Below are 108,376 nucleotides of genomic sequence, written 5' to 3' on the forward strand. Positions count from 1 at the left end.
TATAGGCCCAGCCTCCTATAATGCGGTGAGTATCTTCTTCAGGCATATTAGCTAAAGCGTACTGAACCTTCATCGAGCCAAGAGAATGTCCGTAGGTTTTTATTTTAGCATTCGGATATTTTTTTAGAATATCATTAAAGGCCTTGGAAGCATCCTTTAGCTGAGCGGTGACATTTATTTTAGAAGGGTTAAGGATATTATAGGCCATCCCCGCATCAGCCTTTAGCCAATCATTAAGAACATCGGTATTAGTTATTTGTTCAGATTGGGAGAGGGAGGACCTTGTTTGGTCTGGCAGCCCAATTGGAGTGGTACCAGAGGTTAAGATACGAGTCCAGTCTATCTTATAATTGCCAAACCCAGTTGACCCACGAAAGAGAACAGTAACCTCCGAGACCTCTTTGGGATCTTTGTCATATTCCTGTTCAGAGACAACCGCATAAACTTGCTCACCATTGCCATGTTCGTTATCGTAGACTTTGGAGACACGACCGACTGTTATTTTGTTCTGAGTTATAACATAATGTCCTGTTTCAGTATTATCTTCATCATACTCACTCATTGCTATTTGTAAATTTAGATCGTTAACATATTTTTTCAACATTCCTTCCTCCTAGTTTCTTAGTTGTTCTCCTAGTCTTGATGACATTCCATAGTATGCAGAAGAATATGTACCATCTTCATTATCAATTAAGTTAAAATTAATTTTCAAATTCTGTTTATCGTTAACAATTACAGTAACCATCAAACCACCCATTGGATTATATTTCAGACTAGAAGTATCTACCTTGTATGTTTTTACAAAACCATTGCTTGTAAAGGCGTCTGGATCCTCATGTTTTATAAAATCTTCATAAACTTTCTTTGCTTCCTTACTTGTCGCAATCTTGACCATCTTCTGATGTTCTTGTTCTTTTTTGACTTGGTGTTGGTGTACCATATAAAATATTCCTCCGCTGATGAGACAAACTAAAGCGATTGGCAATAGCATCTTCCAGATGTTCTTTTTCATTTGTTCTCCCTTATAGTTGGTTTTGTTATTAAATTAGAAATAGGTTGCTAACATTATAGCATAATGTCCCGTAGAAGAACCATATTCGCATCAGCCTTTAGCCAATCATTAAGAACCTTATTTTTCGCCCAAATTAAAATCTGACTTTTAGTATGGTGACAAGTTGCCAATAAAAGAATTGGATTTATCTCATACAGGTTAAGGACAAGAAATATGGCATCAATGAGAGCTTTTAAAAACTTCCAGATTTCTCTTATCTTAACTAAGAATACCACTTAATACTTTGTCATAGATAGACAATCATTCAAACACAGCAACATTAGGGTTATCCCAGTAATTTTTTCTTACTACTAAAGGCTTGAAAAATGAGATTGTGAGATACTATAACTAACTCTTTCGTCTGATTGTTCAGAAATTATCCCAGAAAACTAAAGAGTCTGCTTGCCAACACTGCTTCACGGTATTAATAAAATAAACCATGAGATATCTCTTCGATTTTATTGTGTCACTTTGTAAAAAATAAAAGACCCTATCCAATTAATATTGGTATAGAATCTTTAACTTGATGTCATTGCTCAATAGAGCAAAACTAGTCTGATTAGGCTACTTGGTCAAGCAGTGATTGCAATTTCTTGAATTGCTCATCCGTCAAGTAAGTTTTGTAACTATTAATAAGTTCTTGGAGTTCTTCTTTTGAGTACAGCGATGTACTTTCTTTAATAGAATTATAGATACCTTCAAACTGTTCATCTGACATTTTGTAGTTTTGTTCAACAAGCTTGCCAAGTTCCTCCTGAGATAAAATAGCATTACTATTTGGAACTTTAATGTCCTTATAGGTAGATTTTTTATAAGTCATTGTCAAATGAATAGAGTCAATTCCGAGATTAAGGGCTTTTGCATAAACCAACTTAATATCAGCATTCCCACTGCCATCTTTATCTAGAGTCATAGTAATCTTGGAGTCATCAGAAACCGATGCTTTAGCTAAATCAATGTAAGTTTTCAGTTCCTCATCTTTCTTAGCTTGAGCTGAGTAGACCTTCAGTAACTCATCAAATGATAGCGTGGCTGTTACCTTATCGCCATCTTTTTTGAATTTTTTGTCCGATAATTTTTCTATCCAAGAATAATCTTGCTCTTTAGAAAGTTCACTTAATTTAGGGAAAGATTCGTTTGAAAACTCAGCCAAATCAATGTATTTACCCTCAAAATTTTTACTATCTAACCCATAGAAAGTAGTGATGGCATCTGCATTGAGATAGGCCGTATCCTTAACGTAAAAAAGATTAAATTTGGGGAATGCTGCATTTATTTTAGATAAATCAGTTGAAATGCTTATTTTTTCATTTTTCAAATCTTGCTGTACTTGAAAATTCAGCGAAGCACCTTTAAACATACTCATATCAATACTTTCTGAATTATCAGAAGTACTTGTCTGAATATCCTTAATCTTAACGCTAAATTGATAAGCTGATTTGTCCTGGTCAGCATTCTGCTTTATCCGAGAGATAAACTCCTCTTTCGGACTCTTAGAGCAAGCCACAATCAAAAATAAGACTGGAAGCAAAAGTAAAATCCTAATTTTTTTCATTTTAAAGTCTCCTTTTGTAATCGTTTCCTCTATTATATCCTTTTTGCTTCTCATTTTCAATGAATATTCACAAAATATCACGACAAACGCATGAACCTTATTTTTCGACCTTATTTTTTGAGAAGGAAAGTGAGGAAATAGCAGAGCTAATAAGGTATTCGCTTTCTTTTAATCAGCATCCCTGAAGGGTTCACTAATGATTTTATCTAGGGACCTTACACTCAACTAAAATCAAAAACATTTATAATCACTATTAGTTGGAGAGGGGTGACTTATCTTGCATTTGCTCCAATGGTAAAAACAGCTAAAGTATCTGGTCCGACATGTGAAGAAATAACTGGTCCAAGTGGCATGATGAGGACATTATCAATTTTATCCTGCGCCAGCAGTTGTTCTTTCAGGCTTTCAGCCGACTCAAGGTCGTTCGCATAAGCCACAATAGCTGTGCTATGACCTAAGTCCTGTGTTGCCTGTGCGACCATTTCTTTCATGCCTTTTTTACGACCACGAACTTTTGCAAGGGGAACCAATTTCCCAGAAGCATCCAGCCAGAGTAACGGCTTGATATTCACTAGACTTCCGATAATGGCAGAGCTTTTTGAAAGACGACCACCACGCATCAGATGGTAAAGATCATCTACCAAGAAATACGTTCTCAGACGTGGAAGAATATCCTCAATCATAAGTTTAGTCGCCTGCAAGGTCTGACCTTGATCACGTGCATCTGCTGCTAGCATTGAAAGATAACCCTCACCACCAGCTGCTGCCAGTGTATCAACAATCTCAATAACGGCTTCTGGAAATTCCTCCAAAACCAAGTCTCTCGCCATTACTGCACTCTGATAAGTCCCTGACAAAACAGATGAGAATGCCAGATAGAGGACATCCTCTCCTTTTTCAGCATGATGTCGAAAAGACTCTTCAAATTGACCAACATTAATCTGACTAGTTGTTGGTTTGCCCCCATTCTTCATACTTTCTAGCAGGACATCACTAGTTAGCCGTTGACTTCCAACCGTTTCATAGGTGATACCTTCAAGTGTTATGGTCAAGCCAAGAATTTCCACGTCATTAGTATTTGCCCAATTTTCATCCAAGTCTGCCGTTGAATCTGTTATTAGTTTAAATGTCATCAGTCTCTCATTTCTTTTACGTTTATCCAAAACTAGTTTGATTATCAAAGTTTTACTTATTATAACAAAAAAAGATGCACTTGGCGAATTTTCTTGAAAATTATAAATCCTCTAAGAAATTTTTGAGTTGAGAAAGTTGTTGATCATCCCAAGGTCTAAGAGGAGGCCTACTAAGATCAATCTGACGTGATAACTTATCTAAATCAGATTTAACCGTATTAACTCGCTGCTCCATTTCTCTGGCAGTAACCCTTAAAGCTCGCTGAGAAAAGATTGTCCATTGCTCGTTGAGGTCGCTAGTTGCCACTTCAACTAAATTAAGGGGTGTGTTGAGCTGAGCCGCTGTACGCTCAATATAAGAATCTGCTGTCTCATTTTCCTCGGTAAAAACAACATCTACTTTAAATCTATCGTAACGTTGACGAACTCCTGGGACATACTGGGCATCAAAAACACAGATAACCTCTATATTCTCAAAATGAGCATAATTATGAAGTTTACGCAAAAGCACCTCTCGTGCTTCATCCAGTTGATTAGTCTTAAAAAGGTGACGCGTTTCTTGCCAGAAGGCAATCATGTTGTAACCATCAACCAGTAAAATTCTTTTTTTCATGATTGTCCTTTCTAGTCTTGAGCAAATAGAGGCGAAAGATTTATTTGGCGTAGAAAATAGTGCTGACAGTCATCAAAACATAGCACCAACGCCATCAACTCAAAGTTTGTTGCAGAAGACTTCATACATAAGAATAGCCGCCGCAACACTGGCATTAAGGCTTTGAACATGACCAGCCATAGGAATGGTAATCATCTCATCCACCTGCTTTTTAATATTAGCCGAAATGCCCTTGCCTTCGTTGCCGATAATGAGCGCCAGTTTCCCTGCGGTATTCCATTTGTAAGATGGGGTGCCGTTCATGTCGGTTCCAAAAATCCAAAAGTTAGCTTCCTTGAGCTTATCTAAGGTTTGACTAAGATTGGTCACTCGAGCAATGGGAACATGTTCTACCGCTCCAGTTGAGGTTTTAGCAACAACAGGTGTCACGCCAACAGCACGGTGCTTAGGGATAAGGATGCCAGTCACATTGGTTGCATCAGCCGTACGCAAAATGGAGCCAAAATTATGAGGGTCATTGAGACCATCTAAGATAAGAATGAGGGGATTGTCTTCTTGCTCTGCCTTTGCCAAAATCGTATCAAGTTCAGCATAGGCAAAGTCGGACACACGCAAGACAAAGCCCTGATGCACAGCACCATTTGTCATATCGCTAAGTGTTTTTTTAGGTGTCCAAGAGATGGAGACTTTCTTCTCTGCCGCCAAATCCTTTATCTTCTCAACGTTCTTGCCACGCAGGTCATCCTGAATGTACAATTTATTGCCGGTATTAGCTTGGAGGGCCTCAGTTACAGCATGGACACCGTAGACCATATCAGTGTTCTCAGTTTGATTCATTCGTTTTTCTTTCATGATGTTATTATAGCATGAAAAGCAGAGCTTGCTTAATAAAAAAGATTTCAAGTTGACAAGATAGTGTTCTAGTGCTAGAATATTATTATTCTAGTGCTAGAATAATAGGAGACTTATATGACCATTTCACTGACCGAACAATTGATTCTTGGTATTTTGCTTGAGGGCCCACAACATGGCTATCATATCGAGCAAGTCATCAAAGAACGCGGCATGCGCACATGGACAGAGGTTGGCTTCTCATCAATTTATTATGTTCTTGATAAATTAGAGAAGAAAGGACTGGCAACTGCTACTTCCGGCAAAGGAAAGGAGAAAAAGGAATTCCAAATCACCAAAAAAGGGCTGGAGGCCTTAAAAGCAAATTCTAAGAAACTCATTAGCGAGCGCAGGCCAGCTAACGCTCACCTGATGACGGGACTGGCAACTGCCTATCTTTTAGATGTCAAAGAGCTGCGCGCAGCATTTTTCAAGCGAAAGGAAAAGCTAGAGGACGATCTTGCAGATATGCAAAGCAAACAAAATAAGGAGCAGCATAAGGCTCCTATCGCCCAACAACTCTTCAGTCTTGGTCAGACACTGCTAGAAGCTGAACTTGACTGGATCAAGCAAGAATTACAGAAACTGGAGGACTAAAATGGCTTTTGATTTCAAAAAAGAATTTAAAGAATTCTACCAACCTAAGACAAAACCAAGCATTATCACTATCCCTAAGATGAACTATCTAGCCGTTCGCGGAACGGGAGATCCTAACCAAAAAGACAGTGCCTATAAAGAGTCTATTGAGTTACTGTATGGGGTTGCCTATACCCTAAAGATGAGCCATAAGACTGACTATAAGATAGAGGGATTTTTTGACTATGTTGTCCCGCCTCTTGAAGGTTTTTGGTGGCAGGAGGATAGAGAAGGCGTTGATTATGGGCATAAAGAGCAATTTTCTTTTATCTCCGTCATTCGTCTGCCTGATTTTGTAAGCAAAGATAATGTTGACTGGGCTATTAGCCAGGCAAGCAAAAAGAAAAAACGAGATTTTTCTAAGGTAGAATTTTTTACCTATGATGAAGGCTTGTGTGTCCAATGCATGCATGTTGGCCCTTACAATGATGAACCTAAAACCGTTGAAGCCATGCATCAATTTATGGAAGAAGAAGGTTATGTTCTTGACATCACGCTTGAGCGCATGCACCATGAAATTTACCTAGGGGATGTTCGTAAAACAGCAGCAGAAAAATTAAAAACAGTCCTTCGACACCCGATTAAGAAGAGCGTCTAAATACCGTTATTCCTCTATTTATAGCCAAAGAAAATCAGATTCAGATTTGGTGACAAATCTTCGCAGCAATACTGAGTTACAATAAGGTGAAGGCAACGGTATATCACTTTGGTTTCCAAAGAGAACTAACTAGTACTATAAAAGAGTTTGGAATATCTATCCCAAACTCTTTGTCTTATCTAAGTCAAATGATAAGTAACTGCCTCAGCTATAAATTTTGTCAGTCCAAGATTGCCATACTTGGCAAAATAAGCTTCAAAACGAGGATCACTGGTGTAGGATTTCGCAATATAAATCAAGACTTCATCTGAAAAATCACTAACCATTAATAAAGCTGATTTCCACTGTTCAACAGCTGCCGCTACTTCTGCTTCCGAAAGCGGTAAGTAACTGACTCGCTTAAATTCTTGAAAAGCTTGCTCAAGTTGCTGCTCAATTTTTGCATTCTGCTGAGCTTTTTCAGTAGCATTAAGTTGCATCTGACGGTCTTGATAGATTTGATAGGCTCTTGTTTCTCCATAGCGGAGCTCTGCTTCAGACTGATATTGGGAGCTCAATGGTTTTTCAAAGACAGCAAGATCAACCAGTAGCGCTCCTGCCAGAAAATTTTCCAACTCTTCCTTCTTTTTTTGTAAATCCTGAATTTTTTGAGTTAAGCTTGCTTGCTGCTTTTCTAAAATTGGACGCAAGTCCTCATCGCTGAATTTGAGTAAAGGCTGGATTTCTTTAATAGAAAAGTCCAAGCCCTTGAGAAAAAGGATCCGCTGCAAGTCAATCAAATCCTGCTGACTGTAAGTGCGGTAACCATTTGCTAACTTCCCAGCTGACAGAAGACCGATTTGATCGTAATAGTGCAATGTTCGTTTGGTCAGACCCGTAATGGTCATGATTTCTTTTAGTGTGTAGGTTCTGTCCAAAATTCTTCTACCTCCGCTAAAATTTCTGAAGCTGGCAAAAGCGTTGCTTCTTCAATTGACTGACCTGTTTTTTCTAAGTAGTATTTTACCAAATAATAGCCACAGGCATAACCCGCACAATAGGGCATACCAACCTCGTCCTGCCCCATCATAGCTGCAATCTCATCGCCATAGAGATAAGCAGTGATTTTCTGCATTCCCCTTACGTCAAGGTGCTTATGCAGGAAAGGTTTGATTACTTGATTGAGCATCTCTAAATCTGTCTTAGTCACCCAAGGACCCAGCTTTTCTTCGCCATACATCTGCACAGCAAAATTCTCTGCTAAACCTTCTGCCACAATCATTTCCTTCAGAGAACCACCATCCCAGTCGACAAATTGATATCGGACATTATGGTTGATTTCGTGAGCTAGCGCAGATTGGACACGGTTTAACGTATCAACATTAGGTACCAAAGACAATAAAATATAGCCGGGAATACCACCATCTCCGCTGTAACCATCATTGATTTTCAATATGGGTGCAGCTGGATTGGCTAGTAATGTCGTAAAAGTATAGTCTTGGACTGGCAACTGAAAAGCATTAAATCTTGCTAAACTATCTTGAATAGCTTGGGAACATTTTTTCCAAAAATCATCATCCAAACGGTCAACGACATCTTGATGTTGATTTGTCAGCATTTCAGGCATAAGATGCATCCAAGAAAGTAGCATCATGATATCAAAACCACCAACCTGCTTAGCCTCATAAGGAATTCCCTGTTTGTAGAATTTTGGTTTAAAAGGTGCAAGCACCTGTTCTTTAAAATAAGGCCTTCTTTCTGCCATAGGCATTTTCAGCAAATCACAATAGACCTTATCTGAACGAATCATATGAATGGTCATTTATTCTCCTCCTATACCTAACAGTATAAAGGGTGACGTAAGGTTATAGTCAAGTCGTTAAAAACAGTTTTCGATGAAAACTGTTTTTAACTATTCTCGACTACCTCAATACACCAATCAATCAACTCTTCTAACCGATCAACTTGATTAGTCATGTGAAGATAGCCCATGACCGCCTCAAAACCCGTTGACATCTTGTAGGTGACGACATCGGTATTTTTAGCCTTGGTATGGCTGTTGGCATTGCGGCCGCGACGGTAGATATCTTCTTCTTTTTCGGTCAATAGCTGCGCTTCCAGCATTTTAGTGATCAACATGGCCTGCGCCTTGGCTGATACATAGCGAGTCGCTTTGCGGTGCAGTTGATTGGGCTTGGTAAGCCCCTGAAAAATCAGGTGTTTACGAATATAAGTGGAATAAATAGCATCACCTTCAAAGGCAAGGGCAATCCCATTAATCAGATTGACATCAACTGACTTAGTCACGTGTCCACCTCACACCATCCTTGGTATCAAGAAGCTTGATGCCTTGCGCAGCTAATTGGTCACGAATAGCATCTGCGGTTTCAAAATCACGCGCTGCTCTAGCTAGCTGACGTTCTTTAATCAAGGCTTCAATATCTGCATCTAGCACTTCCTCTTCAAAGACAATACCAAAGACGGCTAAAAGTTTGGCAAAGGTATCCTTAACAGTTTGATTATAGTTGCCAGAGTTAATCCACTTGGCGAGGTCAAAAATGACTGTGATACCGTTAGCGGTATTGAAATCATCATTCATAGCCGCCTCAAAGTCAGCGACAAACCGAGCCAGTTGGTCAGCGTCAGTAACTTCTCCCACTGGCAGAGTGTAGGTATTTTTCAAATACTTGAGATTGACTTCTGCATCGTGTACCGCTTTTTCCGTAAAATTCACTGGCTTACGGTATTGTTGAGTGGCTAGGAAGAAACGAAGCACTTGCCCGTCAACAGTTTTCAGCATATCGTGAACAGTCACGAAATTGCCAAGTGATTTAGACATTTTTTCATTGTCCACATTGACGAAACCGTTGTGCATCCAGTAATTAGCAAAAGTCTTGCCTGTCTTGGCTTCCGACTGTGCAATTTCATTGGTGTGGTGTGGAAATTCCAAGTCTGCTCCACCACCGTGAACGTCAATGGTATCACCGAGGATTTCCGTCGCCATAACCGAACATTCAATGTGCCAGCCAGGACGTCCTTGCCCCCAAGGACTTGACCAAGAGACTTCGCCTGGCTTGGCTGCTTTCCAGAGAGCAAAATCAAGCGGATTTTCCTTGATGTCGCCTTCGCCATCCACACGACCACTAGCACCCACTTCAAGGTCTGCTAGAGTTTTGTTGGCTAACTTGGCATAATTACTGGACTTAGCCACACGGAAATAAACATCACCGTCTGCTTCATAAGCGAAGCCTTTGTCCACCAAAACCTGCACAAAATCAATGATTTCATCCATATAATCAATAACACGTGGATTTTTAGTCGCAGGCTTAACCCCAAGCTGCTTAACATCTTCCATAAAAGCTGCAATGAACTTGTCTGAGAAAGACTTGGTGTCCATGCCAGCTTCAGCCGCACCTTTGATGATTTTATCGTCAACATCCGTAAAATTGGAAATATAATTCACCTTGTAACCACGATACTCAAAGTATCGACGAATGGTATCAAAAGCCACGACGCTACGGGCATTCCCAATGTGAATATAGTTATAAACCGTTGGTCCGCAGACATACATGTTGACCGTATTATCATGAATCGGTACAAATTCACGCAGACTTCGGGTCATGGTATCATAAAGTTTAATTGTCATTTTAAAATCCTCTCAGCAAGTTAAGTTTTAGGAATTTTGCGGTAAGAAAGATAACGAACAATGAGCACAATAATCCAGATAAAACTAGCCAATAACCAGATAAGCCCCTCAAAGACATGAGCAACTGCGAATTGCAGAGCCGTATTGATAAGACTCAACACCACCATTAAAATAAAATACCAATTCTTCAGTAAAAATTTTTTCATTTCTATAATTCCTTCGCAATTGCTAATGCTACCTCAAAAAAAGTCATGACATCAGCTGTGCGCTCCTCATGTCGCTTATCCCATTCTTCGTTATGGTGATCAACGTAATCAGCTGTATAAAAAAATTGATAAACATTGGCCCGTCGAAATTGTGCCCATGCCATGAGTGCTGAAGCTTCCATATCAACGACCTCTGCACCAACTGCCATACGACGTTTAACTTTATCAGCTGTTTCTCGATAAAAAGCATCCGTCGTCCAGGTCTTGGCCCGCACATGCTCGATTCCAGCATTATTAAAAGCCTTTTCCATGGTCAATAGCAGAGCTTCATTATAAGAGATTTCATCACTAGCCGGGGCGTAGTGGTAACTTGTCCCCTCATCACGCAGAGCCACACTTGGAATGAGAATCTTATCCGCCTCAATTCTCTTATCCAAACCCCCACAGGAACCAAGGACGATAATGTTTTTGAAACCGACAGCTTTGAGTTCTTCCAGCTGACCGACAGCCATAGAAGCTCCAATTGGAGCCATCGTTACCGCAATTTTAACACCAGTCTTTTCATAGATGTACCAGGGGTGCCTACCATTCAGACTATAAATGGAGCCTCCCTCGTGAATACCTGCCATCTCCTTCATGCGATTGACGATTTCACCGTTAAAGGAAAAAATCAGCGTATCACAGACTTCTTTCACTTCTGCATCACTCGCCAGATGAGGCTCAATGACCGCTCGTCCTGGTTCGAATTCTGTTAATAGCATAAGCACCTCCTCATTTTGGGGAATCTAGGTAAACTACTTCGGTTTGCTTGGTAAAGCCAATCTTTTCATAAAGATGCTTGGCACCTCGATTATCATCATTCACCGCGATTTGGAAAGTCTTGGTATTTTTGTCAATCAGGTCATTAACCAAGTTCTGCACGAGATAGGTGCCCAGACCTTGACCACGAAAATCCTCTGCAACAGCCAAACCGTAAAGGTAATTCATATCACTGGACAAATCCACCGTACAGCAGGCCACTAGCTGATTGTCCTTAAACAAGACATATAGCAGACTATTGGGGTCTTTCAGAGCTTCCTTGATATAGCGCTGGCTGACCTCGCTAGTCTCACTAGGTTCAGCAAAAGCCTCAAAATGAATCTGCGCAATGGCATCTTGGTGACTATTATCAGCCAGTTGAACGTGAACGTCAGAACGTATTTCAAAGTCATAAGGCTGTCGGTCTCTTCCCAACCAAGTCTCGGTTTCTGTATCTTCTACCAAATTCCAGTGCCCAATCAATTTAGGATTTTTCTCCAAAAAAACGCGCTCCGTTTGGAAAGTAATTGATGCAATAGGATAGGACTTGGTCTCTTCTTGAAATCGAGTAAAGAGCTGTCTAGCAATGCCTTTGCGACGATAATCAGGGTGAACTAATATCGCCAGCTCTGCATTTTCATCATCCGCATAAACTGTCAACAAGCCGAGCAACTTCTGTCCTTCATAGTAGAGAAAGAAGGCGGGCATGTCAGGATCAAAGTTGAGCATACTTGAAAGGTACGGATCTCTATAAGTCTTATCATGTGCCTGACAGACACGAATAAGCTGTCTGGTAGCTAGCAGTTCTTCATCAGTTAGGTGACTTACCGCCTTCAACATAAAGCAATCCTCCTAGAGATTTGACGATCGATGGCTACGATCCCGCAGCTCCTCTAACTTATTAGTGTAATAGTGTGATTCGCGTTCTTCTTCAATCTGATGAATAACCAAGTCATCCTTTTTACCATGGACACGAACAACTTTAGCAGGAATCCCGACAACTGTAACATCCGCTGGAACATCTGATACCACTACTGCTCCAGCACCAACCTTGGCATTTTTCCCAATTTCAATTGGACCAATAACCTGAGCGTGAGCCGAAACAAGTGCTCCTTCACGAACAGTCGGATGACGTTTGCCGACATCCTTACCTGTTCCACCAAGGGTAACACCGTGATAAAGCATGACACCTTTCTCAACAATCGCCGTCTCTCCAATAACCAGACCCGAACCGTGATCTATAAAAACACCACTGGCAATTTCAGCTCCCGGATGAATTTCAATCTGAGTCCAAAAACGCCAAAATTGACTATGCATCCTCGCTAGTAACTTAAAATTATGCTTCCACAAAAAATGCGAAAGGCGATGAGCTGCTAACGCCTTTAAACCTGGATAAGTTAATATGACCTCTAACCCCGAACGCGCCGCAGGATCCAATTCTTTAACAATATCAATACTTTCTTTCCACCAACCCACGGCTCCTCCTTCCTAAGGGATAGTTCCAAGGACAACGCCAACACCTATCCCTAACTACAACTAATATTACTTAATTTAATCATCAACCTCTACTTCTGACCAATTAATCAAAATTTGTTGATCATCAAAAGGATTGATAACAACGCCAACCGTTTCATCAATATCATTAGCACCGTGTCCTGGTTGATAAATATCCTCAACCTTCCAAGTCAAAATAGTTCCATTGGCTTTTCTAAAAGGTGTCCCAAAATCCTTATGATTATACCACTTGGCAAAACTTTGAAGGTTTGAAAAAGCTGGAACATAACTCTGACCTTCTGGTGTTGACATCGTTGGGAACATGCGGTCAAAATTACCATCTTCACGTGGATGTACAAAGGCTGGCACCAAATAATATTTATCCATCGTATCAGCTTTTAGATTTTCATCACCCATCAATGTATTCAAAATTGCCGTAAAACTATTTAAAAATTGGACAAACTCGCTGCTTTTGAAGATAGTTGAATTGCCAAAATCACCTGTTTTCTTGAGGTTGAAAACCAGTCCTGTCAGCCCCTTGACGATAACTTCCTCTAAAACCTCCAAGGCCGAACGTTCTACCCAATTTTGTTCTTGGGCACTAAGCTGAGAAACTTTAAAAATCTCAAGGTCATTCTTATCTGTGAATACAGGTGTCACACGTTGCCCATCAATTTCAAGGGCATAAGGCCTATCACTGGCCCAGACTGGATTGTTATGGAGGGCATTTACTAGAGCAATACTATCTAAAAAATTATCTGGGGCATTGATAAAAGCTCGTAGGCGAATATCAAGTTCATTTGTGTTTGTCATTTTTTCTACCTTATTTGTTTCTCTTTTTTGTAAAGATTTATTCTTTATCTTTGCGTTCACGTAAATGTCCGCCAAAAGGACCTTTTCTGTCTTTATGATGACTTTTACGTTCTTTTTGTTCCCCTTCTGCTTTTTCAGCCTTAGGTGGACGAGGAAGCAAAGCCTTCATAGAGGCATCAATGCGCCCTTTGTCATCGATTTTGATAACCTTAACATCCACTTCATCTCCGACAGCAAGAACATCTTCAACATTTGTTGTGCGTGTCCAGGCAATTTCTGAAATATGAACCAAGGCATCTGTTGTGTTGAAGAGGTTAACAAAGGCACCAAACTTTTCGATACGAACAACTTTGGCATGGTAAACATCATCAACCTTAGCTTCACGAACAAGTTCTGTGATAATTTCTTTAGTACGGTTAATAGCATCCTGATCAGAAGAATAGATAGCTACATTACCTTCTTCATCAATATCAATCTTAACGCCAGTTTCTGCGATAATCTTATCGATGGTTTCGCCACCTTTACCAATAACAATCTTGATTTTATCCACATCAATCTTGATGGTGTCAATCTTAGGTGCTGTAGGAGCCAATTCTGCACGAGGTGCTGGGATCGTTGCTTCAATCAAGTCAAGAATTTCAAAACGGGCCTTCTTGGCTTGAGCCAAAGCTTCTTCCAAGATTTGCGGTGTAATCCCTTCAATCTTGATGTCCATTTGCAGAGCTGTAATCCCCTCACGAGTACCAGCAACCTTAAAGTCCATATCACCAAAGTGGTCTTCCAAACCTTGAATATCTGTCAAAACGGTATAGTTTGTACCATCTGAGATGAGCCCCATAGCAATACCAGCAACTGGTGCCTTAATTGGCACACCACCAGCCATAAGAGCCAACGTACCCGCACAGATAGAAGCCTGAGATGATGACCCATTAGATTCCAATACTTCTGCCACCAAGCGGATAGCATACGGAAATTCTTCCAAGCTCGGAAGAACTTGAGCAAGAGCACGCTCACCAAGGGCCCCGTGACCAATCTCACGACGACCAGCTGCACCATAACGACCAGTCTCTCCAACAGAATATTGTGGGAAATTGTAGTGATGCAAGAAACGTTTTTTATACTCAGGGTCAAGACCATCAATAATCTGCGTGTCCCCCATAGGTGCCAAAGTCAAGACAGACAAAGCTTGCGTTTGCCCACGTGTAAAGAGACCTGAGCCATGTACTTTTGGCAAGAAATCAATTTCGGCATCCAACGGACGAATCTCATCAACTTTACGACCATCGGGACGAATTTTGTCTTCTGTAATAAGACGACGCACCTCTGCGTGTTCCATTTGTTCCAAAATCTCAGCCACATCACGCATAATACGGTCGTGTTCTTCATGCTCAGCATAACGCTCTTCGTACTCAGCGGTTACACGTTCTTTGACAGTTTCGGTCGCAGCTTCACGCGCTTTCTTTTCTTCAACTTGAACAGCAGCTTGCAAATCAGTGTTGTAGGCTGCGATGATTTCAGCTTGGAGCTCAGCATCCACTTGCAAGAGTTCTACTTCTGCTTTTTCCTTACCGACTGCAGCGACGATTTTTTCTTGGAAGGCGATCAATTCGCGAACAGCTTCATGGCCTTTGAGCAGAGCCTCAAGCATGATGTCTTCTGACAATTCCTTAGCACCTGACTCTACCATGTTGATGGCATCTTTAGTCCCCGCCACGGTCAGTTCTAATAGCGAAGCTTCTTTTTGCGCAGCCGTTGGGTTGATGATGTACTCTCCATCAATGTAAGCCACTTGTACACCAGCAATTGGGCCGTTGAATGGAATATCTGAGATAGATAAAGCCAATGAAGAACCAAACATAGCTGCCATTGGAGCGCTAGCATCTTCATCATAGGAAAGGACAGTATTGATTACCTGAACTTCATTGCGGAAACCTTCCGCAAACATTGGGCGGATTGGACGGTCAATGAGACGTGCGGTCAAGGTTGCATCCGTTGAGGGACGACCTTCACGCTTCATGAAGCCACCGGGGAATTTACCGGCAGCATACATCTTTTCTTCATAGTTAACTTGTAGCGGAAAGAAATCACCCGTTGCCATTTTTTTAGACATAACTGCCGCAGTAAGCACCGTTGATTCACCATAACGCACTACTGCTGCGCCATTAGCCTGCTTAGCTACTTGACCAATTTCAACCACAAGGGGTTTTCCCGCAAAGGTCATTTCAAAAGTTTGTTTTGACATCTTTTAACTCCTAAAAATTGATTTTTTTGACACGTCTGTTTTCTACAAAGACCAACCTACAAAAATCTCGTAAACTCGTCTTTGCATAAAACTACGTATCTTCACTATTTTACCATATTTTCGCAAGAATAGCAGGGCTTCTAACAGGGATTTTTATACAAAATGGGAGCGGTGTGAATAGGATGAACATTTTTACCAAACAACCTAACAAATAACTAAAGACAGCAACTCGAAAAATTGCTGTCTTTATTGCCTTTGTTTCTTAGAACCTGTATTCACAAGTGAAGTGATTTTATATAAGAGATAGTTTTTCGCTAATCAAGGCAGTTTTTTGAGAGAATGCTGACTGTATCTTGAAAAAACTAACGATGAGTAGCTGAAAAACTAGCCTTAGATAGAAGTGTCGGACTATGAATACAGGTTCTTAATATGGGCATTCAACTTCTTAATAGCCCAATCGTAGTGACTAGACATTGAGGAAACGAAATAAGAACCTAATGTATTATTCCCTGTCCATCCAAAGATATTTTTGGTGAATAGCTCCTCATTTGAAAAACTCTCTACCAGCTGCAATGCTCTGCCATGACTGTCCTGCAAAAGACTCTTCGCTTCCTCTAAAGTCGTCTTTTCATGTTTTTTAACAAAGCTGATATTTATTTCACCGTAAGTACGCCAATTGTAGGGTTCTGGAAGAAAAGGCTGTGCTTGGCCTGCTTGATTATTCATCACGAAAGCAATCAAAAGCTGATGCCATTCATAAAGGTGAATAAGAACGTCCTTAACATCTTTATCGCGCGCCCAATGAGCTTCCTTACGCTTAGGCCCATCAGAAAAATCAAGTCTAGTGGTAATATTTTCAGCTTCCACATACTCCAACAAGCCCCAAAGTTTAGCGAAATTTACCTGAGAAGCCTCTAGCAAATCACTTTTACATGTTGGTCTAGGCATAGAGTCACCGGCCTTCTAATTTCCAAAGAAAAGATCCACCACAGCAATGACAATGATAGCCCCTAGCACTGATGGAACAAGCGCCATACCTGCCAATGATGGTCCCCAGTAGCCAAACAAAGCTTGCCCGACAGATGAACCAATCCAGCCTGCGAACATCTTGGTAAAACAGCCCATAGACTCACCACGGTTGGTGATTGCACCTGCAATCGCTCCAATTAAAACACCAATTAACATTGACCAAAGCATATATCTCTCTCCTTATATCATTTTTTCTTTAGTATACCATAAAAGTATTAACTTCGTTTTTTTAAACATAGCAAAGCTAATTATATTGCCCTATCTGGCTGACGCTTTACAAGGAGTGGCAAAAGCAGAACAAGTCCTGCAATGAAGCATAAGATTGCCAATGTTAAAAACAGATTTGAATTGCTACCACTCATAGCTGACAAGAAAGAAACTACCGATGCAGCCATACCGCCACCCAGATTACAGCCCAACAAAACAAGCGTAGTCCCCAAAGCTAATTGGTTAGTTCTCAATATTTCTGAAAGCCTGTGAAAAACCGACGTTACACCTATGCTGTAAACAAATCCAGTTGTTAGGGCACCTATTGCCAAAAATACTAAATTAGGAGCCAACCAAATGAGCACCAAACCTAGCGCAAGAGCCAAAATAACCAAAGGTTGCAGGAACTGCCTAAAGTGAGCCATCAAACTGGCAAAGAGCGTTCCAGCCAAAATCCCCATCAACATCATCAAACTCAAAATTAGACTAGAGTCGATAGCTGTTCCTAACTTAAGCTCTTCCGCCAACATAGGTAGGCGGATGGTGATTCCAGTGTTAATTAAAATCACCGAACCAGCGTAGAGTGCCATGAAAACAATGTGCCATACCTGCCTTGCTGATAAAGCAGTTTTTGCTTTTTTAGGATGGTTGGCAACTTTAGACTTGTCATCAGATTTTGCATTTCCAAATAACAGGTAAAATCCTAACAATGGTAAGCCTAGCAGATAAATTAAGAAGCCTGACGACCAAGACCCGCGTAGCAATTGCCCAGCTAGAAAGGTTAAGGTGGCTGAACCCAAAACCTCCGTCGATCCCCGGATTCCCAACATTTTAGCACGTTCTGAGCCCGAATAATGCTGACTAATGATAGTAATAGCACGTTCATTGATTAGCCCAATTCCCAGTCCCAAGACCAGACGGGACATTAAAACTAATGGATAATCCTGAGTTAGAGCCGGCAAACTTCCCCCGAGTGAAATGCAGAGCAAACCTAGAACAAAAATCAACTTCTCGGTCAAAAAGCGACTGAGATAAGGGCTTGCTAAAAGCACAGCTATAATCATAAAAGAGGGAACCGATAACAAAAAATCAATTTGATTCAGCGAAATCCCTGCTGCTGTATAAGCTGCTGTCATTTCCGGCAACAAAGGAGAAATGGCAAAGGTTGAAACCAACATAAAGGACAACCCTAAAAGGCTAATTTTTTCAAGAATAATTTTCATAAAAGTCTTTCAAGTTTTTCTTTTCAGTATATAAGAAAATCCTTTACTTGGCAACACTCTTTCTCCAAAAGATTGAGCCTGAGAGCCTGTTCACAAGTCAAATATGAACTGACAACTTAGAACCTTTTTTTCAAAATACAGTCAGTATTCTCTCACAAAACTGCCTTGATTAGCGAAAAACGATCTCTTATCTATAAACACTTCACTTGTGAATACAGGTTCTTAACCCAAATGCTAGTCAAAGAACAACAGAAAAGCTAGAAGCTAAGTGTTCTTTTCAAGTATTGTTTTTTCTATGAACTAAACCATTCTTATATAGTAGTCCAGATGATTAATAAAAACCAACACTGATTTGGCACTTCTCAACATGCTAGCATGTTGAGTTCACCTTACCTTAATTCAGACTGAATTGATTTGATGAATTTCAATTCTATCTGCAATTGTTTGATTGATTGTTATTGCGGCGTAACATTCAAAAAACGCCTCGAAATCTTATTTCGGGCGTTTTGCTGTTGAGTTGCTTTTTTCTTGCGTCTGATTAGCGACGGAGGCCAAGTGAAGCAATCAATTCACGATAACGGTTAACGTCTGTGCGGCGAAGGTATGCCAACAAGTTACGACGGTGACCAATTTTTTTCATCAAACCACGGTAAGTTGCGTGGTCTTTTTTGTGTTGTTTGATATGGTCGTTAAGGTGGTTGATTTCCCAAGTAAGAACAGCTACTTGAACTTCAACTGAACCTGTGTCGCCTTCGTGACGTGCGTATTGAGCGATGATTTCATTTTTTTTCTCTTTTGAGATTGCCATAATATTTTCTCCTTTATATGCTTCATCCGAGTGATGGGTTTTGGCAGTTCCCATAACCAAGAAGAAGTTACTAGCCTTTAGGCTTCTTATATTTTAGCAAAATGGCCGAGCTTCGTCAACTCCGACCATCTGCATTTTATTTTCTCAATTTGCTAATAGAGCTATTGGGTAGGTTTTTCTTCAATTTAGCTTGACAATCTGGGCAGATTCCGTAAGCTGTTAACTGAATTCTAGTAACTTGATAACCCGTCTGTTCATGAGCTTCCTTTGAGACATCAATCACATCTGCATCCATAAAATCAGCAATTTTTCCACAAGACTCACAGACAATATTGACATGCTGGTGCCCCATAAAATCATAGTAGGTTGTGCTATAATTGCAGAGTTTCAGTTCTGTTACAAAACCTTCGTCCACGAGAACTTTGAGATTGTTATAGACAGTTGCCAAACTCATATTAGGATATTCTGGCAATAAGTCATTATATATTTTTTCCGCACTTGGATGCTCACGGCTGTTGACCATATAAGCAATGATTGCCTTGCGTGTTTCTGTAATTCGAATGTGTTTTTCTCTGAGGTGCTCCAGAACATTTTCATAGGCATCTAAAGTTTGGTGATGATGAGTATGAATGTCCATTTCCCCTCTCCTTTGTGAATTATCAGAAGTAATTATACCATATTTTTAGCATTTTCACAGAAAGAAAACTTGACTAATTCCCACCATCAAGCATTTCAAGATACTCAATCTTTAAACAGCGATTCATGACAATCTTTTGACAACCCGCTGTTCGTAGGATTTGTTCTGCTTCTTCATTTTCTAAACTAAGCTGTGCCCAGAAAACGTCCGCATCAGTTTGGATAAAATCCTTAGCCACGTCAGGCAAAAACTCGCTACGTCTGAAAACATCAACAATGTCCACATGAATAGGAATATCTTGCAGACAGGCATAAACTTTTTCTCCTAGAACCTCAGAACCAGCCAACTTTGGATTGACAGGAATAATCGTGTAGCCAGCTTCTTGCATGAGTTTAGAAACACGATAGGCCGCCGTCTCTTCACGATTAGAAAGACCAACAACTGCAATGGTCTTAGCACCTTTGATATAACTAAAAATCACGTCTTGACTAGGATTTTGAAATGAGTACATAGACAACTCCTTGAAAGTGTTTTCTTTAGTATATCACAAAGCAAACGACTACGCATGATTCGGCTATCATCCCTTGTACAAAAAGAAAGATAGAGCGTAGAGCAAGTAGATATGTGCTGGATAAAAAATATAGAACAGCCACTTAGGACCCCGACCACGCTCGCCATTATAAGCCAACATAAATGGGGCTGCAAAAATTTCCATCCACTCAAAGGCTTTGAACAAAAGGAGATCAGGGGTCAACGCCAGTCCCATAGTGGGTACAAGCAAGAACACACGCCCTAAGTCAACGAGCAAGGAAGCTAAGACAAATCCTAGCACCTCTCTTTTGAGACTCTTACGGCAAAGATACATAACAATTCCTACAATTAATGTCGCTGTTCCACCATCACTGATGGTAGTATGTAGCGGTAATATCGTAAAATTGATAAGACTAAGAGGAAAGGATAACCATTGGTTTCCAGACTGACTAGCCATTTGATAAAGAGGCATAAAGAGCCACGGTAGAATTATTGGTAAAATTGTTGTCACAATTCCTCTTAAATATTTTTTCTCTTCAAGCCAAACAATTCCTTGCAAAACTACCAACAAAATCGCAAAGGAAGACAGCATCATATTTTGCGGGAAGAAGCCATCTTTACGCACAAATTCCGATAAAACATTGTAAAATCCAAACTGAACAAGCCCCATCCCTACTGACAAACTATACATTTGCAAAAAGTAGCGTTTGCGATTGTGCGTGTGAACAAATCCTTCAATAACACAAAAGAGAAATAAAGGAGCTGCTAAACGCCCAATTTGTGAGAACCATAGAGGAATTTTTCCCGTAAATTCAAAAAAGTAGTGGATATGGTCCAGAACCATAAAAAACAAAGCAAAGTACTTTAAATCAAAATTATTTAATCCTTTTTTACCTAACATTTTTTCCTCCTTAATCCTAGTATAGAAAGAAAAGTTAAGGAATTTATAAGGAAAGTTAAATTTTTAGCCTTTTTATTGGCAACGTTATCGTAACCCGTGCACCACTATTGTGATTTTCCAAAATTAAGCGTCCATCATGCTTACTAACAATGTTATCAGCAATATATAACCCCATACCCAAATGGTCAGTCTGACTCCGACTACTATCAGCCCGATAAAAGAGCCTCTTTCCTTTTAGCAAGGCCTCTGGCGAAAAAACAATTCCTTCATTCTCACAGACTAACTTCAAAAAGACACCATCACATTGAAAAATTAAGCGGATATCGCTATTCTTCGCACTGTAATCCAAAGCATTTGAAACGATATTCATGACAGCTCTGGTCATCAGTGCTATATCAATATCAAGTACAAAATCCCCTCGACACATCTTTTCAATAGAAAGTTGACGCCCACAGGCCAGTGCCAAAGCATTTGTTTCCTCTGACAACTTATTAAGAAAAAACTCTCCTTTAACTGGTTGACGTTCTAATGTTGTCAAAGACTGCGTCATAGCCAATTGGCGTAGTTCGGTAAGATAGACTTCAACCTTGGTAATATTTTTCAAACTAAACTGTACATACGAAGCCTGCTGTGCTGATAAATCTGTCAAAGTCAACAACTCCGTATTACCTTTAATAACCGTCAAGGGGGTTTTTAGGTCATGAGTTAAAGCAGATAGCTGCTCCTTGCGTTCCTCTTCAAGTAACCAATTTTTCATAAGGGATTCTTTTAAAGAGTCCTTCATTCCATTAATGCTCTCCAACAAAGCATTGAACTCCTTAATTTGAGTGTTTGCTACTGAAAACTCTAAATCTTGCTGACCAATTTTTTCCGTCAACTCTACAAGAGGCGCCATCTGACGCTTCACATAGTGTGCAAATCGTATAGTCACTAACGCAAAAACCAGAAACCAGGTGATAATAAACATGGTGACCCAGACAAACTCAAAATTAGGTAAGTGCTCTTCCAACCAAGCCTGACCATAGTGGACACGGAGATCATAATGAACTACATATGTTCCTTCCTGACGCTCAATCTTAATAAAATAGCCCTGACTAGCTTGATTCCCCTTTTTCAAGAAAAGCTGAGCTTCTTTCTTTAAATTACTAGACATATCAGATTGCTTTATGATTTGTGACACATCAAAAAGAGCATAATTAGTTCCTAGAGGTAAATCTGTCACCCTGACTGCTTGATTGGAATTGGCTTGCAAGCTTTTCAATTGAAATTCAGCATTATTAGCAGGTAAAACCAGCCCACTTTCCATGATAGGAAAAAGTAAAAGCAAAAAGACAATTATTTGAACCAGTGATATCCCGATAATTGCCAGGAAATACTTTAAAAAAATTCCTCTAAGAGATGTTTGACCTTTTTTTAAACCCATTTGTAACCTACTCCCCAGACTGTCTCAATAGGCTCTGAACCAAGTTCACGAAATTTAGCACGAATGTTCTTAATATGCTCTGCTATCGCTTGTGGCGTTCCCCGTTCTGCATAGGCATCTAACCTATCATAAAGTTGTTCCTTCGAAAAAACCTGTCCCCTATGCCGTGCTAAAAATTCACAAAGTTCATATTCTGATTTAGTCAATGGCAGAGCTAAACCCGCAACGCTGACTGACTTAGCAGAAAGGTCAAAGTGCACCTCTCCTAAGGTTAGGTAGCTATGTTTCTCACGATTTTCCCTTCGTAGATGAGCACCAACACGCGCCAAAAGTTCTTGTACGCCGAAAGGTTTAACGATGTAATCATCTGCACCATAGGCCAAACCAGAAACGATATCACTTTCATCCGTCTTAGCTGTTAAAAAAATAATAGGACAATCAACTAGAGGACGAATTTCCTGACAAAAAGTTAAACCATCCATTTCGGGCATCATAATATCCAGAAGTATTGCAGCGTACTGTCCTAACTGACTCTTATCAACTGCCTGAGCACGATTAAAGACATCAACCAAATAACCTTGTAACTGCAAGGCATTTTTTATCAAAATTAAAATATCCACATCATCATCAACTACTAAAATCCTAGCCATATACTAGCCTCCCCTAAAATTCAGTCATTTTTACATCTGAAAGCTTCCCTTACACGTCGGTCATCCAATAATAAAAGACAAGTTCAAAATGTGTAAGCTAGTTTAATCCTAACACAGTTTTATCAGGAAATCATCAAGAGATTCTCCAAAAAAGAAAGAACTAGCAGGTGAGCTAGTTCTTTCAGGAGATTATGAAAAGAAAAGTTTTAGGATTGTTTATAGTATAACCAAGCTCCCTTAAATAAAACTTAATCGGAACTAATTTTTTATTTGGCTTCATACCAAGTTTGGCCTGCGCTTTCATCAGCAACCAGTGGAACTGAAAGTTCTATAGCCGACTCCATCGTATCTTTGACTAAAGATTTCACGGCTTTCAACTCATCTTGTGGAACTTCCAGCACAATTTCATCGTGTACTTGTAATAGCATTTTGGCCTTGTAACCTTTCTCAACCAGAGCCTTATCGAGGTTAATCATCGCAATCTTAAGAATATCAGCTGCGCTACCCTGAATAGGCGAATTGATAGCTGTACGCTCTGCAAAATTGCGGATATTAAAATTTCGAGAATTGATATCTGGCAAACTACGACGGCGTTTGAAGAGTGTTTCTACATAGCCCTTATCACGCGCCTCACGCACAACATTTTCCATATAATCTTTGATTCCAGGATAACGTTCAAAGTACGTTTCGATGTATTGCTTTGCTAATTTCCGAGGGATACCTAAATTATTAGCCAAACCAAAATCTGAAATGCCATAAACAATCCCGAAGTTGACAGCCTTTGCATTGCGACGGTCATTTGGTGTCACATCCTCAGCCTTTTCAATGCCGAAAACACGCATAGCTGTTGAGGTGTGAATGTCAGCCCCTTCACGAAAGGCAGCAATCAGATGCTCATCTCCCGAAATGTGTGCCAACACGCGCAATTCAATCTGTGAGTAATCCGAACTAAGCAGCACCGCATCATCATTCGAAGGAACGAATGCCTTACGAATAACGCGCCCCTGCTCCAGTCGAATTGGAATATTCTGTAGGTTAGGGTCAACTGAGGACAGACGACCTGTCTGGGTCAAGTCTTGTAGATAACGCGTATGAATTTTCTCATCAGCCAAGATATATTCTTGCAGACCAAGTACATATGTTGATTGAATCTTCGTAATCTGGCGATAGTCCAAAATCTTGGAAACTATAGGCGAGATCGGAGCTAAGCGTTCCAAAACATCCACTGCTGTTGAGTAGCCCGTCTTTGTCTTTTTAGTATATTCTACTGGTAGCTGCATCTTGTCAAAGAGAATCTCTCCCAACTGTTTGGGTGAATTGATATTAAATTCACAGCCTGCCAACTCGTAAATTTCCTTCGTCAGACGTTCTATGACCACCTGATTTTCCACTGCCATTTCATTAAGCGTCTGCCCTTTTACCTTAATTCCAGCAATTTCCATTTTAGCCAGCACATCGGCTAATGGCTGCTCAATATCAAAGAGAAGAGCCTGCTGTTCATGTTGAGCTAACTTATCCAGTATGACCGGCTCTGCCACTTCAAGCACCTTGATTTTTTTAGCCAAATGGCTGAGCAACGCAGTTTTCTCAGGGATGGCACGTTTGGCTCCTTTACCGTAAACCACCTCGTCTGCCTCTAGCGGCAAATCAGTATAAAGGCTTGCAATTGTTGAGATTTCATTATCTTCTACCGTTGATAGCAAGTATTTGGCCAGACGAGCGTCAAAAGCTGGCGCTGGCAAATCAATACCTAGATGACTAAGGAGAACTTTGCTACGCTTGAAATCATAGGTCTTGATAGACTGAGACAAAACTTGTTTAAACAAAGGTTCAGACAACAAGTTTACATCCGTCGAAGCATAGATAGCTCTGCTATTTCCCCAAGCAAAACCAATAATGTCCTCAACATGGTAGTTATCACCCAAAATCTCAAAATAGAAAAATTGGTCATCTTCAAACATTTCCGGACTCAGACGATCAACCTCGGTGAATGCCACTTCAAAAGTCGCCTGAGGGCTTTCACTATTCAACGCTTTTTTGAATTGCTTGAAATCCATCTCATCATAAAAAGGTAAAAGCTTCTCTAAATTTGGGCCCTCGTAGATGATGTCATCTAAGCCAATAGTGATTGGTGCACTAGTATCAATAGTTGCCAATGTTTTAGATAAGAAGGCTTGTTCCTTGTCGTTAATGAGATTTTCCTTCATTTTGGAAGCCTTCATGCTGTCAATATTAGCATAGATACCTTCCAAACTACCGTGCTCTAAAAGCAACTTTAACCCTGTCTTTTCACCAATTTTAGTAACACCAGGAATATTATCGGACTTATCCCCCATGAGCGCCTTTAGGTCAATGAACTGCTTAGGTGTAATCCCCATTTTTTCCATCAGGTAGGCTGGGGTAAATTCTTCAAAATCAGCAACACCTTTTTTCGAAATTTCGACAATAGTGTTACTATCTGTCAGCTGAATCAAATCCTTATCTCCACTGACAATGGTCACATCATACTCATCACCGTTTTCTGCCATCTTATCCAACGTACCAATAATATCATCAGCCTCGTAGTTGTCTAAATCATAAAATTTAATTCCCAGGCCTGTCAACATCTCTCGGATATAAGGTAATTGCTCTCGAAATTCTTCTGGTGTTTTGGCACGTCCAGCCTTGTATTCCGTAAACATCTCTGTACGAAAAGTCGTCTTTCCAGCATCAAAAGCAACCAATACATGAGTGGGTTGCACACGCTCCATGAGGTGATTGAGCATAAGATGAAAACCATAAATGGCATTCGTGTGCAAACCTGCACGATTTTTAAAGCGATCAATCTGATTATAAAGTGCAAAAAAGGCACGATAAGCAACAGACGACCCATCAATCAATAATAATTTCTTCTTGTTTTCCATAACTTTATTATAACACAGAACAGGAGCATTTCACGGATCCGAGAACCTTTTGAGCAAAAGAAAAACTTATCCCCAAAAAAATTCGTAGAATCTTACAAACCATCAAAGTAAGTTTAAAATAATGTTGTATTTTTGAACAAAAACGAAAAAAGCCCTTTAAATCAAGGGTTTTCGGGAGTTATTTATGCCGATTGCAGGGATCGAACCTGTGACCTACGCGTTACGAGTGCGTTGCTCTACCAACTGAGCTAAATCGGCTTACCTCATTATTTTATCACTTTGATTTTAAATGTCAATGATAAGAAAAAAGGTCTATCCTTTCGGACAAACCTTTATTTAATAACGTTTCAGAGCTGATTAAGCTTTACCTTCTGAACCGAAAACATCGATACGTTCTTCAACAGCAGCAGTGATTGCATCGAAACCTGGTTTCAAGAATTTGCGTGGGTCAAAGAGTTTTTTCTTCATGTATTCAGCTTCGTTAGCGTTGAATTCAGCAACAAAGTCACGAGTAGCGGCGCAGAAAGCCAATTGACATTCAGTATTAACGTTAACTTTAGCAACACCAAGTTTGATAGCTGCTTGAATTTGATCATCAGGGATACCAGATCCACCGTGAAGTACGATTGGGAATCCTGGAACAGCTTCTGTAAGTTTTTGAAGGTGATCAAGGTGAAGACCTTTCCAGTTTTCTGGGTATGGACCGTGGATGTTACCAATACCTGCTGCCAAGAAGTCGATACCAGTTTCAACCATTGCTTTAGCATCTTCGATTGGAGCCAATTCACCGTCACCGATGATACCGTCTTCTTCACCACCGATAGTACCAACTTCAGCTTCTACTGAGATACCTTTAGCATGTGCTTTTTCAACAACTTCTTTAGCCAATTTAAGGTTTTCTTCAACTGGAAGGTGTGAACCGTCGAACATTACTGAAGTGTAACCAACTTCGATACATTCAAGAGCATCTTCGTAATGACCATGGTCAAGGTGAATAGCAACTGGTACAGTAATACCCATTGATTCAACAAGGTTTTCGATAAGTGCTTTACAAAGTTTGTAACCACCCATGTATTTAGCAGCACCCATTGAAGTTTGGATAAGAACTGGAGCTTTTTTAGCTTCTGCTGCACGCAAGATAGCTTGAGTCCACTCAAGGTTGTTTGTGTTAAATCCACCAACAGCATAGCCGTTATCACGAGCTGCTTGGACAAATTTTTCTGCTGAAACGATTGCCATTATAAGGCCTCCTATTTATTTTTTGGGGTTCAACCCATTACATGTCCATTCTATCACAATTTTCTTATTTTTTCCAGTATTACATGAAAAGATTGAAAAGACTATGCATACCGATCAAAACCTCAATCAGCAATTCACTATAATAGCAATATACCTGAATATCATTTGTGATTACTTTATAACCACAGCCTCATTTTCTGATATTAAAACAAAAAACCAACAGCCTCGAGCACTGTTGGTTCTAGTTTATTATCAAGACAAATTAAGCTGACAATACTTTACGTCCTTTACGACGACGAGCTGCAAGCACGCGACGTCCATTTTTAGTTGACATACGGTGACGGAATCCGTGTTTACGTTGACGACGGATTTTACTTGGTTGATAAGTACGTTTCACGATGAATACCTCCTCATAGATTTTCGTATTCGTTTAGCCGGCTATGTGATCATTACTAAACATACCATATCATTTTATAAGAAATAGCTGAGCTTGTCAAGATTTATTTTCTCTATTTTCCTGCAACTTCCTGTTAATCCGACTAACGCGACGGAAAAAAGTAATATAAACCACAAACCAGATAACAAGATAGGTCATTACAAAACCTGCAAAGAAATTGACTGACAAAGGATTGACCAGATGATTTAACTTATTCATCAAAAATATCAAACCATAAATTGCGATAAAGTGCAATAAAATCTGCCAGAGCAGCGGTGGACTTTCCAATTCATAAATCATGGTCACAAGACCAATCAACCCACTAATCCAAACAACATTGACAATCTGGCTGACCGTTTGCATCTGAACTCCACCAGACAACAAACTAAGAACATATACAACTCCTCCGAAACCAACACCAACAATAGCATAGATTACAATTTTTCTAATATCTATTTTCATTTCTATTCCTCACAAGCCCAAACGTTGTTCTAGATTTTTTAAGTAACGACGACTGACATGTAGCTTACGTTTGCCTGTTAAAAGCGCTAGCATATTTCCCGAAAAACTAGCCTCTAGAGCCTCTAAATGGTTAATATTAAGTAAACTTTGTTTGGAAACTTGTACAAAATCAGGATTGTTGAGCCGTTCCTTAAATTTATAGAGACGCCCCGAGATAATGCGTCTGCCCTTGAGCGTTTCCAAAATCAAACTTGTATCATCTACATCCACATAGATGAGGTCATCAATCTTGAGCATTTCAATCCTATCAGCGCCTTTAATAGGAATAATAGCTGGCGCCTCAGCCTCATACTGAGCAAGATAGTCTAAGATACGCTGAACCTCTGCTGTCAAACTTTGGCTGCGCACCAATACTTCAATCTCCTCTGCTGTCAGATTCGGTACTTCTTCAAATCGAAAATCCATGACAATCCTTTCCAAGCCCTTTTTCCCCTATAGTACCCTTTTTTGAGGCTTCACGCAAGTTACAGGCTAGGCAAGGAAAATCATTAGGCACAAACATAGAATATAAAGATTAGTAGAATAGAGAAATAGCCGTTCCAGCAAACCAAAATAAGGTTTAAGCGGAGGAAAAATCATGGCTGCAACAAGACCGTAAAGTCCAACCTTGACCAATTGCTCCAAGAGGTGGCAAACGAAATATATAGTTGGGTTAATAGGACCGATGCTTTTGGTAACATTGAAGATAAAAATAGCAAGCGCTGTAAACTGCAAAATAGCAAACAATAAATGCAGGGTACCTGTAAACGTACGCTTTTCGCCTTCAAGATCCGTTGGAAAAATAGCAACACCTACAAAACCAATTAAGGCCAAGACTAGCAGTTCAATTCCCTTAATCTTAAAAGAAAATGGATAAGACCAGCAGAATAGGGCTAGTATCAATGCGATAGTCCTTACCGTACTGACCAAACCTGCCAGTTTAAAATATTTTCGATGAGACCCAACGCCATAATCACTAACCGCATGCTTGATAGGATTATAGATTTCCCTATTTTTAAGATGAAGTACTACCATTAGGTAACCATAAGTTACAATACATAGAATGGCTACAAGACTAAATCCTTTTGAAATCATGTCGCATTTCCTTTCTTCTAAACCATTTATCACAAAGCAAGGCTAACCATATCAGCTCTTTACTGCTAATTTTCCTAGACACGTCTTGCCTTGTCCTTCTACCCAAAGAAAGCTAAAAAGGACAAGAAGACTGACAACAATCACGGCAGCTATAATAAGGATATTTTGCTGACAGGTCAACAGATGGTCTCCCCACTTAAACTCAATACCAAGGTATTCTTTGATGTCAAGACTAGACTTCCATTTTGGAATATCATCTCCAACCAAAATTTGACGAAAGACTGAGGCTACATAGGCACCTGGTACCAGTTTAATGATCTTCTGAGCAACATCGGGAAGCGTTCCTATCGGCATGTAGACGCCCACCAAGAAACCTGATGCCGTTCCAATGATGGTTGACAGACGTTCTGCGACTTCTACAGTTTTCACAAATTGAACCAATAGCAAGGCAAGAAGGGCTGACATGACTGAACTTAAGACAATCACTCCTAATATGGAAGGAAAATTACTCACCTCAAAACGCAGACCATCTTGGTAATAAAAATAGAGAGACATGATGGTATACATAACAACCTGCATAACACTGCCAATCACACCGGCACTGATCAGATAGCCAACATTCAATTGGAAATTAGTCGTATCTGTTAGCAGAAAATCAGAGAATTTCTGGCTTTCCTTATCACGAACCAACCTTTCCGTCCCCGACCAAGTTGTCGTAATACCAGTAACGGCTAAAATACCGCCCATCACCCAGCGATCCAAAAATTTCTCAGGATGAGACAAGCTGCTCCAAGCATCTAGCATATTCTTTTGCAAGAAAATGATGTACAAAACAAAGGCAATCCAAGCCCCCATCAGTGAGAAAAAGACACTGGCCTTGTTGCTGAAATAAAGTTGTAAATTGCGTTTAACGGTCGTTAGCATCAACTAATCTCCTTTCCTGTAATGGCAATAAAGGCTTCATTGATGGTGCCTTGTTTAAATTCGAAGTCTGCTATAGCTTCTCGGTACTTGCCCAGTAGACCAATAACCTCCTGTGATGACACCCCCTCTATCAAGTAGCCTGCTTCCGTTTCTTTTAGGGGAAATGGCAGAGCTGCCAAGCTTGTTGGGTCTGCAACCTTGAGGAGCAGTTGACTCTTGGCATATTCCTTAACAATGTCAAAAGCTGTACCCTGTGCTAAAATTTTCCCGTGGTCAATGACATAAGTGACTTCAGCATTTTCAGCCTCTTCTAAGTAATGAGTGGTCAAGAAAATGGTCAAACCTTGCTCTTTTTTCAAGCGGTAAAGCAGCTGCCAAATCATTTGGCGGGTTTGAATATCAAGCCCAGTCGTTGGTTCATCCAGAAAGAGAAGGTCTGGTTTATTGAGCAAAGCTCGTGTAATGTCCACGCGCCTGCGCTGACCGCCAGATAAGGTCCCGTACTTTTGCCCTAGAAAACCACTCAAGCCTGTCAATTCTACCAATTCATTTAACCAAGTCTTATCAATGTGCTGATAAAGCCCTGCACGGTTCTTCAAGTTTGCTCTGACAGTCAGTTCCTCATCTAGCACACTGTCCTGAAAGACAATGCCGATTTTCAAATCGGATGCCAGAATCACCTTACCAGAGGTTGGGGCCAGCAATCCCGTCAACATCTTGATAGTCGTTGATTTGCCAGCTCCGTTGGTTCCCAAATAAGCGACTAAGCTACCCTTTGGAATTTCCAAGTTAAGCTGATTGACAACTGTTTTCTCTCCATAGGTTTTTGTGAGATTTTTGGTTTCAATTAACATTACTTCGTCCTCCACGTTTATATCCTAACAAAAAAAGCGCCTCTCTAGGACGCTTTTGCGGTAAGTGGTTAAAAGAAAGAGGCAAGCGGTAAAAAAATAAATAGAAAGCCAGTTGACTGACTTTCTATACATCATTCTTCATCTTGAAGAAGGCTGACAACAACATAGCGGTTGGGGTCATTTCCCTCTGAATAACTCTCGACACCTTCAATTGCTGTAACAGTTTTGTGAACAATTTTACGTTCGCTGTTACTCATTGGATCCATGACATAATCTTTGCCTGTTTCCAAGACACGCGCAGCTGCTTTTCGTGTAAAATCAATCAAAGTTTCTGTCCGATGTTCAACATAATCATGAACATTTAGGACAACGGAAAAATTCTTAGAATAGCGATCATGCAAGAAATTCTGTGCCAAAAGTTGTAGAGATTTTAAAACTTTACCATGATAACCAATAACACGGCCTGCTTCAGGTGTTTCAATCTGTAAATTGATTTGACGACGATTATTGCTTGTCTCAATCGTTGCTTCAATATCCATTTCATAGATAATTTTTTGAACATAGTCAGAAACTTCCTGTGCCGCTTGTTCAATATCATTACTTAAAGTTGGCTTTTCCGAAGCAAACTCATTAGCAACAAATTCTTCAAATGATGCCACTTCATCAGGAGTTGACTCTTGAGGTTGATGGTCTTTGGCCGTTGTTTTCTGCTCTAACTGTTCCAAAACGTCCGAGTAACCTGTTTCTTCAAGAATAGTTTGTGTCATTTTTTTATTTTCAAGAAGAGCTTCTTTGACAACTTCATCGACAGGGTGACCTTGTTCTTCAATTTCTTTAAGAGCTTGAGTCACCTTACTAAGTTCAATGGTGTCTTCCAATTTTGAAGATACAGGCTCATTTAAATTGTTGATGGCCTCTGGAACACCCTTAACAGCTTTTTGATTAGCCTTGTGGACCGTTGTTTCATTAATACCCTCAATATCAACCTGAGCAGGTTGTTTTCCAAAACCAAGGAAACCTTTTTTCTCGCGAGAGATAACTTTAATATGTGCTTTGAGGCGGGAAAGTTGTAACTCTGCCAGCCCTTTTTCAATAGCTTCTTCTACAGTAGTCCCTGTGAATATAACCATAATCTAAACTCCTTATTTTCTATTCTTTTGTGCTCTTTTCTTAGCGCGACGTATTCTTGCTTGGCGTTCTTTTTCTTCTTCTTCAACTCGCAAACGCTCCGCAATGATTTTAAAAGGATTGTTGAGCAGCAGAATTTGAAAAACCTGAAAGGCATTGGAAATCGTCCAATAAAGAACCACACCAGATGCCAGACTAAAGCCCATGAAGAAAATCATCACTGGCATAACATAAGTCATGATGACCATAGCAATATTCTTCTCTTTAGCAGCCTTGTTCGTCAACCAAGTTGACAAGAATGTAAAAAGGGCTGCCAAAACAGGAAGAATAAAATAGGGATCTGGTTGGGATAATTCTAGCCAAAGGAAACTTCCAGTTTTCAAGAAAGCAACACGGCTCAAGGCTTGAAAGAGGGCATACATGACTGGAAGCTGTATGAGAAGTGGTAATAAACTAGAATAAGGATTGACACCGTATTTTTTATAGAGTGCTTGACTTTCCTGGGCCAGAGCCATCCTACTATCCGTATCTTTACCAGGATACTTAGCCTGTAAAGCGCGCAATTCTGGCTGCAAGTCTTGCATTTTTTGACCAGATTTAATCTGTATATTAAAGAGTGGCATTAGGATTGATCGGATAATAATTGTAAACAGTATAATCCCTATCCCAATAGAACCACCAAAAGACAAGAAACGGATTGCCTGAGCAAAGAAGTAGACCACTTGCTCCCAACCATTTGTAGACGAACTTGTGACCTCACCTCGTCCGCAGGCAGACAAAACTAGCAAGCCAACACTCGCTAGGCTGATAAAACTAATTTTCTTTTTCACACTCTAAACCTTTCTGATAAAGTTTTGCCAACCTCAAAACATGCTGAAGATTTTTCTTAACCTCATGATAATCCAATTCTTCAACACCTTTTCTGGCAATAATCACAAAATCATGATTGGTTAAATCAGGGGAAAGCTCCATGATGGCATGACGAATTTTTCGCTTAACGGCATTTCTCGTGACAGCGTTACCAAGCTTTTTACCAGCAGAAATACCCACTCGGTAATGTTTCTGATTTTTTTCTAGCTGATAAACGACAAATTTCCGATTAGCAACACTGGTTCCCTTATCAAAAATCGCCTGAAAATCTTTGTCACTTTTGACACGAAAGCTTTTCTTCACCGCACAACTCCATTCTAAATTACTCCTATTATACCACAAAAAGCAAAAAAGCCTCAACCCCTAGGAATTTCGGCCTTTCTTACAATTCGGTTACAGTTCTGTTTGAGCTTGCTTAATTTGCCATGTCACTTGGTCAAATCCCGTCCCACCCAATGAATGGCGGCGTTCAACAGCAGTGTGAGACTGCAAGGTCACATAGATATCTTGGTCAATCAAATCTGAAATTTCTTGATAGCGTTCAAAAGGAACATCTTGCAGATAAATTCCCTTCTTTGTACACTCCAAGACCAGCTGACCAACAATTTCATGTGCCTGACGGAAAGGCAACCCCTTAGCCGCCAAATAATCTGCTAGTTCCGTAGCATTTGAAAAATCTTTCTCTGTAGATTTCGCCATGTGCTCCTTATTGACCGTCATGGTATTAAGCATACCTGCCAAAATATCAAGGGCTACTGTGATAGTTTCAACCGTATCAAACATACCTTCCTTGTCCTCTTGCAAGTCCTTGTTATAAGCCAAAGGTAAAGATTTCATGACCGTCAAAAGACCAAAGAGATTGCCATAAACACGACCAGATTTTCCACGAATAAGCTCTGCCATATCTGGATTTTTCTTCTGCGGCATAATAGATGAACCCGTTGAGAAAGTGTCGGACAAGGTTACAAATTGGTATTCATTAGAACACCAGTTGATGATTTCTTCGCAAATACGGCTCATATGCATCATCAAAATGCTAGCATTAGACAAAAATTCCAGAATAAAGTCACGGTCGCTTACAGCGTCCAGCGAGTTACTGTAAGGTTTGGCAAACCCCATAAGCTCTGCAGTCATCTCACGGTCAATAGGAAAGGTAGTTCCGGCCAAAGCTGCCGCTCCAAGTGGTGACATATCCGTATGTTTAACATTAAACTCAAAACGCTCACTATCACGGGTAAACATATTATAATATGCCATTAAATGATGTCCAAATGAAATGGGCTGCGCATGTTGTAGATGCGTGTATCCTGGCATAATAGTGTAGGTGTGCTCCTCTGCCAATGTGACAAGACTGCTACGTAAATGATGTAATTTTTCAATGACCTCTGCTAGCTTGGCTTTAAGATATAAGTGCATGTCTGTCGCCACTTGGTCATTCCGTGAACGAGCCGTGTGGAGTTTTCCTGCCACTGGACCAATTTTCTCAGTCAGGAGACTTTCCATATTCATGTGAATGTCTTCGTTAGACACATCGAATTCGATTTGACCAACCTTGTACTCCTCAAGAAGTTCTTCCAAACCAGCCTTAATCTGTGCAGCCTCTTCCTTGGCAATAATCCTCGTCTCACCTAACATGGTCACATGGGCAATCGACCCTTTTAGGTCAAATTCCGCCATTTTTTGGTCAAAAGAAATGGACGCCCCAAATTCCTCAACCCATTTTTCAAGCCCAGCTTCAAAACGGCCACCCCACAGCTTATGATTTTCTTTAGTCATTTTTTATCACCAAGAGCAACTCTGCGCTCTACTTTCTCTTTTCTTACTTGCTTGAATAAAACAAGCCCAAGGAGCTACCTCAGACTTGTTTGGTGTCTCACAGGACAAATTTCTTAAATGATTCTCTCTGAATATCATTATTTAAGCTCGAGGTGCCTCTCTGAACACCTTGACGAGAATTGGTAAGTTATAAGAAAAGAGTCTCAGATGGGCATCTCTGTACCCTTTTATCTGAAATTTTCTTTCCTTTTTACAATTTTTTTAATGGTAGGGACACCAGCGATTTCCTATGAAATTCCATGGCTAAATTTTGAACCAAAGTCTCAAAATTTCCCAGACAATTAGTATTCTTGCTGATTGTCTCTTTACCACAGCGAAAAGTGCGAAACTGAAGCGCTACTAACGTAGCTCTTTTAATTTGTTCTGCTATAAATTATTTATTGTTAACTTGTGAGTTTACCTGTGTTGGCAGACCCCAAAGTTTAATGAAGCCAACTGCCGCGTCTTGATCAAAGCTGTCAGCAGATGTGTAGGTTGCCAAATTTTCATCGTAAAGTGAATTTGGTGATTTACGTGCAACAACTTGAGCATGGCCTTTGTAAAGTTTGACCTTAGCCGTCCCGTTAACCACTTTTTGTGTTTCCTTGATGTAGGCAATGATGGCTTTCGTTGCTGGGCTGAACCACAATGCATTATAGATAAGATTTGACAATTCATTTTCAAGAATTGGTTTGAAGTGTGACACTTCACGTACCAAGGTCAAATCTTCAATTTCCTTGTGAGCTGTCAAGAGGGTAATAGCTCCTGGGCATTCATAAATTTCACGCGATTTAATACCTACCAGACGATTTTCAACGTGGTCAATACGGCCGATACCATGTTTGCCTGCAATAAGGTTGAGCTCTTGAATGAGGTCAGCCAATTTCATTTCTTTGCCATTCAAGGCAACTGGCTTACCAGCTTTAAACTCAATGTCAACAAATTCAGGTTGATCTGGGGCTGATTCTGGTGAATTGGTAATGCCAAATGCTTCTTCTGGCGCTTGATTCCAAGGATTCTCAAGAACACCGCACTCATTAGCACGCCCCCAAAGGTTTTGATCCACCGAATAAGGATTATCAAGGTCAGCCGGGACTGGAACGCCATTTGCCTTAGCATATTCAATTTCTTCTTCGCGAGACCATTTCCATTCACGAACAGGCGCTATAACTTTAAGACTTGGGTCAAGGGCTGCAATGGCAACTTCAAAACGAACTTGGTCATTCCCCTTACCAGTACAACCGTGAGCGATAGTTGTCGCCCCAGTTTTATGCGCAATTTCAACCAATTTTTTAGAAATAATAGGACGGCTGAGAGCTGATACCAGAGGGTATTTTTGTTCATAGTAAGCGTGTGCTTGAAGAGCAGGAAGAACATACTCCTCAGCAAACTCATCCTTAACATCAAGAACATAAGACTCAATAGCTCCAACTGTCAAAGCCTTATCATGAATAAAATCAAGATCTTTACCTTCGCCAACGTCCATACAAACAGCAACGACATCATAATCTTTTTTAAGCCAAGTAATGGCAACTGAGGTATCGAGACCACCGGAATAGGCTAAAATAACTTTTTCTTTCGACATATGAATTTCTCTTTTCTTAAACTTATTGTTGATGTTTTTTTATCAACTATATGTGTATAATTATACTCTCGATTTTGACATTTGTCAATCTTTTTTTGAATATTTTTTCAAAAAAAATAAAATATCCACCATTTTACGCATAATGTAGTAATTTATGCAAAATATATCCATAAAATATAAAGTAAAACAGACAGACTGCTATGCAAAATTAAATGGTTAAGGTGAACTTCCTTAAAGATAAAATACCCATTTATCGGACGTAAAGTCGTTGCCATCATCAGTAAAATCGCCACACTGAGCTGAAATATTTCTGCCGAAATTATGTTATAATGTAACAATATACAGGATAGAATTCCCATTATCAGAGGAAGACAGTTACAAAATAACAACAACTGGGAAATATTTTCTTTTACACTAAGCGCTGCTACAGCCAAGCTGCCGAGATAACCAAAAACTAACACGAGAAAGAACATGAGCTTTCCCTCCTTTCATTTGCTATTAAAACATGAGGGGCTAAGCCCCTGTCAAGGAGAAAAAGATGAAAACTGGTCAGGTCACACAAAATTTCATGATTACACGCGATACGCTTAGACATTATATCAAGGAAGGCCTGCTGTCCCCTAAACTAGTAAAGGGTAAGTATGATTGGTCAGAAAAGGACATTGAAGATTTAGAGACGATTCTAGGATTACGTCAGATGGGACTTTCTCTTCGTGCTATTTCACGCATCAAGTACCTACATGAAAACGCCTGTTCAACATCGGAACAATGGTTGGAAAATCAGAAAGTCTTTGAGGAAGAAATCCAAACCTGCCAAGATAAAATCGAAATACTCCTAAAACAAAAATCTCTATTGGAAGAAGTACTCATGCAAATTAACCAAAAACTTGAAAAGCCCGACAACTAACCCAAAAATCGCCGATAATTTTTTAATGTTGCTGGTTAATTTATGAACTGCTTTTTAGCCAGATATAAATTTAATAAGCTACCTCATCCTAAAAACAATTTCAAATACAATGCCCTTATGTTCTTCAAAAATTAAACTCCGTCATCATTGCCTTGATTTTAGTACAAGGCGAGTTAACGAAGTAATTAAAGATAAACTAAAAAACTATACAAGGCAACGAGCTGCCGGTTGCTAGAACAGCCTCTAGGCTGTTCTAGGTTGGAAATAGAGAGTGGGAAAGACATCCATGATGGCTCCGCCCATCCCCCTTACGTCGAAGTAATTAAAGATAAACTAATTGACTATATAAATTTCAATTCTTTCTGCATCAATTAATCTGATTTTGATTTTCTCTGAGTGTTATTTTCATCCTATCACAGTCAAACAAGAAGAACCAAAAAAATCAACCTAGGTACACTAAGTTGATTTTTCAGATTAGTTTAGTTTTTCACGGTACTTAGCCACTTCAGCTTTATTTCCCCAGACAAAGTGCCCAGGTTTGATTTCAACCATTTCAGGAGTATCAGTTGAGTAATCATGTTGATTTGGATCGTAAACAATCAATTCTTTCTGACGTTCCAAGATTGGATCTGGAATTGGTACAGCTGATAAAAGAGATTGGGTGTAAGGATGGATTGGATTTCGGAAGAGTTCTTCCGTTTCAGCCACCTCAACGATAACTCCCTTATGAATAACTGCAATACGATCTGAAATAAAACGCACAACAGATAAATCATGAGCGATGAAAAGGTAGGTTAGTCCTTTTTCTTTTTGAATTTTTTTCAAAAGGTTGAGAACTTGAGCTCGTACGGAAACATCCAAGGCAGAAATGGGTTCGTCTGCAATGATAAATTCTGGTTCCATGACCAATGCACGAGCAATACCGATACGCTGACGTTGACCACCTGAGAACTCATGTGGGTAACGTGTCAAATGTTCAGCTAAGAGCCCAACTTCCGCCATCATATCTGTAACTTTTTTCTTGCGATCTGCTTCATCTTTAAAAAGTTTGAAATTATAAAGACCTTCTGAAATGATATAATCAACCGTTGCACGTTCATTCAAGCTTGCGGCAGGGTCTTGGAAAATCATCTGAATTTTTGAAATCAATTCATTTTGCTCAGCACGCGTTTTCTTTCCGTTGATACGCTTACCATTATAGAGAATGTCCCCCGCACTAGTTTCATTCAAACCAATGATAGCACGACCAATGGTCGTTTTACCGGAACCAGATTCACCAACAAGTGAGAAGGTTTCTCCCTTGTTAATGAAGAAGTTGGCATTCTTAACTGCAACAAATTTCTTTTTTCCTTCTCCGAAGGAAATTTCCAAATCTTTAATTTCGACTAATTTTTCAGTCATTTCCTTCCTCCTAGTTGATCATTTTTTGAGAAATTTTTTGGTGCAAATCCTGAATAACTTCTGGTTTGTCAACCTTTGGTGCATCAGGATGAAGCAACCAAGTCTTAGCCCAGTGTGTTTCAGAAACGGCAAATTTAGGAACATCTTCTTCAAAATCAATCTTCATAGCATAGCGAGAACGTGGTGCAAAAGCATCACCTTTGATTGATGTATAAAGTGAAGGTGGTGTTCCAGGAATTGAGAAAAGGACACCTTTTTCATCAGCCAACTGTGGCAAACTTGACAGAAGACTCCAAGTGTAGGGGTGTTTTGGATCATAAAAGATTTCTTCTACCGTTCCATATTCGACAATATCACCCGCATACATAACAGCAACCTTATCAGCAATACTTGCTACCACGCCAAGGTCATGAGTAATGAAGATTGTTGTAAAATTATATTCTTTTTGAAGATTTTTGAGCAAGTCAATAATTTGTGCTTGAATTGTCACATCAAGCGCCGTTGTTGGCTCATCACAAATCAAGACATCTGGCTTACATGCCAAGGCAATGGCAATAACAATACGTTGACGCATCCCCCCAGAATACTGAAGAGGATATTCGTCATAACGTCTCTCAGCTTCAGGGATACCAACTTTTTTCATGTAGTCAATAGCCATTTCCTTAGCTTCTGCCTTAGTTTTACCTTGGTGTTTGATAATAACTTCAGAGATTTGTTTTCCGATGGTTTGAATCGGATCAAGGCTGGTCATTGGGTCTTGGAAAATGGTAGAAATTTTTCCACCACGAATTTTTTCCCAATCTGCATTGGATTTTAAATCTGTCAATTCTTGACCGCGATACTTGATAGAACCATTGGCAATACGGCCGTTAGATTCTAACATTCCTGTAAAAGTTTTAGTCAAAACAGATTTACCGCTTCCTGATTCACCAACGACGGCAAGAACCTCACCCTCGTAGAGATCAATGGAAATATTACGAATAGCAGTCAAGACACGGTCACGAACATCAAATTCCACGACCACATCTTGAGCACTTAAGATTACATTATTAGTGTTAGTCATTGTTACTCCTATCTATGTGTACGTGGATCGCTGGCATCCGCAAGGTTTTGACCAACGATGTAAAGTGGCAAGGATACCAAAATCAAAGTTGTCAACGGAATCCAGAAAAGATATGCATTAGTTGTCAAATTTGATGAATAATTAGCAATCAAACGTCCTAAACTTGGCTCTGTTACTGGCAAGCCAATACCAAAAGCCGAAAGGAAAGCTTCATAAGAGATATAAGCTGGAAGCATTTGTGATACCAAGGTTACGATAACTGAAACCAATTGTGGCAAGAGATTTTTGACAGCAATTTTAACCGTTGAGGTTCCCAAAGTACGACTTGCAAGGTTATACTCCAAATCACGGTAGCGCATGACTTGCACACGAATAGAATAGGCAATCCCAATCCAACCCGTGATACAGAAAGCTAAGATCAAATTCCAGAAACCTGAACCAAGAGAGTAGGTCAAAATCATAACAATCATGATGAAAGGAAGGTTTGAAATGACATTGTAAACCTCAATCATGACTTTATCAACCGCCTTAGACACACCCCAAAGAGCACCAATAACGATACCGAGGACAATATTGATTAATGTTGCAATGACCGAAATCAAGATGGAGTTGCGGGCACCATACCAAACACCATCAAAGAGTGACTGACCATTTTTATCAGTACCAAACCAATACTGCGCATTTGGCCAAATGTAACGTTTTGAAAAGTCGTTGATATCACTAACATCGTTGAAGTCAAAGTTCGCAAACATTGGATAGATAAAACTCATCAAAATGATAGCAATCAGAAGAACCAACATAAAAATCGTTGATTTCTTTGAGAAAAATTGTCTGAAGACCGATTTCCAATAAGAATAGGTAGGAGCATCAATGGTTTCAGACGCGTAAGTGTCTAATTCGACAAATTCAAATTTACTTTTGTCAATCGTAGCCATTATTTACCTCCTTTTGTAGACAATTTGATACGTGGGTCAAGGACAGTCATCAAGATATCCCCAACAAGAAGAGCGAAGATTGCCAATACTGCAAAGATAAAGACAAGACCGACAACCATGGCATTGTTTGCTGCAGCGATAGCATCAATCAGCATTTTACCCATACCAGGGAAAGCAAAAACTTTTTCTGTCAATGTTGCTCCTGCAATTGTTGCAACAATAGCCCCTGGAATCCCATTGACAATCGGAACCATGGCATTTTTGAAGAGGTGATGACGTGAAATCTCAGCTTCAGATAAACCTTTAGCTCGGGCAAAACGAACAAAATCACTTCCTTGCAAGTCAACAATATAACGACGGAACCAAATGGCAATACCTGGCGCTCCCAAAACCCCCAAAATGATAGCTGGAAGAGCATAAGAACGAGGATCGCTAGCTCCCAAAAGTGGGAACGTATCTGGCAATCCAAAAAGTTTAGAACCAATGAAACGAATGACGTAAATACTTGCAATACTTGGCATAGCAAGCATAAAGGTTACTGTCGCAGTAGAGAAGCGGTCAAAGATTCCATCTTTATAACGAGCCATCAACAGACCTACTGGCAAACCAATGATATAAGATAGAAGAACCCCAATAAGACCCGCCTTCAATGAGTTTGAAATCATTGATGGTTCGGAGTAATTGTTTTGTGTGGCCGTATAGGCATCACCCTTACCAAAATTAGAGATATCTCGAGCATCAGCTTGTTTAGGTGACTTATAGGTCCGTGAATAGATATCAATTGATGACACTTTGGTTTGACCAGTTGGGAATTTCACTTCTTGAGCCAATGTTTTCCCTTGACCTTGAGTGATGACTTGCAAGACAGGAATATTAGCAAAAGTAGGATAAGATGTTCCTAAATTAAAAGTTACGATATTTTGATGGATAAATGGGAATTTCCCGTTAAAGTAAATCAAATATTTATGCTTCGTTCCTGAACCAACAAGGGCAGGGCCAACGGCAGGATCATTTTCAAAACGAACGTAGCGTTTCAAATTTGGATTTGAAGCGTCTTGAATTTTCCAAGGATGGTCAATGACAATCAGATTAGAGTAAAAACTCCAAAGACGTTCATAAATAGGAATTTCACGCGTTGCGTAATATTGACCAGATTCAAACTTTTGAAGTTTCCAATTGCCACCTGCCGATTTGAGGTAAGCTTGATAAGCCTTTTTATCAGATGCACTTCCTTCATTGGTAACTTTTGAATCAACTTTTTTTGTAGCAGCAACCAATTCCTTAGTACTAAGGTAATCAATATAGCCCATTCTTTCATAAATGGTATTTTCGTAATCAGCCTTTTTATCTGGCGTCACGGCAATCTTGGTATAATTCGGATCCTGTTTAAAAATCAGCTTCCGTGGTACAAGAGTGAAGACGATAGCATAGGTCAATGTCGTCACTAAAAATATGGAGACTAACGATCTCAGTATTCGGTTAAAAATGTATTTCTTCATATTCTTCCCTAACAGTTCAAAAGAACTTTCCCAATGAAAGGAGAAAGTTCTTCAGGAACATTTTAATTATTTTTCAACGTGATCTGCAAGCTCTTTTGCAGCTTTAGCGTTTGATTTTTCTTTTGCAGCTTGGTACTTCTTAAGAGCTTTAGCGTACTCTTTAGCCGTAACAGGTTTGTCTTGAAGCTTCATGTATTTGTAGCTAGTAGAATCACCTTTAACCCCAACATAAGAATTAGCTCTTGTAAATGGAACGATTCTAGTAAGGCTTGGTACAGCACCTTTCGAAATTGTTGGAATCATAACAGCGCTATCTGTCAACCAAGCTTGAGCTTTCGCATAAGCTTCGTAACGTGCATTTACATCGTCTGTAATCGCATTTGCTTCATCAAGCATTGCTTGGTATTTATCCAAACCTACTGATTGAATCATAGCTGTATCAGTATCAGCGACACCTATACGATAAGTTGTGGCAGCACCTTTCTGTGTACCGAAGATATCTAAGTATGATGATGGGTCAGAGTAGTCTGGTGACCAACCTGAGATTGACAAGTCGTAGTCATTTTGCTCTGGTGTTTCAGCTTGGTAGGTTGCTGCTAACCATTCATCTTCAGTGACTTGTTTGATATTGATTTGAATGTTATCAGAACCAAGGCTCTTTTCAACAGACTGTTTGAACGATTGTGCACGTTGTACAGAAATTTCGTCTGTTTGTGAAACTGGGAAGTCCAACTGAATTGGGAAGGTTACACCTTCAGCCGTAAGTGCTTCCTTAGCTTTTGCAAATTCTGTTTTTGCCTTTTCTGGGTTGTAAAGACCATCTTGTGCATCTGAAAGATCAACGTCTTTCCATTCATCACCATATGAAGCCAGATCAGCCTCTACCGTATCACCGAAGTCTTTACCATCAATTTGAACAAATGCTGGTGGAACCAAGGTATTACGCAAAGCTTTATCCTTAGCTTCTTCACCATTTCCTTGAGCATTGAATGAAGCACGGTCAAAGCCAAAGGTTACCGCTTGACGGAAGTCTTTGTTGTTCATAGCCTTCTTAGAGTCTGACAATTGTGCATCAGTCTTATCTGAGATTTTATGCAAAGTACGGTTCATGTTGAAATAAATCATGTAAGTTGAACCATCTTGTTGGCCGTAAACAATGTCGTCACCGTATTTCTTCACAGCTGTCTTATAGCTTGGTGCTGTTGGGTACAAGCGTGCAGCTACATAGGAACCTTCGTCAAAGTTGTTGTATTGTGAGTCTGGGTCAGAACCATCATAATAAGTCAATTTAACGTTGTCAATATGGACATTGTCAGCATCCCAGTAGTTAGGATTCTTTTCAAATTCCATTGATGACTTAGCAGTGATTGATTTCAAGAGGTATGGACCATTGTAAAGAAGTGAAGATGGGTCAGTTTGTTTACCGAAGTCTTTGCCTTTTGATTTCAAGAATTCAGCGTTGACTGGAGCCATAATACTGTAAGTCAATTTAGAATTCCAGTAGGTTTCAGGTTTGTTAAGTGTATATTGAACAGTGTGATCGTCAACTGCTTTAACACCTACCGTTGAGAAATCCTTAGTCTTACCATCAATATAGTCTTGGAGACCTTTGATAGAGCCTTGGACAACGTAAAGAGCTTCTGATTCTGAATCAACGGCATGTTTTAGACCAGTAACAAAGTCCTGTGCTGTAACATCAGCATACTCTTCGCCATCAGCAGTGTACCATTTAGCATCTTTGCGAAGTTTGTAAGTGTAGGTCAAACCATCCTTAGATACTGTCCAATCCTTGGCAAGCGATGGAATCAAGTTACCGTATTGGTCGTTTTCCAAAAGACCATCAATGAGGTTATTAGTGATTTCACTTGTCCCTGCTTGGTTCATCTTGATGTAATCAAGAGAGACTGGTTCAGATGGATATATGTAGTTGTAAGTTGATGATGAACTAGTGCTGTCAGAACTCTTGCTACCACATGCAGCAAGGAAAGATGCAGATAGCAATGTTACTCCTGCGGCAAAAAGCCATTTGCTTTTATTCTTCATAAAAGTACCTCTAAAAACTAATTTTTTCATTTTTCGTACAATTCATCGTGTACGTTTATGTGTGTTATTATACCATAAAATTTTCTTAAAAAAAGCGATTAAAGCTAAAAAATTGTCTGAAAATTGTGTGCAACTTTTCAAAAAATGCTTTGAAGCTTGAAATTACTGACTTTTTATGGAGCAAAAAAATTTTTAAAATAAATTTTTTCTTTACGAATGCGCTTTCCTACAAACAACCAATTTAATTTCTTCTGTTAACAATTATGTTGAAAAAAGACGCTACTCCTCAAAATCAGGTTGCATTCTTTAGGTTACATTTCAAACTAGCATTTGGCATAAGATCATCGTGCTCACCGACCATTCTCCAAAGATAAACTGGTGTACTATTTTTTTGATTTTTCATTGGAGAACTTCAAAAAAAGAAGAGAAGAGTCAACAAACTTTTTTAGCTTGTCAATTCTTCTCTCCAACTCGAAGTTGATATCACTATTCTAGGTGATCTGCTAGTTCTTCTTCATATTTGGCATTTGATTTGGCTTTTTCTTTCAACCATTTCTCCCGCGCTTTATTAAATTCTTTTGAGGTGACAGGTTCATCAAGAAGTTTCTTATATTTGAAACTAGAGTTCCCTTTTGTCCCTGTCCATGAGAAAGCACTTGAGTAAGGCTTGAGTTTAGTAACAATTGGACTTCCGCCACGTGTAAAAATTGGAATCATAACCGCACTGTCTGTGAAGGCTGCTTGTGCTTTTGCATATGTTGTATAACGTTTTTGCAGATCATTAGTTTCCTTAACGGCTTCATCCAGATAATCTTCAAAAACATCCAATCCAACTTGGTGAACAATATCTGCATTCTGACCAGGATTTAACCCAACATAGTGAATGTAGCTGCCGTCTGTTGGTCTATAAATATCAAGGAAAGTAGAAGGATCATCATAGTCTGCTGACCAACCCTCAATAGCTAAATCCCAATCCTTTTGCTCTGCATTATTTGCAAAATAGGTCGTGTTGTTATAATCATCAGTAGTCAACTGATTGATATCAATCACAACATTGTCTTTCCCAAGAGAAGCTTCTAGGGATTGTTTGAGAGAGTTTGCTTGATTGACACCCACCGAATAAGTTTGGTCAACAGAAATATCCAAGTGAATCGGGAAGGTAACACCTTCTGATTGAAGAACTTCCTTAGCTTTTTCAAATGATTTTTTTGCTTTTTCTGGATTATAAAATCCATCTTGTGCATCTTCAAGATTGACATCTTTCCAAACATCTCCATAATTGTCAAGTTCTTCTTTGACCGCGGTTCCAAAATCTTTGGTGCCAATTTGAACAAATGTTGGAGGAACTACTAAATTACGGAGCGACTTACTAGCGGCTTGTTCTCCAACCTTTTGAGCATTAAAAGCCTCACGATTAAGAGCAAAGCCGATTGCTTGACGGAAATCTTTATTCAAGATAGCTGTTTTCGTATCATTTTTCTGACTGTCTGATGTTTTTTTGGTAAATTGGTTAGCCGTACGATTCAAATTAAAATGCAGCGAATAAACAGTGCTATCTTGAAGTCCAAAAACAATATTTTTATCATACTTCTTAGCCGCTGACTTGTAACTTGAATCATTAGGATTCAAACTTAGAGCCGAATACACCCCGTCATCAAAATTTTTGTAGATGGACTCAGTTTCAGAACCATCATTGTAAATCAATTTGATTTGGTCAATGTGAACATTTTTCGCATCCCAGTAATTAGGGTTCTTCTCAAAAGAAATTTCAGACTTAGCAGTTAGATTTTTCAAGAAGTAGGCACCATTATATAGGATACTTGAAGGATCCGTTGTCCCAAATTTTTTCCCTTTGGATTCGAGAAATTCTTCGTTTACAGGAAAGAGAATCTGTGCCGTCGTTTTAGAATTCCAAAAACTTTCTGGATTATTTAGTGTATATTGAACGGTATAATCATCCAAGGCTTTGACACCAACAGTTGAAAAATCTTTCGTTTTCCCTTTGACATAATCGTCCAAGCCCTTGATGGAATCTTGAATGAGATAAAGCGCTGAGGATTCCCCCTCCACTGCATGTTTAATACCTGCCACAAAATCATTGGCTGTAACTTCAGCATACTCTTCTCCCTCAGAAGTGTACCATTTGACACCTTTTCTGAGTTTGTAGGTGTAAGTCAATCCATCTTTTGAAACTGTCCAATCTTTCGCTAGCGATGGGACTAAGTTTCCGTATTGGTCATTTTCTAATAACCCGTCAACTCCATTTGTAGTGAGATCTGAAGTTGTCGCATTAAAATTGACAATATAATCCAGCGAATCTGGATCGGTTGCATAAACGTATTGATACACTTTCTCACTTGAACTATTCTTATTGCTACCGCAAGCTGTCAAAGCCAGAAGAGATAAACTAGCAACTCCCAAAACAAGAAGTTTTTTCCTCATCAATGTCATAAAGTTCCTCCTATTTATTAGAACAGATGGTAATAAAAATTCATATTATTTCATTGTCCAATCCATCACAATAGGCTATTTCTTCATTTTTATTCAAACGAAGGTCTATTGCTTGTATTTTATTATATCATACTTTTTAAGAATTGTTTATGTTTTCTGAAAATTTCGCTAATTTATTTTTTTACAAGACTTGTGATATAATGAAGAAAAATGGTTTTGGGATACTGATATACATATGAAAAAATTTTTTGCGCTCTTCATTGTTTGCCTTACCCTCGCAGGTACAAAGGTTAAAGCTGAAGAATTTGATGTTGCAGCTAATCATGCTCTAGCTGTTGAACTCACTACTGGAAAAATCCTTTATGAAAAAAACGCCGACTCTCTGCAGTCCGTAACGTCTTTAAATAAACTTTTGACCATTTACATGGTTTACAAAGAAATTGCTGCCGGTAGATTATCTTGGCAAAGTTCTGTTGATATTTCTGATTACGCTTATGCACTAACGACTGATTACTCTATTAGTAACGTGCCTCTGGACGCTCGGAAATATACTGTTGAAGAACTTGTCAAGGTAACACTAATCGCTAATGCAAATAGCCCTGCCATTGCCCTAGCTGAGCATATCGGAGGCAGTGAAAGTAAATTTGTGGATATGATGCAGGCCCAACTTCAAGAGTGGGGAATTACCGATGCTAAGTTAATCAATGCTTCTGGACTACCAAATAGCTATCTTGGAGATAATATCTATCCGGGATCTAGTAAAAAATCTAAAAATAAATTAAGCGCCTACGATCTTGCTATCATTAGTTATCATTTGGTCAAAGATTTCCCAGAAGTTTTGAAAATAACAAGTTCACAAAGCACAGACTTTGAAGGCTATACCTTGTACAACGACAACTATATGCTCAAAGACTTGCTTTATCAACGTTCCGGTGTAGATGGGCTTTTATTGGGAACTTCAAAAACTGCCGGTGATTCTTTCATAACGACAAGTACTGAGAATGGTATGAAGGTGCTGACAGTTATTCTTGGAGCTTCTGGTGCTGAGAGCAACAGCTATGCTAGCTTTGATGCAGCAAATGGATTGCTTGACTACATTCAAACTAATTTTAAACTTTCAACCGTTCTAAAAAAAGGCAAAACTTACCAAAATAGCTCTGTCAAGGTCATTGATGGTCAGGAAAACCAAGTAGCTAGCGTTGCCAAAAATGATTTTAAGGTGGTAAAAAGTAAATCTTCCTCTTCCAAACTCTCACTTAAAGTCAATTTCAACTCAAGGGCTCTTGTTGCTCCTGTCGCAGCAGGGCAAACGGTTGGAACAGCTAGTTTTGAAGACCCTGCTTTGATTGGTCAAGGCTACTTAGAACAAAAGCCAAGCATAGAACTCATCACAAAGACTAGCGTGAACCGAGACTTTTTCCTTACCGTTTGGTGGAATCACTTTGTTAATTATGTTAACGAAAACCTCTAAACTTTAAGAACTTTTTGAATTCTAAACTAATAACGAAAAATTAGTTTAGAATTGAGACAAAAGCAGCCAGCAGGCTGCAACTTCAGCTTTCTAAAAAGTTTCCCCTGAAATTTCAGTTGGCTCTCGCTACTAAATGACACATGCACGCTTCAGCTTGGAAGCCACAAACATGAAAAACAAACCAAAAGAATCTAACTATAGTTAATTAGTTTATCTTTTATTACTTCGACGTAAGAGGAAACTCCATTTTCTTATTTCCAACTTCAAAAACTCCACTGGATTGTTTGAACTCACTTTGCCGTACTTTACGAAAGTGACTTGCTTCGCATGTCTTATTTCCAACCTAGAACAGCCTAGAGGCTGTTCTAGCAACCTGCAGCTCGTTGCCTTGTACTAAAAGCAAACTAAAAGACTATAACAGTCATTTGTGAAAAAGAGAAAAACGATTAGACCAACCCCCGTTTCTTTCTTATTCCTATCTTCAAACTTACTTGGACAAACCTTTGACCAAGCGTGGGTAACTTGTTACAATAATGCTATGAAAAAATACATCCTAAGTCTTTGCTTTCTTTTAATCCTGTTTTTCACCTCTGCTGTTGCTGCCGAGGAACCTGACATCGCTGCTCAAAATGTCATTGCTGTCGAGACCAGCACAGGGAAAGTTCTCTACGATAAAAATGCTGACAGCAAAAATTATATTGCCTCCATCAGTAAAATATTGACTATTTACTTGGTTTTGGAAAACATTCATGAAGGAAAATTAAGCTGGGACACCGAGGTAAGTTTGTCTGACTATGCTTATGGATTAGTTGAAGACCCAACCATCAGCAATCCCGGAATGACCAACCGCGTCTATACTGTCCGTGAATTAGTCAATGCCAGCATGGTAGTCAGTGCTAACAGCGCAGCCATTGCTCTAGCTGAAAAAGTTGCCGGTAGCGAACCAGCCTTTGTGGATCTGATGCGCGCTAAGCTTGAGGAATGGGGAATTACAGATTATCAAATTGTTAATTCAAGTGGCTTAAACAATAGTGCCTTGAACGGCAATATCTATCCTAATTCTGGTGAAAATGATGAAAACATGCTCAGCGCCAAAAGCGTTGCCATCATTGCCTATCATCTCATCCAAGATTTCCCTGAGATTTTAGATATTAGCAGTCAGTCTAGTGTTGAGTTGGGAGATGAAAGCTATGCTACCTCTAATAAAATGTTAGCAGGGCAAATTTTGGAGCGTCAGGGGGTTGATGGTCTAAAAACTGGAACAACAGAGTTAGCGGGGCAAACCTTGGTTATTACTAGTAAAGAAAATGGCATGCGCATTATAGCTGTTATTCTTCATGCAGACAATGCTGACAGTGATGACTATGCACGTTTTACTGAAGCCAGTAAACTACTAGATTATCTCTATCAAACTTTTGAGTTGACCGATTTATATAGCTCTGGACAACATTTACATTCACTGGCAATCAGTAACGAAAGCACCAAAAAAGTGACCCCTTATGTCAAAGATAGCCTAACTGTCGTTAGACGAAAGGGGAGCGATGTCAGTGAAACTATCACACTTGACTTAGCTTATAATAAACTGACCTCCCCTATTTCTAAAAATCAAAAAATAGGCCGGTTAATTTTTAACGATCCAGATGTAATTGGTGATGGTTATCTCTTTAAAGAACCTTCCATCTCTCTTTACTCGTCTGAAAAAATCACACAGAGTTGGCAAAGTCACCTTAAAGCCTTTTTTCAAAACCTTCTTAAAAAATTTTTCTAGCTTTAGGAATCAGTAAAGACATTTACTGATTTTTTTGTTATGATATAATCATACAACACAATCTGTCTGAGGAACTAAATTTGAAAATCCTATTATATATTTTGACTTGCCTTTTGGCTTTTACTACTGTTTCAGTCGTTGCCGCAGAAGACAGCAGCGCCGCTAGTACTAAAGATATCATGCAGATTACCCGTGATGCAGGATACGATGTTTCTGACATTAACCGCCCAAAATCTTCAATTGTAGTTGATGGCAGCACTGGCAATATTCTCTGGGGAGATAACATTGACGAGGTTCGCGATCCCGCTAGCATGTCCAAAATGTTCACTCTCTATCTGCTTTTTGAAGAGATGGCTAAAGGAAAAATCACACTTGATACCACAATTACAGCCACTGAAACCGATCAAGCAATCAGTCGAATCTACGAAATTTCTAACAATAATATCGTAGCGGGCGTTGCCTATCCTATCCGTGATCTTATCACCATGACCATTGTCCCTTCATCTAATGCAGCAACAATCATGATTGCGAACTACCTTTCTAATAATAACGCGTCAGATTTTATTGATACTATCAACAAAACCGCTAAATCACTTGGTATGACTAACACCTATTTCAGCAATGCCAGCGGAGCTGTTGCCGAAGCTTTCCAGGGTTACTATAACCCTGAACGCTATGATTTAAGTGCAACAAATAAAACTACTGCACGTGATCTAGGTATTCTCATTTACAATTTTATGCAAAAATATCCTAATATTGTTAATTTTGCAAATCAATCTGAAGTAAGCGTTATGGTAGGAACTCCTTATGAAGAAACTTTCCATTCTTACAACCATTCTCTTCCTGGGGGCGCCTACCCTCTTGAAGGAGTAGATGGTCTAAAAACTGGTTCAAGTCCAAGCGCAGCCTTTAACAGTATCGTAACAGCCAAAAGAGGAGACACTCGCTTGATTTCTGTTGTCATGGGAGTTGGAGATTGGTCTGACCAAAACGGTGAATACTATCGCCACCCCTTTGTTAATGCCCTGTTAGAAAAAGGTTTCGCTGATGTTCAGGAAATAAACAAATCGTCACAGGAAGATAGTAAAGTCGAAACCGTTGCTCCTCGCTCTACCACAAAGACTGTAAAAAAGACTGAGAAGAAGACTTTTTTTGAAACTGTTGAGACTTTTATTAGTCCGCATAGCCATTTACTTATTGGTCTTATCGGCTTCCTAATTGCTCTGCTATTTATCCTACTGCTGATTACCTTTAGACAATCACGATCATAGAATCTTTTAGTTGAGCTTTTATAACTTTATGCAATAATCCAGCACTGCCTGCAAATCGTTGGAACATGCGGAAATAAAAACCATTACTTTTGTGACAAGCTAGTAAGATAACTCACTATGAGGTGTATTCATTTATAAGCTTTGTTTTAGCATAAAGTCTTCTGATTTTCTTCAAAACAAAAATGAGTTGTTTTTTCAACTCATTTTATTTATACTTAAACGTCTTAGAGTAGGCAAGAAAACCAAGGTAAGTTTGACCCCCCTCTAAGACAAGTACTTCATTTAAAGTATTACCCTTAAATTTGCTTGCAGAAAGGCAGCTTTTTTAGTGTAGGCATTCAGTTTAGCTTTTGCAGTTCGTTAGACGGAAAACTCCGCTTACAGCTGCATAGCACCTAAGAACAAACTAAACTGAAAAACTATTTTTCAACGATATTAGCCGACAGAGCCTTCCATTTCGTAGCTAATTAGACGATTAAGCTCAACGGCGTATTCCATTGGTAGTTCTTTGGTAAATGGCTCCACAAATCCCATAACAATCATTTCTGTCGCTTCAGATTCAGACAACCCACGACTCATGAGGTAGTAAAGCTGTTCTTCTGAGATTTTTGAAACTTTAGCCTCATGCTCCAATGCTACTTGCGAATTGTGGATTTCATTGAATGGAATGGTGTCAGAGGCCGATAAGTCGTCCATGATGATAGTATCACATTCAATGTGGCTGACTGATTTAGTTGAGTCTTTATTAAAAGTAACCTGACCACGATAATCAACTTTGCCACCACCCTTGGCAATTGACTTGGAAACAATAGATGAAGAGGTGCGTGGTGCATTGTGAATCATCTTAGCGCCTGTATCTTGGTGTTGACCTTTGTTGGCAAATGCGATAGACAGCATTGTTCCACGCGCTCCTTCACCATCTAGGTAAACTGATGGGTATTTCATGGTTGTCTTGGCACCAAGATTACCATCAATCCATTCGACAGTAGCGTCTTTCATCGCCTTGGCACGTTTGGTTACCAAGTTATAAACATTGTCCGACCAGTTTTGGATTGTTGAATAGCGCATATACGCCCCATCCAAGGCAAAAATTTCAACAATGGCCGCATGTAGGCTAGCAGTGGAATAAGTCGGAGCTGTACATCCTTCTACATAGTGAACACTCGCTCCTTCATCAACGATAATAAGAGTACGCTCAAACTGACCTGTGCCTTCATTATTGATACGGAAGTAAGTTTGCAGTGGAATATCTACTTTTACACCTTTTGGTACATAAATAAAAGTTCCACCAGACCAGAAAGCAGAGTTTAACGCAGCCAACTTGTTATCAGTTGGAGGTACTAATTTGGCGAAGTATTTTTTAAAAAGCTCAGGATATTCTTTGAGAGCAGAGTCGGTATCAGTAAAGATAATACCTAATTTATCATACTCTTCTTTCATATTATGGTAGACCACTTCAGATTCATACTGAGCCGAAGCACCCGCCAAAAAGGCACGTTCAGCTTCTGGAATACCAATTTTTTCAAAGGTATCTTTAATCTTTTCAGGTACATCATCCCAAGAGCGAGCAGGTTTATCGGTCGGTTTTTGATAATAAATAATATCATCAAAATTAATATCGGACAAGTCTGCTCCCCAAGTTTGCATAGGCATTTTGTTGAAGGTTTCTAGAGATTTCAATCGAAACTCTAACATCCATTCAGGTTCACCTTTTATTCGTGACATTTCACGAACTGCAGCTTCTGTTGGTCCCTTTCCTGTACTTGCGATAGGTTTCACATCATCATGGAAACCAAATTTATAATCACCGAGGTCAATCGGTTTCGGTTCTACTTTTTCGTTTTCTGACATAGCAGCCCTTTCCTATTTTTTCTTGACGTTCAATAACTTTTTATCAAAAACTAAACGACAGTGATACAGATAGACTTGAAATTCATCATATCAAGTCAACATATCTGAAATTGATTCTCAAATGAGTGGTAAACGGTACTAGCTATCTAACGCTGTCTGACAGCTTACTGTCCTAGTTCTTTATTAGTGAAGAGACAACTTTTCCTTAAGAAGTCTCCTCACTGCGTTCAATTGACTTTTTCAGCGCATTCCAAGCCAAAGTTGAACATTTGATACGCTGCGGAAATTTTGACACTCCTGCGAGTAAGCTAGCTTCTCCAAGACTTTTTTGTTCAGGACTTTTTTCTCCTTGAACCATTTTTGAGAAAATTTCAGCTAATTCTAAAGCTTCTTCTTTTGTTTTTCCAATTACTGCATCCGTCATCATGCTTGATGAGGCCGTTGAAATCGTACAACCATCTCCTGCAAAAGCAATATCCGAGATAAGATTGCCATCAAACTTCACTGACAAACTAATGACATCACCACACGTTGGATTATTAAGCTGAACTTGTTCTACCCCTTCTAAAAATCCATGATGGTGAGGATTTTTTGAGTGATCAGAAACCACTGCCATATAGAGACTATCTAATCTAGAGAGTGCCATTGAAAAACTCCTTTGTTTTGATAATGGCTTCGACAAGTTTGTCGCAGTCTTCTTTCGTGTTGTAAATGTAAAAGCTAGCGCGGGCAGCAGAATGAATTCCTAGATGACTAATAAGAGGTTGAGCACAGTGATGACCCGCACGCACTGCTACACCTTCATAATCAAGGGCGGTCGCTACATCATGTGGATGCAACCCATCAAGATTAAAAGCAATAACACCAGTGTGTTTACTCACTTCTTGAGGACCATAAACTGTCAACCCATCGATAGCTTGTAGTTTAGGTAGAACATAGGATACCAATTCATGCTCGTGAGCTTGAACCTTGTCCATTCCCAGTTCTGTTAAATAATCAATAGCAGCACCAAGGGCAATTGCGCCTGCAATATTCGGCGTTCCAGCCTCAAATTTCCAAGGTAGGTCAGTCCAGGTAGATTTCTGTTCATGAACAAAATCAATCATTTCCCCACCAAATTCGACCGGGCTCATTTGGTTTAGAATTTCTTCCCTACCATAAAGAACACCGATACCTGTTGGCCCAAGCATCTTGTGACCAGATAAAGTAAAGAAATCACAATCTAATTCTTGAACATCAATAGTCATATGAGGAGCTGATTGAGCACCATCCACAACCATATAGGCTCCAACCTCATGAGCTAGCTCTGCTATCTCCTTAACTGGATTAACACAACCTAAAACGTTAGAGACGTGGGCAATGCTTACAAATTTTGTTTTGCTTGAAAGTTTGCTACGCAAGTCAGTCATATCTAGAGCGCCATCTTTAAGGTAGACATAAACTAAGTGTGCGCCGTTTTTGCGACAAACCTCTTGCCAAGGTACAACATTGGAGTGATGCTCCATAATAGAGATAATAACTTCATCATCTTCTTGTAGCACTTCATCTGCAAAATGAGTTACCCAATTAAGTCCTGTTGTAGTCCCTCGAGTAAAGAGAACCTCTTTGGTTGATTTAGCATTGATAAAAGCACGCGCCTTTTCACGACTAGCTTCATAAGCTGCCGTCGCACGTTCTGCCAAAGTGTGCACCCCACGGTGCACATTAGCATTATCCTTTTCATAATAGTTATTCAAGACTTCTAAAACTTGCTTAGGTTTTTGTGTCGTAGCTGCATTATCAAGATAAACCAATGGTTCATCATTAATAATCTGCTCAAGAATAGAGAAATCCTGACGAATTTTTTTATCTAGTAAAGCTGTCATCTTATCGTCCATCCAATTTGTTATCGAGTACCTCAATCATTTCATCACGAACTTCCTTAACTGGAATTTCAGTAATAACTGTCCCTAGGAAACCGCGAATCACTAAGCGTTCAGCTGTTGCTTTATCCAAGCCACGACTCATCAGGTAATACATGTCTTCTGGATCTACTTGACCAATCGAAGCCGCATGACCTGCCGTGACATCATTTTCATCAATTAAAAGAATAGGATTGGCATCTGAGCGGGCTTGGTCGGATAGCATCAGCACACGGCTTTCCTGCTGAGCATCTGCTCCCTTAGCTCCCTTGATAATATGACCAATTCCGTTGAAGGTCAGGGTGCCACGCTCTAAAATAACTCCGTGTTGTAGAATATGACCGACAGAGTTGCAACCATAATTGGTAACGCGTGTATCAACCCCTTGTACTTGACGACCAGATGAAGCCGCAACAACCTTGAGGTTAGCATGGCTACCATTACCAATTAAGTCAGAGTCGAAGTCTGCAATGACATTACCTTCGTTCATAACCCCCAATGCCCAATCGATAGTTGCATCGTTGCCATGACGGCCACGACGACTGATGTAGGTCGTGACATTAGCACCAAGACGATCAATGGCTGAGAATTTCACTTGGCTGCCCGCCTGAGCGATAACTTCCACACTAATGTTGGCTGTCGCTTTCTCACTACCATCACCGATAGTCTCAAAGCGTTCCAAGTAGTTGACCTTAGCATTTCGACCTACAATGATGAGGATGTGTTTGTTAAATGGCACAGCGCTTGTGCTATCTTGATAAAAAATTCCTTCAATAGCCTGGTCAAGTTCGACATTATCAGGAACGTAAAGAACTGCTCCGCTATTGAAATAAGCCATGTGATAAGCCGATAATTTATCCTCATCAAAGGTAAGAGCTGTCCCAAAGTGCTTCTCCATTATCTCCGGAATTTCTTCCAAAGCAGAATAGAAATCTGTGAAAACAACTCCCTTAGCCGTTAGGTCCGCTGGCAATTGTTCAAAGACGGTTTGTGTACCAACTTGAACCAGCTTAGGATTATCCCCTAATGCTGTAAAGTCTGGAACATTTGCCAAATACTCGCTCTCCGCAATCGTACCATCACCTAAATTCCAACGATGGAATTTGACACGTTCGATTTTTGGTAACTCTAAATCATCAATTTTATCAAAGGCAGCTGAGCGGCGCTCTTGCAGCCAGCTTGGTTCAGCATGTGCTTGTGAAAAAGCTATAATTGTATCTTTTGTCATCTTTTGTACCTCTTTTCATTTGTTAGAAGTGACAAATCAGACTTCTTCATTGTACTCAAGACCGAGTTCTTCGGCTAATTGGGCATAACCTTCTTTTTCAAGGCGAGCAGCAAGTTCAGCTCCACCTGAAAGAACCACACGACCGTCCATCATGATGTGAACCACATCTGGTGTGATGTAGTTGAGGAGGCGTTGGTAGTGAGTGATAATCATAGCTCCAAAACCTTCGCCGCGCATAGCGTTAACTCCTTTTGAAACAACTTTGAGGGCATCGATGTCAAGACCTGAGTCAATTTCATCAAGAAGAGCAAACTTAGGTTCAAGCATGAGGAGTTGAAGAATTTCATTACGTTTTTTCTCACCACCTGAGAAACCTTCATTAAGGTAGCGCTCTGCCATTTCTTCTTTCATACCTAAAAGTTCCATTTTTTCATCCAATTTTGTGATGAAATCCATGACTGAGATTTTGTCATCATCCTCTTTGCCAGCATTCATAGCTGCACGGATAAATTCGGCATTGGTAATCCCCGGAATTTCTGATGGGTATTGCATCGCTAAGAAAAGTCCCAAACGTGCACGCTCATCAACTTCCAATTCCAAAATATTTTCTCCATCAAAAAGGATCTCACCTTCTGTAACTTCGTAGTTTGGATTGCCCATGATAGCTGCTGAGAGGGTTGACTTCCCTGTTCCATTTGGTCCCATAATAGCTGCAATTTCACCTGTTTTAAGGGTTAGATTAACACCTTTGAGAATTTCCTTATCCTCAATCGAAACGTGAAGGTTTTTTATTTCAAGTACAGACATAGTCCACTCCTTAATCTATCAGACTAGAGCATTGCTCTGATAATCTATTATATTATTTTATAGAATATTATAACAAAAAAAGCCTAGAATGGCTTTCTTCGTGTTTATCATTTTTTCTTTCTTTGTTGCCATTTTAAGAGACTAGCTTGACGGTAATCGCTATTTCCGATGAATTTTAGAACGTTAAAAAGCGGTGTCCGTCCTTTTCCCAAAATTTCTATACCTTCAATCAGAATTTCAATACCAAATAAAAGTCCGACTATGAGCAGAAGTCCACCAATACGGCTAGAGAGGTTGAGTAAAAGCGATGTCAAAGAAAAGAGCATGGCAATTCCGTAAACAACCAAAACTGCTCCACGATGGGTAAAGCCCATGGCTAGCAGACGGTGATGCAGGTGCATTTTGTCAGGTTCATAAAATTTCTTCCCCGACAAGGTTCTGCGAATAATGGCTACAAACGTATCAACAATAGGAACTCCCAATATGATAACGGGTGTCACAACTGCTACAGCAGTGGCATTTTTTAATCCTTGAAGTGATAAAACAGAAATTAAAAAGCCTATCAAAAGTGCCCCAGTATCTCCTAAATAGATAATGGCTGGATTATAATTATATGGGAAAAATCCCACAATAGAGGCTATAAGAACAAATATTGTCAAGGTCAAAAATTGATTAGTGCTTGGTAAAAAGAACTGTGAGACAATTCCCATTGTTAAAAGGCTAATAATAGCAACACCACTCACTAAACCATCAAGCCCGTCCATCAAATTGACAGCATTAGTAATTCCTACAATCCATAAAATAGTAAAAATAAAGGTAAATAGAGGTGTAAAATGAATTAGAGGACCTCCAAAAGGAATTTTAAAACTGTCAAAATGAAAATCGGTAAAAGCCCAAATTACCAGAGCTCCTGCAATTATCCCTATCAATTTTATCTTGGGAGAAAGCTCCTTAATGTCATCAATTAGTCCCGTCACAGCAATAATAACCGCTCCTACTACAATCGGCAGAATGAAGTCAAAGTAGGTCTGTCCAAAGACATTCTTTTCAGTTACAAATGGCATAGCAAACAGTGTACTAATCAAAAAAGAAATCAGAATAGCAAGTCCACCTGCGCTTGGCATAGGAACCTTATTGATACGTCTCGCATTCGGATTATCAACAGCTCCAATACGAAAGGATAAAAATCGAACAAGTGGAGTTAAGATAAGAGATATCAAAAATGCACCGATTAAGACCATTATGTATTCAATCGTAAATGAGTTCATATCACACCAATTCAATTAAACGTAAATTTTCAACAGCATTCTCTAGTAGGAGTTGTACACCATGTTCTTGTAAATAGGCACGTGTCTTCGTTCCAGGAGCGGCGTGCTCCAATAGACGAGCGTACATCACATTGGCATAATAACTCGGTTTGTCAATCAAACTAAGCAAAATAGTCATATGGTAACGATCTGCTTGCTTATAAAGTTCAGAAGCCTCTACTTCAAAATCAATAGCCTTTGAAAAGGAGATAACATCCTCCAAGTTTGCAAAATCCAAGACGTAATGAACATACTCTGTAGGGTTGATTTCCTCTTCTTCAGACAACTGTTCATCTGCCTGAGTTTCACTGATAGCCGCTTCCACCATTTCTTCAATTTTTTCAAGCTTTTCATGCGCCTCAGTGTCACCCTTGGAGCGCATAGATTGCTCTAAAGTCTTGAAAAAATCTTCCGGAGACATGTTGGAAACATCCCCAAACTCAGACAAATCTTCAAAATTCAAATCCTTATTCAGTTCAGACTTGGTCACAAAGACATCAATGCGATCCTTGCGTGGTGTAACTCGAAAGCTCAACATACCGCTATTTTTAAAATTGTCAGGGAGATCAAGTTCATCCATTACTGCATAGAAAAATTCCTCAGTCTTCTCCTGTGGTAACAAGAAATCTTTAAGCTCCATACCATGTTCTTCCAAGTCTTCCATACTAATCGTAATCTTCAGCGTTGTTTCGCTAATTTGTTTCATTTCCATATTTATTTACCTCTTTACCTCGCACGCGTAGTCATTCCATTATACAAGAAATGTACTTTTTTTTCAATTTTTTAAAGCAATGAATCAAAACCACCCGTGAGAACGGGTGGTTTGCTCTTCGGCTGAAAGCCTCTGCTACCGGCCGAGGCCTAAAGGCCTACCGAATGGTTTCCCTTCAGCACCACCTTTGCTAGCTGACCCGACTAGCGGGTCTCTTTAAGACTACTTTCTTTTATTCTTCTCACCTGTAAACGGATCATATTCCTCGAAAAGACTGAGCTGATCTGCTATCACGTCTTCTTGTAATTGATTACGAATATATTCTTCAATTCGCTTCTGATTTCGCCCAACCGTATCAACATAAAACCCTCGACACCAAAATTTGCGATTCCCATATTTATACTTTAAATTAGCGTGTCGGTCAAATATCATTAAGCTACTTTTACCCTTTAAATATCCCATAAATGAGGAAATACTTAGCTTCGGTGGTATACTCACCAACATGTGAATGTGATCTGGGCATGCTTCTGCTTCATGAATTTCAACACCTTTTCTTTCACATAATAACCGTAAGATTTGACCAATACTTGCTTTGTATTTCCCATAGATTATCTGACGTCTATATTTTGGGGCGAAAACAATATGATACTTACAATTCCATGTAGTATATGCTAAACTATTATTATCCTGTCTCATCAGGGGTCCTCCTTTTGTATATTAGTTAGTGGTCGGGAAACCTTATCTAATATAACACTTTAGGGGGACTTTTTGATACATCGCTAAAAGCTTTTCGGAACCACTAGCACAGCTAGTGGTTTTCGTGAGACAAAAAAAGAGATAGTTTTTATGACATTCTATCAATCATAAAAACTATCTCCGCTCATATTTGTCTAAAAAATCCAAGTAATGAAAGCGTAAACCAAAAGAATCGTTCCGAGAACAATGCGATATTTCCCGAAGATGGTAAAGTCATGTTTCTTGACATAATCCGTTAAGAACTTAATAGAGTAAAGACTGACCACAAAGGCTGTTACGCTTGCTACAAGTAAAATCAATACTTGTCCAAAATTAAGCACATTACCATCTAAAAAGAATTTTACAGCTTTAAGACCGCTATACCCAAACATGGTTGGAATCGCCAAGAAGAAGGTAAAATCTGCCGCAACTGAACGACTGGTTCCAACAATAATGGCTCCCAAAATGGTTGCGCCTGAACGACTAGTACCTGGAATAATAGCTAATACTTGAAAAAGACCGATGAGAAAAGCTGTCTTGTAGGACATTTTTGCTAAACTAGTCACCGCAGGTTCAACAGTCGCATTCTGTTTCTCAATCCATATGAAAGCAATCCCGTAAACAATTAATGCGATTGCAATTGGTACCATAAAATTAAAGTGAGCTTCAAACCAATCATCAAAAGGCAATGCAATAATAATCGATGGGATACATGCAATAGCAACCTTAAGCCAAAGTTGCCAAGTTAAACGTACCTCACGTGCCGATTTTCCCGGTTGAAAAGGATTAAGACGCTCAAAGTAAATCACGATAACCGCCAAAATCGCTCCTAACTGGATAATAATATTGAACATATCAATAAAATCCTTAGATTGATTGAGTTTCATGAACTCTTGAACTAAGATTAAATGCCCCGTACTAGAGACAGGCAGCCATTCCGTAACACCCTCAATAATCCCCAAAAAAAGAGCCTTGAGCAATTCAATAATTAACATAGTATCTCCTCAATATGTATTCGTTCTAATTATACCAAATTTTAAGAAAAATAGCTGAGCTCCTTGGTACTTTTTATCCTATCACGACCATTTTGATTTAATCAAATTTTACTTACTGTATAAATATTCTATATTATAAGGCCACTTGTATTGAAATCAAGACTTTTTTCCTGTAAAATGTAAACATATAATTTAGACAGGAGACTTTAATGAAAAAATTTATCTTAAGTCTATTCGCTGCTATTCTCATGACCTTTACAGGTATTACAGTTCAAGCAGATGAATACCTTCGTGTCGGTATGGAAGCAGCTTATGCTCCCTTTAACTGGACACAAGACGACGATTCTAATGGAGCTGTTCCCATTGAGGGAACTAACCAATACGCCAATGGTTACGATGTACAAATCGCTCAACAAGTGGCTAAATCAATGGGTAAGAAATTATTGGTTGTCAAAACCTCATGGACTGGTCTGATTCCAGCCTTGACTTCTGGCAAGATTGACATGATTGCTGCTGGAATGAGTCCAACTGAAGAACGTAAAAAGGAAATCTCATTTTCTAATAGTTACTACACTAGCGAGCCCGTCTTAGTGGTTGTCAAAGATGGCAAGTACGCTAACGCCAAATCAATCAAGGATTTCAAGGGAGCCAAGGTTACCGCTCAACAAGGTGTCTGGCATGTCAATCTCTTACCACAGCTGGTCGGAGCTAATGCTCAAACACCAATGGGCGACTTCTCACAAATGCGTCAAGCCCTCGCATCTGGTGTCATTGATGCTTACATTTCTGAACGTCCTGAGGCCATGACAGCTGAGCAAGCCAATAAGAAATTCAAAATGGTCACCCTCAAAAAGGGATTCACCGTCTCTGAATCAGATGCTGCTATCGCTGTTGGTCTGCGCAAAGATGACTCAGCCACTCTCGCCAAGGTCAACGATGTCCTTGCTACTATTTCAGAATCTGGCCGTATCAGGCTCATGGACGATATGATTAAGAAGCAACCAGCTGACACTAGTTCCAAGGAAGAAAACAAACAAAATTTCTTCCAACAAATATGGTCTATCCTCAAGAAAAATGGCAACCAATTTCTACGTGGAACAGGTGTTACCCTCTTAATTTCAATCATCGGCACCATTGTCGGAACACTTATCGGTCTTTTAATTGGTGTTTACCGTACCGCTCCCAAAGCTACCAATAAAGCGCTAGCTATTCTACAAAAAGTATTTGGTTGGCTCCTTAACGTTTATATTGAAGTCTTCCGCGGAACCCCAATGATTGTACAAGCTATGGTTATTTACTATGGGACTGCCCAAGCCTTTGGGATTTCACTCGACCGTACGCTTGCTGCTATTTTCATCGTGTCTATCAATACTGGTGCCTACATGAGTGAGATTGTTCGTGGTGGTATTTTCGCCGTTGATAAAGGACAATTTGAAGCTGCAACAGCTCTTGGTTTCAGTCATGGACAAACCATGCGTAAAATTGTTCTGCCACAAGTTATCCGTAACATTCTTCCAGCTACAGGTAATGAGTTTGTCATTAACATCAAAGATACCTCTGTGCTGAATGTGATTTCCGTTGTAGAGCTTTACTTCTCAGGTAATACCGTAGCAACACAAACTTATCAATATTTCCAAACTTTCACCATTATCGCAGTCATCTACTTCGTGCTCACCTTTACCGTGACACGTATCCTCCGTTATATTGAAAAGCGTTTTGATGCTGATACTTATACAACTGGGGCTAACCAAATTCAAACTAAGGTGGTGAAATAATGACACAGACAATTATAGAAATCAAACATTTAAAGAAATCTTTTGGGCAAAATGAAGTCCTTAGAGACATTTCACTTGCTGTCAACAAAGGTGAAGTTATCTCTATCATTGGTTCATCAGGCTCGGGGAAATCAACTCTTCTGCGTTCCATCAATCTTTTAGAAACACCGACTGGCGGCGAAATTCTCTTTCATGGACAAAATGTTCTTAACAAAGGTTACAACTTAACCGAATATCGTGAAAAACTCGGTATGGTTTTTCAGTCCTTCAATCTCTTTGAAAACCTTAATGTTCTTGAAAATGCCATCGTAGCCCAAACAACGGTTCTCAAACGTTCTCGCACAGATGCGGAAGCTATTGCCAAAGAAAACCTTAATAAGGTTGGGATGACTGAGCAATACTGGCAGGCCAAGCCAAAACAACTGTCAGGTGGGCAAAAACAACGTGTGGCTATTGCACGCGCCCTGTCTGTTAATCCAGAAGCTATGCTTTTTGATGAACCTACCTCAGCTCTTGACCCAGAAATGGTCGGTGAGGTACTTAAAACTATGAAAGTTTTGGCAAAATCAGGCCTCACCATGATCATTGTTACTCACGAAATGGAATTTGCCAAGGAAGTTTCTGACCGTGTCATTTTCATGGATCAAGGCGTTATTGCTGAAGAAGGCACACCACAACAAATTTTTGAAAATCCACAACAAGAACGTACCAAAGTATTCTTACAACGTTTCTTGAAATAGAAAATCAGAGTAAGGACTAGAAAGTTTGCTTAATTTGCAAAACTTCTAGTCTTCTTTTTTTCCTTAAATTTCCTTTAAGTTTTTAATGTTAGACTTGAAAAAACAAAAAGAAGGAGGAACTTCCTATGCAAAAGACGAGACATCCCTACATTTTCCAAATATTACTCTTCTTGCTCTGCTTTTCTCTTTCAAAATGGTTTTATGATAGCTACCTTATTTCATATTCCTACTATATCTCAAATTATGGTGTTGACTTTGCCTTGTCCCTCAATATCATTATTACTTTAATAATCAGCTACTTTACTTATGTTTTTTTAAACCTTTGTACAAATAGACAAACGAAAAGTTCCACCCTAATTTCTTGCTATTTCATCTATTTCTTCTCGCTAGTTTATCTTCTTTTCCTAAAAAACATAGGAATGCAAGGATTTTCTTTAAATCCGCTGTCCTTCATTGGAGAAATTGAAAATGGCAGTCGCTTTGTGCCGGTTATGAACCTTCTCATGTTCATTCCCTTGGGGTTCCTCTACCCTCTGTCCAGAAAAAATATCTTACTAGGATTCTTAGGTATCCTCATGATTGTATCCTGTCAATTTGTATTTCGTTTAGGGATTTTTGATCTTGGCGATGTTAGTCTGAACCTATTGAGCCTCACTATTGGAAATCTCTTTTATCACTTCTTTCTGCAAAACTGGAAACAAAAACATGTCATTATAGTCTTTTAGTTTAGTTTGCTTTTTAGTACTAGGCAACGAGCTGCCGGTTGCTAGAACAGCCTCTAGGCTGTTCTAGGTTGGAAATAAGACATGCGAAGCAAGTCACTTTCGTAAAGTACAACAAGGCGAGTTTAAACAATCCAGTGGAGTGTTTGAAGTTGGAAATAAGGAAACGGAGTTTCCTCTTACGTCGAAGTAATAAAAGATAAACTAATTGACTATATCTCAAACTATCTCTAATTTCATCCCCCATCCATCCTTTCTGTATTTAAGTCATAGAAAATGTTAGAACCTGTATTCACAAATGAAGTGTTTATAGATAAGAGATAGTTTTTCGCTAATCAAGTCAGTATTTTGAAAAAACTAATGATGAGCAGCTCAAAAACTAGACTTAAATAGAAGTACTGAACTGTGAATACAGGTTCTTAATTAATCTCAAAAATTTTCTACAAGCTTTTTTATTTTGAATATCAAAAGTGATTGTTTTCTACCAAATATCGACGATATTAAGATAACTTTTTTACTTTACCGGTTAAGTATTTTGTGTTATACTTTTCTTGTTAACGTTAATAATTTCTCATCAAAGGAGGTTTTATGGCTGAAAAAACAGACTTATCTTCAGCCTATCGTAGACTGAAGAGCCCAAATATCAAAACCCGAAAACGTGCCTTGAAAATTATTCATGAGCATAAACGTCAAGGAAAAAAATATTAACCAACCCCAGAATTTTTAGAAAAATAATCTGAAAGATTCTGGACTTCTTCATTGTATAATTCTTTTCCAATCGCCAGACAAAAACCTGCTAGAAATTTCCCTAGCAGGTTTTATATTATTTAGCTTTTAGAGAAGACAAAATTTGTGTACGAATATCTTCAACACCCTCTGGATTGTTAGGCAAGAAGATTGTTTGATTCCCTTTAACCGCAAAAGTATTCAGAGTATCAAGGTATTGGTTGGTCAAGAGAATTGACATAATTTGTTCTTCTGTCATACCAACATTGGCGTCTTTAAGTTCTTGAATTGACTCAGCCAACCCATCAACAATAGCCTTACGTTGTTGAGCAATACCGACACCGTGGAGCCGGTCTTTTTCAGCTTCGGCTTCAGCAGCTGTTACGATTTTAATCTTATCAGCATTAGCCAATTCTTGAGCTGCCACACGTTTACGTTGCGCAGCATTGATTTCATTCATGGATTGTTTAACTTCAGCATCAGGTTCAACCTTAGTAATCAAAGTTTTAACGATAATGTAACCGTATGTTGACATTTCTTCAGCTACTTGATGTTGTACCTCAAGGGCAATCTCATCTTTTTTCTCAAATAATTCGTCCAATGTCAATTTAGGAACTGATGAACGTAGAGCATCTTCAATGTATGATTTGATCTGAGCTTCCGGTTTCATAAGTTTGTAGTAAGCATCAGTCACATTTTGCTCGTTGACACGATATTGAGTAGCAACATTTAGAGTGACAAAAACATTATCTTTTGTCTTGGTTTCTACAACGATTTCACTTTGAAGCAAGCGTAATTGCACTCGCGCAGCAATTTTATCAATGCCAAAAGGCATACGGACATGAATCCCTGAGCCAGCAGTTAATTGATATTTACCAAAGCGCTCGATAATAGCAACGGATTGTTGGCGCACTACATAGAGAGTACTAGCAATTACCGAAAGGATAATCACTAAGACAAAAATCACAAAAACGATGAAAAACATAAAACTTTCCTCCTTATTTTTTCTTGCTGCCCCAAAGACCAGCTGTAATAGCAATAAAAACAAAAATCCAAAAGTAAACCGGCATAAGATCTCCTTTGTTTCGTTTCCTTAGTACAATTATATTATCAAATAAAACAAAAGTCAATCATTGTCTGATATTTTAAGCTTAAAAAGACTAAACCAATATAGAAAAAGAGTCTGTCTCTGCAGCGACAAACTCCTCTTAGTTCTCTATTGATTTATAAATTTATTATACTCAATTCTTGAAACTCGTCAAGAAAAATCCTGAGTCAAGCCTCCAATTCTTTGACCATTGTTGACTAAATTATACCAATAAATTATAGAGGCTTTCATTACCATGAAGGTTGATATAGGACGGATCAAAGGCCGCTAAACGTTCAATAAGGAGTTCATAATCATTCTTATCCCCTAGAGTAATCCCAATTAAAACAGGTCCTGTCCCTTTATTAGCACGTTTGATGTATTCAAAACGCGTGATGTCATCATTTGGTCCCAAGATATTATTTACAAACTCACGTAGGGCACCTGGTCGTTGTGGAAAATTAACAACAAAATAGTGTTTCACACCATCGTAAATAAGTGCCCGCTCTTCCATTTCTTGCATACGATTAATGTCATTATTCCCACCAGAAATGATGCAAACAACCGTCTTACCTTTGATTTCATCCTTCATGACTTCCAAGGCAGCTATGGAAGCTGCTCCAGCAGGTTCTGCGATAATGCCTTGTCTAGAGTACATGTCAATCAAGGTTTCTGAAATTAGACCTTCATCTACTCCGACAAGCTTATCCACATACTTACGAGCCACTTCGTAGGTATTCCTACCGACCTGTTGTACGGCAATACCATCTGCAAACTTATCAATTTCTTCCAATTTGACAGGACGTCCCCTATCAAAAGCTGCTCTCATGCTACGTGCACCAGATGCTTCCACTCCGATTACTTCTATTTCTGGAGAGACATCTTTGATATAAGTTGCTACACCTGAAATAAGACCTCCACCGCCAACTGGAACAAAGATTTGGTCAAAATCAACCCCTTCTTCTTGGGCCTGCTCATAAATTTCATAAGCTACTGTTCCCTGACCAGCTTGAACATTAAAATCGTCAAAAGGATCAATGAAGGTCATACCTTCAGATTTGGTAAATTCTTGAGCTGCTTGAGCCGAAGCATCAAAAGTATCTCCTACCAATTTAATGGTAACATATGGACCCCCAAAAAAACGGACCTGTCCAATTTTTTGCTGCGGTGTTGTCACGGGCATAAAAATAGTTGCTGGAATTTTCATCTCATGACAGGTAAATGCTACCCCTTGAGCATGATTCCCCGCAGAAGCACAAACAACACCTCTTTGCTTGTCTTCATCAGATAATTGGTGAATCGCATAATAGGCCCCCCTGATTTTAAAAGAACGTACCTTCTGCATATTCTCACGTTTGAGATAGACAGTTGCTCCATATTTTTCCGATAAATATCGATCAAAATCAAGTGGCGTACGCTCTACAACGTCTTTTAATACATCATTGGCTTTGATAACATCTTTTGCTGTAAGCATAAATTTTCCTTCTTTTCAAAATTTTCTGTCTTTTTAGTATTATAACATATTTTGTCAGTTTTGAATGTGGGTTTATGAGTTTTCCTCAATTTCCTGAAAATATTCCTAAAATGCTTCATTATAAAAAGCAGAGAAAGAACTCTCCCTGCTTCCTATTAGACTAAGTTTGAAAAATTAGTTATAGATTTTGAACGCATCGTCATCGTTTTGTCCAACAAATGGCATAGCTTTACGAAGTTCTGCACCAACTTTTTCAATTTCAAGTTCAGCAGCTTCTTTACGATAAGCTTCAAGGCGTGGACGACCAGCTTTGTAATCTGATACGAATTCATCAGCAAATTTACCTGATTGAATATCAGCAAGAACAGCTTTCATATTTTCTTTTACTTGAGCTGTGATGACACGTGGTCCTGAAACATAATCACCAAATTCAGCAGTGTTAGAAATTGATTGACGCATTTTTTTGAATCCACCTTCGTAGATAAGGTCAACAATCAATTTCATTTCATGAAGAACTTCAAAGTAGGCCAATTCTGGAGCGTAACCTGCTTCAGTAAGTACTTCAAAACCAGCTTCAATAAGTGCAGTTAAACCACCACAAAGAACGGCCTGTTCACCAAACAAATCTTCTTCAGTTTCTTCTTTAAAGGTTGTTTCAAGAAGACCAACACGAGCAGCTCCTACACCTTTAGACCATGACATTGCAATGTCTTTAGCATTTCCAGTAGCATCTTGGTAAACGGCATAAAGTGCTGGTACACCAAATCCTTCAGTATAAGTACGACGTACCAAGTGACCTGGCCCTTTAGGCGCACACATGAAAACATCAACTGTTTCAGGTGCCTTGATATATTCAAAGCGAATGTTAAATCCATGAGCAAAACCAAGTGCAGCACCATCTTTAAGATTTGGAGCGATTTCAGTAGCGTAGAGGTCGGCTTGGATTTCATCTGGTGCCAAAATCATGACAACATCTGCTTGTTTGACAGCATCAGCCACTTCAAATGTTTCAAAACCGTCTTCTTTAGCTTTATCAAATGATTTACCTGCACGTACACCGATAATCACATCGTAGCCTGAATCACGCAAGTTTTGTGAGTGTGCGTGTCCTTGTGAACCATAACCGATAACGGCAATTTTTTTGCCTGCAAGTGCATCAACTTTGACATCTTTTTCGTATTCCATTGTTACTGCCATAGTAATATGTCTCTTTTCTATTTTTATTTATAATACTTTCCCAAAAAAGAAAGCAATAATTTTGCCTAAAGGCAAGATTAACTAAATTTAGGAAGGATTTAAGAGAAATCTCTTGAAAATCCTGTTGCTCCCGTGCGAGCAAGATTTTGAATACCATAAGGTTTAACTACACGGATAAGAGCTTCAATCTTATCAGCATCACCAGTTACTTGAATAGTGATTGATTTTGGTGCCACATCAACAACGCTAGCTCGGAAAGGTTGAATCACTGCCAAGATCTCTGCGCGCTTGCTTGTTGGAGCCGATAACTTGACGAGGATAACTTCACGCTCTAGGTGAGGGATATCAGTGATATCTCGAACTCTGATAACATCAATTAGCCTATTGAGCTGCTTAATGATAAGTTCCACCTCTTCAATACTCTCCACATCAATAATAATGGTGATTCTCGAAATGTCTTTTTCAACCGTGTGTCCAACTGAGATAGATTCAATATTGACTTGACGGCGAGATAAGACACCTGTAAAGCGATTCAAAACACCTGTTGAGTTTTTAAGTTTGGCCGTTAACATTCTACGCATTAAACTTCACCCCCAACATTTCAGCATTTGATTTTCCAGACGGAACCATCGGGTAAACGTGCTCCCGATTAGAAATGCTAATTTCAATCAGCATCGGCTTGTTTTCAGTGATAACCTTCAGATCTTCCTCCAAGGTATTAGGATCTGAAAATTGGTAATGAGCAATGCCATAGGCTTCCGCCAAGAGTTGGAAATTCGGTTCATCATCAAAGGTTGATTCTGAACGATGCTCGTCATAGAAAGACTCCTGCCATTGACGAACCATACCGAGCGAGTGATTATTAATCAGAACTACTTTAATAGGAACACCATAACCATTTAAAATAGCTAATTCTTGATTGGTCATTTGGAAACCACCATCACCAACAAAAAGGATAACTTCCTTGTCTGGATTGGCCAGCTTAGCGCCAACCGCTGCCGGAATTCCAAATCCCATCGTTCCTAAACCACCTGAAGTGATAATTTGACGTTCGTACTTGTAAGGATAGAATTGAGCTGCCCACATCTGGTGTTGACCGACATCGGTAACAATGATTGCCTCACCACTAGTGATTTTACCGATAGTTTCAATAGCATGTTGAGGTTTGATGATTGTTTCGTCAAAGTCATAACCAAACGGTGCCTTGGCCTTGTTAGCCAAAACTTGCTCTGTCCATTCTGCATGTCTGGTTCTAACCTCATCGGCTTCAAGTAAAATTTGTAAGGCTTTTTTTGCATCTCCGACAACAGGAATTTGAGTTTTAACAACCTTGCCAATTTCAGCAGGATCAATATCAACATGAGCAACCACCGCTTTTTTGGCAAAAGTTGCAGGATTTCCTGTCAACCGATCAGCAAAGCGCGAACCAAAATTAATCATAAAATCAGCTTGGCTCATTGCCATATTTGCTGCATAAGAACCATGCATACCTCCCATACCTAGCGATAGAGGGTGTTCAATTGGCATAACTCCTAAACTAAGGAGCGTTGATACAACTGGTACATTGTATCGTTCAGCAAAGGCGACCAATTCTTTAGAAGCACCAGCATAGTTGGCTCCGCCACCTGCAATAATAACAGGTTTCTTGGATTTCTTAAGTTGCTCTAAAATCTTCTTAACTTGAAGGGCATTTGGCTCAATAGTTGGTTGATAACTTGGAATATTTATCGTTGGATCATGATAAACGCTTGTTTTAACTTCAGTAACATTTTTAGGGAGGTCAATGACGACAGGACCAGGGCGGCCTGTTGTTGCAATATGGATAGCCTCAGTAATCACTCGTGGAATTTCTGTGACATCGCGAATCTGATAATTATATTTTGTAATCGGCATGGTTATGCCAATAATATCCGCTTCTTGAAAAGCATCTTTACCAATTCCAGGCGTGGCAACTTGCCCAGTAAAGATAAGCATGGGTACACTATCACTCATTCCATCAGCAATACCTGTAATGGCATTGGTGGCACCAGGTCCGCTTGTTACGATAGCAACACCAATCTTACCAGTAGATTTAGCATAACCTTCAGCCTCGTGGAGAGCACCTTGTTCATGGCGAGCTAAAATATGGCGAATTCCTTTGTCTTTATAATTGTAAATGGCATCATAGAGTGGCAGTACAGCACCACCAGGGTAACCAAAAATAGTATCTACGCCAAGCTCTATCAAGGTTTCAAGTACGAGTTCAGAACCATTCTTAGACTCTCTTAATTTGACTTGTTTCACTAGCTCCTCCTTTGCAGTTAAATTCAAAATTGTCGAAAAATTCCAACACCTTGCATCTATGATAACATTTTTTAAAAATAAAGCAAGGGTAATTCAGAATTGTTGACGTTTACAGTGTATTCTTTTTTGCTTTGCCAAAAGTGGTAGCCTCTTCGGCAAAACTACTTATTAACTTTAGAAATAAGTCAATGTTTCTTTGAGGCCTCACGCTCAGCCTTTCGTTCTTGGAATTCTTCTTCGGTCATCATTGAACCACCGTAATTAGCTGATGAGGCAAATGCGGTGTAACGGCGAAGCCAACCACTAGAAATCTTAGGTTTAAACGCCTTCAAGGTCTTACGACGTTCAGACAAAGTAGCTTCATCGACCATCAAATCAATGGTACGGTTAGTCAAATCAATGAAAATCTCATCACCATCTTCGATGAGAGCAATATTGCCACCTTCGGCAGCCTCTGGCGATACATGCCCGATAGCAATGCCACGGGTTGCACCAGAGAAGCGACCATCCGTAATGAGAGCAACATCTTTACCAAGACCACGCCCAACAATCTTAGAAGTTGGCGCTAACATTTCTGGCATTCCTGGACCTCCTTGAGGTCCTTCGTAACGGATAACAACAACATGACCTTTTTTAACAGTGCCATTATCAATCAATTCAAGAGCCTGATCCTGCGAATCACAGCAAATCGCTTTACCACGGAAAGTTTTAACGGATGGGTCAACCCCACCAACCTTGATAACAGCACCATCTTGCGCAATGTTACCATACAGAATAGACAGGCCACCAACAGGTGAAATCGGAGCTTCAATTGGATGAATGATTTTCTCATTTTTAATCTCAGCACCAGCAACATTTTCTTTAAGAGTTTTACCCGTAACAGTAATGCGATCACCCTTAATTGAGCCATTTTTTATCAGCTGATTGATAATCGCTGAAACCCCGCCTGCCTCATGAACATCGTGCATTGTATAGACACTAGATGGTGCAATCTTAGAAAGATAAGGCGTTTTCTTAGCAATTTCATTGATGTCCTTGAGATTATAATCAATCCCTGCTTCACGAGCGATTGCCAAGGTGTGCAAAACAGTATTGGTAGATCCACCCATGGCCATATCAAGCGCAAAAGCATCATCAATAGCTTCTTTCGTAACAATGTCACGAGGTTTGAGATTATTTTTAACGTTATCCATCAAATGCTTGGCTGCTTGGCGAACTAATTCACGACGGGCATCAGAAACAGCCAAAGTTGTTCCGTTACCAGGAAGAGCAAGTCCCATGACTTCCATCAAACAATTCATGGAATTGGCTGTAAACATACCTGAACATGAACCACAGGTTGGACAGGCATTTTGTTCCAAGAAATCAAGTTCTTGTTTTGTCATATCCCCTGCTTGGTAAGTTCCAACTGCTTCAAACAAGCTTGAAAGAGTCGCTTGGTGTCCTGTCATATCAACACCGCCCTTCATTGGACCACCCGAACAGAAAACAGCAGGCACATTGGTCCGCATAGCTGCTAAAATCATACCTGGAGTAATTTTATCACAGTTTGGAATGTAGAAAACACCGTCAAACCAGTGAGCGTTAATAACTGTTTCAGCCGCATCAGCGATGATTTCACGAGAGGGGAGGCTATAGCGCATCCCAATATGCCCCATGGCAATACCATCATCAACACCGATAGTATTAAATTCAAATGGGATGCCTCCCATTTCACGGATAGCTTCTTTAGCAATATCAGCTAACTCACGCAAATGAACATGCCCAGGTACAATATCAATGTAAGAATTACAAATTGCGATAAAAGGCTTTTGCATATCCTTAGCTGATTTGACTTGTCCTGTTGCATATAACAGACCACGTGCAGGTGCCTTATCAACACCAACTTTAATCATGTCACTTCTCATTTTATGTTACTCCTTCGTACTTTCAATCTTACACTCTATGTTAACATTTTCTAGCGTAAAGTCAAGGAATTTTCAGAAAATTTAGTATTTTAGAACCACTATTATATTTTTTGATTTTTCACAAGTTTGCTTTTTATTTTTTAGGAAAATAGCAGAGCTAGGCATATCTATTTTCTCTTTTAAAGTAAAAAAAGACAGCTTAATCATCAGCCGTCTTAATCATATAAAATTGTCTTGGTTTCTCCAATGCAGTGATTGGCTTCATCCCAGTAATGAATGCGTTCAAAAGAGCCCCTACGCCAATAAAGTGGCAGACGATCACGAATATCATCCTGCATCTCTATTTTATCTATGTCCGTAATTTTATGCCATTTGGGTTCACCCTCATGATCATTGCCCTTAAGTTCACCAGCAAAATCTTCACACAAAAAATCATAATAGACATAACGTTCAGGCTTATCAGGATTTGTAAAACCAGAAATCCCTTTTAGTTGAAGGTTAAGAGCAGTCAGCCCAGTCTCTTCCTTCAATTCTCTTGCAGCAGCTTCAAAGAAGGACTCAGGAAATTCCACTTTCCCACCCGGCTGTATCCACCCTTTAAAATTGTCATGTTGGCGATTTAACAACAGAACTTCATCACCCTTTTTGACACATATATTTACCCAATTTAAAATATTCTCTGCCATATTAACTCCTAAAAAGTCACCTTAGCATGGGCTAGGTGACTCTATCATTATAAAATTACTCAACACTCATCAAATAAGGATAGACTGGTTGGTCACCTTGATGGATTTCAACCTCAATATCCTCGTAAGTACCTTCAAGATAGTCTGCAATCTCTTGAGCAAAGTCAGAATTACCGTCTTCACCAACATAAATTGTTACGATTTCACTATCCTCATCAATCATCTTAGCGAAAGTTTCCTTCAAGGTAGCTTCCATATCAGGGTTTGACACCACAATCTTACCATCAACCATGCCAAGATTATCATTTTCATGGATTTCAAGACCATCAATACTTGTGTCTCGAACAGCCAAAGTGACACTACCACTAACAACATCTGACAAGCTAGCCGTCATGGCTTGAATATTTTCTTCAAGACTGTTTGTTGGATCAAAGGCTAATAAACTAGTAAATCCTTGAGGAACAGTTCGCGTCTCAACAACAGCCGCAGGAATATCAACCACGTCAGCTGCTGATTGGGCTGCCATGAAGATGTTTTTATTATTTGGCAAGATAATCACATTCTTAGCATTAACAGCTTCAATAGCTTTGACAATATCTTCTGTTGATGGATTCATGGTTTGTCCGCCAGAGATGATGTAATCAACACCTTGTGATTTGAAAATGTCAGCCAATCCTTCACCAGCAACAACCGCAATCAAACCAAATTCTTTTGCTTCTTGAACTGACACAGAAGCACTAGCTTCTTTTTCAAGAACAGCTTCGTGCTGACCACGCATATTATCCACTTTAACCTTGATAAGTGCACCGTACTTCAGTCCTTCTTGCATAACCAGCCCAGGATCTTCTGTGTGGACATGAACTTTCACAATTTCATCATCATTGACCACAAGCAGAGAGTCTCCTAAACCACCCAAATAACCTTGAAATTCATCATAATTGAACTCTTTAACGTAAGTTGGACCTTGTTTAAGTGCCACCATGATTTCCGTACAGTAGCCATATTTAATGTCTTCAGTTGCGACATGTTCAGCAACAGATTTGTGGTGCTCAGCATTAATCATTTCAGTCATTACTGCTGGAGTTGCTTTAAAGTCTTCGGAGGCGATATAGTCACCAGTGAGAGCTGACAAAAAGCCTTCATAAATAAAGACCAGACCTTGCCCACCTGAGTCAACCACACCAACTTCCTTCAAGACAGGAAGCATCTCTGGAGTCTTAGCCAAAGCACGTTTTGCGCCTTCCAGAGCTGCACGCATCACTTCTGCGGCATCCTCTGTTTCTTCAGCTTTTTTAATAGCGGCTGTCGCTGCACCACGAGATACTGTTAAGATTGTTCCTTCAACAGGCTTCATAACGGCTTTATAGGCTACTTCAACTCCTGTTTGAAAGGCTTGCGCTAAATCCTTGCCATCTAGTTCTGTTTTGTCCTTAATTGATTGACCAAATCCGCGGAAGAGTTGCGAGGTGATAACTCCTGAATTTCCACGAGCTCCCATCAATACCCCTTTAGAGAGAATCTGACCAACTTGACCAACAGTACTTGCTGGTTTGTCAGCGACTTCTTTAGCACCATTATCCATGGTCATGCTCATATTAGTTCCTGTATCTCCGTCAGGTACAGGAAAGACATTGAGCGAATTAACATATTCTGCTTGTTTTCCAAGTCTTGTAGCGGCTGCTTGCACCATTTCTTGGAATAAACTTGTTGTAATTTTTGACACTAGTTTTCTCCTACAACTTTGATGTTTTGAACGTAAACATTCACCATATCAGCAGTTAGACCGAGTTGATTTTCAAGGTTAAATTTCACACGTTCTTGGATGTTTTTAGACACTTCAGAGATTTTGACACCGTAAGACATTACAGTGTAGACATCAACAGTAATTCCTGTATCCCCTGCCTTAACCACAACACCTTTGGCATAGTTTTCACGACGCAAAAGAGCTTGGACATTATCACGAATGGCACTTTTACTAGCCATGCCAACAACCCCAAAAATTTCTGTTGCAGAACCACCAACGACAGTTGCAATCACATCGTCGGATAGTTCAATTTGACCATCTTTTGTATTAATTTTTACAGTCATAGTTGACTACCTCTCAAGTTTTTATCACTTTATTCTATCATAACTTAGACTTCTTGTAAAAAAATATAAGCATTTGAAGGAATGAATTCGCATTTACAGAACTTTTGTACCTTTTCTTCTATCAGCCCAAATAACAAAAAAAGCCTTCTGAGAGGCCTTTAGTTTTTATACGCGTTCTACTTTACCAGATTTAAGCGCACGAGCTGATGCCCAAACTTTTTTAGGTTTACCATCAATAAGAACAGTTACTTTTTGAAGATTTGGTTTAACTGTACGTTTTGTTTGGTTCATCGCGTGTGAACGATTGTTTCCTGATACAGTTTTACGACCTGTAAAATAACAAACTTTAGCCATGATTATCTGTGTCCTCCTGCTTAGAATTAAGGGTGTATCACACCGCATACCATAAAATTTTAACACATTCCACTCGAATAAGCAAGCTAAATTTTTCAATAAAATCAGATAACTTTACCTTTTCAGCATCCTGTCAACTTTATTTTCGCATAGTGTCATATTTGAAAGACACTAAAAAACTGAACCCTTGGCATGGTTCAGTTAATCTGCGGAGAGTGGGACTTGAACCCACACGGCCTAAAGCGGCCACAGGATCCTTAGTCCTGCGCGTCTGCCAATTCCGCCATCCCCGCTGTTCCTTAACAACATGAACTATTATATCAAGTCATAGGAACTCTGTCAACATTATTTTTCAGTTTTTTTCAAAAAGGCTGAAATCTTTTCCTTATATGTTTTCGGATCGGTTTCAAACGATTTTGCATGTTTAGCATTTTTTACTAGATAAAGTTCTCTCTCTCCTTGGGTAGCTTTGTAATTATCATAAACCATAGAGGTCGGAACAAAATCATCTGCATCACCATGAATAAAGAGAACCGGTAGCTGATTTTTTTGAAGTTGCTTAACACTACTAGCTTGTCCGTAAGAGAAGCCTGCACGAAGTTTTGAAATTGCTGAAACTTCATACAAGATTGGAAAGGCTGGTAGCTTGTACATTTCTTTAGCCTGATACTTAAGTTCTTCCCAAACACTACTATAGCCACAATCTTCAATAATATTAACAACTTGTTTAGGAAGGTTATCCTCACCACTTGCCATCATAACCGTCGCAGCCCCCATTGACAGACCAAAAAGAGTTATTTGGCTTGAAGGATTTCTCTCAACCAGTAGCTCCGCCCATTTGATGACATTGAGACGATCATTCCAACCATATCCGATAATGCGACCACCACTGTCCCCGTGGGCCATATTGTCAGGGACAAGGACATTGTAACCTAAATCATGAAACAGCCACGCATAAGGACTCATATCCTCCTTATCACTTGTAAAGCCATGAACAACTATAACCGTTTTCCCCGTCTTTTCTTTAGCTGGAACATACCAGGCATCTTGTTTAACACCTTGGTTTGTCATCCAGAGAGTTTCCTTATCCAATTGCTTAAATTGTTGCTCGTACTCATAGAGGGGGTTATCTTTCTTTCGAGCAGAATTATTGATAAATGATTTTTCTTCACGAATTTGAGCGACATGGAAAAAATAAAAGCTAGCGCCAACTGAAAGTAGAAGTACAATTAAAAACAAATGGGTAAATAACTTTGATAATCTTATTTTTTTCATATCAGTATTTTACAAGAAAATAAGAAAAAAAGAAACAGCAAAATTTCGCGAGAAATATCAAGAAAACGTAAAGATGTAATAAACGATGCCCTTATCTTTTATTTACTGGCAAGCAAGTAGAATTGATAGTAGCTACAAGAGGTGGTGTCATTTCCTGTTATGATATCATATTCATGTTATTTGAGAATACCAATTTATAGCCCTTCGGTTTGCTTTTAGTACTAAATCCACCAATCTGGGTGAGACTGACGGATCTTGGAAATGAAGCAATTCTCATGCCTCTGACCATAGTAAAAGAGAGGACCAACTCAATCAGATCCTCTCTCATACTTAGTTGTAAATTATTTACTATCCCTGAAAACTGAGGGTAGCTCTTATTTAGCATTTTCAACCGCAGCAGTTACAAAAGCAGTATAAAGTTCTTCAGGTCGATTTGGGCGGCTTTGAAGTTCTGGGTGATATTGGGCAGCTACAAAGAATTTTTTATCTGGTAATTCGACTACTTCCATAAGACGATTGTCTGGTGATACTCCTGAAAACACAAAGCCTGCAGCTTCAAATTGCTCACGGAATGATGTATTAAACTCATAACGGTGACGATGACGGCGTTGTACCACTTCCTGATTATTGTATGCTGCTGCCGCTTTTGAACCTGCTTTTAATTTACATGGGTAAAGTCCCAAACGAAGCGTTCCACCCATATCTTCGATATCAATCTGATCACGCATAATATCAATGATTGGGTATTTTGTCTCTGGATCAAGTTCAGCCGAATTAGCACCTTCCAAATGAAGCACATGACGGGCAAATTCAACACATGTCAACTGCATTCCTAGGCAGACTCCTAGCATAGGAACATCATTTTCACGGGCGTAACGAATGGCTTGAATCTTGCCTTCAGTACCGCGCTGACCAAAACCACCTGGTACAATAATACCATCTGCATCCCCCAGAAGTTGAGCAACATTTTCAGCGGTAACATCATTTGCATTGACCCAATTCAAATCAATGGCTGAATCATTAACATAGCCAGAATGTTTAAGGGCTTCAACGACCGATAAATAAGCATCTGGTAACTCAACATATTTCCCAACCAAGGCAATCTTGGTGGTTTTCTTGAGGTTAAGAACCTTGTCAACCATTGCTGTCCATTCTGTCATGTCAGCTTTTGGAGTGTCCAACTTCAGATGATCGCAGACAATTTGATCCATACCTTGAGCCTGCATATTGAGTGGTACTTGATAAATATGTTCGACATCCATAGACTCAATAACAGCTTCTGGTGCAACATCACAAAATTGAGCTAATTTATTTTTAATACCTTGCTCAACTGGTTGTTCTGTACGAATAACCAACATATTGGGTTGAATTCCCAAACCGCGCAATTCTTTCACCGAGTGTTGAGTGGGTTTAGTTTTCATTTCACCTGCAGCTTTAAGATATGGCAAAAGTGTGGTATGGATATACATAACGTTGTCAGCACCCACATCTGCTTTCATTTGACGAAGTGCTTCCAAGAAAGGAAGGCTTTCGATATCACCAACGGTTCCACCAACCTCAGTAATAATAACATCTGAATCGGTTGTGCGCGCAGCACGTTTAATCTTATCTTTCAATGCATCTGTGATATGAGGAATTACCTGAACGGTTGCCCCAAGGTATTCCCCTTTACGTTCCTTACGAAGAACTTCGCTGTAAATTTTACCAGTCGTCACGTTTGAATATTTGTTTAAGTTAATATCAATGAAACGTTCATAGTGGCCAAGGTCAAGGTCAGTTTCAGCACCGTCGTCTGTAACATAAACTTCACCGTGTTGGTAAGGGCTCATTGTTCCTGGATCAATATTGATGTAGGGATCAAATTTTTGAATAGTCACCTTAAGTCCACGATTTTTCAAAAGACGACCAAGGCTAGCTGCCACAATCCCTTTACCAATAGATGAAACAACTCCGCCTGTAACAAAAATATACTTTGTCATTAAATACACTCCTTATAGATATTACTAGGAAAAACAAAAAATCTCCCAAATATAGGGAGACTTTTTCATCAGACCTCTAAAAAGAGGTGCCCAAACAATACTATAAACTAAGTTGGGTAATTTGTCAATTTGATTTTCAGCTATTTTCTGAAAAATTTGAGCAGTTACTGCATTACTAACGTTCAAATTATTGATTTATTTAGCCTTAATTTTTCGTCAAAATTTCAAGGGTTTCAATGAGATTTTCGGCATTCACTTCAATCGTGTCACCACTTGCTTTGATTTTGACTTCAACGATGCCTTCGCTAGCTTTTTTACCAACGGTCACACGAATCGGAAGACCAATAAGGTCGCTGTCTGAGAACTTAGAACCCACACGTTCATTGCGGTCATCTGTCAAAACATCATAACCTTTATCCATTAAATCAGCTTCGATTTTGGCAGTCAAAGCTTGAGCTTCGTCATCCTTGGTATTAACCGTAATTATATGCACATCAAATGGAGCCAGCTCCTTAGGAAAATTGATTCCCCAAGCAAACTTGAAGTCACCTTTTGGCGTTTTGTTGACAAAGAGACGGGCATGTTGTTCAATGACTGCTGAAAGAATGCGACTCACTCCAATACCATAGCAACCCATCACAATTGGGACAGCTCTGCCATTTTCATCAAGAATATTAGCTCCCATACTATCAGTGTAGCGTGTGCCAAGTTTAAAAATGTGACCAATCTCAATACCGCGAGCAAATTTGAGGACACCTTGACCATCTGGTGATACTTCCCCTTCTTTAACTTCACGAATATCAACGTATTCAGCCTTGAAGTCACGCTCTGGGTTAACACCAGTCAAGTGGTAACCATCTTCATTAGCGCCAACAACTGCATTGGCAAGGTCTTGAACTTTACGATCAGCAATGATACGGATATTTTCAGGAAGAGCTACTGGGCCAAGTGAGCCGAAGTGAGCACCGAAAACTTTAACTGCGTCCTCTTCTGTCGATGGTTCTAGGAAGTCTGCACCTAGGTAATTTTTCAGCTTAACATCGTTAACTTGGTCATTGCCGACAAGAAGAGCTACAACTGGCTCGTTATCAGCTATGAAAAGAAGCGTTTTGATGGTTTGTTCTTCCTCAACTTGCAAGAAAGCAGCCACTTCATCGATTGATTTGCAGTTTGGCGTTTCAACCTTAGCCACTTCTTCTTGTGAAACAACTTTAGTTGAAGGTTTGTATTCATTGCTTGCCATTTCAAGGTTAGCAGCATAGCTTGATTCACTTGAGTAAGCAATGGTATCTTCACCAGAAACCAGCCATGAATTCAATTCTTGCTTGATTTGTTCGAGAATATCCGCTGGAATTTCGTCAATTGAAGCAATAGATTTATCGAGAACCAACCAGCGTTCAAGGTCTGTACGGTCTGGTGTGATAGCCATAAATTCTTGTGAGTCTTTGCCACCCATAGCTCCGCCATCACCAATAATACCTTTGAAATCAAGACCAGCACGTGTAAAGATGGCTTCATAAGCCTTGCGGTAGTCTTCATACGTCACATCAAGATCCTCGTAATTGGCGTGGAAACTGTAACCATCTTTCATGATAAACTCACGCGTGCGGAGTAAGCCATTGCGTGGACGTTTTTCATCACGATATTTTGATTGAATTTGATAAAGGTTTAGTGGCAACTGTTTGTATGATTTGACAGCATCACGAATCAACATGGTAAACGTTTCTTCATGTGTTGGACCAAGGATAAAGTCAGATTGATCACGATTTTTAAGTTTATAAAGGTCCTCACCATAAGTTTCGTACCGTCCAGATTCACGCCAAAGGTCTGCCGTAAGAAGCGCTGGCGCAAGCATCTCAACGGCTCCAATTTTTTCAAATTCTTGACGCATAATAGTTTTAAATTTTTCAATGGTGCGATTAGCTAGCGGTAAATAAGCATAGATTCCGGCAGAAACTTGTCGAACATAGCCTGCACGCAACATGAGTGCATGGCTGATAACTTGGGCGTCACTTGGCATTTCGCGAAGTGTTGGGATTAACATTTTAGATTGTTTCATAATTGAGTTTATTAGCCAGTAAATATTATTTTACTGAACTGTGTTCATTGGCGAACACTTTCCTTTCACTAATTTTCACTAGGAGACAAACTCTCCTAGAACTTGATAATCATAGTTTCCTTGGCTATAAGTATAACAGAAAAAACTAAAAAGGTAAATCTAGCAAAGCTGGACTTACCTTTACAAAAGAAAGCGGAACAGACAGCTTAAAAGAAAACCCTAAGGATGTCGTTCCAAGTGACGGCAATCATCAGAACAACCATAATAGCCACACCTACAAGCGTAATGTAAGTCTCTGTTTCTTGTTTCAATGGCTTACGGCGCACCAGTTCAATAAGGTTAATCAAGATCTTGCCACCATCCAAAACTGGAATTGGAATCAAATTAACAATTCCAAGATTCATTGACAACGTGGCCATCAAAGTCAGTACATCTTCAAAACCATTTTGAGCAGCTTGATTAGACATCTGATACATAGCAACAGGACCACCAAGTTTGTTCAAAGAAAAGCTAGAAATTAAGTTTTTTAGAGCAGAAATAATCAGCGTTGCAGCATGCCAAGCATAGCGGAAACCACCCGTCAGCTTATCCCAAAAGCCAGTTTTAAGACCTGGCTTAACTCCGAGGTAAAACTGTCCATTCTGCTTTTTAGGAGCGACTTTCAACGATTGCTTCGTGCCATCAGTTTTTTGAATTGCAACCGTAATCTCATCTCCCGTAGAAATGCCAGTTGTCGCTTCTTCAACTGCTTTGGTCAGTTCAGCCCAATTTGAAACTTTGTGATTGGCAATTGAGAGTACACGGTCACCAGTCTTAGCACCCGCTGCTGCCAAAGCACCATTGGGTACGACCTGAATCTGATTACTTGATTCATCAGCAACACCGCCCTGCATAAAGACTAAAAGAATAAAGACCAGAGTTCCAAGAATGAAATTATTCATTGGTCCTGCAAAATTGGTAATCAAGCGGCCCCAAATAGAAGCATTTTGATATTGAACATCCAAAGGTGCAATGCGAATTTCGGTACCGTCTTCTTCAATGATTGTCGCATCATGATTTACCGAGTAAGTTTTGGTTTCATCAAGGACAACTCCTGTGATTTCTAATGCATCCTCTAAATCATAGGTCAGAATATTGATTGGCAAGCTAGTCATATCAACCTGCTTTTGTGATAAATTGATACGAACAACTTGCCCTTCAGCATTTAAGGTCAGGCTAGCAGGCGTCCCTGTCTTAATTTCAGTGGTATCATCACCCCAACCAGCCATACGAACATAACCTCCGAGCGGAAGGATTCTAATTGTATAAGCAGTGCCTTCTTTGTCAATATGAGAAAAAATCTTCGGCCCCATACCTATAGCAAACTCTCTCACAAGAATGCCAGATTTTTTAGCAAAATAGAAATGTCCAAACTCATGGACGAGTACAAGTACTCCAAAAATGATGATAAAAGTTACGATTCCTAACATGCAGTTCCTTTCAGGTAAAGATTATAGACCTTGGTATTCTCCAAAGTCCAAGCAACGTCTGTCAACAGGATTAGAACAAGCCAAACAAATGCATAATTGGAAAGACAAAAATCATGCTATCAAAACGATCAAGAATACCGCCGTGCCCTGGGATAAGCTTTCCAGAATCTTTGACACCAAAATAGCGTTTAATGGCACTTTCAACTAAATCTCCAAATTGACCAAAAATACTGAATAAAACAATGAGAACTAGCATCACTAGAAACGAATGTGGTGCATAGACGGATTTGTCAAATAACATGAATGCAGCTCCCACAAGAACTGCGGCTAAAATACCACCGAGACTACCTTCAATAGTCTTATTTGGCGAAACTTTAGGCAATAACTTATGCTTTCCAAATTGACGACCAATCATGTAGGCTCCAATATCCGTTGCCCAAACAATAAAGAGGGCCAAAATAACCTTATCTAAGCCATCCATACGTGCAGTAACAAGATTGTGAAAACCGATACCAACATAGAAGCTAGCCGCAATAGGATAGGTTGCATCATCAAAAGAATAGGTAGAACTCAAAACCGTTCCTGCCAAAATCAAGAACACAATTAAACTGTAAACTGAAAGACTGGCATCCACTGGCAAGAAAGATAAATAATTATCAAGAGGAACTGTCAACACAAAGGCAGCGAGCATAGCTAGAACACCTTCGAAAGAAAAAAATTCCAACCTTTTCATGCGTAGCATTTCAGCCACACCTATCATCGCTAATAAGCCAACAAAAAATTGAAACGGAAGACCTCCCATTAAAAGAAAAGGAAGGAAAATAGCAAGGGCGATCGCCCCCCAAATCACACGTTGTTGCATAAAACTCCTCTTTCTATACTCCACCAAAACGACGATGGCGACGATTGAATTCCCTAATTGCTTCAATTAAGCCATCTTTTTTGAAATCCGGCCATAGAGTTGAAGTGAAATAAAATTCACTATAAGCGGATTGCCAAGGCAAAAAGTTGCTCAAACGTAACTCTCCACTGGTTCGAATAATAAGCTCTGGGTCACGATACAAGTAAGGCAAACTCTGTGTCATTAAATAATTGGCAATTAAATCTTCAGTGATATCACCAGGATTTAATTTTGCATCTAAGACATCTTTTGCAATTTCTTTGACAGCATTAGTGATTTCTGCTCGCCCACCATAATTCAGTGCAAAATTTAAAATAAGACCAGAATTATGTTTGGTTTTCTCCCGCGCACGTTCCATAGCGTCAAAAGTCTCCTCTGGCAACCGGCTAGTATCTCCAATTACCTGCACGCGTACATTGTTCTTGTGAAGTTCGGGAACGTATTTATCGAAAAATTCAACAGGTAAATTCATGATAAATTTTACCTCATCTTGTGGGCGTGACCAGTTTTCTGTTGAAAAAGCATAAACGGTCAATACTTTGACTCCTAAATCAGAAGCTGCAATGGTCACATCTTGTAAGGCATCCATTCCAGCCTTATGTCCCATCACACGTGGCTGTAAACGCTTCTTAGCCCACCGACCGTTGCCATCCATAATAATTCCTATGTGATTTGGAATTTTATCCAAAGTCACAGGCTGCTCTGTTTTCTTAAATAATTTCAGCATATAAATCCTTAAATCGTTACTATTCTCCTTATTTTACCATATTTTAGTAACAAATAAAATAATAGCCAGCCACATTAGAAATATTTCTTAAACAAAGGGGAAGAGCAATACTCAACCTGGTATTCATACCAAATTCAGACATTGTTGCTCTAATCTTCAATGAGTATGGTTTATCTTACTCATTAAGACCAAGACTAAGACAAAAAACTTTTTTATTTTTAAGTCAAGAATTTTATTCAATGTAAACTGCTGTCAATCCTATTCTAATACTCAATGAAAATCAAAAGTAGCCTAGGAAACGAAGCCGACGATAGAACTTGAGTTCATCAAGGCAAGTTGACAACGGATAATTTTGATTTTCGAAGAGTATAACCTTAAAAATCACATCATTTGTCTCTACGGTAACAAAAAAAGCTAGATGTTAAACATCCAACCTTCATCGTGTCGTTGAGTTAGTCTTCTTCAATAGCAGTATCGCCTGCATCATCTGCTTCAACAGCGGCTTCTGTGTCAGCTTCTTCAGTTGGTGCTGGGACAGCTTGAGCGGCTTTGTTAACAACAGTCTTAATAGCTGATAACTCAAAGGTCAAATAAACGCCATCAACATCTAGGACGATTTTTTTAGCATCTGTGTCAACCTCATCAACAAGAGCATACATTCCACCAATAGTGATAACTTCATCACCTTTCTGGATGGCATTCAATTGATTTTGACGGCTTTCCGCTTGTTTTTTTTGTTGGCGTTGCATGAAAAAGATCATCCCAACCATCACGACAAGCATAATAATCATTGGCATAGATAGGTTCCTCCAAATTTTAAAGTCAAGACTTACTATACCAAAAATTCAATGACAGGGCAAGGAAAGACCATCAAAATTAGCCTCCCTGTACAAGCTTTTGGCTTTTTAAGAAATAAAGTCTATAATGTCTTCTTCTGCAAGAGAGGAGTCACACACAACTTTAGCTGTGCCATTTTCAGCCACAAAAAGACCTGGAACGGTCGCGATACCATATCGACGACGAAAAGCTTGAATCTCTTCTATTTGCACTAAATCTTCGCTGTTAATATAGGCAACTTTAGCGCCTGTCGTCTGCGCAACGTTGGCTAATTTTGGGGCAAAGCGTTGGCAATAAGGGCAGCTTGGACGGCCAATGAAGAGGATAAACTTGTTGCCTGCTTCAATTCGCTCACGCGCTGCGGCTACCGTGATTGGTTCAAAAGCACTAACGGCTTGTTCAAATGTCATATTTCACACCTCGTTTTTAATGATAGCCCTATCATACACGATTTTCATTCAAAGCTCAATTTTTTGCTATGCTCTGCTCAATAAGCCAAGGATGCTATAATCTTAATTTTATAGCTACTGCACCTGAATAAATTCTAAGCTATAACTCTTTTTTATAGCCATCCATAAAAAATCAAGATTATGCAAACGTTTCATTTTTTGATAAGCTAGATAGCAATCAAGCAAAAGGAGGTTTCTATGGGATTATCAATTATATCTGGAGGTCTAGTTGGTCTGGTCTTTGGCTTTATTCTTCAACGAACGCGTTTCTGTATGACGGGCGGTTTTAGAGACATGTACCTCACTAAAAATAATCGCCTCTTCTATGCTTTTTTAATTGCTATCTTTATTCAAAGTATCGGAGTTGTGAGCTTAATTAAATTAGGAATAGTCGCAAATCCATATGAAGATTACTCAGTCATTGGCGCAATTCTTGGCTCTTATCTTTTTGGTATTGGCATTGTTCTCGCTGGTGGCTGTGCAACTGGAACGTGGTATCGTTCAGGCGAGGGACTAATTGGGAGTTGGATTGCTCTAATCCTTTACATGCTAAGTGCCGCTGCAATGAAATATGGAGCTCTTCAAGCACTTAATCAAAGTATTGCCAGCCAATGGGTTATCAATGACAATTTAGCTGGACAACTGGGCATTTCGATTTGGTTATTAGTTGGCATATTGGGGATCGTGACGTCCTACCTAGTTTGGACCGAGTTAAGAAAACCTAAACGTCAGGTTGCCAGCCTTCCTCAGAAATATTCTGGGCTGCGCCACTATCTCTTTGAAAAGCGTTATTATCCCTTTGGAGCTGGTATAGCTATTGGGCTGATTGCACTTATTGCTTGGCCAGCTAGTCAAATTACTGGTCGCAACGGTGGGCTTGGTATCACTACTCCGTCTGCTAATTTGATTCACTTTATTATTAGTGGTGATCAAACCAAGCTAAATTGGGGAGTATTTCTTGTTTTAGGAATCTTGCTAGGATCCTATCTAGCAGCTAAAGGAAACCACGAATTTAAATGGCGCTTACCTGATATTAAAACTATCAGAAACAGTGTTATTGGCGGGATTTTGATGGGAATCGGTGCTTCTTGGGCTGGAGGTTGCACAATCGGAAATGGTCTCACCGCTACATCTGTTATGAGTAGCAAAGGATGGATTGCTCTTTTATTCACCATCTTAGGCGTTTGGACAGCATCCTACTTTATCTTTGTTAAACCACAACATAAGGAGAAAAATCATGCGTTACACCTTAGAAACCGGAGGGCTAGTGTGTCCCTTCCCACTGATTGATGCCAAACAAAAAATGGCAGAGCTTGAAATCGGAGACGAACTTTATATTCGATTTGACTGCACTCAAGCAACTGAGAGTATTCCTAACTGGGCTGCCGATGAGGGATACCCAGTTACTCATTTCGCTCAAATTGGTAATGCTTCTTGGGAGATTATTGTCCAAAAAGCTTAAAACCAACTTTAGAACTTGTATCCACAGTTCATCACTTCCATCTAAGGCTAGTTTTTAAGCTACTCATCGTTAGTTTCTTTCAAGATACAGTCAGTATTCCCTCAAAAAACTGCCTTGATTAGCGAAAAACTATCTCTTAGATAAAAGTACTTTACTTGTGGATAATGTATAAAAGCCTCACGGTGATACTCAAAATCGCTGTTGAGGCTTTTTGGGATTGGTCCCTTTTTTTACCATCTGAGAAATAAGCTGAGCTGCCTGTTGAGCGACTTCCTCGTTTGATAGATTGTCCGTTTCTAGAAAAATGACATTTCTCTGTTTTGCAAACCATTTTCTTTTTAGAGGAAGAAGCTTTTCTAGCTGAAAATCAAAGAAATTTCGTGTACGTGTGTTATCCGAAGCTTTGCGTTTCCTGAGCGTCTCGTTCCTCGCCTCCAAAAAAATAATATAGTCTGGCAGACAATAGCTAAGCTGCGTTAGCTCATTTTTCAAAGAAGAAAGAACATGCCACTCCTGACCAATCGCTTGAGGATAAAAACGTGTGTAGAAATCAATCTCCTCGGCACCAAAGTCCATAAAAACTAAGGGATAATCCTTAACCTTTTGGTAACGCTGCACTTCATGGGCAATCCAAAGTTTTTGAATGGCTAGATAGTCTTCAAAAATCGTCTTATCTAGGTGTTTTCGCTGAATATCACCTATCACTGGAGTCACATCTTCGTAACTGAATACCGCATCTGGAAATTTCTTCTGCAAATTCGCTAATAAGGTCGTCTTGCCAACGGCCATAGATCCTTGAATTGAAATAATCATTATTTTTCCTCCCAATCAGATAAGAAATCAACTAATTCAGTCAGACAAGATAGCGTCGCATCTGCTTGCTCATTTTCAGAAGTAACGGGACAATATTGACCAAATCTTCTCATCACACGAACAGTTTTCATACCAAGCCGTTTTGCTGGCTTAATGTCATTATCCAAACGATCACCAACCATAACAGCTTGTTCAGGCAAGCAATCGGCCATTCCAAGAGCCTTTTGGAAAATGCCTAAGGCCGGCTTTTCAAAACCAATTTCGGCAGAGGAGATAACAACTTGAAAATATTGAGCAATACCAAAGTTGACCAAACGTTCTTCTAAGCCCGATAACTGATTGGCTATTAGACCCAGATGATACTGGGTTGACAAGCAATCTAAAACTGACTGAACTTCTGGATAGAGATGTTCATCTTGAAAAGTCCATTTCGGCAGAGGTTTGTTTAGCCGTTCTGCCAATGCGAGGTCTCCGCGTAGCCCATTTTTATAATCCTCAATAAGTCTTTCCCAAGTTTCCTGATAATCTAGCTCACTTCCCGCCAGTAAAGTCTTAACACGATTCTCATAGGCCAAACTTTCATCAACCAAAGTTGAACCCAAATCAAAAAAGAGCCATCTAATTGCCATATTATCCCCCTTAGCACAAAAAAGCTGGATGATTCCATCCAACTTTTTTCTTTAACCTCTATCATCATATCCATTTGGGTGGCTTGAGTGCCATGCCCATGCTGAGGCAATGATTTTTTCAATGTCATCAAATTGTGGTTTCCAACCAAGGACTTCACGCGCTTTGTCAGATGACGCAATCAAGGTATCTGGGTCACCAGGGCGACGGTCAGCCAGTTCTGCAGGAATTTCTTTGCCAGTCACTTTACGAGCTGCTTCGAGAATTTGAAGATTTGAAAACCCTGTTGAAGAGCCTAGATTGAAGGCTGTTGATGGGTTACCTTCACGCAGATATTTAACCGCAAGCAAATGCGCATCTGCTAGGTCAAATGGGTGAACATAATCACGGACATTTGTGCCATCTGGCGTGTTGTAATCATTACCAAAAATCATAATTTTTTCACGCACACCTTGTGCCACTTGCAAAATAATTGGTAACAAATGTGTTTCTGGACCATGGTCTTCACCGATTGAACCGTCTGGTTTTGCACCAGCAACGTTGAAATAACGGAGCGGTACAAATTTAATACCGTAAGCTTGGTCAGACCATTTCATGATGGTTTCCATCATGAGTTTACTTTCGCCATAGGGATTGATTGGGCGTTGCGGTGTTGTTTCTTTGATTGGAATTTCATCTGGAAGGCCATAAGTTGCTGCTGTTGATGAGAAAACAATGTATTTCACGCCAAATTCATTCATCACTTCAAGCAATTTAACCATGCCTGCTGTATTATTATCAAAGTATTTTAAAGGTTTTTCCATTGATTCAGCAACCAATGAATAAGCCGCAAAGTGAATGACCGCATCAATATCTGGATTTTCTGTAAAGACTTTACGCATAAAATCTTGGTCAGCAAGGTCGCCTTGATAAAATGTCGCATCAGGGTGAACCGCAGCACGGTGTCCTGTCACCAAACTATCAACCACGATGACTTTTTCCTCTCCTTTTTCAACCAAACGGTCAACCATGTGAGAACCGATGTAACCAGCCCCACCAAGCACTAAAATTGACATTTTCTATCTCCTATTATTTAAATATTGTCCCAATCAACTCTGGCAAACTCTTCAACCACAACTTCACCGAAACCCCAAGCCATCCAATTTGCCATTTCGTAAATATCACGAAATCTCTTTTGGTGCTTGCGAGCAAAGTCTGGATTGCGTTCAGCTTCGTTCATAGCTGCGATAAAGGCTTTCGCAGTTGTATCATAAAAATCCTCGTACATGTCACCATAGTCATAGGTAAACACTGTCGCATAATAAGCGAAACTGAGGTTGATTTCAGCTAGCAAAGTAACATCTGTTACAACCTTCTTGGTCTCTCTGAAAAGTTTTTTGGCATTTTTAAACTCAAACGATCGAATGCGCCTATACATTTTCTCAAGTTTTTGATCAAATTCTCTAACAATCGTTTCATTGGCTTCCGGCCCTAAAAACAGTTGTTCCAATAAAAGGCTAGCTTCATTACTTTTCTTATATAGATGGCAAATCAAATCTTCTCTTTCTTTTTCAGATAAGGCACGGATGTGCTGACGCAACTCTCTGATTCCCAACTGTTTAGACATTGATAACTCCAATACTTTCTACAAAACGCATAAAAGCAGCTTGACCTTTTTCATCACGTTTGTAAACACCTGCATCTTCTAAAACACGAACAAAGGTTTGCCCGACAGCTTGTTTGACGATTTCTGAAACATTATCTGCATCCACTTCTGGATGGACAACCTTAATGGCATCCGCCCAATCCTTGTGATAGTCTGCTACTTCATTATACTGGTTCAGGAGGTATTTTTCAACCTCTGTCAGTTCATTTTTGAGCCTTGGCGGCAAAATAGCTAAGCCCATGACCTCAATCAGACCGATATTTTCTTTCTTGATATGCTGCACATCAGCGTGCGGATGATAAACACCGTCTGGAAATTCAGCGGTCGTGTGATTGTCACGCAAAACAATATCCAATTCAAAGACGCCATCACGTTTACGCGCAATTGGTGTCACGGTGTGGTGCGGTGTGCCTCCTGTATAAGCGACAACATCAACACTATCATCAGAATAATCACGCCAAGCCAAGCGAATGCTTTCAGCCAGTTCAATCAAACGGTTTTTATCAGCGCTACGCAAACGAATAACAGACATGGGCCAGTTGACAATACCAGCTGTCACATCAGAAAAGCCTTTGAAATGAAACTCACGGTCTAGCTCTGCTATTTCCATAGGAAAGACATGACGGCCGCCTTGGTAGTGATTGTGCGTCAAAATTGACCCGCCAACAATTGGTAAATCAGAATTTGACCCTGCAAAATAGCCTGGGAACATATCCACAATGTCCAATAATTGCGCAAAAGTATCCTTACTAATAACCATTGGCACATGCTGGGTGTCGAGGAAAATGCAGTGCTCATTGAAATAAGCATAGGGTGAATACTGGAAGCCCCATTTTTCATCACCCAAATTCATACGGATAATGCGGTGATTAGCGCGGGCAGGATGGTTAATCCGACCTTGGTAACCTTCATTTTCCATGCAAAGCTGGCATTTTGGATATGAAGAAGCTTTGACCAGTTTAGCTTGTGCGATAGCTTTAGGATCCTTTTCAGGTTTTGATAAATTGATTGTGATTTGAATATCGCCATATTGTGATGGTGTTGTAAAGGCAATATTTTTTGCGATTGCGGCAACTTTAATGTAATCGTTGCGCTTGCTAAAGTCGTAAAAATCTGCGATAGCTTGCTGAGGAGATTGTGCATAAGTATCCCAGAATTCACGGTTCACCCGACTTGGGACAGGCGTGATAAAATTCATTAGCTCAGCACCCAAGCAGTCTTTTTCTTCAGCCAATTCTCCAACCTTGCCATTTTGCACGGCTAGGTCAACCAGTTCATCTTTGAGGGCAATAAGCTCTGTTTGCTTCGTTTCTTGCTGTGCGCCTTCTTCGCCAACAAGGGCAAGGACACGGTTACGCAAGTAAAACATATCATCTGCTGTGTAGTCGCTAACTGCAATGACTTTAGCAACAAAAGTATCTAAAAGTTTCATTTTTCTTCTCTAATCTTACTTATTTCGAGACAAGACGCGTGATCCACCTGCAATTTCAGCAATGTAGAAAGCTGGCGCATAGCCAATGATTTCTGTATAAACCTTGCCGACATTTTGGGTGAATTTATCAACTTTATCTTTAGCGACAATGGCAATACCGCAGCCACCAAAGCCCGCTCCTGTCATACGAGCTCCAAGGACACCTTCTTGTTGCCAAGCGGTATGAGCAAGGGTATCAAGCTCAATACCAGTCACTTCGTAATCATGCTCAAGTGACACATGTGAGGCATTGACCAAACGACCAAATTTTTCAAGTTCACCTGCAATCAAAGCTTCTTTGGCTTGAAGAGTGCGTTGATTTTCCCAAACAGCGTGACGAGCACGTTTGAGACGATTAGCATCTTTAATGAGGTAACTGTATTCATCAAAAGCTTGCAAATCAAGTTCACCAAGTGTCTTGATATCAAGCGCTTGATTCAATTCTTCAACGGCTTTTTCACATTCGGCACGACGTTCATTGTATTTTGAATCAGCCAATTCACGGCGTTTGTTAGTATTCATGATAACAATGACATTGTCACCTAAATCAAGCGGCACAAGGTCGTATTCTAATGTGTTGGTATCAAGGTAAATAGCTTGCTTGTCAGCTCCCATACCGATGGCAAATTGGTCCATGATTCCTGAATTAACGCCGATAAACTCATTTTCAGTCTGTTTACCAATTTTTACTAAGTCAAGACGGTCTAATTTGAGGTCAAATAATTCTTCAGCAACAATTCCGACCAAGAGCTCTAACGAAGCTGATGATGACAAGCCTGAACCGTTTGGAATATTCCCATTGACATAAAGGTCAAAACCGGTAGCAATCGTATGTCCAGCTTCTTGCAAGCATTTGATGACCCCTTTTGGATAATTGGTCCAGCTGTCTTTTTTATCAAAGATAAGATTAGCAAGGTCAACCTCGATAATGCCTAAATCAGCAAAGTTTGCTGAATAAAAACGAAGCGTTTGGTCATCACGTTTGCGAGCTGCACCGTATGTTCCAAGGGTGATAGCCGCTGGGAAAACATGACCTCCATTGTAGTCCGTATGTTCACCAATCAAATTGATACGTCCTGGTGAAAAAAAGGTAGCATCTGCTTCATTGCCAAATACGGCTGTGAAGGCTTCTTTTAATTCTGTAATTTTCATGAGGGTCTCCTTTTTATTTCTTCTACGATTACGGTTTCATTGTACACCTGTCCTTATTCCAAGTCAACAATTTTACTAAAGTTTTACTTAAATTTTCTTTGTGTTATTTTTTGTGCTATACTAAAGAAAAGATAAGAAAGAAGGGATGACTTATGGCTACATTAAAAGACATTGCAAAGTTGGCAAAGGTTTCATCAGCAACCGTTTCTCGGGTGCTCAATCAAGATGCTACCCTCTCTGTTAGCGAGGAAACACGGCATCGCATTTTAACCGTTGCTGAAGAGTTGGGGTACGAAAAGCATAAACGCAGCACAAATATCTTACAAGAACGGCAAAAAATTGCTATTGTGCAATGGTACAGCAAGCAAGAAGAACTCAATGACCTCTATTATTACAGCATTCGTATCGGACTCGAAAAACGCGCTCAAGAGCTGGGATATGATATTATTCGTTACTTTAATAATGATATTTTAACGATTTCTGAAAACATCTGTGGTATTATTGCCATCGGTAAATTTTCTAGCGCACAAATTTCAAAACTCGAAAAATTGTCTCAAAATCTTGTGTTTGTTGACAGCGACACACTTAATGCAGGGCACCCTTGCGTAACCACTGATTTTGATAACGCTGTTGTCAAGGTGCTTGATTACTTTATGGATCAAGGGTTTACAAAAATCGGGATGATTGCTGGCGAAGAACGCACAACCGACCAACAAGAACTTATCGTTGACCAACGCTTCCGTACTTTTAAAAATTACGCCTATGAAAATAATCTCTACAATCCTAACTACGTATTTGTCGGAGATTTTTCAGCACAAGCAGGATATGAATTAATGAAAAAAGCCATTACCGAACTTGGTGATGACCTCCCTCAAGCTTTCTTTGTTGCCAATGACACCCTTGCAATCGGTGCGCTTCGCGCTCTCCAAGAAGCTAATATCATCGTACCTGACCGCGTCAGCCTCATCTCTTTTAACGGCACCCCACTAACGAAACAAGTCTTTCCAGCCTTATCAAGCATCACTGTCTATACCGAAGAAATGGGACGGACTGCCGTTGACATCCTTAACCGCCAACTTATCAACCATAATACTATCCCAACAATGACAAGACTCGCAACCACACTAACATTGCGAGACAGCACAAAATAAAAGATGTCAATAAAAAAGTGAGACAAAGACGCGGGCAAAACATCCATGATTGCTCCGTCCTCACCCACAGAATAATGAAAACAAACATAAAGCCCTCACTAGGTGTATAATCTTAGTGAGGGCTTTGTGGTTGACGAGTTAATGATGTTAGTCATCTAGGGCAAAACTATTGAAAAAGTAAAAACGCATAAAATCAAGTTATCAAAAACATTGATTCTACGCGTTTTTTTTACTGTAAACTTGTCCAAATTATTAAAGCCGGATTACGTTTTGACCAACCTCTTCATGAGCCTAAAAAGCAAATTGGGAATTGTAAACCTAATAGAGCCAAATTGCCGTAATACCGCATTTTCTAGGATAATCAAGCATTGCTTCATTCCGCTAAAAAGAAGACGAGTTCTCTTCTTTTTGATTATAAAAAGACAATCTCTTTCCCGTTTTCTTTAACCGTATAACTTAAGTCTTTTAGATTGATTGTAGCGTCTGCAACCACACTGCTACCTTGATTACGGCGAGTGATTACAAGCGTGTTTTCATCTAATACCTCTACATCAATACTGCCATCAAGGTCAAAAGCAGCTGAGTGATTTCGGAAAGTAAAGAGTTTGAGCAAAGCTTGAACCACTGGGCGTTTGACTTCTTCAGCAATTTCTTCACTCGTGTAATAATGACGATTGATGTTGCGGCCTTCTTTTGTTTTTTCTAACAAATCAAGGTCATTTTTTCCTGCTAAAAAGCCAACATAATAAACTTGTGGAATACCTGGTGCAAAAGCCTGAATCAAGCGTGCTAAGAAATATTTCTTGTCATCATCACCGAGCGCAGAATAATAAGTCGAATTGATTTGATAAATATCAAGATTATTGTATTCAGCAGATGAGTATTTGCGTTTGACATTAGCACCAACTTTATAAAGTTCGCTTGAGGTATAATCAATTTCCTCATCTGTCAAAATATCTTTAACATCAACCACACCAATTCCATCGTGTGTATCAAGCGTTGTAAATTGCTTCATTGGCGACATTTTCAACCAGTTCGCCAAGCGGCCAACTTTGCCGCTATATAAGCTATAAAGCGTCACCATGGGAAGTGCAAAATCATAAACATAATAGTCATGCTCAGCAATCTTAAACTGGATTGAATAATGCTCATGAATTTCTGGAAGTAATTCTGTGCCAGATTGAGCTGCAATATCACGCACTTTATCAAGTAAGTCCCAAATGTCTGGCTCTACGAAGAAATCATTGGTATCCAATTTCTTAACCGCATAAGCAAATGCATCTAGACGGATGAGGTCACAGCCATTTTCTGCCAAATGTTCGATGGTCTTTCGAATGAAATCCATGGTCACCTCTTTTGTCACATCAAGGTCAATCTGTTCCTCACCAAATGTATTCCACAAATGCTCAACCGAACCATCGGCAAAATGAATTTCTTGTTTTGGTGCACGATCTTTACGCTTATAAATCAAGTCCACATCAGCTTGTGTCGGACGATTCTCTGGCCAGAATTTATCCCAATTAAGGAATAAATCTTTATAAGCGCTGGCTTCGTGTTTTTCTTGATAATCTTTATAATATTTTGATTGACGAGAGATATGATTAATCATGAAATCAAACATGAGATAATACTTTTCACCTAAATTCTTCACATCATCCCAAGTACCAAATGCAAAATCTACCTCGTCATAATCAACAGGGGCAAAACCGCGGTCACCCGTTGATGGAAAGAATGGCAAAAGATGAATACCACCAACTGCTTCCCCAAAGTACTTCTCAAGATTATCCGCTAATTCTTTCAAATTCTTACCCAGACTATCCGAGTAAGTGATTAACATTGTTTTATTTTGAATTCCCATAATGATTCCTTTGTTTTATTTTCATCATTTATTTTGTGATATCGTTGAACACGACCTACGAGCAGAGCAAAAAAGATAATGTTTCCTAGAACGTACACGTTCTTCGTCAAAATTCCTATTTTTGCTACGCTCGCTATACGGCCCCTATGTCCTTACTTCACTGCGCCGTTGCTCATTCCTGAGATGATGTGCTTTTGGAAGATGAGGTAAACGATTGTGATGGTAATAATACCGACGACGTATGAGGCAAAGCTTGGGCCGTAATCGCTGAGGTATTGACCTGTGTAGTTATATTGGAAGAGTGGCAATGACCATGACTCTGAAGATTTATTCAACATCAAGAGGGGTAACATGAAGTCATTCCAAAACCAAAGAGCATTGATAATCAAAGTTGTGGCATGCATTGGTTTTAGCATAGGAAAGACAACTTTGCGGTATGTTGTAAATTTATCAGCTCCGTCAATTTCAGCAGCTTCATCCAAACTATCAGGAACACTCAATTTGATGTAACCAACGTACAAGAACAGAGTTTGAGGTACAGCATAAGTCAGATACAAGATAATCAAGCCCCAAATATTTGTCAAACCAAGTCGGCTCATCATAACTGTGATTGGAATCATGATGACTTGAAATGGCACGAAAATTCCCAAAATCAACAAGCTATACATAATGTTAAAAGCACGTTTTTTGCTCATATTACGCGCAATGGAATAGGCTGCTGCAGGAATAAATAGGGTTACTAAAAGGACTGAAACCACTGTAATAATGGTTGAGTTCCAGAAATAGTGTCCGATACCGTCTGCCAGCAAACGTGCATAGTTGCTTAATGTAACTGGATTTGGAAAAGCAAAGAAATGTTGCATGATATCTTTAGTCGTCTTAAATGAACTAAAGACTGTTGCTAGCAATGGAATCAAAATCAAAATTGATCCCGTGACTAAGAGCACATATTTCCAAAAAGTATGATAACGTTCTTCTTTTTTCATATTTCACTCCATTTATACTTCGAAACGACTTGATAATTTCAATTGCAACATTGATACCAAAACAATAATAGCAAAGAGAATCAAGGCAATGGCGTTAGCATAACCATATTGGTTACTTGAAAAGGCATAATTGTAAACCAAAAGACCAATTGAAGTCGTTGAGTTACTTGGTCCACCACCAGTCAAAGCAAAGATTTGGTCAAAAGCGGTCAGCCCTGATTTTAGTGCCATGATGAAAACCATGGAAATACTTGGTAACAAATAAGGCAACTCAATGTTCCAGAAAGTTTGTTTGCTGCTAGCACCATCAATTGCTGCCGCTTCTGTGATTTCACTTGGAATGGTTTGAAGCCCAGACAAGAAGAGAATAATTGGCATCGCAACACCTTGCCATAGCATAACAAATATTGCTGCAAAAATGGCACCGCCAGACGTTCCTAGAAGGCTTGTTTTCAAAAATGCAATGTTCAAAGCTTCGCCAATGGCAGGTAAACCGTAGTTAAAGACTTGTTTGAAAATCAAAGATACCGTCAACCCTGATAAAACAGCCGGAAAAAAGAACCAAGCTCTAAAGAAAGTTTTCCCTTTGATTTTAGCATTCAAAGCACGCGCCACCCAAATACCAATGACAATTTCTCCCACAATTAAAGCAAGAGTTAAAATTAAGGTAAAGCCAAGCGCCTTAAAGAATTTAGTATCTGTCATCAAAATTTTATAGTTATTGACACCCACAAAATCAAAATGATAAGTCAAACCAGTCCAGTTTGTAAAGCTATAAAAAGCTCCCTGAAACATTGGAAAATAGAAGAAAATAGCTTGTAAGATCAAAGGTACAATTAGAAACGTCCATCCCCAATACTTATTTAAAAATTTTCGCATAATCTACTCCTCTACTTCTTCACATCAGCTTTCATTGGGTTGAAGAAGGCATTTAACTCACTCGTGTATTGCTTAGCATCTTGATTCAAAAGATAGTTAGCTGTCAAGTTAAAGAAATCTCCTTCACTTGTCCAACTTTCACCAAGCCAGACATAATGTTTATCTGTAAATGCTAGCTGATAAAGCGGTGCAAGTGGAGAATTGTCATCTTCAACCACACCTTCTACAGATACTGGTGAGCCATCAACATCATAGTATTTCTGCATAGCTTTAGCTGATGCCATATAGGAAATAAATGTTTCACATTCTTTTTTGTGCTTTGTTGATGATGAAATTGATAGCGCCAAATCTCCCGCACCGACAGTAACTTCTTGACCAACTTTTTCACCAGGAAAGGCAAAGGTTGAAATTTCAAAATCAGGATCTTGCTGTTTAATCGCTGCTAGTACCCATGAGCCACCTGGTAACATCAACGCTTTTTCAGTCGCAAATGCCACAACGGAATCGTTGTAAGAAGCACCTTCCCAGTTAGTTTGTTGATTGCCTTTATCAGCAAGTAAATCCAAACGCATTAGAACCTCTTTAACCTCGCTATCAGAAGTTGAAATAGAATTAACAGGAGAAAAACGAAGATAGTCATTTGCCTTATCACCACTACCAGTCACACTAATATAGGCTAATTGATGATAACCATTTAAAGTCCAACCTTCACTACCAGCGAGCGCAAAGGGTGTTTCACCGTCAGCCTTGATTTGTTTTACCAAAGCCTCAAATTCAGCCCAAGTTTCTGGAACTTTAAGTCCTAATTCGTCAAATTTTGTTTTATTAAAGTAAATTCCTGAAACATTGGCAGATAACGGCACACTATAAATTTTTCCGTTTACTGCATAGTTTTCTGCATAGTTATTTTTTATATTCTTGAGGTAGGATTTACCTGTCATATCTTCAAAATAACCTGCTTTTGCCCACTCTTTAAAATCGACATTCTGAGGATAAATGTTAATGACATCTGGAGCGTCACCTGCAAGCATACGTGTTTTTAGAACTGTTCCAGCACTTGGAACGCTTGTCATTTTAACGTGAATGTTAGGATTTTCAGCTTCAAAATCCTTAATAATCTCTTTTAACGTATCCACCATTTCTGTCTTTTGATTGAAATATTCAATGGTTACCTTGCCATCAGCCGATGTGTCATCCTCTTTTGAACACGCCGTCAATGTTAAACTAGCAGTGACAGCTAAAGCTGCTATGCCAGCAGTTATCAATCGTTTACACCATTTCATTGAAAACCTCCTTACTGTTTCACGAAATAATATTGTTGACTAAGGTAATCGCCTTGTGGGAGAGTTACAGTCAAACCTGCATACATCAGTTCTGCACCTGAGAAGACTTGTCCTGTTTCTTGTAGACGATAGGTTGCCACTTCCTCTAAACCTTTCAGTTTGAGCGTTGTTTCGATTGTTTCAATCGTTGAAAGTGTGCGAACGTAAGTTACAACAGTTTTACCTTCATAGACAAATTGCACAGCCGCTTCATTTGCACCTTGTTCTGGATTGATGAGACGATAATGCTTCCCAAATTGAACAACTTGGCGAATATCTTTGTAATGAGCGACTTGAGCAGCAATCACTTCTTTATCGCTTTCTGGTAAGCTTGTCAAATCAAGTTCGTAGCCAAGATTTCCCATCATAGCAACATTTCCACGTGTTTCAATTGGTGTGGTACGCCCCATCTGATGATTTGGGCTTGCGGAGACATGTGAACCCATTGAGATAATTGGGTAAAGATAACTTGAACCATATTGAATTGGCAAACGAGAAATGGCATCTGTATTATCACTAGCCCAAACTTGTGGGAAATAACGCATCATACCAAGATCGTTTCGACCACCTCCCCCTGAGCAAGATTCAAAGAGAATATTGCTATGTTTTTCAGTCAAATAGGACACCAAATCATACAAACCTAGCATGTAAACATGGGATTGCATCTTGGTAGCAAGAGCAGAATCACCATTTCCGATATTTGTGATGTTACGGTTATAATCCCATTTGACATAATCAATAGCATTTTCTGTCAAAATCTTGTCAATAGCTGATTTAATATAAGCTACCACATCAGGGTTGGCAAGGTTAAGTACCAATTGATTACGAGAATAAGTATGAGCACGACCCTCGGCTTGAATAGCCCAATCAGGATGAGCACGGTAAAGGTCACTATCGACAGAAATCATTTCTGGCTCAAACCACAAGCCAAATTTCAAGCCTTTGGCATGAACTTTATCAATCAAATCACTCAATGGTCCACCGAGTTTTTCTTCATTGACAACCCAGTCACCAAGCGCACGATTATCGTCGAATCGATTTCCAAACCAACCATCATCTAAAACAAAGAGTTCAATACCGAGTTTACTTGCTTCATCAGCTAAATCCAGCAATTTTTCTTTCTTGAAATCAAAATAAGTCGCTTCCCAGTTATTGATAAGAATCGGACGCTCAACGTGGGCAAATTGTTTTGGCATGATGTGATTTTGCACAAATAACTGGCTTTCTTGGCTTAAATGTGTCAAACCTTTTGCCGAATAAGTCATCAAAGCCACTGGCGTTTCAAAATTATCTCCAGCTGCTAATTGCCAAGCAAAGTTATCATCATTAATGCCAATTCCCAGACGAACTTCATTCAATTGATTTTTTTGGACAAATGCTTGGAAATTACCACTATAAAGTAATTGAAGAGCTAAAGCCTGACCAGCCTCCTCCGTCGCTGTCCCATCACACAAAATCATAGCTGGGGTCTGAGCGTGACCAGAAGCTCCGCGATTCGAAGCGATGCTAAAGATGCCTTGCTCAACTTTTTGACGACGAACTGTTTTCTCACGCGCATAAGCGCCTTGCAAAGTTATCACATCATAATTGCTAGCTGGCACGTCAAGCATTGTCGATAAGGCACGATTGATAACAACAGCTTTATCAGATAGATTGCTAATCTTAGCAAAAGTTGAAATGCTAGTACAGTCTGCATAAGCTGTGTAATAAAGCGTCAGACGCAATTTAGCAAATTCATCTTCTAAGACAAACACTAGTGTCTCGGCGCTTTCTGTAGAATGAGGACTAGGTAATCCTGTTGCCTCAACAACTCCATGTAAAATGTGACTATCTTTTAACTTAAATTGTGTTAATTCATTGTTATCATGTTGGATTTTAAGTGATGGGCAACGAAAATCACCAAAACCATGTACCCCGAAAATCTGACGTTGGGTATCATAGCTAAACGTACGATTATCAGGAGTCGGATTGCCTGAAAAAGCATGATCTTTCTCCAATATCGCATTTGAACCGTGATAGTTAGCGATTTTGCCCCCAATATGACGAAGAAGCAAATCACCTTCTCGGTTCTCAATAATCATTGACATCTCTTTACTCTGAATGTAGAAAAGATTTCCTTTAATTATAATTCCCATTACGCTTTCTCCTTAATGTTTACTAAAATTTTACCACCAAATTCCCCTTTGTTAAATGGTAGGATGTTGGACAAATATGGTAAAATGTTGCTTATAGAGGAGATGATAATTTGAACGTTCTAAATACCTATAATGAATTTGATACCAATAATTTTGATCTAAATGTTGACCACTACGGTGCTGAAATCTGCGAAGGTAATTACTCTTTTGGACCAACCCTTCGTGATAATTTTGTTTTGCATTTTATTGTTGATGGCAAAGGAAAATTTACTATTGATGGCCAAACTACCGAACTTGGTGTCGGTGATATGTTTATCCTTCCCAAAGGAAAAGTGACCTTCTATCAAGCTGATAGCAAACACCCTTGGACCTATCTTTGGGTGGGCTTTAGCGGGTCAAAAGCTGAAAATATTTTAAGTAAAACTCAGCTACTAGAACAATACTTCTGCCATTCGACACTTAAGTCCAAAGTACTTGATCAAATCGTCAAATTAACTCAATTTCGCGACCAAAAACTCGATGACGTAACTGAACTTCAACTGATTGCTGAACTTTATAAATTACTTGCCTACTTAATTGAAGAATCTCCCAGTAAAGCAGTCTCTGATGGTAGTATTCTTATTCAAAACTATATTAGACAAACTAAAAAAATAATTCATTCACAATATGGAACTTCTTTAAAAGTGGGAGAAATCGCAGATAAACTCAATCTTAACCGTAGTTACCTTTACAAGATTTTCAAAGAAGAAACTGGCTATGCCATCAAAGATTACATCGTCCAAGTTCGCATGGAAAAAAGTGCTGATTTACTTACCAACACTACTTTTCATATTTCAGAAGTCGCAAACGCCGTAGGCTTCACAGATGCCCTCGCATTTAGCAAAGCCTTCAAAAAATACTTCAACCAAAGCCCAAGCAATTACCGAAAAGCACTGAAAAAATAAGCAAAAAGCGGTAGGATTCTCTTACCTAACGTTTTTTTGACAGCACTCAAATCCCCCAGGAGTCTAAGCTCTTGGGGGTGAAATGAAATGTATAACTAAGCGACTTTGACAAGTCTGACGTTATCAATGTTTAACCATTTGTTAGCAGAGGCGTTGACGTAAATGCCAATTTCACATTTCCCATTTGTGACTTGGATGTTATCAATCGTGTACGTTTTCCATGTGCTAGAGTCTTTTAGGGAGATGTTTTGCTCACTGCCGCCATAGTTTTTGATATAAAGCTGAGCAGTCTCAAGGCTAGTGTCCCCCATGGCGTCAATGCTTAATTTGTAAGTACCTGAGCCGAGGTTGCTAATCGTTTGATAAATGGAACTTTCAAAAGCTGTGTCTGACCAGAAAGTGAGCTTGTAACGTGTATCGTCGTAAACTTCTGTCTTGATACCTGCATTTTGACTGTTGGTCCATTTGTTCCAAGAAGATGGGGTTTCGGTATAACCGTCCCATTCAAAACTGTTATTAGCAACAACGTTTGTTAGGTTAGCGTAATTAAAGGCTTTGACGGCGCGTAGAGCATTTCCTGAGAAATCAAAGACCGCTTGATTTTCCCATTCATTACCCGTCACATCTGAAACACCAAGATATGACATACCTGCTTGTGTTGCCCATGAGACGTTGCCATTATACCAAAGTGGTTCCCAATAGAAGAAACCGAGACCGTTGTTATTTTTGACGTCTTTAATTTTATCAACCAAGTCTGTCAAAAATTCATACTGACCATCTTGGTTAGCTTTGTAACCACCAGCAGTCTCTTCTGTTGCCGTAAAGGCATTTGTTTTCTGGTCAGCATTATCAAGGGTATTTGCATAAGCTGTTTCAACCACAACAACTTTTTTGTTGTAGCGTTCGCTGATATTATCCATATTTTCAGAGAGTTCCGCTAATGTACCGTGCCAATATGGGTAATAAGAAATACCGACAATATCAAAATCAACGGATTGCTTAGTGATTTCGTCCAACCACCATTGAAAAGCTGATTTGTCACCGCCGTCTGCTAAATGAAGCATAATTGGGGTGTTGCTTTGCTGCGTGTCTTTCACAGCTTGAACACCAGATTTTAAGAAAGTCGCTAGGCGAGTGAATTCCTTTCCATCACCGCCCCAGCTTTTCCCGTAAGGCCAAAGCATACCGCTGTTTAATTCGTTTCCGATTTGCACCATATCAGGGTAAATGCCTTGTGACTTCATCTGATTAAGGACATCAGTTGTGTAAGAATACACTGTTGAATTTAATTGTTCAAAGGATTGATTCTGCCAAGCTTTGGGAAGATTTTGTTTTCCGGGGTCAACCCAGAAATCGCTGTAATGAAAATCGATTAAGACTTTCAAGCCTTTATCTTTAGCACGTTTGGCTAATTTGAGTGTTCTGTTTAAGTCATTGGTTCCTGCGCCGTAAGCATTGCCATTTGCATCATAGGGGTCAACCCAGAGTCGCAAACGAACGTAGTTAACACCATTTTCTTTCAAAATGGTCAGCGGGTCTTTTTGAGTACCATTACTCTTGTAAATCACTCCGCTTTGTTCCATTTCATCAAGAATCGAAATATCAGCTCCGTTGATGAACTCATCTGCTTTAGTCACGGTATTTCCAAGCGCAGCAAGACCAATAAGGGCAACAGTCGTCAAAAAAATCTTTTTTAGTATTTTCATAATCTTTCTCCCTAGCTTTTCTAAAATAGGTTAGGCAAAGTAAGACATTACGAAGGCTACGGCACCTTCTGGGTCACGTGTTAATTTAATATATTCAGCACCTTTTGTAGCTGCTAACTTGATACCAAGCGCGTCAGTATCTTTCTTAATATCTTCGTAGAATGAATTAACTTGGGGAGCAAGCACAATCATGTCAAAATCTTTCATAATCTCATAATGTGAACCGTAAGCACCTGCTGACGCTGTGATGTTTGCACCTGTGGCAGCGGCACCTTCAGTAAGAGCATTAGCAAGCATAGCGCTTGTACCAGCACCAGCACAAAGGACCAAAACGTTGATTGGTTTATCAGTCGTGACTTTAACAGCTGGTTTTTCCTCAACAACTTTTTCAGCTGCAGTTTTTACTGGAGTTGCACTTTCAGTAGCGGCTTCTTGCGCAGCATTTTCAGCTTCTTCTTCAAGAAGTGAGGCATCATAAGCTTTGATGAATGGGAAGTAGATAATCGCATCAACAACGATTAAAACAAGGACAAGAACAACAGCTAGAAGGCTAACGCCTGTACCAAGAATAAGTCCGATTGGCGCTGGTGTTGCCCAAGGAAGAACATACATGAAGCTGTTCATCTGAAGCACATCAACGAAGAATTTGAAAATCCAAACGTTGGCAATTGGTGCCAAAAGGAATGGAATAAAGAAATATGGATTAAGAATAATCGGTGTTGCAAAAAGCAATGGTTCGTTAACAGCGAAACTTACTGGGATAAATGAAGCTTTACCAACAGCCTTTAGTTGTTTTGATTTTGCAAAGAGTAGGAATAGGAAGGGAACGACTAAAGTAGCACCTGTGCCACCCATTGTACCAACAAAGTTTCCAAGTCCGGCTGTAAGAACATTCGAAGCATGTTCCCCTGCTTTGGCTAACTGTAAGTTAGTTTCAACATTAGCGTAAATAACTGCAACAATAGCTGGTTCTACAATTGATGGACCATGCACACCAACGAACCAGAAGAGCGCCATAGCACCCCAGATAATGGCAATTCCAAGGTAACCGTCTGCTGCTGTAAACAATGGTTGAAGAAGTGTGATAATTGCTTCTGCAAATGACGTACCAAAGAAATAACGGATGGCAGTATCAATGAGAACAGCAGCAAAAACTGCAAATGAGAATGGAAAGACATCACGGAATGTTTGCGAAATAGTCCCTGGTACTTCCTTTGGCATCTTAATGGTGATATCGCGCAACACACAGAACTTGTAAACATTGACGGTGATGAAGGCGGCTACAAAAGCAGCTAGAATCCCTTTTGTCCCCATATAGCCATTTGCCAAACCACCATCAATTTGATCTGCGCTCAACAAAAGGAAACTAACAATTGATGCAAGCATAACAGAAACCGCATTGATTTTTTTATTGCTTGGCATTTGACGATTGACAGATTCTGCCAAACAGCGTGCCGTAGTTGCCGCAACAAGAATTGCAACAACCCCCATAGAATAACCGTAAACCTTCCAAAGCCAAGTAGAAAAAGCTTCTGGAAGTGTTATTCCTACAACTTCTGGCAAGGCAGCAATCAAGATAAAGATACTAGAAAAGAGAATCGCTGGCATGGCTGCTAAGAAACCATCACGTATAGCACCAAGGTAAATATTGCGAGAAATTTTTTCAAAAAAAGGTTTCCCTTTTTCAATTTGTTGAATGAGTTTGTTCATGATACAACTTCCAAAGAACATAGGCTTGGTTAGTTATTTCTGACACATCTTTAAAAGAAATAGGAGATGTCAAAAATGACTATCGAGAGGAGATTATGCTGTTACTAAGCCCTAGTTCAACTTCCTTTCTTTTTTCAAAAATTAGCGATTTTTATATAATTCAATAAAATCCGTAATGAGGTCACGTAGCAACAAGGTTGTCATCAAGTGGTCTTGACCGTGAACAAAGATGAAACCAAGTTCCAAATCTTCGCCACCTGCTTCTTGTGCTAACAATTGTGTTTGAGCATTGTGAGCTTTAGCCAAATTTTCGTCAGCATCTTTAATCGCTTTATCAACATTATCAAAGTTGCCAGAGCGAACTTCCTTAAGCAATTGAAGAAGTGTGCTTCTTGCATCACCTGAGTAAGCCACAATTTCAAAACCTAACATTTGTAATTCTTTTTTATCCATTTTCTAAATCCCCTATTCTACAATTTTTGTATCGCTGATGTGTTTGTACCAGTAAGCTGACGCTTTTGGATAACGTTTTTGTGTTTCAAAATCCACATAGAACAAACCATAGCGTTTATTATAACCATTTGACCATGAGAACAAATCCATCAATGACCAAAGGAAATAGCCTTTAACATTAACCCCAGCATCAATTGCTTTGGCAAGAGATTGCAAGTAAACTTTCAAATAATCAATACGCGGTTGGTCCATGATGAGACCATCGTCAAATTCATCTTTATAGCCCATACCATTTTCTGTGATATAGATTTTATTGTAATGCGGATAATCCGATTTGATACGAAGAAGCAAATCATACAGACCTTCTGGATAGATAATCCAATCCCAGTCCGTTCTTGGAATACCTTCTTTGTAAATGCGTTCGCCAATACCTTTGACTTTGTAAACAGATGTTCCTTTGTCACCTGTACCGTTGTGATGAATGGCATTTTCGCCATTGTAGGCTTTAACAAAGTGACATTGGTAATGATTGATACCAAGATAATCGTTGCGGTGGCTGGCTTTTTTCATTTCCTCAAAGTCGCTATCAAGGAATTCGTAGCTGGCATTGTTAGCTGCACAGATTTCGTTAAGCGCTTCCATTGTTTCGTTTGAATAATAACCTAGATAAGTTGCATCCAGTAAGAATCGAATAGAAAGGGCATCATCTAAGAAAGCAGCATGTTTATCTTCTTCGCTATCTGTTGCTGGGTATTTTGTTTCAAGAGAATGTACTACACCGATCTCACCTTGATAGTCACCGTCTTTGAACAAATTAACCACACGCGCATGCGCATACATCATATTGTGCAGACATTGAATGACTTTTGACAGGTCATATTTGATTCCTGGTGGGAAAATACCAAGCAAATATTGGTTGGTTGCTACTGGGTAAATTTCATTGAATGTGCTCCAATGACGAACTTCTGTAAATTCTTCAAAACAGAATTTTGCATAGTTAACAAAAGCTTCAATCGTGTCACGGTTTAAGAAATCCCCATTGTCAAACAAAACTTTTGGCGTGTCAAAGTGATGGAGCGTGACAAAGGCTGTGATGTTGCGTTTTTGACATTCCGCAAACACTTTGTGGTAATAATCAACTCCTTCTTGGTTGACCTCACCAGTACCATTTGGGAAGATACGGCTCCAAGCAATGGATAAGCGAAGTCCGTTGACACCAAATTTTTCACAAAGTTCAATATCTTGTGGGTATTGATGATAGAAATCACTAGCAGGGTCTGGGCTGAAACGCCCTTGTTCTGCTAAGAAATCGTCCCAAGCTACTGGACCTTTACCACCTTCTTTAGTAGCTCCTTCAACTTGGTAGGCTGCTGTTGCCCCACCAAAAATAAAATCTTCTGGTAATTGATACATAATTTTCTCCTTATTTCAATAAGCGTTGAATGTGAATCACAAGGTAAACACGTTCACTACGCGATAAATCTATGTTTAGTTCTTGTTCAATCAAATCATAAATAGCTTGCCCAATTTGATAGGCTTGCGGATAATCTGATTTCACATATTCTTCCAAATTAATCAACGATGCATTATCTTGCTGATTCATCTGCAATCGATTAATGAGGTAGGTTAAATGAATCATCAAACGGTCGTAAAGATTACTATTTTCTGCGCTGCGCTTGATATTATTTTTTGCCAGCTCGTCTTCAATCAAAGTTAGCACTTTTTTCGTTGCATCCTCTTTGTTATTATCAAAAACTTCGTAATCACCTTTGGCATTAATGAAATGCAAAGCCATTCGTCCAACTTCATCTTCTGGAAAAGTTACTGACAACTTTTGACTTAAAACGACAACAGCCTCTTTCGCCATTTGAAACTCAGTAACATACGCTGCTGAAATATCTGGTAAATGACTCTCCTGATAAGTTCCCTTTAAAAGCTTTTGATACACCGAATAAACGTGGTCGGTAAGGGTTACATATAGATATTCCTGAACCGGAAAATGATATTTTGCTACCAAATCATCAATCATGTTATAAGTCACCGTTAGGATATCAAGCGGAATATTTTTCAAAAGGGTTAAAAAGTTTTCTTTGGATTCCTCTGTTTTCAAAAGGAAAACTTTCTCGACCTTGCTTGGAGTGATCAAATCACCTTTTTTCTTTTGAAAGACTATTCCTAGCCCCATGACAACGGCTTGTTCATCTTGTTCGTTTTTCACTAAGGCAACATTATTATTGAGCGCTTGTATAATCCGAAACATTATATCCTCCCTTAAAAGATTTTGACAAATAAAAAACCGCAAACAAACTAGAGCCTCCTCCTCTAGGTCATTTGCGGTCTTGCCTAATTATCTTAGTTACAATCCACTCTATTAACTTCTACGGTTATAATATAACACACAATTTCGATTTTGTAAACCCTTTCTTTGTGTTTTTTTGTTTGTTTTAAACATTTGGTAAATTCTCAAAGTAAGTTCTAGTTCCCGTCCTTCCAGAAGTTACTCTGAGAAAACTGCATAAAACCAACAGAATTTAGTCTCAGACTAAGTTCTGTTTTTGCCTAAAATGC

101 protein-coding genes and 2 tRNA genes are annotated in these 108,376 nt (G+C 39.5%); 14 read left to right on the forward strand and 89 right to left on the reverse strand.

The genetic code is table 11. The features are described 5' to 3' along the window. The 6 genes from A3I7_RS12270 to rlmB form a co-directional block, all read right to left on the reverse strand. On the reverse strand, positions 1-604 hold a 604-nt coding region (locus tag A3I7_RS12270), incomplete at its 3' end, for a hypothetical protein (RefSeq protein WP_018374909.1). A gap of 9 nt (positions 605-613) precedes the next feature. Beyond that, on the reverse strand, positions 614-1,012 hold the full coding sequence (locus tag A3I7_RS0100930) for a DUF1310 family protein (protein ID WP_018374910.1): 399 nt from the start codon (positions 1,010-1,012) through the stop codon (positions 614-616). A 598-nt stretch (positions 1,013-1,610) separates the two neighbouring features. Then, positions 1,611-2,606, reverse strand: coding sequence for a hypothetical protein (locus A3I7_RS0100940; RefSeq protein ID WP_018374912.1), 996 nt, complete (start codon positions 2,604-2,606; stop codon positions 1,611-1,613). A gap of 272 nt (positions 2,607-2,878) precedes the next feature. Continuing rightward, entirely contained in the window at positions 2,879-3,739 is an 861-nt protein-coding gene (locus A3I7_RS0100945; protein ID WP_018374913.1) for a DegV family protein, read from the reverse strand. Between the two features lie 100 nt (positions 3,740-3,839). Further along, positions 3,840-4,352 carry an NYN domain-containing protein gene (locus A3I7_RS0100950; protein ID WP_018374914.1) on the reverse strand — a complete coding sequence of 171 codons (513 nt, stop codon included), beginning with the start codon at positions 4,350-4,352 and terminating at the stop codon, positions 3,840-3,842. 99 nt (positions 4,353-4,451) lie between these two features. After that, positions 4,452-5,189, reverse strand: coding sequence for a 23S rRNA (guanosine(2251)-2'-O)-methyltransferase RlmB (gene rlmB, locus A3I7_RS0100955; protein ID WP_018374915.1), 738 nt, complete (start codon positions 5,187-5,189; stop codon positions 4,452-4,454). A 132-nt stretch (positions 5,190-5,321) separates the two neighbouring features. Here rlmB and A3I7_RS0100960 point away from each other — a divergent pair, with 132 nt between their 5' ends. Continuing rightward, on the forward strand, positions 5,322-5,840 hold the full coding sequence (locus A3I7_RS0100960) for a PadR family transcriptional regulator (protein WP_018374916.1): 519 nt from the start codon (positions 5,322-5,324) through the stop codon (positions 5,838-5,840). 1 nt (position 5,841) lies between these two features. Continuing rightward, entirely contained in the window at positions 5,842-6,477 is a 636-nt protein-coding gene (locus tag A3I7_RS0100965) for a GyrI-like domain-containing protein (RefSeq protein ID WP_018374917.1), read from the forward strand. A gap of 179 nt (positions 6,478-6,656) precedes the next feature. Here the strand turns inward: A3I7_RS0100965 and A3I7_RS0100970 are convergent, their stop codons facing one another. From A3I7_RS0100970 to A3I7_RS0101135, 33 genes are all read right to left on the reverse strand, one after another. Further along, positions 6,657-7,364 (reverse strand): MerR family transcriptional regulator, encoded by a 708-nt coding sequence (locus A3I7_RS0100970; protein WP_026217062.1) that lies wholly within the window; start codon positions 7,362-7,364, stop codon positions 6,657-6,659. A gap of 8 nt (positions 7,365-7,372) precedes the next feature. Continuing rightward, positions 7,373-8,278, reverse strand: coding sequence for a DUF2268 domain-containing putative Zn-dependent protease (locus A3I7_RS0100975; protein WP_018374919.1), 906 nt, complete (start codon positions 8,276-8,278; stop codon positions 7,373-7,375). An 86-nt stretch (positions 8,279-8,364) separates the two neighbouring features. Further along, positions 8,365-8,763 (reverse strand): Mini-ribonuclease 3, encoded by a 399-nt coding sequence (locus A3I7_RS0100980; protein ID WP_018374920.1) that lies wholly within the window; start codon positions 8,761-8,763, stop codon positions 8,365-8,367. After that, positions 8,756-10,102, reverse strand: a complete 1,347-nt coding sequence (gene cysS, locus A3I7_RS0100985) for a cysteine--tRNA ligase (RefSeq protein WP_018374921.1) — start codon at positions 10,100-10,102, stop codon at positions 8,756-8,758. The genes A3I7_RS0100980 and cysS overlap by 8 nt, the downstream gene beginning before the upstream one ends. Before the next feature lie 20 nt (positions 10,103-10,122). Continuing rightward, on the reverse strand, positions 10,123-10,308 hold the full coding sequence (locus A3I7_RS0100990) for a hypothetical protein (protein ID WP_018374922.1): 186 nt from the start codon (positions 10,306-10,308) through the stop codon (positions 10,123-10,125). 2 nt (positions 10,309-10,310) lie between these two features. Beyond that, entirely contained in the window at positions 10,311-11,069 is a 759-nt protein-coding gene (locus A3I7_RS0100995; protein WP_018374923.1) for a nucleoside phosphorylase, read from the reverse strand. 10 nt (positions 11,070-11,079) lie between these two features. After that, complete coding sequence (locus A3I7_RS0101000) at positions 11,080-11,946, reverse strand: GNAT family N-acetyltransferase (protein WP_018374924.1); 867 nt, start codon at positions 11,944-11,946, stop codon at positions 11,080-11,082. A gap of 12 nt (positions 11,947-11,958) precedes the next feature. Further along, the gene (gene cysE / locus A3I7_RS0101005; protein ID WP_018374925.1) at positions 11,959-12,582 is read right to left on the reverse strand and encodes a serine O-acetyltransferase; all 624 of its coding nucleotides are present in this window, start codon (positions 12,580-12,582) and stop codon (positions 11,959-11,961) included. A gap of 75 nt (positions 12,583-12,657) precedes the next feature. Continuing rightward, positions 12,658-13,413, reverse strand: coding sequence for an SseB family protein (locus A3I7_RS0101010; protein ID WP_026217063.1), 756 nt, complete (start codon positions 13,411-13,413; stop codon positions 12,658-12,660). 37 nt (positions 13,414-13,450) lie between these two features. Continuing rightward, complete coding sequence (pnp, locus tag A3I7_RS0101015; RefSeq protein WP_018374927.1) at positions 13,451-15,655, reverse strand: polyribonucleotide nucleotidyltransferase; 2,205 nt, start codon at positions 15,653-15,655, stop codon at positions 13,451-13,453. A gap of 408 nt (positions 15,656-16,063) precedes the next feature. Further along, positions 16,064-16,603: a ClbS/DfsB family four-helix bundle protein gene (locus A3I7_RS0101020; protein ID WP_018374928.1), complete on the reverse strand. Its 540-nt coding sequence runs from the start codon at positions 16,601-16,603 to the stop codon at positions 16,064-16,066. A gap of 15 nt (positions 16,604-16,618) precedes the next feature. Next, positions 16,619-16,852 carry a GlsB/YeaQ/YmgE family stress response membrane protein gene (locus A3I7_RS0101025; RefSeq protein WP_018374929.1) on the reverse strand — a complete coding sequence of 78 codons (234 nt, stop codon included), beginning with the start codon at positions 16,850-16,852 and terminating at the stop codon, positions 16,619-16,621. An 80-nt stretch (positions 16,853-16,932) separates the two neighbouring features. Next, on the reverse strand, positions 16,933-18,114 hold the full coding sequence (locus A3I7_RS0101030) for an MFS transporter (protein WP_018374930.1): 1,182 nt from the start codon (positions 18,112-18,114) through the stop codon (positions 16,933-16,935). A 538-nt stretch (positions 18,115-18,652) separates the two neighbouring features. Further along, positions 18,653-18,922: a 30S ribosomal protein S15 gene (rpsO, locus tag A3I7_RS0101035; protein ID WP_018164109.1), complete on the reverse strand. Its 270-nt coding sequence runs from the start codon at positions 18,920-18,922 to the stop codon at positions 18,653-18,655. A gap of 136 nt (positions 18,923-19,058) precedes the next feature. Beyond that, entirely contained in the window at positions 19,059-19,559 is a 501-nt protein-coding gene (gene perR, locus A3I7_RS0101040; protein WP_018374932.1) for a peroxide-responsive transcriptional repressor PerR, read from the reverse strand. Positions 19,560-19,632: 73 nt separating this feature from the next. Continuing rightward, complete coding sequence (locus tag A3I7_RS0101045) at positions 19,633-20,070, reverse strand: CoA-binding protein (protein WP_018374933.1); 438 nt, start codon at positions 20,068-20,070, stop codon at positions 19,633-19,635. Positions 20,071-20,136: 66 nt separating this feature from the next. Next, positions 20,137-20,991 carry a TraX family protein gene (locus A3I7_RS0101050; protein ID WP_018374934.1) on the reverse strand — a complete coding sequence of 285 codons (855 nt, stop codon included), beginning with the start codon at positions 20,989-20,991 and terminating at the stop codon, positions 20,137-20,139. A gap of 55 nt (positions 20,992-21,046) precedes the next feature. After that, positions 21,047-22,414 (reverse strand): HAMP domain-containing sensor histidine kinase, encoded by a 1,368-nt coding sequence (locus A3I7_RS0101055; RefSeq protein WP_018374935.1) that lies wholly within the window; start codon positions 22,412-22,414, stop codon positions 21,047-21,049. After that, positions 22,405-23,064 carry a response regulator transcription factor gene (locus A3I7_RS0101060; protein ID WP_018374936.1) on the reverse strand — a complete coding sequence of 220 codons (660 nt, stop codon included), beginning with the start codon at positions 23,062-23,064 and terminating at the stop codon, positions 22,405-22,407. The genes A3I7_RS0101055 and A3I7_RS0101060 overlap by 10 nt, the downstream gene beginning before the upstream one ends. Positions 23,065-23,330: 266 nt before the next feature. Beyond that, positions 23,331-25,967, reverse strand: coding sequence for a DNA polymerase I (polA, locus tag A3I7_RS0101065; RefSeq protein ID WP_026217064.1), 2,637 nt, complete (start codon positions 25,965-25,967; stop codon positions 23,331-23,333). Between the two features lie 185 nt (positions 25,968-26,152). Next, positions 26,153-26,225: transfer RNA gene (locus tag A3I7_RS0101070), tRNA-Thr, on the reverse strand. A 99-nt stretch (positions 26,226-26,324) separates the two neighbouring features. Continuing rightward, positions 26,325-27,206: a class II fructose-bisphosphate aldolase gene (locus tag A3I7_RS0101075; RefSeq protein ID WP_018374938.1), complete on the reverse strand. Its 882-nt coding sequence runs from the start codon at positions 27,204-27,206 to the stop codon at positions 26,325-26,327. Positions 27,207-27,468: 262 nt separating this feature from the next. Beyond that, positions 27,469-27,603, reverse strand: a complete 135-nt coding sequence (gene rpmH, locus A3I7_RS0101080) for a 50S ribosomal protein L34 (RefSeq protein WP_002885866.1) — start codon at positions 27,601-27,603, stop codon at positions 27,469-27,471. 96 nt (positions 27,604-27,699) lie between these two features. Then, positions 27,700-28,104 (reverse strand): DUF3021 domain-containing protein, encoded by a 405-nt coding sequence (locus A3I7_RS0101085; protein ID WP_018374939.1) that lies wholly within the window; start codon positions 28,102-28,104, stop codon positions 27,700-27,702. Positions 28,105-28,113: 9 nt separating this feature from the next. After that, positions 28,114-28,569, reverse strand: coding sequence for a LytTR family DNA-binding domain-containing protein (locus tag A3I7_RS0101090; RefSeq protein WP_018374940.1), 456 nt, complete (start codon positions 28,567-28,569; stop codon positions 28,114-28,116). A 66-nt stretch (positions 28,570-28,635) separates the two neighbouring features. Further along, positions 28,636-29,238 carry a DUF998 domain-containing protein gene (locus tag A3I7_RS0101095; RefSeq protein ID WP_018374941.1) on the reverse strand — a complete coding sequence of 201 codons (603 nt, stop codon included), beginning with the start codon at positions 29,236-29,238 and terminating at the stop codon, positions 28,636-28,638. A 51-nt stretch (positions 29,239-29,289) separates the two neighbouring features. Next, the gene (locus A3I7_RS0101100) at positions 29,290-30,162 is read right to left on the reverse strand and encodes an ABC transporter permease (protein ID WP_018374942.1); all 873 of its coding nucleotides are present in this window, start codon (positions 30,160-30,162) and stop codon (positions 29,290-29,292) included. Next, positions 30,162-31,016 carry an ABC transporter ATP-binding protein gene (locus tag A3I7_RS0101105; protein WP_018374943.1) on the reverse strand — a complete coding sequence of 285 codons (855 nt, stop codon included), beginning with the start codon at positions 31,014-31,016 and terminating at the stop codon, positions 30,162-30,164. Before A3I7_RS0101105 ends, A3I7_RS0101100 begins: the two co-directional genes overlap by 1 nt. Positions 31,017-31,147: 131 nt before the next feature. After that, a complete protein-coding gene (jag, locus tag A3I7_RS0101110) occupies positions 31,148-32,146 on the reverse strand; it encodes an RNA-binding cell elongation regulator Jag/EloR (RefSeq protein ID WP_018374944.1) in 999 nt (332 codons plus the stop codon). 12 nt (positions 32,147-32,158) lie between these two features. Next, positions 32,159-32,974 (reverse strand): YidC/Oxa1 family membrane protein insertase, encoded by an 816-nt coding sequence (locus A3I7_RS0101115; RefSeq protein WP_018374945.1) that lies wholly within the window; start codon positions 32,972-32,974, stop codon positions 32,159-32,161. Further along, positions 32,958-33,317, reverse strand: coding sequence for a ribonuclease P protein component (gene rnpA, locus A3I7_RS0101120; RefSeq protein WP_018374946.1), 360 nt, complete (start codon positions 33,315-33,317; stop codon positions 32,958-32,960). Before rnpA ends, A3I7_RS0101115 begins: the two co-directional genes overlap by 17 nt. A gap of 90 nt (positions 33,318-33,407) precedes the next feature. Further along, entirely contained in the window at positions 33,408-34,790 is a 1,383-nt protein-coding gene (argH, locus tag A3I7_RS0101125) for an argininosuccinate lyase (protein WP_018374947.1), read from the reverse strand. A 433-nt stretch (positions 34,791-35,223) separates the two neighbouring features. Continuing rightward, positions 35,224-36,414: an argininosuccinate synthase gene (locus A3I7_RS0101135; RefSeq protein WP_018374949.1), complete on the reverse strand. Its 1,191-nt coding sequence runs from the start codon at positions 36,412-36,414 to the stop codon at positions 35,224-35,226. A gap of 538 nt (positions 36,415-36,952) precedes the next feature. On the opposite strand from A3I7_RS0101135, the gene A3I7_RS0101145 reads away from it, so the two are divergent. After that, positions 36,953-37,321, forward strand: a complete 369-nt coding sequence (locus A3I7_RS0101145) for a MerR family transcriptional regulator (protein ID WP_018374951.1) — start codon at positions 36,953-36,955, stop codon at positions 37,319-37,321. A 474-nt stretch (positions 37,322-37,795) separates the two neighbouring features. Here A3I7_RS0101145 and A3I7_RS0101150 read toward each other — a convergent pair whose 3' ends face one another. The 6 genes from A3I7_RS0101150 to A3I7_RS0101175 all read right to left on the reverse strand — a co-directional run bounded on the left by A3I7_RS0101150 (position 37,796) and on the right by A3I7_RS0101175 (position 46,713). Further along, positions 37,796-38,722 (reverse strand): ATP-binding cassette domain-containing protein, encoded by a 927-nt coding sequence (locus tag A3I7_RS0101150; RefSeq protein ID WP_018374952.1) that lies wholly within the window; start codon positions 38,720-38,722, stop codon positions 37,796-37,798. Between the two features lie 10 nt (positions 38,723-38,732). Then, complete coding sequence (locus A3I7_RS0101155) at positions 38,733-39,785, reverse strand: ABC transporter ATP-binding protein (protein WP_018374953.1); 1,053 nt, start codon at positions 39,783-39,785, stop codon at positions 38,733-38,735. 8 nt (positions 39,786-39,793) lie between these two features. Further along, entirely contained in the window at positions 39,794-40,720 is a 927-nt protein-coding gene (oppC, locus tag A3I7_RS0101160) for an oligopeptide ABC transporter permease OppC (protein WP_018374954.1), read from the reverse strand. Next, positions 40,720-42,219, reverse strand: coding sequence for an ABC transporter permease (locus A3I7_RS0101165; protein ID WP_026217065.1), 1,500 nt, complete (start codon positions 42,217-42,219; stop codon positions 40,720-40,722). Before A3I7_RS0101165 ends, oppC begins: the two co-directional genes overlap by 1 nt. Before the next feature lie 66 nt (positions 42,220-42,285). Beyond that, positions 42,286-44,262 (reverse strand): peptide ABC transporter substrate-binding protein, encoded by a 1,977-nt coding sequence (locus A3I7_RS0101170; RefSeq protein ID WP_018374956.1) that lies wholly within the window; start codon positions 44,260-44,262, stop codon positions 42,286-42,288. Positions 44,263-44,748: 486 nt separating this feature from the next. Next, on the reverse strand, positions 44,749-46,713 hold the full coding sequence (locus tag A3I7_RS0101175) for a peptide ABC transporter substrate-binding protein (protein WP_018374957.1): 1,965 nt from the start codon (positions 46,711-46,713) through the stop codon (positions 44,749-44,751). A gap of 235 nt (positions 46,714-46,948) precedes the next feature. On the opposite strand from A3I7_RS0101175, the gene pbp3 (A3I7_RS0101180) reads away from it, so the two are divergent. The 3 genes from pbp3 (A3I7_RS0101180) to A3I7_RS0101190 all read left to right on the forward strand — a co-directional run bounded on the left by pbp3 (A3I7_RS0101180) (position 46,949) and on the right by A3I7_RS0101190 (position 51,223). Continuing rightward, positions 46,949-48,184 (forward strand): D-alanyl-D-alanine carboxypeptidase PBP3, encoded by a 1,236-nt coding sequence (gene pbp3 / locus A3I7_RS0101180; RefSeq protein WP_018374958.1) that lies wholly within the window; start codon positions 46,949-46,951, stop codon positions 48,182-48,184. Between the two features lie 427 nt (positions 48,185-48,611). Beyond that, positions 48,612-49,952, forward strand: a complete 1,341-nt coding sequence (gene pbp3, locus A3I7_RS0101185; protein WP_018374959.1) for a D-alanyl-D-alanine carboxypeptidase PBP3 — start codon at positions 48,612-48,614, stop codon at positions 49,950-49,952. An 80-nt stretch (positions 49,953-50,032) separates the two neighbouring features. Further along, the gene (locus A3I7_RS0101190) at positions 50,033-51,223 is read left to right on the forward strand and encodes a D-alanyl-D-alanine carboxypeptidase family protein (RefSeq protein WP_018374960.1); all 1,191 of its coding nucleotides are present in this window, start codon (positions 50,033-50,035) and stop codon (positions 51,221-51,223) included. A gap of 435 nt (positions 51,224-51,658) precedes the next feature. Here A3I7_RS0101190 and sufB read toward each other — a convergent pair whose 3' ends face one another. The 9 genes from sufB to A3I7_RS0101235 all read right to left on the reverse strand — a co-directional run bounded on the left by sufB (position 51,659) and on the right by A3I7_RS0101235 (position 60,759). Beyond that, entirely contained in the window at positions 51,659-53,074 is a 1,416-nt protein-coding gene (gene sufB / locus A3I7_RS0101195; RefSeq protein ID WP_018374961.1) for a Fe-S cluster assembly protein SufB, read from the reverse strand. Positions 53,075-53,279: 205 nt separating this feature from the next. Further along, complete coding sequence (sufU, locus tag A3I7_RS0101200; RefSeq protein ID WP_018374962.1) at positions 53,280-53,720, reverse strand: Fe-S cluster assembly sulfur transfer protein SufU; 441 nt, start codon at positions 53,718-53,720, stop codon at positions 53,280-53,282. Then, the gene (locus tag A3I7_RS0101205; protein ID WP_026217069.1) at positions 53,707-54,939 is read right to left on the reverse strand and encodes a cysteine desulfurase; all 1,233 of its coding nucleotides are present in this window, start codon (positions 54,937-54,939) and stop codon (positions 53,707-53,709) included. The genes sufU and A3I7_RS0101205 overlap by 14 nt, the downstream gene beginning before the upstream one ends. Position 54,940: 1 nt before the next feature. After that, positions 54,941-56,203, reverse strand: a complete 1,263-nt coding sequence (gene sufD / locus A3I7_RS0101210) for a Fe-S cluster assembly protein SufD (RefSeq protein ID WP_018374964.1) — start codon at positions 56,201-56,203, stop codon at positions 54,941-54,943. 36 nt (positions 56,204-56,239) lie between these two features. Further along, entirely contained in the window at positions 56,240-57,010 is a 771-nt protein-coding gene (sufC, locus tag A3I7_RS0101215) for a Fe-S cluster assembly ATPase SufC (protein ID WP_018374965.1), read from the reverse strand. A gap of 107 nt (positions 57,011-57,117) precedes the next feature. After that, positions 57,118-58,278, reverse strand: coding sequence for a glycosyltransferase family 4 protein (locus A3I7_RS0101220; RefSeq protein ID WP_026217070.1), 1,161 nt, complete (start codon positions 58,276-58,278; stop codon positions 57,118-57,120). A gap of 1 nt (position 58,279) precedes the next feature. Then, the gene (mecA, locus tag A3I7_RS0101225; RefSeq protein WP_018374967.1) at positions 58,280-59,029 is read right to left on the reverse strand and encodes an adaptor protein MecA; all 750 of its coding nucleotides are present in this window, start codon (positions 59,027-59,029) and stop codon (positions 58,280-58,282) included. Positions 59,030-59,251: 222 nt separating this feature from the next. Beyond that, positions 59,252-59,725, reverse strand: coding sequence for an IS200/IS605 family transposase (gene tnpA / locus A3I7_RS0101230; protein WP_018374968.1), 474 nt, complete (start codon positions 59,723-59,725; stop codon positions 59,252-59,254). A gap of 194 nt (positions 59,726-59,919) precedes the next feature. Beyond that, positions 59,920-60,759 (reverse strand): undecaprenyl-diphosphate phosphatase, encoded by an 840-nt coding sequence (locus A3I7_RS0101235; protein WP_018374969.1) that lies wholly within the window; start codon positions 60,757-60,759, stop codon positions 59,920-59,922. Positions 60,760-60,968: 209 nt separating this feature from the next. On the opposite strand from A3I7_RS0101235, the gene A3I7_RS0101240 reads away from it, so the two are divergent. From A3I7_RS0101240 to A3I7_RS13925, 4 genes are all read left to right on the forward strand, one after another. Next, on the forward strand, positions 60,969-62,534 hold the full coding sequence (locus A3I7_RS0101240) for an ABC transporter substrate-binding protein/permease (protein WP_018374970.1): 1,566 nt from the start codon (positions 60,969-60,971) through the stop codon (positions 62,532-62,534). Next, a complete protein-coding gene (locus A3I7_RS0101245; protein ID WP_018374971.1) occupies positions 62,534-63,274 on the forward strand; it encodes an amino acid ABC transporter ATP-binding protein in 741 nt (246 codons plus the stop codon). The genes A3I7_RS0101240 and A3I7_RS0101245 overlap by 1 nt, the downstream gene beginning before the upstream one ends. A gap of 125 nt (positions 63,275-63,399) precedes the next feature. Beyond that, positions 63,400-63,999 carry a VanZ family protein gene (locus A3I7_RS14400; protein WP_018374972.1) on the forward strand — a complete coding sequence of 200 codons (600 nt, stop codon included), beginning with the start codon at positions 63,400-63,402 and terminating at the stop codon, positions 63,997-63,999. Positions 64,000-64,584: 585 nt separating this feature from the next. Then, complete coding sequence (locus A3I7_RS13925; RefSeq protein ID WP_018374973.1) at positions 64,585-64,704, forward strand: putative metal homeostasis protein; 120 nt, start codon at positions 64,585-64,587, stop codon at positions 64,702-64,704. 115 nt (positions 64,705-64,819) lie between these two features. Here A3I7_RS13925 and A3I7_RS0101260 read toward each other — a convergent pair whose 3' ends face one another. The 19 genes from A3I7_RS0101260 to A3I7_RS0101360 all read right to left on the reverse strand — a co-directional run bounded on the left by A3I7_RS0101260 (position 64,820) and on the right by A3I7_RS0101360 (position 85,455). Further along, entirely contained in the window at positions 64,820-65,707 is an 888-nt protein-coding gene (locus tag A3I7_RS0101260) for an SPFH domain-containing protein (RefSeq protein ID WP_018374974.1), read from the reverse strand. A gap of 325 nt (positions 65,708-66,032) precedes the next feature. Continuing rightward, the gene (ilvA, locus tag A3I7_RS0101265; RefSeq protein WP_018374975.1) at positions 66,033-67,283 is read right to left on the reverse strand and encodes a threonine ammonia-lyase IlvA; all 1,251 of its coding nucleotides are present in this window, start codon (positions 67,281-67,283) and stop codon (positions 66,033-66,035) included. Between the two features lie 174 nt (positions 67,284-67,457). Next, positions 67,458-68,480 carry a ketol-acid reductoisomerase gene (ilvC, locus tag A3I7_RS0101270; protein ID WP_018374976.1) on the reverse strand — a complete coding sequence of 341 codons (1,023 nt, stop codon included), beginning with the start codon at positions 68,478-68,480 and terminating at the stop codon, positions 67,458-67,460. A gap of 98 nt (positions 68,481-68,578) precedes the next feature. Then, complete coding sequence (gene ilvN, locus A3I7_RS0101275; protein WP_018374977.1) at positions 68,579-69,061, reverse strand: acetolactate synthase small subunit; 483 nt, start codon at positions 69,059-69,061, stop codon at positions 68,579-68,581. Continuing rightward, positions 69,054-70,763: an acetolactate synthase large subunit gene (locus A3I7_RS0101280; protein ID WP_018374978.1), complete on the reverse strand. Its 1,710-nt coding sequence runs from the start codon at positions 70,761-70,763 to the stop codon at positions 69,054-69,056. Before A3I7_RS0101280 ends, ilvN begins: the two co-directional genes overlap by 8 nt. 185 nt (positions 70,764-70,948) lie before the next feature. After that, complete coding sequence (ilvD, locus tag A3I7_RS0101285) at positions 70,949-72,670, reverse strand: dihydroxy-acid dehydratase (protein ID WP_018374979.1); 1,722 nt, start codon at positions 72,668-72,670, stop codon at positions 70,949-70,951. Between the two features lie 215 nt (positions 72,671-72,885). After that, entirely contained in the window at positions 72,886-73,356 is a 471-nt protein-coding gene (locus tag A3I7_RS0101295; RefSeq protein WP_018374981.1) for an 8-oxo-dGTP diphosphatase, read from the reverse strand. A 55-nt stretch (positions 73,357-73,411) separates the two neighbouring features. Next, entirely contained in the window at positions 73,412-75,079 is a 1,668-nt protein-coding gene (locus tag A3I7_RS0101300) for a DAK2 domain-containing protein (RefSeq protein WP_018374982.1), read from the reverse strand. Beyond that, entirely contained in the window at positions 75,079-75,444 is a 366-nt protein-coding gene (locus A3I7_RS0101305; RefSeq protein WP_018374983.1) for an Asp23/Gls24 family envelope stress response protein, read from the reverse strand. The genes A3I7_RS0101300 and A3I7_RS0101305 overlap by 1 nt, the downstream gene beginning before the upstream one ends. A gap of 165 nt (positions 75,445-75,609) precedes the next feature. Next, positions 75,610-75,798 (reverse strand): 50S ribosomal protein L28, encoded by a 189-nt coding sequence (rpmB, locus tag A3I7_RS0101310; RefSeq protein ID WP_018164578.1) that lies wholly within the window; start codon positions 75,796-75,798, stop codon positions 75,610-75,612. Positions 75,799-76,005: 207 nt separating this feature from the next. After that, positions 76,006-76,091 (reverse strand) — tRNA-Leu (locus A3I7_RS0101315). A gap of 52 nt (positions 76,092-76,143) precedes the next feature. Continuing rightward, on the reverse strand, positions 76,144-77,073 hold the full coding sequence (locus A3I7_RS0101320) for an alpha/beta hydrolase (RefSeq protein WP_026217071.1): 930 nt from the start codon (positions 77,071-77,073) through the stop codon (positions 76,144-76,146). A 374-nt stretch (positions 77,074-77,447) separates the two neighbouring features. Next, positions 77,448-79,052 (reverse strand): CTP synthase, encoded by a 1,605-nt coding sequence (locus A3I7_RS0101325; protein ID WP_018374985.1) that lies wholly within the window; start codon positions 79,050-79,052, stop codon positions 77,448-77,450. 205 nt (positions 79,053-79,257) lie between these two features. After that, complete coding sequence (locus A3I7_RS0101330) at positions 79,258-81,111, reverse strand: proline--tRNA ligase (protein ID WP_026217072.1); 1,854 nt, start codon at positions 81,109-81,111, stop codon at positions 79,258-79,260. A 206-nt stretch (positions 81,112-81,317) separates the two neighbouring features. After that, positions 81,318-82,580, reverse strand: a complete 1,263-nt coding sequence (gene rseP, locus A3I7_RS0101340) for an RIP metalloprotease RseP (RefSeq protein WP_018374988.1) — start codon at positions 82,578-82,580, stop codon at positions 81,318-81,320. Between the two features lie 70 nt (positions 82,581-82,650). Then, entirely contained in the window at positions 82,651-83,442 is a 792-nt protein-coding gene (locus A3I7_RS0101345) for a phosphatidate cytidylyltransferase (protein WP_018374989.1), read from the reverse strand. A 13-nt stretch (positions 83,443-83,455) separates the two neighbouring features. Further along, a complete protein-coding gene (locus A3I7_RS0101350) occupies positions 83,456-84,208 on the reverse strand; it encodes an undecaprenyl pyrophosphate synthase (protein WP_018374990.1) in 753 nt (250 codons plus the stop codon). A gap of 452 nt (positions 84,209-84,660) precedes the next feature. After that, on the reverse strand, positions 84,661-85,005 hold the full coding sequence (gene yajC, locus A3I7_RS0101355) for a preprotein translocase subunit YajC (RefSeq protein WP_018374991.1): 345 nt from the start codon (positions 85,003-85,005) through the stop codon (positions 84,661-84,663). A gap of 108 nt (positions 85,006-85,113) precedes the next feature. Then, positions 85,114-85,455, reverse strand: a complete 342-nt coding sequence (locus tag A3I7_RS0101360) for a DUF6568 family protein (protein WP_018374992.1) — start codon at positions 85,453-85,455, stop codon at positions 85,114-85,116. 237 nt (positions 85,456-85,692) lie between these two features. Between A3I7_RS0101360 and A3I7_RS0101365 the strand changes: the two genes are divergently transcribed. Together A3I7_RS0101365 and A3I7_RS0101370 are read left to right on the forward strand one after the other, a co-directional pair. Continuing rightward, positions 85,693-86,784, forward strand: coding sequence for a YeeE/YedE family protein (locus A3I7_RS0101365; protein WP_018374993.1), 1,092 nt, complete (start codon positions 85,693-85,695; stop codon positions 86,782-86,784). After that, complete coding sequence (locus A3I7_RS0101370; protein WP_026217074.1) at positions 86,732-86,956, forward strand: sulfurtransferase TusA family protein; 225 nt, start codon at positions 86,732-86,734, stop codon at positions 86,954-86,956. The genes A3I7_RS0101365 and A3I7_RS0101370 overlap by 53 nt, the downstream gene beginning before the upstream one ends. A 189-nt stretch (positions 86,957-87,145) precedes the next feature. On the opposite strand, the gene A3I7_RS0101375 is transcribed toward A3I7_RS0101370, so the two are convergent. The 6 genes from A3I7_RS0101375 to A3I7_RS0101400 are packed head-to-tail and all read right to left on the reverse strand — an operon-like array spanning position 87,146 to position 92,664. Then, a complete protein-coding gene (locus A3I7_RS0101375) occupies positions 87,146-87,769 on the reverse strand; it encodes an AAA family ATPase (RefSeq protein ID WP_018374995.1) in 624 nt (207 codons plus the stop codon). Continuing rightward, complete coding sequence (locus tag A3I7_RS0101380) at positions 87,769-88,398, reverse strand: HAD family hydrolase (RefSeq protein WP_018374996.1); 630 nt, start codon at positions 88,396-88,398, stop codon at positions 87,769-87,771. The genes A3I7_RS0101375 and A3I7_RS0101380 overlap by 1 nt, the downstream gene beginning before the upstream one ends. A 51-nt stretch (positions 88,399-88,449) precedes the next feature. Continuing rightward, entirely contained in the window at positions 88,450-89,451 is a 1,002-nt protein-coding gene (gene galE / locus A3I7_RS0101385) for a UDP-glucose 4-epimerase GalE (RefSeq protein ID WP_018374997.1), read from the reverse strand. Positions 89,452-89,468: 17 nt separating this feature from the next. Beyond that, complete coding sequence (locus A3I7_RS0101390; protein ID WP_018363962.1) at positions 89,469-90,002, reverse strand: hypothetical protein; 534 nt, start codon at positions 90,000-90,002, stop codon at positions 89,469-89,471. Further along, entirely contained in the window at positions 89,995-91,473 is a 1,479-nt protein-coding gene (gene galT / locus A3I7_RS0101395; RefSeq protein ID WP_018374998.1) for a UDP-glucose--hexose-1-phosphate uridylyltransferase, read from the reverse strand. Before galT ends, A3I7_RS0101390 begins: the two co-directional genes overlap by 8 nt. A 15-nt stretch (positions 91,474-91,488) precedes the next feature. Continuing rightward, positions 91,489-92,664, reverse strand: a complete 1,176-nt coding sequence (locus A3I7_RS0101400; RefSeq protein ID WP_018374999.1) for a galactokinase — start codon at positions 92,662-92,664, stop codon at positions 91,489-91,491. A 152-nt stretch (positions 92,665-92,816) separates the two neighbouring features. Here A3I7_RS0101400 and A3I7_RS0101405 point away from each other — a divergent pair, with 152 nt between their 5' ends. Then, a complete protein-coding gene (locus A3I7_RS0101405) occupies positions 92,817-93,815 on the forward strand; it encodes a LacI family DNA-binding transcriptional regulator (RefSeq protein ID WP_018375000.1) in 999 nt (332 codons plus the stop codon). Positions 93,816-94,227: 412 nt separating this feature from the next. Here the strand turns inward: A3I7_RS0101405 and gtfA are convergent, their stop codons facing one another. From gtfA to A3I7_RS0101430, 5 genes are all read right to left on the reverse strand, one after another. Next, a complete protein-coding gene (gene gtfA, locus A3I7_RS0101410; RefSeq protein ID WP_018375001.1) occupies positions 94,228-95,673 on the reverse strand; it encodes a sucrose phosphorylase in 1,446 nt (481 codons plus the stop codon). Positions 95,674-95,825: 152 nt separating this feature from the next. Beyond that, the gene (locus tag A3I7_RS0101415) at positions 95,826-96,659 is read right to left on the reverse strand and encodes a carbohydrate ABC transporter permease (protein ID WP_018375002.1); all 834 of its coding nucleotides are present in this window, start codon (positions 96,657-96,659) and stop codon (positions 95,826-95,828) included. A 12-nt stretch (positions 96,660-96,671) separates the two neighbouring features. Beyond that, positions 96,672-97,538, reverse strand: a complete 867-nt coding sequence (locus A3I7_RS0101420) for a carbohydrate ABC transporter permease (RefSeq protein ID WP_018375003.1) — start codon at positions 97,536-97,538, stop codon at positions 96,672-96,674. 11 nt (positions 97,539-97,549) lie between these two features. Beyond that, positions 97,550-98,821, reverse strand: coding sequence for an extracellular solute-binding protein (locus A3I7_RS0101425; protein WP_018375004.1), 1,272 nt, complete (start codon positions 98,819-98,821; stop codon positions 97,550-97,552). An 11-nt stretch (positions 98,822-98,832) separates the two neighbouring features. Next, positions 98,833-100,995, reverse strand: a complete 2,163-nt coding sequence (locus tag A3I7_RS0101430; RefSeq protein WP_018375005.1) for an alpha-galactosidase — start codon at positions 100,993-100,995, stop codon at positions 98,833-98,835. A 110-nt stretch (positions 100,996-101,105) separates the two neighbouring features. Here A3I7_RS0101430 and A3I7_RS0101435 point away from each other — a divergent pair, with 110 nt between their 5' ends. After that, positions 101,106-101,939 carry an AraC family transcriptional regulator gene (locus tag A3I7_RS0101435; RefSeq protein WP_018375006.1) on the forward strand — a complete coding sequence of 278 codons (834 nt, stop codon included), beginning with the start codon at positions 101,106-101,108 and terminating at the stop codon, positions 101,937-101,939. Positions 101,940-102,034: 95 nt separating this feature from the next. On the opposite strand, the gene A3I7_RS0101440 is transcribed toward A3I7_RS0101435, so the two are convergent. The 5 genes from A3I7_RS0101440 to A3I7_RS0101460 all read right to left on the reverse strand — a co-directional run bounded on the left by A3I7_RS0101440 (position 102,035) and on the right by A3I7_RS0101460 (position 108,068). After that, on the reverse strand, positions 102,035-103,645 hold the full coding sequence (locus A3I7_RS0101440) for a glycoside hydrolase family 53 protein (RefSeq protein ID WP_018375007.1): 1,611 nt from the start codon (positions 103,643-103,645) through the stop codon (positions 102,035-102,037). A gap of 30 nt (positions 103,646-103,675) precedes the next feature. After that, entirely contained in the window at positions 103,676-105,355 is a 1,680-nt protein-coding gene (locus A3I7_RS0101445) for a PTS lactose transporter subunit IIBC (RefSeq protein ID WP_018375008.1), read from the reverse strand. A gap of 141 nt (positions 105,356-105,496) precedes the next feature. Then, on the reverse strand, positions 105,497-105,808 hold the full coding sequence (locus A3I7_RS0101450; RefSeq protein ID WP_003063087.1) for a PTS sugar transporter subunit IIA: 312 nt from the start codon (positions 105,806-105,808) through the stop codon (positions 105,497-105,499). Positions 105,809-105,820: 12 nt separating this feature from the next. Continuing rightward, positions 105,821-107,221 carry a 6-phospho-beta-galactosidase gene (gene lacG / locus A3I7_RS0101455; RefSeq protein WP_018375009.1) on the reverse strand — a complete coding sequence of 467 codons (1,401 nt, stop codon included), beginning with the start codon at positions 107,219-107,221 and terminating at the stop codon, positions 105,821-105,823. A 10-nt stretch (positions 107,222-107,231) separates the two neighbouring features. After that, the gene (locus A3I7_RS0101460) at positions 107,232-108,068 is read right to left on the reverse strand and encodes a PRD domain-containing protein (RefSeq protein WP_018375010.1); all 837 of its coding nucleotides are present in this window, start codon (positions 108,066-108,068) and stop codon (positions 107,232-107,234) included. Positions 108,069-108,376 lie beyond the last annotated feature (308 nt).

Source organism: Streptococcus orisratti DSM 15617, from assembly GCF_000380105.1.
Lineage (GTDB): Bacteria > Bacillota > Bacilli > Lactobacillales > Streptococcaceae > Streptococcus > Streptococcus orisratti.

Excerpts from the sequence above, each read along its gene's own strand:
- A3I7_RS0101365 (WP_018374993.1), top strand. The coding sequence starts at position 85,693 with ATGGGATTATCAATTATATCTGGAGGTCTAGTTGGTCTGGTCTTTGGC.
- A3I7_RS0101380 (WP_018374996.1), bottom strand. The coding sequence starts at position 88,398 with ATGGCAATTAGATGGCTCTTTTTTGATTTGGGTTCAACTTTGGTTGAT.
- A3I7_RS0101150 (WP_018374952.1), bottom strand. The coding sequence starts at position 38,722 with ATGACTGAAAAATTAGTCGAAATTAAAGATTTGGAAATTTCCTTCGGA.
- A3I7_RS0101420 (WP_018375003.1), bottom strand. The coding sequence starts at position 97,538 with ATGCGAAAATTTTTAAATAAGTATTGGGGATGGACGTTTCTAATTGTA.
- ilvN (WP_018374977.1), bottom strand. The coding sequence starts at position 69,061 with ATGCGTAGAATGTTAACGGCCAAACTTAAAAACTCAACAGGTGTTTTG.
- A3I7_RS0100995 (WP_018374923.1), bottom strand. The coding sequence starts at position 11,069 with ATGCTATTAACAGAATTCGAACCAGGACGAGCGGTCATTGAGCCTCAT.
- A3I7_RS0101350 (WP_018374990.1), bottom strand. The coding sequence starts at position 84,208 with ATGCTGAAATTATTTAAGAAAACAGAGCAGCCTGTGACTTTGGATAAA.
- A3I7_RS0101050 (WP_018374934.1), bottom strand. The coding sequence starts at position 20,991 with ATGTTAGGTAAAAAAGGATTAAATAATTTTGATTTAAAGTACTTTGCT.
- A3I7_RS0101240 (WP_018374970.1), top strand. The coding sequence starts at position 60,969 with ATGAAAAAATTTATCTTAAGTCTATTCGCTGCTATTCTCATGACCTTT.
- A3I7_RS0101175 (WP_018374957.1), bottom strand. The coding sequence starts at position 46,713 with ATGACATTGATGAGGAAAAAACTTCTTGTTTTGGGAGTTGCTAGTTTA.
- gtfA (WP_018375001.1), bottom strand. The coding sequence starts at position 95,673 with ATGGGAATTCAAAATAAAACAATGTTAATCACTTACTCGGATAGTCTG.
- ilvC (WP_018374976.1), bottom strand. The coding sequence starts at position 68,480 with ATGGCAGTAACAATGGAATACGAAAAAGATGTCAAAGTTGATGCACTT.
- A3I7_RS0101400 (WP_018374999.1), bottom strand. The coding sequence starts at position 92,664 with ATGAAAATTACAGAATTAAAAGAAGCCTTCACAGCCGTATTTGGCAAT.
- sufC (WP_018374965.1), bottom strand. The coding sequence starts at position 57,010 with ATGTCTGTACTTGAAATAAAAAACCTTCACGTTTCGATTGAGGATAAG.
- A3I7_RS0100970 (WP_026217062.1), bottom strand. The coding sequence starts at position 7,364 with ATGACCATTACGGGTCTGACCAAACGAACATTGCACTATTACGATCAA.
- ilvD (WP_018374979.1), bottom strand. The coding sequence starts at position 72,670 with ATGAGAAGTGACATGATTAAAGTTGGTGTTGATAAGGCACCTGCACGT.
- pnp (WP_018374927.1), bottom strand. The coding sequence starts at position 15,655 with ATGTCAAAACAAACTTTTGAAATGACCTTTGCGGGAAAACCCCTTGTG.
- polA (WP_026217064.1), bottom strand. The coding sequence starts at position 25,967 with ATGGAAAACAAGAAGAAATTATTATTGATTGATGGGTCGTCTGTTGCT.
- A3I7_RS0101345 (WP_018374989.1), bottom strand. The coding sequence starts at position 83,442 with ATGCAACAACGTGTGATTTGGGGGGCGATCGCCCTTGCTATTTTCCTT.
- A3I7_RS0101390 (WP_018363962.1), bottom strand. The coding sequence starts at position 90,002 with ATGTCTAAACAGTTGGGAATCAGAGAGTTGCGTCAGCACATCCGTGCC.
- A3I7_RS13925 (WP_018374973.1), top strand. The coding sequence starts at position 64,585 with ATGGCTGAAAAAACAGACTTATCTTCAGCCTATCGTAGACTGAAGAGC.
- A3I7_RS0101045 (WP_018374933.1), bottom strand. The coding sequence starts at position 20,070 with ATGTACTCATTTCAAAATCCTAGTCAAGACGTGATTTTTAGTTATATC.
- A3I7_RS0101445 (WP_018375008.1), bottom strand. The coding sequence starts at position 105,355 with ATGAACAAACTCATTCAACAAATTGAAAAAGGGAAACCTTTTTTTGAA.
- lacG (WP_018375009.1), bottom strand. The coding sequence starts at position 107,221 with ATGTATCAATTACCAGAAGATTTTATTTTTGGTGGGGCAACAGCAGCC.
- A3I7_RS0100950 (WP_018374914.1), bottom strand. The coding sequence starts at position 4,352 with ATGAAAAAAAGAATTTTACTGGTTGATGGTTACAACATGATTGCCTTC.
- A3I7_RS0101020 (WP_018374928.1), bottom strand. The coding sequence starts at position 16,603 with ATGCCTAGACCAACATGTAAAAGTGATTTGCTAGAGGCTTCTCAGGTA.
- A3I7_RS0100930 (WP_018374910.1), bottom strand. The coding sequence starts at position 1,012 with ATGAAAAAGAACATCTGGAAGATGCTATTGCCAATCGCTTTAGTTTGT.
- A3I7_RS0101260 (WP_018374974.1), bottom strand. The coding sequence starts at position 65,707 with ATGTTTTTCATCGTTTTTGTGATTTTTGTCTTAGTGATTATCCTTTCG.
- A3I7_RS0101085 (WP_018374939.1), bottom strand. The coding sequence starts at position 28,104 with ATGAAAATAGATATTAGAAAAATTGTAATCTATGCTATTGTTGGTGTT.
- A3I7_RS0101320 (WP_026217071.1), bottom strand. The coding sequence starts at position 77,073 with ATGAAAAAAATAAGATTATCAAAGTTATTTACCCATTTGTTTTTAATT.
- A3I7_RS0101155 (WP_018374953.1), bottom strand. The coding sequence starts at position 39,785 with ATGACTAACACTAATAATGTAATCTTAAGTGCTCAAGATGTGGTCGTG.
- A3I7_RS0101415 (WP_018375002.1), bottom strand. The coding sequence starts at position 96,659 with ATGAAAAAAGAAGAACGTTATCATACTTTTTGGAAATATGTGCTCTTA.
- A3I7_RS0100990 (WP_018374922.1), bottom strand. The coding sequence starts at position 10,308 with ATGAAAAAATTTTTACTGAAGAATTGGTATTTTATTTTAATGGTGGTG.
- rseP (WP_018374988.1), bottom strand. The coding sequence starts at position 82,580 with ATGTTAGGAATCGTAACTTTTATCATCATTTTTGGAGTACTTGTACTC.
- A3I7_RS0101165 (WP_026217065.1), bottom strand. The coding sequence starts at position 42,219 with ATGAAGAAATACATTTTTAACCGAATACTGAGATCGTTAGTCTCCATA.
- A3I7_RS0100965 (WP_018374917.1), top strand. The coding sequence starts at position 5,842 with ATGGCTTTTGATTTCAAAAAAGAATTTAAAGAATTCTACCAACCTAAG.
- yajC (WP_018374991.1), bottom strand. The coding sequence starts at position 85,005 with ATGCCAATGATTATTATGCTTGTCGTGATGGTTGGGATGATCTTTTTC.
- A3I7_RS0101145 (WP_018374951.1), top strand. The coding sequence starts at position 36,953 with ATGAAAACTGGTCAGGTCACACAAAATTTCATGATTACACGCGATACG.
- rpsO (WP_018164109.1), bottom strand. The coding sequence starts at position 18,922 with ATGGCAATCTCAAAAGAGAAAAAAAATGAAATCATCGCTCAATACGCA.
- A3I7_RS0101450 (WP_003063087.1), bottom strand. The coding sequence starts at position 105,808 with ATGGATAAAAAAGAATTACAAATGTTAGGTTTTGAAATTGTGGCTTAC.
- A3I7_RS0101135 (WP_018374949.1), bottom strand. The coding sequence starts at position 36,414 with ATGTCGAAAGAAAAAGTTATTTTAGCCTATTCCGGTGGTCTCGATACC.
- A3I7_RS0101010 (WP_026217063.1), bottom strand. The coding sequence starts at position 13,413 with ATGACAAACACAAATGAACTTGATATTCGCCTACGAGCTTTTATCAAT.
- A3I7_RS0101025 (WP_018374929.1), bottom strand. The coding sequence starts at position 16,852 with ATGCTTTGGTCAATGTTAATTGGTGTTTTAATTGGAGCGATTGCAGGT.
- A3I7_RS0101370 (WP_026217074.1), top strand. The coding sequence starts at position 86,732 with ATGCGTTACACCTTAGAAACCGGAGGGCTAGTGTGTCCCTTCCCACTG.
- A3I7_RS0101360 (WP_018374992.1), bottom strand. The coding sequence starts at position 85,455 with ATGACATTTGAACAAGCCGTTAGTGCTTTTGAACCAATCACGGTAGCC.
- A3I7_RS0101205 (WP_026217069.1), bottom strand. The coding sequence starts at position 54,939 with ATGACAGCTTTACTAGATAAAAAAATTCGTCAGGATTTCTCTATTCTT.
- A3I7_RS0101030 (WP_018374930.1), bottom strand. The coding sequence starts at position 18,114 with ATGAAAATTATTCTTGAAAAAATTAGCCTTTTAGGGTTGTCCTTTATG.
- A3I7_RS0101095 (WP_018374941.1), bottom strand. The coding sequence starts at position 29,238 with ATGATTTCAAAAGGATTTAGTCTTGTAGCCATTCTATGTATTGTAACT.
- A3I7_RS0101440 (WP_018375007.1), bottom strand. The coding sequence starts at position 103,645 with ATGAAAATACTAAAAAAGATTTTTTTGACGACTGTTGCCCTTATTGGT.
- sufD (WP_018374964.1), bottom strand. The coding sequence starts at position 56,203 with ATGACAAAAGATACAATTATAGCTTTTTCACAAGCACATGCTGAACCA.
- A3I7_RS0101055 (WP_018374935.1), bottom strand. The coding sequence starts at position 22,414 with ATGGGTTTAAAAAAAGGTCAAACATCTCTTAGAGGAATTTTTTTAAAG.
- cysS (WP_018374921.1), bottom strand. The coding sequence starts at position 10,102 with ATGACAATTAAACTTTATGATACCATGACCCGAAGTCTGCGTGAATTT.
- A3I7_RS0101235 (WP_018374969.1), bottom strand. The coding sequence starts at position 60,759 with ATGTTAATTATTGAATTGCTCAAGGCTCTTTTTTTGGGGATTATTGAG.
- A3I7_RS0101405 (WP_018375000.1), top strand. The coding sequence starts at position 92,817 with ATGGCTACATTAAAAGACATTGCAAAGTTGGCAAAGGTTTCATCAGCA.
- A3I7_RS0101075 (WP_018374938.1), bottom strand. The coding sequence starts at position 27,206 with ATGGCAATCGTTTCAGCAGAAAAATTTGTCCAAGCAGCTCGTGATAAC.
- jag (WP_018374944.1), bottom strand. The coding sequence starts at position 32,146 with ATGGTTATATTCACAGGGACTACTGTAGAAGAAGCTATTGAAAAAGGG.
- A3I7_RS0101245 (WP_018374971.1), top strand. The coding sequence starts at position 62,534 with ATGACACAGACAATTATAGAAATCAAACATTTAAAGAAATCTTTTGGG.
- A3I7_RS0101325 (WP_018374985.1), bottom strand. The coding sequence starts at position 79,052 with ATGACAAAGTATATTTTTGTTACAGGCGGAGTTGTTTCATCTATTGGT.
- A3I7_RS0101305 (WP_018374983.1), bottom strand. The coding sequence starts at position 75,444 with ATGACTGTAAAAATTAATACAAAAGATGGTCAAATTGAACTATCCGAC.
- galT (WP_018374998.1), bottom strand. The coding sequence starts at position 91,473 with ATGAAACTTTTAGATACTTTTGTTGCTAAAGTCATTGCAGTTAGCGAC.
- perR (WP_018374932.1), bottom strand. The coding sequence starts at position 19,559 with ATGGACATTCATACTCATCATCACCAAACTTTAGATGCCTATGAAAAT.
- A3I7_RS0100940 (WP_018374912.1), bottom strand. The coding sequence starts at position 2,606 with ATGAAAAAAATTAGGATTTTACTTTTGCTTCCAGTCTTATTTTTGATT.
- A3I7_RS0101060 (WP_018374936.1), bottom strand. The coding sequence starts at position 23,064 with ATGGCTAGGATTTTAGTAGTTGATGATGATGTGGATATTTTAATTTTG.
- argH (WP_018374947.1), bottom strand. The coding sequence starts at position 34,790 with ATGACTAAAGAAAATCATAAGCTGTGGGGTGGCCGTTTTGAAGCTGGG.
- sufB (WP_018374961.1), bottom strand. The coding sequence starts at position 53,074 with ATGTCAGAAAACGAAAAAGTAGAACCGAAACCGATTGACCTCGGTGAT.
- A3I7_RS0101330 (WP_026217072.1), bottom strand. The coding sequence starts at position 81,111 with ATGAAACAATCTAAAATGTTAATCCCAACACTTCGCGAAATGCCAAGT.
- tnpA (WP_018374968.1), bottom strand. The coding sequence starts at position 59,725 with ATGAGACAGGATAATAATAGTTTAGCATATACTACATGGAATTGTAAG.
- A3I7_RS0101090 (WP_018374940.1), bottom strand. The coding sequence starts at position 28,569 with ATGGATTTTCGATTTGAAGAAGTACCGAATCTGACAGCAGAGGAGATT.
- A3I7_RS0101425 (WP_018375004.1), bottom strand. The coding sequence starts at position 98,821 with ATGAAATGGTGTAAACGATTGATAACTGCTGGCATAGCAGCTTTAGCT.
- mecA (WP_018374967.1), bottom strand. The coding sequence starts at position 59,029 with ATGGAAATGAAACAAATTAGCGAAACAACGCTGAAGATTACGATTAGT.
- A3I7_RS0100975 (WP_018374919.1), bottom strand. The coding sequence starts at position 8,278 with ATGACCATTCATATGATTCGTTCAGATAAGGTCTATTGTGATTTGCTG.
- A3I7_RS0101430 (WP_018375005.1), bottom strand. The coding sequence starts at position 100,995 with ATGGGAATTATAATTAAAGGAAATCTTTTCTACATTCAGAGTAAAGAG.
- rlmB (WP_018374915.1), bottom strand. The coding sequence starts at position 5,189 with ATGAATCAAACTGAGAACACTGATATGGTCTACGGTGTCCATGCTGTA.
- A3I7_RS0101460 (WP_018375010.1), bottom strand. The coding sequence starts at position 108,068 with ATGTTTCGGATTATACAAGCGCTCAATAATAATGTTGCCTTAGTGAAA.
- pbp3 (WP_018374958.1), top strand. The coding sequence starts at position 46,949 with ATGAAAAAATTTTTTGCGCTCTTCATTGTTTGCCTTACCCTCGCAGGT.
- A3I7_RS14400 (WP_018374972.1), top strand. The coding sequence starts at position 63,400 with ATGCAAAAGACGAGACATCCCTACATTTTCCAAATATTACTCTTCTTG.
- A3I7_RS0101295 (WP_018374981.1), bottom strand. The coding sequence starts at position 73,356 with ATGGCAGAGAATATTTTAAATTGGGTAAATATATGTGTCAAAAAGGGT.
- oppC (WP_018374954.1), bottom strand. The coding sequence starts at position 40,720 with ATGGCTACGATTGACAAAAGTAAATTTGAATTTGTCGAATTAGACACT.
- A3I7_RS0100945 (WP_018374913.1), bottom strand. The coding sequence starts at position 3,739 with ATGACATTTAAACTAATAACAGATTCAACGGCAGACTTGGATGAAAAT.
- A3I7_RS0101000 (WP_018374924.1), bottom strand. The coding sequence starts at position 11,946 with ATGTTGAAGGCGGTAAGTCACCTAACTGATGAAGAACTGCTAGCTACC.
- A3I7_RS0101220 (WP_026217070.1), bottom strand. The coding sequence starts at position 58,278 with ATGAACTCATTTACGATTGAATACATAATGGTCTTAATCGGTGCATTT.
- rpmB (WP_018164578.1), bottom strand. The coding sequence starts at position 75,798 with ATGGCTAAAGTTTGTTATTTTACAGGTCGTAAAACTGTATCAGGAAAC.
- A3I7_RS0101375 (WP_018374995.1), bottom strand. The coding sequence starts at position 87,769 with ATGATTATTTCAATTCAAGGATCTATGGCCGTTGGCAAGACGACCTTA.
- A3I7_RS0101105 (WP_018374943.1), bottom strand. The coding sequence starts at position 31,016 with ATGTTAATTGAAACCAAAAATCTCACAAAAACCTATGGAGAGAAAACA.
- A3I7_RS0100960 (WP_018374916.1), top strand. The coding sequence starts at position 5,322 with ATGACCATTTCACTGACCGAACAATTGATTCTTGGTATTTTGCTTGAG.
- sufU (WP_018374962.1), bottom strand. The coding sequence starts at position 53,720 with ATGGCACTCTCTAGATTAGATAGTCTCTATATGGCAGTGGTTTCTGAT.
- galE (WP_018374997.1), bottom strand. The coding sequence starts at position 89,451 with ATGTCAATTTTAGTGCTTGGTGGGGCTGGTTACATCGGTTCTCACATG.
- ilvA (WP_018374975.1), bottom strand. The coding sequence starts at position 67,283 with ATGCTTACAGCAAAAGATGTTATCAAAGCCAATGATGTATTAAAAGAC.
- A3I7_RS0101170 (WP_018374956.1), bottom strand. The coding sequence starts at position 44,262 with ATGAAGAATAAAAGCAAATGGCTTTTTGCCGCAGGAGTAACATTGCTA.
- A3I7_RS0101100 (WP_018374942.1), bottom strand. The coding sequence starts at position 30,162 with ATGCTAACGACCGTTAAACGCAATTTACAACTTTATTTCAGCAACAAG.